Genomic DNA, 115,343 nt, shown 5'->3' with positions numbered 1-115,343 from the left:
GATCAGCTTCATGAGGACGTTCTGGCAGATATCTTGCGCATCGTGCGTCGATTTCAGATATGTGAAGCTAAGGCGTAGGATTAGGTTCGAATACGTGGCGACCAGACGTCGTGCTTCGATTTCGGGATCGACGTGCACATTGCGGCGGCATGGTGCGGCGGCGTGCGCGTCGTATCGGTTGTTCATGCGCATGGCGCCCTCCTTCGGTTTGTTCGGTGTGCTTTGCAACGTTGCTCGCTTACAATACGAATGAGCGATGCGTTTTTTGACATCGCTTGAAAGAAAAAACGATTTTTCGAAGATGCCGTGCTGCGGCTTTGCGTCGGCTTCGGGCCGTGCGCGGCTTTGCCGCCTGTTCCGATCGGGTTCGCATCGCATGTCGCATCTTCGTCATTATGAAGAAAGGTCCGTCGTGTCGAATCGTGAATCCAGCGAAGTGAATACGCCGCGCCCTGCGCGCAAAGTCAAGCCGAAGAAGCTGCGGCTCGACGACCTGCTTGTCGAACTGGGTTATTTCGACGATCGCGGCCAGGCGCTGCGCGCCGTGCTGGCTCACGAAGTCCGCGTCGATGATGTGTATCCCACGAGCGCGGCCGTGATGGTGCGCGAGAACGCCGATGTGTTCGTGCGCAACAGGCGTGCGTTCGTCAGCCGCGGCGGACATAAACTGCAAGGTGCTCTGGACGCCTTCAAACAAAACGTCGAAGGCGCGCGCTGCATCGACATCGGCAGCTCGACGGGCGGTTTCACCGACTGCCTTTTGCAGGCGGGGGCGCTCAGCGTGGCGTGCGTCGACGTGAACTACGGACAGCTTGCATGGAAGCTGCGCGAGGACCCGCGCGTTGCGGTGTTCGAGCGCACCAATATCAAAACCGCTTCGCCCGAGGAATTAGGCGCGCCGTTCGACGTCTTGGTGGCCGATCTTTCATTCATCGGACTGGCGGGTCTGGCGCCGGTATTCGCGGCGTTGTGTGCGCAGGGCAGCGTGGTGCTCGCGCTGATCAAGCCCCAGTTCGAAAGCGCCCATGACGAAACAGATCGCGGAATCGTGCGCGACGAAGCCGTTAGATTGCGCGTGGTCGAAGAGGTGAAAGAGGCTTTTTCCGCTGCCGGATTCGCAATCGAAGGCGTGGTCGAAAGCCCGATCACGGGTGCTCAGGGCAATGTCGAATATCTGGTGAAGGCCGTCTATCAAGCATAACGGCCTTCACCAGAACTATACAACGTATAGAAGAACATCATACCTGGTAGAATGGTTTTGAGTCATACGCGAATTGAAGTCGAAGGAGGACGCTATGGCCGCCGAGCAAGGCAAGGGAAAGCCGCCTGCGAAACGTAAGCGTGGCACGCTGTCGAAGCAGCAGGTGGTCGCCGCGGCCTTCGCGCTCGTCGACGCCGAAGGGCCCGAGGCGTGCTCGATGCGTGCGCTGGGCGCCAAGCTCGGCGTGACCGCCATGGCGGTCTACGGTTACGTTCCGTCCCGCGAAGCGCTGCTCAACGAAGTGGTCGCCCGCTTCCTCGAAAGCGCCGATACGCGTGCATTGCGCGGCGAGCCGTGGGAGGAAACGTTGCTGCGCACGATGCGCTCGCTGCGGCACGCATGCGTGCGCCGTCCGCATTTCGCGCGTCTGCTCAACGATCCGTGCATTTCAGAAGGGCTCGAGCCGTACATGATGCGCCTGCGCGCGATTTATTTGGAGCAGGGCATGCCCGAAGAGATAGCCGTTCAAATGCTGAGCATCGCCGACGCGTTTTTCGCCGGCTTCTGCTTGCGTTCGCTTCAGCGCGTCGAGCGCGAGAAGGAGAAAGAGGAACGCAAAGAACGCGAGAAGCCGACCAAGCGCGGAGTGGCGCCGACGCCGGTTTCGGGCGCGGGCGACAACGCGCGCTTCGCCACCGAGTCGCGCGTGCCCGGCATGCTTACGGGCAGGCGCGTCGTTTCGACGCGCATCGTCGCGCCTAACGACCGTTGGAAACGTTCGGTGCGAGCGGGTTATTCCGAGCGCTCTTTCGAAAACGGCCTCTTCGTTATCATCGAAGGCATCCGCGCGGGCGCCGCGCCCGATCCTTGCCAGTGGCGCACTCCTTCTGAATAGCGTTTCCCCTCCGCGTATCCGACGCCCCCCGGAGCCGTGCGTCTGTCGGATCGCCTTGCTTCGCTACGGGTTGCCGACGGCATTCTTTCACGAAGGAAACGATTGCTTCGCGCCGTCATGCTCGCGTTTCTCCCTCGTTACACTGGCGATAGGGAAGAGAGAGAAAGGGGAAGCGATGGCTGAACCGTATTACCGTATGTCCGCGCAGCAGGTGCTTGACAAATTCGACACCTCGGCGGACGGCCTTTCGAGCGAGCAGGCCCGCACGCGTCTCGAGGCGCACGGGCCCAACAAGCTTGCCGAAGGGAAGAAGAAAAGCGTCCTTATGGTGTTCCTTGAGCAGTTCAAGGATCTGCTGGTCGTCATTTTGATCATCGCGGCGGGCATTTCCATGCTGACGGGGGATGCGGAAAGCACGCTTGTCATCATCGCCGTGCTGATTTTGAACGCGGTGCTCGGTACCGTTCAGTACATGAAGGCGGAAAAATCGCTCGACGCGCTCAAGAACATGTCGGCTCCTGTGGCGAAGGTGCTGCGCGACGGCGCACGCGAGGAGGTCGCAGGTCCCGACGTGGTGCCGGGCGATCTGGTCTTCCTCGAAGCGGGCGACATGGTGGTCGCCGACGGCCGCCTGGTGGAATGCTATTCGCTCAAAGTGAACGAAAGCTCGTTGACGGGCGAATCGGAAGCCGTCGAGAAGGGCGCCGAGGCCTTGTCCGGCGATTCCGTCGCTCTGGGCGACCAGAAGAATATGGCGTTTTCGGGATCGCTCGTCACATATGGCCGCGGCCTCATGGTGGTCACGGGCACGGGCATGCAGACCGAAATCGGCCATATCGCCCGCCTTATGAATCAGACGCAGCAGCGCAAGACGCCGCTTCAGCAGAACCTCGACGATTTCTCCAAGAAGCTCGCCGTGGCGGTTCTGGCCGTGTGCGTGCTCGTGTTCGCGCTGTCCATCTTCCGCAGCCATATGCCCGTGATGGATTCGCTGCTTTTCGCCGTGGCTCTGGCCGTCGCCGCCATCCCCGAAGCGCTTAGCTCGATCGTCACCATAGTGCTTGCCATGGGAACGCAGAAGATGGCCAAGGAAAACGCCATCATCAAAGACCTCAAGGCCGTCGAGAGCCTGGGCTCGGTGCGCGTGATCTGCTCTGATAAGACGGGCACGCTGACGCAGAACAAGATGACGGTGGTCAAGGCCTGGTTCGATGGCAAGGAGGTCGAAGCCGCCGACGCTTCGACGAGCGACCCGGTCGCCTTGCGTCTGATGCGCGCGGGCCTTCTGGCAAGCGACGCCACCACCGACGAAGAGACCGGCGCCGCGGTGGGAGATCCCACCGAAATCGCGCTGGTCGATTGGGGCGACGCGCACGGTTTGCGCGAAGAGGATGCCCGCGCCGCCTACGAGCGCCTGGGCGAGCTCGCGTTCGATTCCGACCGCAAGCTCATGAGCACGGTGCACGAAGTGGACGGATCGCTTCTCATGCTGACCAAGGGCGCCCCTGACGTGCTGCTCGCTCGTTGCGTGCGTATGATGACGGCCGACGGCGACGTCGAGATGACCGACGAGATGCGCAAGCGCATCGCCCGGGCCAACGACGACTTTTCGCGCCAGGGCCTGCGCGTCTTGGCGTTCGCGAATCGTTCCGTCGATTCCGTCGATGTGACTTTCGACGATGAACGCGACTTCACGTTCGTCGGTCTGACCGCCATGGTGGACCCGCCGCGCCTGGAAAGCGCCCAGGCCGTGGCCGACGCCAAGCGCGGCGGCATCCGCACCGTCATGATCACGGGCGACCACAAGGTCACGGCGGCCGCGATCGGCCGTAGCGTCGGCATCTTCGAAGACGGCGACATTGCGCTCGAAGGCACCGAGCTCGACGCCATGACCGACGAGCAGCTCGACGAAATCCTGCCTAAGGTGTCGGTGTATGCACGCGTGTCTCCCGAGCATAAAATCCGCATCGTGTCGGCATGGCAGCGCCGTGGCTGCATCGTTTCCATGACGGGCGACGGCGTGAACGACGCTCCTGCGCTCAAGCGCGCCGACGTTGGCGTGGCCATGGGCATCACGGGCACCGAGGTCAGCAAGGACGCGGCCTCCATGGTGCTTGCCGACGACAATTTCGCCACCATCGTGAAGGCCGTGGTGAACGGCCGTAGCATCTACGCGAACATCAAGAGCTCGATTCATTTCCTGCTGTCGGGCAACATGGCGGGCATCATGGCTGTGCTGTTCGCGTCGCTCATGGCGCTGCCCGTGCCGTTCGCGCCGGTGCACCTGCTGTTCATCAATCTGTTGACCGACAGCCTTCCCGCGATTGCGCTCGGACTCGAACCCGCGCGCAAGGGCCTGCTCGACCAGAAGCCGCGCGACCCCAAGGCATCGATCCTCGACGCACCGCTCGCGCGCAAGGTCGTCTGGCACGGCGCTCTGATCGCGACGGCGTCTATGGCGGCGTTCTTCCTGGGTCTCAACGCCGGCGGCGCGGCCCCCGCGTCCACCATGGCGTTCGCGACGCTCGCGCTGGCACGCCTGTTCCACGGCTTCAATTGCCGTGGCGAAGAGTCCATCTTCAAGCTGGGCCTGTTCACCAATAAATGGGTCCCGCTGGCATGGCTGGGCGGGTTCGTCCTGCTGGCGCTGGTTCTGTTCGTCCCGTTCCTGCAGAGCGCGTTCTCGGTCGCTTCGCTGACGGGCATGCAGTTCGTCCAGATCATCGGCCTGGCGTTCGCTCCTACCGCGATCGTGCAGATCGGCCGCCTGATCAAGGGGGCGTTGGCGAAGTAGGGTTTCACGTGCGAGGCGATGCCAATCGCGTGAGGCAATATCGACAATGAGACAAGGGGTTTACGGCCTGTCTCGCCGGAAGGCGGGGCGGGTCGTATTCGTTTTGCGCGAGTGCTTTCCTCCTGCCTTCGTTCCCGCCTACTTTCTTCCAAAGCCATCCCCGCCATTCTCGAAATACCGAATCTTGTCGTGAAAATCGACAAGATTTGTAATTTCTTGCCGTTTCAAACGACAAGATTTATAATTTTCTTGTCGCGCGAATCGACAAGAAATGGAAGGGGGAATCGTGGTTTCGCAGTTTCATTCCGTCATCGTCGACAAACTTTCCGAGTTCTACGATCAAGGAATCCCCGATGTTTTTGAGAGGGATGTTTCTCTCGGCGAAATCAAGAAGCCGGCCCGATCGAATCTCGTTCAGGTTGTCGTGGGGGTTCGTCGTTGTGGCAAGACATACCGTCTTTATCAGGAAATGCACCGCATCCTTGAATCGGGGTACGATCTCGAATCAGTTCTTTACTTCAACTTCGATGACGAGCGTTTGAAGCCCTACGATTCTTCGGTGCTCGATGACGTGGTGGAGACGTACTATTCGATGCATCCATCCTCGAAAACCGAGGGTGCGTTCTTCTTTTTCGACGAGATACAAGAAATCCCCGATTGGGGAGCGTTCATGCGGCGTATGGTGGATACGCAGGTGGCGACGATATATGTCACGGGTTCGTCTTCGAAGATGCTCTCTCTCGATGTGGCTACCGAGTTTCGGGGACGTGCCTTATCGCGGGAAATGTTTCCGATGGGCTTTTCCGAATACGTCCGATTCCACGGCCACCACGTTGCCGATGATGTGCTTTCGGGCGAGAAGGAGGCGTCAAGCGCCGAGCGCGCCCGCTTGAAAAAGGCGTACTGGTCGTATCTCGATGACGGCGGATTCATTGCGGCCCAAGATCTTGGTCGCGCCGATGCGACACAGCTTATGCAGGAATATGCCAACAGAACGGTTAATTACGACATCATTGAACGCTACGGCATTGGAAACCCGTTTGCGGCATCGCTTTTTCTTTCGCGATGCATGGCAACGTCGGGACGTGAACTGTCCGTTAACAAAATCCATAACGAGTTTCGCAGCCGCGGGATCGCGATAGGAAGGGAATCCCTTTCACGGTTGTTGGGGTATTACGAGGAAGCGTACCTGCTTTTCTCGGTTAAGAACTATTCGACCGCGCTTGCCGATAATGCGCGATCGGCGGCGAAGGTCTATGCCGCCGACCCCGCCCTGTTCGGTGCGTTTTCGCCTTCGTCTGCGATTGATGTCGGGCAGAAGCTCGAAACGGCGGTTTTCAATCGTTTGAGGCGTGTGTCGTCATCGATGCGTCCTGGAGCCATTTCCCGCTACCTTTTCGAGGACGCGGGAAAAAGGCACGAGATCGATTTTGTGGTGGGGGATGCGCTGCTGCTCGAACCTCTTCGCCTTGTTCAGGTTTCCGTGTCGCTGGATGATCCGAAAACGCGCAAGCGCGAGCTGGCTGCTCTTGAGGCGGGCATGAGAAAGCTTCAAGCCCAGGATGCGGTTATCGTGACGGCCGATGAGGAGGCTGAAATCGAAACGTCCGAGGGCGTTGTCAGGGTTGTTCCCGCATGGAAGTGGCTCTTGGGCTAGGTCGTATTCGTCTGCTCGTTGTGGCACAATGGCTCTCTATAGAAGACCATTTTGCTTTTTCTTTTTGCGATAGTTGAGAAAATGCACGTGTCGACCAGGCTGCTTGGGCTGCGCCGGTCGAGTGCGTCGGGTTCGACGAGGGGAGAGACTATGGACATGCCTGAGGAGCGTTTGACAGAAAATCTTCTTGCTCGTTTGCGCGCTGCGGCAAGTCCGCAGGAATATCTCGATGCCGATGTCACGATAGACAGGACGCTTAAGTCCTACCTCGACGACCTTCTTGCTCAAAAGAATGCGAAGCGCGCCGCTGTGATTCGCGTAGCGGGCGTTCATCCGACGGTTGCCTACGACATCTTTTCGGGCAAATGCACCCATCCCGGCCGCGATAAGCTGATCATGATTGCGTTCGGCCTTGACTGCACGCTGGTTGAAACGCAGCGTATGTTGCGCTTGGCGGGCGTTTCCGAGCTATGGGCGAAGGTGCGCCGCGATGCCGTCATCATCTGGTGCATCGACCACGGTATGACGCGTACGGCTTGTGACGACGAACTGTGGAACTTCGGCGAAAAGACGCTTTTAGGTACAGGGCCGCTGCGCCGATAAGGCGCTTGTCGTTCTCGTGAGCGCCGCAGCTCTTTCGTGAGTGCCAAATTGGGCGCCTTCGCGCTCGAAAAATTCAGTTGCGCACTGATGAAGCGCTTTCGCGCACTGTCTAGAATTTCAACCCGCGTTCGTTTGAATGCGCCTTACGCACTTTGTCGAACGCATGAGAAAAGGTGATTGCATACTTATGCCGCGGGCGAGGATAGCCGGATTGAATGAAGAACAGGTCATGCATGCGTTGGGCATCGACGATGCCTACCATGTCGAACGCACGCTTGCCGAAGGCCGCACGGGCGTGACGCAGCGTGTGACCATCGACGGTTCCGGTCCGTTCGTGCGCAAGAAGATTCCCTCGTCGTTGGCGAATCGTGCCGTGTGGGCCGCACTCGCCGATTGCGACTCTCCTCGGTTGCCGCAGGTCGTGGCAACGTATGAAATGCCCGATTGCTTTGTTGCGGTGTACGACTATGTTCCGGGCGACACGCTTGAGCATGCTGTGACTGTGCGCGGCCGTTTGACGGTCGCCGAATCGGTGCGAATCGTGCAGGACATATGCGACGCCGCCTCCGATCTCCATGAGCATGGAATCGTCCATTGCGACATCGCCCCGTCGAACATCGTCATTGCGGCCGACGGCGCGCATCTCATTGATTTCGGCATCGCCCAGCCTATAGGCGCTCAGGCATCGGGCGGCGCTGCGGGGCTTGGCACGTGGGGGTTTGCAGCACCCGAGCAGTACGGGTTTTCTTCGGTGGATGCACGCAGCGATATATATTCGATAACGCAGATGCTGGGATACGCGCTTACTGGCGTGCTGCCCGATCCCGGCAACAATGCTTTCGCGGAGGCTCTTGCTGATTCGGCGATTGTGCCGCCTGCTCTTGCCGAGGTGATACGGTGCGGAAGCGCCTTCGAGCCGAGCGCGCGGTATCAATCGGCTGCGGACCTTTCTCGTGCGATTGCGGCGGTATGCGGGGGTTTGGATGTTTCGGCGCATGATGCGCAGGAGCCCTGCCCGGCAAACCATTCCGCCGGCGCAGAAGCCTGGCAGCGCGACGAATCGCTGCGGCGGGAGGCATACGAATCAGCACAGGCATGCTGCGCGGTTCAAGAAGAAACGCAGCGGCGCGAAAGCCGCGTTAATGCCGCGCTCAAGATAGGATTCCTTTCTATAGCGATTGTTTCCGCCATCGCGGGCATTGTCCTGTTGACTATGGGCAGTCTCACCTATTTTTCGAAGAGTTACCAGGGATTTCTTGCAGGGATGGGGCAGGACAAGGGGGATGCTGCGGTAAGCGATGGCGTTTTATCGGATGACGAAAAGCAAGATATCGCCTCCGATGCCGCACTGACGGGGGTCTTGGAGGGCTTCAACGCGGCGAAGGATTCGTGGTCTTCAGGATTTGCCTCGAAAGATGAGGTTGATGCTGCTTTCGAGGCTCTGGCGCTCGAGGATTCGGGCTGGTGGGTGGCCCCGTCGGGATACGTGCATTATGCATTCGTCTTGAGCAGCGCCGAAGACGGGCTCAAGGTTGAATTCCCCACGGTGAAAATCATCGGTCGAGATGCTTCGGGTGGGATCCTGTTTTCCCACGAGCAAGTTCTCAATGTTATCGAGCCAGGTCAAACGGTTCGCTTCGGTTCGCAAGCGGGCAATGGCACACCGCCCGATTCCGTTGAGTTCGTGATTGCTCGGCCAGAGGATTACGCTGTATCGAAAAACGTCGAGGAGCCTCCGGTGCTCGAAGTGGGCAATGTGTCGGCGGTGCCGGACGGTTTCGGTGGGCTTGATTTCACGGGCGAGGTGGCATATCTCAAAGGATCGTGGCCTGTTACGTCGTCGAATAAAATTGCCGTCACGATTATTTTGCGAAATGATGCAGGTGACATCGTTTATGGCGCGACGGATCATGCCGATCGTCCTGCCGAAGGGGCTTCGAGCGCGTTTCATGTCATGGCTGGCGAAGTGCCCGAACATGTGACTGTGGAAGCATACGCACAGCCATGGTAACGAAACCGGCATGGTGAAGAGGCCGGCATGCGGGAGTCCGCATGCCGGTTTTTTATGCTTGAACATAGTTGCGCGCAGCGGATTTGCCCCGTGCAGGTGCGTCAGGCGCCAGCGATCCGCTTTTTCGCGTTTTCTTTCTTCCAATAATTCAGTTGGCGACTGAGGAAATCGTTCGTCGCCCTGTTGATAATTGTGTTCGATTTGTTCGCACGTAAAGAACGGAGGAGCGCATGAACGCGAAGATGGCGGTTGTGTTGCTTGCGGTAGGTTTGGCTGTCTCTCTTTCGGCCTGCTCGGATGGTAATACTGGGACCGATGCAGGTGTCGTTGATGAGCCATCTATCGTCGCCGAGAAAAAGGGGCCTGCCAAAGACGAGGTGAAGGCGGAAGAAATCGCATGGACGGTCGATAATGCCGTGGTCGACGGAAAGCGACGCGTTGCCATTCAATATGAGAATAAAAGCGCCTATACGATAGCCAATCTTCGAATCGATTTCGCTGTTAAACAGGATTTGAGCGAGGAAGAACTTCAGACTGCCTTCTCGGGTATGCAGTCGGAAATAAACACTGACCCTGCGGGTAATGCAAAGAAAAACGGCATGTGGGGCGAGGTGTCTGTCCCTGTGCTTTCTGGCGAGTCTTCTGTTCCAGGACCGCTTGAGGTAGGTGCGATTTACATTAACGACATGGCGCAATTCGAGGCGGTCGAACCTGATTTGATGAGAATCGCCTTTTTGACCGACGATGGAAAGATGTACGAGGAAACGTATGATTTCAAAAACGATTCGTACAGCCTGAACTCGAAGGTTGTCGACACGACCGAATGGGGAAGCGAAGAGCCAGCGACGATGTCGCCTAAGGCCGATGGCATGATTGTTGTCGATATCGACGATACCGCCGAGAGGTTTTTCTTCGATGCCATTGACGTCGACCAGGAAGAATTCGATGCGTATGTCGACGCCTGTAAGGAGATGGGTTTTACAGCCGAACCTGCGGAAACGGACCAGACATACTATGCCGACCATGTCGACGGAGGTTTCCATGTCGACTGTTTCTATTATCCTGGGCTGCAGCAACTTACGGTTTATCTTGACCGTCTATAGCTGCGATGCGATGCCGGCATGGCAAAGGGGCTAGAAATCGATAAGGTCGCTCACTTTGACGTCGAGCGCGCGGGCTATTTTGCAGAGGATATCGATGCCGATGTCGGCCGAGCCTGACTCTATCTTCCAGAGATAAGACCGGCTTGTCCCTGTCATCATGGCAAACTGGCGCTGCGAAATGCCCTGCCGTTCTCTGGCAGCTTTGATTGCCATTCCAAGGCTTTTCTTTTCGCGGGCGTTGTCCATCCGCCCAGTTTATGTGTGTTATCGTTTATGGCGGCTCTCCATGGAGAGCCGCCATTCGTTTACAGCCATGTGCGAAAAGCTGTGAAAACGCCAATTCCAACGATGACTCTTTGGAGGCTTTCGGAGTTTGCCGCGCAGCAAAAGCCCTGTGATTCGGGAAGGTTGAAAAGGCTGATTGTCATGAAAAAAATGGAGGAAGGCGTTCTTCTTATTCTTGGTGATGGCGGTATGCTCCGCATCTGTCTCGACGGCGTTTGCCGATGAGACGAGCGGCTTGGACGGTCGGGTTTCGGGGTGGTACATGGGCGAGGAGGTTAATGCCGGGCATGATACGGGCTTTTCCGAAGACAACGAAATTACAAGCGAAGACCCCCACTTCGGCTGGTCGCTTGGGCGATTTTATGTGACGGGCTATACGAGCAAGACGGGAGGCGATGACGTGCCCGTGTTTCTGAAAAACACGGGTGACAAGGTTGCCCTATGGTTCGAACTCGAGCAGAATATCGACTCCCTAAATGGAATCGAGGGGCTTTCTATATCGCGTGATGAAAATGGATTCGACCAGCGCTTTCAGGTGGGGAAAACGGATTTCGGACGAGGAACGCTGATTGTTCGCCATACTGACCACCGAAACGCCGCGAGCGATCCCATCATTTACACCAATTACCTTGAAGCGAATGCGCAAGAGGGGGAAGGTGTCCAGATTGAGCTGTTCGAGGAGGGCGATTACGAAGTCGCTCTCGATTACGAGATCAAACAAAACAACAAGCTCCTCTTCGTTCCGACTCCCGCTTCATATAACGATTACAGAATAAGTTTTGAATTCAAGGTTCGAAACGGCAACAGCATGGCCTATCTGTTCGATACGGAGACGGGAGGGGAACTCTTCGATAGGGCGGTTGCTCCTCACGGATTCCGTATTGACACGGCAGGTTCGCATTATCTTGATATTGCTGTCAAACGTGAGGTCATGAACGACGAGGGAAGCGGCCTGACCGAGGTCAGGCTTAATTCCGTTGCAGGCGATGGATCTGAATTCGTCGACGAGGGGGTGTATACGGTCACCGTCAAAAACCCCAACACGGGAGAGAGCACGGAGAAGCGCATTTACGTTGGCGAAGACAGGATTCTCAAGGCTGTTGTCGTCAACGCGGTTTCTGTCGAAGAGGTATTGGCGCAGATTGGGCAAGGGGCCGAGGTGACTGAAGATGGCACGCTGATTCTTGCTGCCGAAACGGTTCCTGATTCGTCCATCGATCCTGCTGAATCGAATAAAGAGGAAGCAAACGGAGAGGCTTCTACTGGATTTCCTATCCCATGGGTTGCGATTGCGGCTTTGCTGCTGGCGATATTGGTGGTTGCGGTATTCGCCATCGCAAGAATGAAGCGGAAGAAGATCCATGGAGAGGCGCCGTCTGGCATCGAGGGTCAAATCTCCGTTCGTTCGTTGCCGGAAGCCGGCGAAGGCCTTTTGGGCGATGACGGAGAGGGGGCGGACCGATGAGAAGGCTCCTCAGCGTTTTCCTGGCTATTTCTCTAATAGCGGTATGCCTTCCCGGATGTGGCGTCGAAGAGGATGGCGCGGGTGGCGGCGATTTCATCGAAGAGCAGCCTGCATCCTTCGACAATCTGAGCGATCCAGGGTTGCCGCGCTATATCCAGGACAAAGTATATGGGCAGTTGGTTGAGGCGGTCGGCGAGGACTATTTTGTCGAAAACGTCGAGGCGGTGTATTGGTCGCAGGAATACATTGACGACCTCATTTACAACTCTCAGGCGAATGTGTACTTCGGGTATACGCTTGATGAGATAGAAGCCGCCTACCAGGGTGGCAGGTATGTGTTCACCCTAGGCGAGAACGGCGAGACGGTCGTGCATCCGTTCGAGGCGTACGAAGATGTGCTTGGCCAGATCATAGAAGATGTTTCCGTGGGCTCGGGCGTCATTTTGCTCTGCGTTACCGTGTCGGCCGTTACTGGCGGTATGGGATTGCCTGCGGCAAGCATGATATTTGCGGTATCGGCGAAAACAGGAACCGTAGCGGCGCTTTCGTCCGCCGCCCTAGGTGGAATAGCTGCGGGCGCTTTTTCAGCCTTGGAAAAAGGAGACATCGACGAGGCGATAAAAGACGCTTCCCTTGCTGCAGGCGAGGGCTTTAAGTGGGGCGCCGTAAGCGGCGCGATCGCGGGTGGTGCCGGGGAGGCCATCGCCCTGAAAGACGCCGCCAAGGCAACCACCGTATTGAAGGGTCCCGCCTCGAATGGTCTGTCCATGAACCAGGTCGCCCAGATTCAAAAGGAGTCGGAGTATCCGCTGGATGTCATAAAGCTTTTCGGCAGCATGGAGCAATACGAAATTTGTAAAAACGCGGGACTTGTCCCCAAGATGGTCAACGGCAAGACGGCGCTGGTCAGGGATATAGACCTGAAATTCAAAGACGAATTCGGTCGCACGAATTTGCAACGTATGAAAGAAGGGTTGGCCGCAATCGACCCCAAAACCGGAAGGTCATATGAATTGCACCATGCGGGGCAAAAACAGGATTCCACATTAGCCATTCTCACCCCAGAAGAGCATCGTTTGGGCGGGAATCATAAAATTTGGCACTCTTTCGACGAGTCCGATGTCGACCACGGGTCGGAATGGACCAAGCAACGAAAAGAGTTTTGGATGGCGATGGCCGAAATGCTGGGATAAAGGAAGGTCGAAATGGGTGGATTTGTCGAAGCGATAAAGGAAATGCCTGGTTTTTACGGCCTTAAGGGCGTTTCTGAGCGGTCGATTTATGAGGCAGAAGACGCTTTGGGACTCTCTTTTTCGAGCGACTATAAGGAATATTTGGCGCATGTAGGAATGTGCAGCGTCAACGGACATGAAATTGCAGGATTGGGAGCATCCGAGAGGCTGGACGTCGTTGCAATGACGAAAGAGGAAAGGCCGAATGCCCCTTTCGTCCCTGATGGCTGGTACGCAATAGAACGCTTGGGTATTGACGGCGTTGTTGCCTGGCAGAATGCCGCGGGCGAAGTTTTCTTAAGCGTGCCTTCGGGCTGCGAGCCGAAAAAAGCCGCCGACTCGCTTCTCGAGTATCTCAAAAGCTAGATCTCAAGGCCGCCGACTTTGTCGGACGAAGGCTTTTGACACGCAATGATCTGCTTGCATCGGTGTTGCATGTGGCGGCTTGAATGATATGCATGAGAAAGGGGAATTCGATGGTTGAAGAGAAAACGGGCGAAGCGGACGATGTCGTTTGCATGGATGGCGAAGACCTTGCGTCTCGTTCGGCGTCGGAAGAGAGCTCCGATGAGGCGGCGGCTGAGAAATTTGCATATGAGCTTGTTCGTCGTGCAATTTCCTTGACGGGTGTCAAAGTCGAGCGCGAGAAGTTCTTCCGTAACGAGCTTGCGAAATATAGTTCGGATGTGGACGTCGAACGGGCGATAGCGTCGACGCCGATTGCTGCAGGCATGACGCCTGAACAGGTGGACAAAGCCGCACGTGCCGTAATCGATTTTGAAACGAAGAAATGCTCCGCCATCTCTTTCGCGGCGGGTATTCCCGGAGGCTTTGCTCTTGCCGGCACCGTTCCTGCTGATTTGGCCCAATACTTCGCTCATGTTTTGCGCGTTGAACAGAAGCTCGCGTATCTTTATGGCTGGCAGACGTTTCTTGACGACAATGACGAAATCGACGACGAGACCATTCTTGAGCTTGTGATTTTGATGGGCGTCATGCTTGGTGTCGGGGCGGCCGTCACGAACCTCACGCGTTTCGCGGCGGAGATTGCGATGCCTCATGTTGTTAAGACGATCGAGCGCAAAGCTCTCACGAAGACTGCTTGGTATCCCTTGATGAAAAAGATTCTCGGTGCTGTGGGAGTGCAAGTAACGAAGAGCACGTTTGCGAAAACGGCTGGGAAAGTCGTTCCCGTCATAGGCGGAGTGGTGTCGGGAGGAATGACGTACGCATCGTTTAAGCCGAGTGCCGAGCGCCTTCGTGTGCATTTGCGTGCGCTTCCTGTGTCGGGCATTGCCGTGGATGCCGAGGACGCGGGCAAAGACGTGGTTTCGGATGCCCTTCTTAAGGCGTCTGAAGGTGTGGGGCATGCGGCCACAGCAGCGACTGACGCTGCGAAGCAGGCGGGAGCTGCCGCCGCCGAAGGCGCGAAAGAGGTGGGTGCGGTTGCGGCTGACGGTGCGCAAAAAATCGGTGCAGCTGCTTCTGAGGCGGCGAGCTTTGTCGGCAAGACGGCTTCCCAAGCCACTCATGCGGCTGCTGGTTTTCTCGGGTCGTTGCGGAAGAAAAAATAGGTCGATATAGAACGCAAATGCTTGCTACTGCGTCCTTTGCGCTTCGAATTCGCGCCATCGTCGAAGCTTGTTTTACGCGCTTCCCTCCGTTTTCTTTTTACAAGAGGAAAGCGGAGGGTGCGGCGCTTTCGATGGGTATCTCAATCGAAGATTGCCTGCATGATTGCAAGTTGTTTTCCTGGCGGGTTGTATGGCCATGCGGAACCGTTCGGATTGGACCGTTGGGGGCTTGTAAGACTTGCGCGGTCGGTTTCGGATAGACTGTGCCGTACGTTCGAAAGTCGTGAAAGGCATCTCGCATGAAAACTCTCGGCAATATCATTTGGATTCTGCTCGGCGGCATTTGGACCGCGCTGTGGTGGTTGCTCGTCGGCTGCCTTTTCTACATCACCATCGTCGGCATTCCGCTGGGCCGCCAGGCGTTCAAGATGGCAAGCCTCACCCTTGCGCCCTTCGGCAAAACCGTCGAATACGGCGGCGGGTTTCCGTCGCTGGTGGCAAATATCTTCTGGCTGATCTTCGCGGGGGTTCCCATGGCAATCGCCTATGTGTTCGCGGGCATCGCCTGCTGCATCACCATCATCGCCATTCCGTTCGGCCTGCAAAGCTTCAAAATGGCGAAGCTTTCGCTGTTGCCGTTCGGCGCCGTGGTGGGCTAGGGCGCAATGTCGGGCGTTCGGTCGGAAAAGGGGAGCGGCTTCATGTTCAATCATGGCAAGGGCTTCGAGCTTCGGTCCGCGCTGCAAGCACGCGGCCCCGGTTCGCGTCTGCGCAGCGCCGCTCCCTATTTCATCAAGGCGTTTTTGCTGGTTGCCTTTCTGACGCTTGTCGGGAAATGCGCTGCATTCTTACCGCCGCTCGCCGTCCCGTTCGTGCTTCTTCTGTATGCGATCGTCGCAGCGATCGGCGCGCTGTATTACGTGGTCATCAGGCGCGTTCGTAAGCAGGACATGTTCAACAAGGGCGGAGACCTCTCGAAGCTCAACAGAAAATGGAAAATCTGGTTTTTCGGTCTGTTCTGCTTCGCTCTGTTTTCGGGGCTCGTCTTCGTTTTGGGCGCGCCTCGCTGGGATGATTTTGTCTGGGTTTTGATCTGGTTCGCCGTTCCGCTTTACTATGTCGTGTTTCTTGCCGCCGACCGCTATGCAAAGCAGCAGTTCCGCTTTCCATATCACAAAGCGAAGGCGATGAAATGGAGCTGCGGCATTGCACTGGTGGTGCTTTGCCTGGCGTATGCCCTGCTGTCCGTGCAGGCTTCCGTCGATGGGCAGTTTCTCGCGCTTGACGCGCTTCGCAACCCGTATCGGCCCTTCGAGGGTTCGCCTTCTGCGCTGCTTTGCGAGGTGGACAAGCTCTCGGCGCTCATGAACAACCTGACCAATTACGGCTTGAGCCAGATCGCGGCAACGTCGTTTTTCGCGGCCTTCATCGTGAAGTTCGCCCTTGCCGTCTCCGTCTTTCTGGGCATGGTGAGCCAGTTCGGCTTCTGCGTATTGACCTGGGACGAGGTGAAAAGCGAATTTCAGCTGCTTCCCTCCAGGGACGGCGACGGAGCCGTGGTCTTCAAGGGAGGCCGGGGCGAACGCGGGGGTTCGGTCGGTGGCGATGAGCGGGCTTACGTTGCTGGTTGGGATGATGACGGCAATCGGGTTCGCGCTGTTGGTCAGAGGGAATGCTGCGATTTCGATGCCGAAGGCGAACGGGTTCGCGTTGCCGGCCCGGTCGACGGTGGCGATTTGGCCCGCGTCATCGGCCAGGGTGACCGCACGGTTTCGGGCAATGACGTCGGGTGTGCCCTCGGCGCCCAGCCTTTCATTGCGGGATACTTTCTGATCGTGGGCGTGGTGTGGCTGGCGCTTTCCGGTGGCTTTTTATGGCTGGATGCCCAAACTTCCAAGATAAGGGCCACGAGAGAATACACCGCCGCCGACGCCTTCGTCGCAAAGCATACCGACGAGATAATCGCCTTTCTGGAAGGCGGGTTCGAAGACTACCTGGAAGACAAGGCGATCGGCGAAGAGTATCGGCATAAGTTCGACGAGCTGATCGCAACCAGGGAAGAAACACTCGATCCCTTGATCGATGCGTACTACGACCAATGCATAACTCACGTGGATTCCTATCTCAATTGGCGCAAGGGGCTTTTCGGCGGAATCGCCGGGCATCTGGGCGGCTTCGGGGGAGGCCGCGCGGTGGAAAGCTTCAAATCGAAGGTTGCGGGGCAGGTCGATGCGACGCAGCTCGAAAGCGCGTACGCGCAATATGTCGATTCCCTCATGCAGCTGAGGTCGGAATACTGGATCAAGAGAAACGATGGCGGGATCGACATGCCGATCGATTCTTCTATTCTTGAGGACATGGCGCGCAAGAAAAGCGAGCTCAAACTTTGGCGCGCCCTTGACGACGGGGGAGAATCCGTTCGCAGCGTTTTGCTCGGCGCCGATGGAAGCGTCGACGATGAGACGCGCAAGGCCATGCTCGTCGACTTCATCGACCAGGCGCGAAGCGGCACGTTCGCATCGCTCGATGAGTTCGAGCGATTCTGTCAGGGCGAGCTCGGCGGTTCTGCCGAATAGGGGGCGGCGAGGGGCGGTTTGCGTTTAATCCGCCGTCCCTTCGCGTGTCTTTCATCCTGCTCGTGCGTTCGGCCCGAGTTCGTTTCGCATATTCGGCTCGGGTTCGTCGCGCGTTTTGCTCTTTTCGTCCGCAGACGCGCGGGCACGCTAATTTTTCCTTGCATTGTGCGCGTTCAATCGTATAATGGCGAAGTTTCTATATTTCACATGCTTGCGCGACCTTCTCACCGCGAGTGGCCACCGAAAAAGGCTGCGGGAGGGGGGATGACCGCAGGCAGAGGTTTAACGAATGGAGATTGCAATGGCGAAAGTCAGCATCAAGAGCCTGCTCGACGCGGGCGCACACTTCGGTCATCAGACCCGTCGCTGGAACCCCAAGATGAAGCCGTACATCTTCGGCAACCGCGGCGACATCTACATCATTGATCTCAAGAAGACCCTGATCGGTCTCGACCAGTCCTACACCTTCGTTGAGAACGTCGCCAAGAAGGGCGGCACCGTGCTCTTCGTCGGCACCAAGAAGCAGGCTCAGGAAGCCATCGCTGCCCAGGCCGACCGCTGCGGCATGCCCTACGTGAACGCTCGCTGGCTCGGCGGCATGCTGACCAACTTCGTCACCATCCGTTCCCGTGTTGCCCGCATGGAAGAGCTCGAGGCCATGGAGGCTGACGGCCGCATGGACGTTCTGCCCAAGAAGGAGCAGGTCCTGCTGAAGAAGGAGCTCGCCAAGCTGCAGACCAACCTCAACGGCATCCGCAACATGAAGACCGTCCCCGACGCCATCTTCGTCGTCGACACCAACCGCGAGCAGCTCGCCATCCACGAGGCCAAGCGTCTCGGCATTCCCGTGGTCGGCACCCTCGACACCAACTGCGATCCCGATGATGTCGAGTTCGGCATTCCCGCCAACGACGATGCCATCCGTTCCGTCGACCTGCTCTGCACCTTCGTTGCCGATGCTGTGATCGCCGCTACCGGCGCTCCTGCCATCGAAGAGGAAATGGTTGCTCAGGCCGAGGCCGCCGAGGCCGAGGCTCCTGCCGCCGAATAAATACGTTATATAAGTACGACGGCCCTTCGCCGCAAAGGCGTTCGAAGGGCCGTCGTTCGAATGGAAGGAATTTCCCCATGGCTAACATTACCGCTGCTATGGTCAAAGAGCTCCGCGAGATGACCGGTGCTGGCATGATGGAGTGCAAGAAGGCCCTGGTCGAGGCTGAGGGCGATATGGACAAGGCCGTCGACGTCCTTCGTACCCGCGGTCTTGCCGCCGTCGCCAAGAAGGCCGGTCGCGCCACCAACGAGGGTACCGTCATGGCCCTCGTCTCCGAGGACGGCACCACCGGCGCCCTCGTCGAGCTCAACTGCGAGACCGACTTCGTCGGCATGAACGAGAAGTTCAAGGCTTACGCCGAGAAGATCGCCCGTGCCGCCGTGGCCGCTAAGCCTGCCGACATGGATGCCCTGAAGGCTGCCGAGGTCGACGGCGAGACCGTCGAGGCCGTCGTCACCGACTGCATTCACGTGATGGGCGAGAATACGCAGCTCGCTCGCTTCGCCGTCGTCGAGGCCGGCGCCGTTTCTTCCTACATCCACATGGGCGGCAAAATCGGCGTTCTGGTTTCCTTCGACGTCGAGGGCATCGACATCGCTTCCGATGAGTTCGCTCACTACGGCCGCGACGTTGCCATGCAGGTTGCCGCTGTCGCTCCGATCGCCGCTAACCGCGAGCAGGTCGATCCTGCCGTCGTCGAGCACGAGATGAGCATCTACAAGGCTCAGGCCGCCGAGTCCGGCAAGCCCGAGGCTATCCAGGAAAAGATGGCCACCGGCCGTCTGGAGAAGTTCTTCAAGGAGCAGTGCCTCACCGAGCAGGCTTTCGTGAAGAATCCCGACCAGACCATCAATCAGTACACCGATGAGGTTGCCAAGAAGCTGGGCGGTTCCATCAAGGTCGTCGACTTCAAGCGCTTCGCTCTGGGCGAGTAAAGAAGAGTTTCCGAACTTTTGAATCGGTCTGAAACGCCGGCGAAAATCGCCGGCGTTTTTTGCTCTTGTAGGCCTCTTTCCGAATCGACCATTTCCAGCGAGCTTTGCTTTTCTCGGGTGCTATGGTTTTATGAAAGGGTTGGAGCGCAAGGGTTCAACCCTTTCGTATTTTTTGGGAGAATGCAGGGGTGCATTCGCTATTCGAGCCGCTTTCGAGCGGCTTTTTATAGAAAAGGGGATCGAAATCATGGCGAAAGAGATGATCGTCGTCGAAGGCGGCACGCCGCTTGCTGGAGAAGTCCGCGTTTCCGGCGCGAAGAATTCCGCTCTCAAGCTCATCGCCGCGTCTATCCTCGGCGCCGGCGAGAGCGTTATTCACAACGTTCCGCTTATTTCCGATATCACCGTCATGTCCAAAGTGCTCGAGACTCTCGGCGCCCGCGTGCAGCGCGAAGATCATACGCTCGTGATCGACACGGCGAACGTGGATACGTGGGAAACTCCCTACGAGCTGGTTTCTAAGATGCGCGCCTCCATTTCGGTGCTCGGTCCGCTCGTGGCCCGCTTCGGCCGTGCTCGCGTGGCCATGCCCGGCGGGTGCAATCTCGGCGCCCGTAAAATCGATATGCATATGGTGGGCATGGAGGCCCTTGGCGTGCATTTCGAAACCGACCACGGCTATATCGAGGCAAGTACGCCTAACGGCCTGCACGGTGCCTACGTCGCGCTCGATTTTCCGAGCGTCGGCGCCACCGAGAACACTATGATGTGCGCGGTTACTGCCGAAGGCGAGACTATTATCGAAAACGCAGCACGCGAGCCTGAAATCGAGGATCTGGCGGATATGCTCAACGCCATGGGCGCGCGCGTTAGCGGTGCCGGATCTCCTACCATCGTGGTAGAAGGCGTTTCTGCATCCGATTTGCATCCGTGCGTACATACCACGGTGGGCGATCGTATCGAGGCGGGCACGTTTTTGGTGGGCGGCGCCATGACGGGCGGTCCCGTCACGGTGCGCGGCATCGAACCCGGCTTCTTGCGTATGGCGCTCATGAAACTTCATGCCATGGGCTGCGCTGTCGATTTCGGTAGCGATTGGATTACCGTTTCCAGGAAAGGCCCCCTTCAGGCGATCGATATCCAGACGCTCCCTCATCCTGGATTCCCCACTGATCTTCAGGCCCAGTTCATGCTGCTGGCTGCCGTTGCGCAAGGCAACTCGGTCATTACCGAGAACGTGTTCGAGAATCGCTTCATGTTCGCCGATGAAATCGGTCGTATGGGAGCCAGCGTGACCATCGAGGATCATCACGCCATCGTGGAAGGCGTGTCTTCGCTGCAGGGAACCGATGTCAAGGCAACCGATCTTCGCTGCGGCGCGGCGCTGGTTCTTGCGGGCGTCTACGCCGAAGGCACTACGCGTGTGCATAAGGTCCATCATATCGACCGCGGCTACGAAGACTACGTCGGCAAGCTTTCGTCTCTCGGCGCGCATCTTCATCGCGAGCCCGATGAAGATATCGATTGGTAGTTCGGGGCGGCGAATATGGTTACACGTCGACCGAGCAGCGCTCAATACAAGAAGACATCGCGCCAGATGCGTCGTGCGACGCTCGGCACTCACGTCGCGCGTATTCCGAGTCCGATCGCATCGCGCAGAGAGCAGGCCAACCCACGGCGTACCCGCAATGTCGAGCGTGGCGAAATCCATCAGGTCTTGCCCAATACGTCCACGCGAGAAAGCAGGCGCGATTATACGAATCGCATGAGCCAGCAGGCTTTTATCGAGCGTGCGGTGGCGTCGAGTCGCCGTCGCAAAATCGCGGTTGCCGTCGTGCTTGCCGTCGTGGCCCTTGCCGTCGCCTCTGCTGCCGCCTGGTTCGTTTTTATCGGCGGCGTCAACGACAGGCTTCGAATCCAGGATCCCGCGCTTTCGTCGGTTCTGGCGGATGCTCCTGCCGACGGCCCCGTCTATACGGTGCTTGCCGCGTCGTATGACGACGGCGATGGCGGGTCGGGTCCCGATGTGGCATTGTTGGTGCGCACCGATTCCACGACCGCGTCCGCTTCGGCGGTCGTGATTCCCGGCAACGCTCGCGTGAAGCTGTCAGACGGCAGCACCCATCGCCTGGGCGAAGCCCAGACGCTCGGCGGCGATGCCGAGGTGGTTTCAGCTATCGAGGACCTTTCGGGCGTTCAGGTTTCTCATTACGTTAAAACCGATGCAAGAGGATTCGTCTCGTTGGTCGATTCGGTCGGCGGGGTCGAGGTCGACCTGTCCGAGCCGGTGAGCGACCCGGATGCGGGTACGATGACTCTTCCTTCGGGTTTCCAGACCCTTACGGGCGAGCAGGCTTTGTTCTTGTGTCGCGCCAACGATTTCGCTGCATCTCCCGAGATGCAGCGCGGCTTGAACGAATCGCAGGTCGCGCAGGCTTTGTTCAAGAAATTCGTGGGCATGGATAAGCTGTCGTTCTATACGGGCATGGACGGTTTCTCCGATTGCGTGAAAACCGATATGGATATCAAGTCCGCTTATGCGATGGTATCGTCGTTGCGCGACATCGTGGCCGAGTCGGTCATGACGGGAGTCATGCCCACGTATCTCTCCAAGGTCGGTGATGCGGTGTACCAAGAGCCCATCTCCGATGAATGGGAGGCCATGATGGAACGTTTCATGGCGGGCGAGGTTCCTCAGCAGGATAAGGAGTCGATCATCGAATCCGTCGATCCCGCATCGTTCACCATCACGGTGAATAACGGCGGTAGCGTTGAGGGCGCCGCGGCTGATGCGGCTTCGATTCTCGAGGGTGCGGGCTTCACGGTGGATTCCGTGGGCAATGCGAATCAGGCCGTTTATGAAAGTACGCTCGTCGTGTATCAGAAGTCGGAAAACGAGGCCAAGGCCGAGGCCATCGTGGCGACGCTCGGAACGGGTCGCGCCGTGCTCGACGCCGTCAACTATTCGTTCGAGACCGATATTCTGGTCGTCGTGGGCAAAGATTGGCAGGCTGTTTTGGACGCACGCGAGAAGACCGCCGTAACGAACACAACGAATGCTTCGTAGCGAAGGCGATAGCGACGCCGGGCCGCGCTTATGCGGCCCGACGTTTTCATGGAGGAAAGGACATCGATGCTTAACGATATTTATCAGATGCTCGATCCGGTGGCGCTGGTTATAGGACCGTTCCAGGTGCGCTGGTATGGGCTTGCGTATGTGGCGGGTTTCATCTGCGCCGCCGTCGTGCTGCTCGATCTTTCGCGTCGCTGGCGCGTTCGGGTGGGCGAGGACGCGTTTTTCACGATCGTCATCTGCGTCGTGATCGGCGTCATCTTGGGGGGAAGGCTCGGCTACGTGCTTTTCTACGGTGATGGCTATTATCTGCAGCACCCCGATCAGATCCTCGCCTTCAATAAAGGAGGCATGAGTTTCCATGGCGGCTTGATCGGCGTTCTTCTGGGCGGCTTCGTCGCATCGAAGATCACCCATATTCCTTTTCTCACGCTGGCCGATATGGGCGCGGTGGGCGGCGCGATCGGCTTGTTCTTCGGCCGCTGTGCGAATTTCGTCAACGGCGAGCTGTGGGGTGCGCCGACCGATTTGCCGTGGGGCGTGGTGTTCGGCGGAGCTGCGGGGTCGATGCCGCGTCATCCGTCGCAGCTTTATGAGGCCATCCTCGAGGGCGTCGTGATCTTCTGCGTGCTCTTCGCACTGTCCCGCAAGACGCCGCCGCGTCCGCGCGGTACCTTCATCGGATTGTTTCTCACCATGTATGGAACGTTCCGCTTTTTAGTGGAGTTCATCCGCGAACCCGACGCCCAGCTGGGCTATCTTTGGGGCGATTGGCTGACCATGGGGCAGCTTCTTTCGGTTCCTTTGATAATCGCAGGTGTGGTTTTGCTGATTTATGCGGTTACAATGAAGCTGCCTCAAGAGGGGCTTCCTGATATGTCACAAAAGAAGTAACATATCAGGTGTAAACAAGATTGCTTTATTAAGGGGGCAACAACATGGATATCAAGTTCTTCAAGTGCGAGCACTGCGGCAACATCGTCATCAAGGTCGTCGACGCCGGCGTTCCCGTGATGTGCTGCGGCGAGAAGATGGTCGAGCTTGTCGCCGGCTCCGTCGACGCCGCCGTCGAGAAGCATGTTCCCGTCGTCGAGGTCGAGGGCGCCAACGTCCGCGTCAAGGTCGGCGAGGTCGAGCATCCCATGACCGAGGAGCACCTCATTCAGTTCGTCGTCCTGGTCACCGAGAAGGGCTATCAGGTCGCTCAGCTCACCGCCGAAAACGAGCCGAAGGCCGAGTTCGTTCTTGCCGAGGGCGACGCCGCCGTCAAGGTGTACGAGTACTGCAACCTGCACGGCCTGTGGGTCAACGAGCTCTAAGTCGCATTATTTCGCGCCGCTCGCAAGGGCGGCGCGTTTCGTATCGTCTCCCGAATGTGTCGCGCCTGTCGTCATACGGCGCGCCGAATCGGGATACAATTCCAACGATTCGTATTCTTTGATCGAAAAGGAGTATCGATATGGCTATCGATAAAGCACAGGTCAGCCGCGTTCTCGATCTGATCCGTCCCAGCCTCCAGGCTGACGGTGGCGACGTCGCCCTGGTCGACGTGCAGGAAGACGGCGTCGTGGTGGTTGAGCTTCAGGGTGCCTGCAAGGGCTGCCCCATGAGTCAGATGACCCTCGCCAACGGTGTCGAGCGCATCCTCAAGGAGCATGTCCCGGGCGTCACCAAGGTCGTCCCCGCGTAAGTGGGCATAGCTCGAATGAACGTTGCGTCCCATCGGCTTGCCGACGAGACGTCGAACCCCTCCGCTTTGCAGTTTCGTATATCTGCGCGGAGGGGTTTTCTTTTTCGAGCCTTCATATGCGTTTGCTTCAATTACGAACAAATGTTTGAAAATAGCGTTATCGAAGCCGCCTGTGCGCTATAATGGACTTCCGATACGAAGGAGGCCGTTCAAGTGTTGACCGTTTTGTTTCCCAATAGCGCACAAGCGCTTGCTTTCAGACGTCGTCATGCGGCGTCGGGCGACCCGTACGCGTTCGCCACGACCGTTTCGTCCGTGAGCGCGTGGGTGGCGGACGCTTGGTCGCTTGAAGGGGACGGCAGAAGAATCGCGTCGAGCGCGCAGCGAATCATGGCTCTCTACGTCGCGCTCGAGTCGTGCGCGTGTCTTGATCTTCCGCGCTCGCTCGGTATGGCGCGTCTTTTGGCCCGTCTTGCCGACGAAGCGCTTGGGTCCGACGAATTCGAAGAAGCCCTGAACGGTGATCGAAAGGTCGCCGAGCGTTTCGAGCCGCTCGTGGAGGCGTTGCGCCGATACGAAGAGGTACTTGCCGATGCGTCGCTTGTCGACGCCGGTCGCGCGTGTCGCCTCATGGCAGGCTGCATCGCGGGAACAAAGGACGCCGACGAGGCGATCGTCTACGATGTCGTTCTGACGGCGGCGCAGCGTAAGCTCGCCGATGCGCGCTTCACTCGTGTTGATTCGCGTTCATCGTTCGACGGACGTATCACCAAGCCGAAAGAAAGCGTCGAGCTTCGATTCGCGTTTCCTTCGGGAAGGTATGCCGAGCCGTTCCTTCTCGTCGATGCCATCGTCCGCTATGCAGGTAAAGGCAGCGTTCTTCTGACGGCGCGCGACCCGTTCGCGCTGTACGAATCGCTGGCAGACACGCTCGAGCGCGAGGGAATCGAATGCGCCGTCAGCGCGCGTCGGCCTTTCCGCGATACCCATTTCGGTCGCGCGTATTTCGCGGCGCATGCCATCGTGCACGGCTCCGAGGCCGACAAAGAATCCTGCGCTGATTTCCTGCTCAATCCGTTTTCGGGTTTGAGCAGCGCCGATGCGTACGATTTCGACGTGTGGCTTCGTTCCGATAGGCTCATGACCCGCGAGGCGTGCCTTGAGAAAATGCGCAGTAGGTCTCGTGCGTTCGAGTATTTCGAAGAACTGGTCGATTCGGTCGACGCCGACGCTTTGCTCGGATACTTCGAGGACAGGGCGCGTTCGTTCGGCGGCGACGAATCGGTCGTTTCCGAGCAGCTTGCCGCCATCGCCGCCCTGCGCGACGCCATGGCGGCGGCTCGATGCGTGGGAGCCGACTCTTGCGCGGTCGTCGAGGCAGTAAACGCTCAGCGCGTCGACGCATCGCGCGCCACTTCGTCCGCCGTGCCACAGGTCTTGATCGTGGACGCCCGCCGCATCGAGGCGGCGGGAGATCGCGTATGGAACACCGTGATCATGTGCGATATGGATAACGTTTCCTTCCCGGTCAAAAACGCCGACGACGCTGCAACCGCGTTTGCGGCCGACCTCGGGGTCGCACGTCCTCGCTATGCGCTTGACGACCTGCGCCGCGCCTTCGCTTCCGCGGTCGAAAAAGCGCAGGATGCCTTGGTAATCGAGCGCCGCCTGAACGATGATTCCGCCGGTCCCACGTATCCTGCGGCCACGGTGGAAGAGTTCGTCGACTGCTTCCGCGCCGACCCCACCGATTCCAGCGAGGTCGACAATCGCTATACGCTGCCTCCGTGCCTGATGGAGGGGATTTTGGAGCGCGGCGAAGAGCAGCTGCAGGCGAATGCGTCGTTACGCGCCAAGGGGCCAGAGTGCGCCGCATGCGTCGATGCGCCCACTATCGCGCGCATCGTATCCGACGCTGCGAAGAAGGCGATCATGTTGCCGCGCGTCGGCAAGGGCGGAATAGTCGTGGACGAGCCCTGCTTTTCGGCGTCGCAGATCGAAAGCTATCTCGAATGCCCTCAGAAGTGGTTCGCTTTGCGCCGTCTTCGTCTCGACGATATCGAAGAGGGCTTCGGCGCCGTCGAGATGGGTGATTTTTCTCACGGCGTGCTCGAGGAGTTCTATCGTCGCTTTCAAGAAAACGTGACGCCGAAGGTCGACGAATCGACGCTTGCGCGGGCGCAGGCGGTTATGGACGACGTCATTCAAGAGCAGCGCGCATCGCAGTTCGAACGAAAGCCGTCGAGTAACAGGCTCGTGCCCGTTTCCGTGTACGAAGAGCGCGAGGTCGACGAGTTGTGCGATAGGCTCAGGCGCTTCCTCGACCGCGAGGCGTGCTTGCTGCCCGATTTCAAGCCGTACGCGTTCGAATACGAAATTCCCGTGCACGAGGCATTCGATTATGCGGGCTGTAAGCTTGTCGGCAAAATCGACCGCATTGACGTCGACGCGCGCGGCCGCGCCGTGATCATGGACTACAAAAGCTCGCTTTCGGCCGATTACGATCTGTACGAGCCTGAAAGCAAGGGCTCGGCCATGAAGCAGGGAAAGGTGCAGACCCTCATATATGCGCAGGCGGTACGACGCCTTTTAGGATTTGAAGTGGTCGGCGCGTTATATGTCGGCTACGGCAGAACCCCGAAGATATCGGGCGCGTTGAGCTGTGATATCGAACCCGCGCATGCCCCGGGGCTTCGCGCCGAAACATGCGTGTACCGCGGCGATTTCGGCCCGCATTTCCACGACTTGCTCGATGCCACCGAATCGCGCATCGCCGAGGCGTTGCAGCGTCTTATGGCGGGCATGATCGCCCCGCTTCCGCTCGCCTCCGCGGCGTGTTCGTATTGTCCTGAGATTTCTTGTCCGCAAAGAAGGGGATAGCTCGATGAATTTGAATCGTTTCAAGCCGGGCCAGCTGAAGTGCGTCACGACGCTTGATGCGCCCCTGGTCGTGTCGGCGGGCGCCGGCAGCGGTAAGACCTTCACGCTTACCCAGAGAATCGCCTGGGCGCTCTTGCCCGGATCGGCGCCCGACGGCGGCGCATTTCTCGACGGCATCGAACAGGTGATGGCCATCACGTTCACCGAAAAGGCTGCGGGCGAAATCAAATCGCGCGTGAAGGCGACCTTGCGTGCGGAAGGCATGGCGGACGAGGCGCTGAAAGTCGATGACGCGTGGATTTCTACGATTCACGGCATGTGTTCGCGCATCCTTCGCACGCATGCGGTGGAGCTCGGAATCGACCCTGCGTTTTCGGTACTCGATCCCGCTCGCGCCGATGACATGCTGCGTATGTCGGTGCAGAAGGCGCTTTCGAGCGAAAACGAGTTCGTTTCTCCGCACGGCTTCAATGCGCTGTTTTCCGAATATGCCGCCCGAAGCACGGGGCCGCGTCCATCCGATTCCGTCGAGGACATGGTGCTTTCGCTGGTGCGCGTCGCGTCGGCGAATCCTGAAGGCTGCGGATGCTTCCGCAAGCCGCCGTCGTGCCGCAGCGCCTCGCAGCTTCTGTGCGCCATGGTCGAACTTATCGAAGAAGCGCGCGACGTGACGCTTTCCCAGAAGGCGAGCGCTTCGCGCGATACATGGCTGCAGAGCGCCGACGAATTCCTCGAGAAAGCCTCCGACGTCGCGCCTGATGACGCCGTGCGCTTGTTGTCTTTCTTCAACACGTGTCCGTGGCCGTCGGGCCGTTTCGGCTCGCCGGAGTACAAGGCGCTGGTCAAAGACCTGCAGGCGTCGTGCGCGCTTATCATTCAGGAGGCTCGATGCCTGATAGCCGAACCGCTTCTCGACGAGCTGATCGAGCTTGCTTCGACGGTATATGAGTCGTATGCACGCCAAAAGCACGACCTCGGCCTGCTCGACAACGACGACCTGCTGATCAAGGCATCCCAGGCGCTTGCCCGCCATCCCGATATCGCGGCCGAGTACGAGAATAAGTTCCGCATCATTATGGTGGACGAATTCCAGGATACCGACCAGCTTCAGATCGATATGATCAAACGCATGGCGGGTCCCGGCGCATGCAGGCTGTGTACCGTCGGCGACGCCCAGCAGAGCATTTATCGCTTCCGCGGTGCCGACGTGCAGGTATATAAGAATCATTTAGCAAGCGTGGCCGAGTCTAATCCCGACGGCCTTATCGAGCTGCCCGATAACTTCCGCAGTCATGGGGACGTGTTGAAGCTTGTCGATCGCGTTTTCGAGCAGCCGAACGTCTTCGGCAAAGAGTTCATGTCGCTGCGTCCATCGCGCGACGAGAAGTCGGTAAAGCGTCCGTTTTTGGGGGGATTGGGCCGTGTCGATGTGTTGTTGAGCACCTATCCCGCGCGCAAAGGAATCAGCCGCTCCGATATGGCGCTTTTCGAGGCGCGCCGCATTGCTCGTCGCTTTGCTGAACTGCGTGAAGCGGGGCACGAAGCGGGCGATATGGTGGTCCTGCTCGGTCGCATGACCAATGCGGGAATCTATGCGCAGGCTTTGCGCGAAGAGGGGTTTGCGTGCGTCATCGCGGGCGGCTCGATCTTCTCGTCGGCTCCTGAGGTGCGTATCATGCAGCGCTTGGCCGAAGTCATCGCCAATCCCCATGCCACGTCGGCATTGTTCGAAGTGCTTTCGAGCGAGATGTTTGCTCTTTCTGCGGATGATTTCGTGACCCTGTCTACCTATCGCGACGAAACGACAGGCGTTTTGCGCCGGCGCGGCCTCGACAAAGGTTTCGAGGCCATGGCCGAGTTGGCGCGCGAGCGAGACGGCGTAGTGTCGCCCCAGCTCGCGCATGCCGCAGGCATCGTTGGTCGCATCACGTGCGATGCGGGAGTCAAACGCGTCTCGTCGATCATGGAAGACGCGGTCGTGGACTCGGGTTGGATATCCCGCCTCGAAAAACGCGGTGCCGAGGGGCAGTCCGTGGCTGCGAACGTCTTGAAGGCCATCCGCCTTGTCGAGAGAATCGAGGCTTCGGGCGTGACGGGTCCGTCGTCGGTGGCGAAAGAGATGGCGTCGCATATCGCGATCGCGAAAGAGCCTCCGGGCGCGCTGTCGGCCAAGGGCGGCGATTTCGTGCGCATCATGACCGTCCATGCCAGCAAGGGCCTCGAGTTTCCTATCGTCGGCCTGGCCGAGATGGGCGCCGGTAAGCCGCGTTCTTCGGCGTTTTCTTGCATGTCGCTCGAGGGCAAGGCATATATCAGCCTGCTTCCGAGCAGGTCTGTGTCGGGGTTTTCGTCCTCGTCTCCTGCTGCCAAGGCGATGAAGGCGGAATATATGCCGTGCAACGACGGCCGCTTCGACAATGTCGTCGAAGCCGTCGAACGTGCGGAAACGCCGCTTGCTCAGCGTGAAATCCTGCGCGAACACGAGGCCGAACAGGAACTGCAGGAGCGTCGCCGTCTTTTGTACGTTGCCTTGACACGCGCGAAAGAGGCGCTCGTCATAGCGATGACGAGCGCTCGTTCCGGCAAAAGCGACGATACATCTTCGGGAATCAATGCCGATACGGGCATTTACGACGATATCCGCAGCGCGTTGTTCGGGCTCGATGATTTTGAAAAAGGGGAGACGTTCGTCGACTTCGGCGGAAGCGCCCCCGCTCGCGTCGAGCGCATCGACGTCGACGAATCCGACTTCGATGAGGTGGAGCAAGACGAGCAACCTGCCGCCGATGCCCTCTCCGCCTGCGAATCGGTCGAGATACCCCGCCTTTTCGAACGAGCGAATGTCTCTCATGTTCGCCTGGCCGGTTTGCGTAAGGACGTAGCCAGTTATTCATCGCTGGCGCAGGCTGCCGGGACCGATGCGCCCGCGGTTTCCGAGCCGTCGGGTGCGTCGCCCGACGAGGAGTTCTGGGATGCGTTGAGCGATGACCTCTCTCACGATGCCGATAAGGCGACCGATTTCGGTGCGGCGTTTCACCTGTGCGCCCAGTGGGCGGTCAAGGAGCGCGCCGCATCGCGTGGCATGCTTGCGATGCCCCCGCGCGATCGTCTGCGTGCCATCGCAAGCGGCTGCGGTCTTCGCGATACATCGCTACCGCGGCTCGAAGCCGCGCTTGAGCGCTGGTTCTCAAGCGATGTGGCGAGGATGTGCGAAGGCGCCGATGAGATGTATGCCGAGCTTCCTTTCTTCGTGTCGCTTGAAGAGGGGTCTTCTTGCGATGGGGAAAGTCCTGCGATCCGCTATCTCGAAGGTGCGATCGACTTATTCGCGTCGTGGGGGGGTGCAGAAGGAGGGAAGCGCCGCGCTTTGATCGTCGATTACAAAACCGGAGGATCCGACGACGAGACCGACGAGGCATTGCATGCGAAGCACTTGCTGCAGGCAAGTTGTTATTCATATGTGGCCCTCATGCGCGGATTCGATGAGGTCGAGACGCTTTTCGTGCGCGTTGAGCGCACCGATATTCACCGATGCGACCAGCCATGCGTCGTGCGTTACCTGTTCGAAGCGGCCGATCGTGATGCACTGCGTTCGTGCATCGATGAGGCATGCGCCTTTCTGGCGAAGCAGCGCGTGTAGAAATGCCCATTGCCATAGCAAGCGGGGCGGCGGTAAGGCTGCCCCGTGTGGCACTTTTAAAAATGAACGTTGTTCATGTGAAGATGGGTGACACAAATCGTCTGCTGTATATAATCGAGGGCATGAAGATATCGACTGAAAAACTCCTCCTTGTCGCGGGCTTCGTCTGGATCGTAGCAGGCGGCAACATCGGCAACATCGGCATCGGCGCCCTGAGTCATGACCACCTGGTATGGTGGGTTCTGCTGGGAACGCTCGTCGTGTTTCTCATGTTCCACCTCCTCGTGTTCAAGAAGCTCGTGAAAAAGCACTCCGAACGCATCCGTGGCTTCGAAGAAGACAAGAAGCAGATATGGCATTTCTTCGATAAGAAGGGCTATATCATCATGGCGATCATGATGGGCGGCGGTATTGTGCTGCGCGCAAGCGGCCTTCTGCCCGAATGGTTCATCGCCTTCTTCTACACGGGCCTCGGTTTGGCGTTGACGGTTGCAGGCATCTCGTTCATCGCTTCTTATATAAGGGGTGGGCGTGAGCGCTAGCGGACGTGTGTCCCAACGTGTGCGCAGGGTCGAAAACGGTCCTGCTCCCGTCTGTCGCATCCATGCGAAACGCGGCGTCGCAGGCAAGGGCCTCGGCGCCGTTCGCGTTCGCGGCGCGGGAAAAACCGGATTATGGCGCGTGTCGGTAAAACGTGAGCATCTTGCCTATATAAGAAGGCACGCTCGTAGCACGCGTTGCATTTTGCACGCTGCTCCCGCGCCGCGTAAAATCGTTGCTCCCGCCGTGAGAAAGAGCATGAAGGGCAATAAGGGCAAAGACACCAAGCCCGAGCTCATCGTCAGACAATGTCTCCGCGCAGCGGGCTTGGGCGGATATCGTCTCCAATGGAAGGTTCCCGGAAGGCCGGATGTCGCCTACCCGGGAAAGAAGGTGTGCATTTTCGTCAACGGATGCTTTTGGCACCGCTGTCCACACTGCCATCCGTCCATGCCGAAGACCAATCTCGAGTACTGGATTCCGAAATTCGAGCGTAACGTCGAACGCGATGAGCGCAATATTCGCAGTCTCGAAGAGCAGGGATGGCGCGTCCATGTTATTTGGGAATGCCAATTGAAGAAAAAGGCGGTCGATGAAACGTTCCATCGTTTAATTCCGCTTTTAAAAGAGGAGCTCGATCGTTCCTAAGGAGGGCTGCGAAAGCGGCTCTTCTTCGTTTCGCGGACGTTCTCGCATGGTCGAGCGAATCCCTTTTCGGCGAAAGGCCTCAGATGTCGGCGGGTTTTAAGTCGCACCGTTTGCCGAACGCTCAACCCACTCCGTGCGTCGCACTCGCGTAGGCTAAAGCGCTCGCGCTACCATAACGCGGTATGTTCGTTAGCACGGCGGAAAGCTCGCGACCCGGGGAAGACGGTGCAGGCTTGTTTCAAAGGAGCGTTGGTATGACGAGAGAATTCAAATCGATGGACGGCAATAACGCCGCGGCGTACGTTTCCTATGCGTTCACCGAGGTTGCCGGCATCTACCCCATTACGCCTTCGAGCCCCATGGCCGACTTCGTCGACCAGTGGTCTGCCCAGGGTAAGAAGAATATCTTCGGCACCACGGTGAAAGTCTGCGAGATGCAGTCCGAGGGCGGCGCCGCCGGCACCATGCACGGCTCGCTCGCTGCAGGTGCATTGACCACGTCCTACACCGCATCGCAGGGTCTTCTTCTCATGATCCCGAATATGTACAAAATGGCCGGCGAGCTGCTCCCCGGCGTGCTTCACGTCAGCGCCCGCACCGTTGCAACCCAGGCCCTCAACATCTTCGGCGACCACTCTGACGTCATGGCATGCCGTCAGACGGGCTTTGCGATGCTCGCTGAAGGCAACGTTCAGGAGGTCATGGACCTTTCTGCCGTCGCCCATCTTTCCGCCATCAAGGGTCGCGTGCCCTTCATCAACTTCTTCGATGGCTTCCGCACCTCGCACGAGGTGCAGAAGGTAGCCGTGTGGGATTACGACGACCTTGCCGATATGTGCGACATGGACGCCGTCCGCGACTTCCGCGCGCACGCGCTCAATCCGGAGCATCCTGCCATGCGCGGCAGCCATGAGAACGGCGATATCTTCTTCCAGCATCGCGAGGCATGCAACAGCTACTACGACGCCCTTCCCGCAGTGGTCGAAGACTACATGCATCAGGTCAATGAGAAGCTCGGCACCAATTACGAGCTGTTCAACTACTACGGCGCACCCGATGCCGAACGCGTGATCGTGGCCATGGGCTCGTTCTGCGACGTGGCCGAAGAGGTCATCGACTACATGAACGCCCGCGGCGAAAAGGTCGGCCTGGTGAAGGTTCGCCTGTACCGTCCGTTCGTCACCGAGAAATTCGTCGCGGCTCTTCCCGAGACCGTGAAGAAGATCGCCGTGCTCGACCGCACCAAGGAGCCCGGCTCCGTAGGCGAGCCTCTGTATCTCGACGTCATCAACGCACTCGCCATCGAGGGTGTTTCCGGCATCACTGTTGTCGGCGGCCGCTACGGCCTGGGTTCGAAGGATACTCCGCCTTCGTCGGTCTTCGCCGTCTACGCCGAGCTCGCCAAGGACGACCCGAAGCGCGAGTTCACCATCGGCATCGTCGATGACGTTACGGGCTTGTCTCTGCCTGAGGACCCTGATTGCCCGAACACGGCCGCTCCCGGTACGATTGAATGCAAGTTCTGGGGTCTCGGCGGCGACGGCACGGTCGGCGCGAACAAGAACTCGATCAAGATCATCGGCGACCATACCGACAAATACGTGCAGGCATACTTCCAGTACGACTCCAAGAAGACGGGCGGCGTGACGATCAGCCACTTGCGCTTCGGCGATGCTCCGATCCGCAGTTCCTACTACGTCAACAAGGCCGATTTCGTGGCATGTCACAATCCCTCGTACGTCACGAAGGATTTCCCCATGGTCTACGACGTCAAGCCTGGCGGAACGTTCATGGTCAACTGCCAGTGGACGCCCGAAGAGCTCGAACATCATCTGAGCGCCGACGCAAAGCGCTATATCGCTAAAAACGACGTCAAGCTCTATACCATCAACGCCATCGATCTCGCGATCGAAATCGGCATGGGCAAGCGTACCAACACCATCCTGCAGTCCGCGTTTTTCGCGCTGACGGGCGTGCTGCCTCAGGAGGATGCCATCCGCTATATGAAGGATGCCGCCACCAAGTCCTATCTGAAGAAGGGCCAGGACGTGGTCGACACCAATCATCGTGCAATCGACGCGGGCGCCACGGCGTTCACGCGCATCGAGGTTCCCTCGAGCTGGCTCGATGCTTCCGACGAGAAGGAAGAGACCGTTCATGCCGGTAAGCCTGAGCTCGTGAAGATGGTTACCTCCATCATGGAGCCTGTCGGTCGCATGGACGGCGATAGCCTGCCCGTCTCTGCGTTCGTCGACCATGTCGACGGCCAGTTCGAACAGGGTGCATCCGCTTACGAGAAGCGCGGCATCGCCGTGTCCGTTCCGACGTGGGATGCTTCTACCTGCATTCAGTGCAACCAGTGCGCCTTCGTTTGCCCGCATGCGACCATCCGTCCGTTCGCGCTGACCGAGGAAGAGGCTGCGGCCGCCCCCGAGGCCGCTACGCTCATTCCCGCCAAGGGCAAGGCTGCGGCCGGCATGCAGTACACGCTCGCCATTTCGCCGCTCGACTGCATGGGTTGCAACGTCTGCGTGGTCCAGTGTCCTACCGACTCGCTTTCCATGGCTCCCGCCGAGGGCGAGATGGCTCAGCAGGACGTCTTCGACTACTGCGTCGCAGAAGTCTCCGATAAGCCCGAAATTCAGGACGCCACGGTCAAGGGCAGCCAGTTCAAGCAGCCGCTGCTCGAGTTCTCCGGTGCCTGCGCGGGTTGCGCCCAGACCGCATATGCCCGTCTGGTCACCCAGCTGTTCGGCGACCGCATGTACATCTCCAACGCAACGGGCTGCTCGTCGATCTGGGGCGGTCCCGCCGCAACCTCGCCGTACACGGTGAACAAGGAAGGCCGCGGTCCCGCATGGGCGAACTCCCTGTTCGAGGATAACGCCGAGCACGGCCTGGGCATGCTTTTGGGCCAGAACGCCGTGCGCGACAAGCTCGTCGCCGAAAGCGAGCAGCTGATCGCCGAGGCTGGCGACGCCGAGCTCAAGGATGCAGCCGCCGCATGGGTCGGGGCCCGCAACGACGCCGAGGCGAGCAAGGCCGCATCCGAGGCCTACGTCGCGGCGCTCGAGAAGGCCGTCGCCGCACAGGACGCCACGAGCGAACTGGCCGCATCCGTGCTGGCCGATAAGGACTACCTCGCCAAGAAATCCGTCTGGATCTTCGGCGGCGACGGCTGGGCCTACGACATCGGCTACGGCGGTCTCGATCATGTGCTCGCATCGGGTGAAGACGTCAACATCTTCGTCTTCGACACCGAGGTGTATTCCAATACCGGCGGCCAGGCTTCCAAGGCCTCTAATATCGGCCAGGTTGCCCAGTTCGCTGCGGCGGGCAAGGATATCAAGAAGAAGAGCCTTGCCGAAATCGCCATCAGCTACGGCTACGTCTACGTGGCGCAGGTCGCCATGGGCGCCAAGCCGGCGCAGACCATGAAGGCGATCGCCGAGGCCGAGGCTTATCCCGGACCGTCCCTGATCATCGGCTACTCGCCCTGCGAGATGCACTCCATCAAGGGCGGCATGGCCAACTGCATGGTCGAGATGGAGCGTGCGGTGGATTGCGGCTACTGGAACCTGTACCGCTTCAACCCCGCTGCGCCGGCAGGCAAGAAGTTTTCTCTCGATTCCAAGGAGCCCAAGGGCGGCTATCGCGAGTTCCTGATGAACGAGGCTCGCTACAGCCGTTTGACGCGCGAGTTCCCGGATCGTGCGGACGAGCTCTTCGAGCAGAACGAAAAGGCCGCAATCGAGCGCTACGAGCACTTGCTCAAGCTGAAGGACGTCTACGCCGAGGCGTAGGATTTCTTTCCGACATTCAAGAACCCGCTTCGGCGGGTTCTTTTTTTCGCGCGCCGTCCGCGCGGAGCGGGGGAGGCCCTTTCGCATACGAGGGCGTGCCGTAGCCTGCAACGAAAAACGCCCGCGACGGATGTCGCGGGCGTGTGCGGGGCGAAAGACTTTGCCGTGTTTTCGCGGTCTTTAATCGTTCAGGAGGGTCTCGACGCTTGCGAGTTTCGCGCAGCAGACGAAAATCTCCATGGCTTGCTCGAGCTCTTCGAGCGGCGGCAGGGTGGGGGCGATGCGGATATTCGAATCGTTCGGGTCGTTTTTATGCGGCCACGTAGCGCCCGCGCCCGTCATGGTTACGCCCGCTTCCTTGGCGAGGGCGACGGTGCGTTTCGCCGTTCCCGGCATGCCGTCGAAGCTGACGAAGTATCCGCCGTCGGGCTTGCTCCACGTGGCGCATCCTGCTTCGGCCAGACCCTCTTCGAGCATGCGGTCGACCAGCTCGAATTTAGGACGCAGCAGCGCGGCATGCTTACGCATGTGCTCGGCCACGCCTTCCGCGTCGCGTAGGAAGCGGACGTGGCGAAGCTGATTGAGCTTGTCGTATCCGACGGTCTGAATGCCCACGCGCGCCTTGATTTCGGCGATGTTGGCGGCGCTGGCCGCCACGGCGGCGATACCTGCGCCCGGGAAGGTCACCTTCGAAGTGCTTGCGAACTTGAAATACCTGTCGGGGTTGCCTGCGGAGTCGCACGCCTGCGCGATGTCGGTGACGTGGGCGGCGCGTTCTTCGTAGAGATGGTGCACGCAGTAGGCGTTGTCCCAGAAGATGCGGAAGTCATCGGCCGCGCACGGCATGGATGCCAGGCGTCGTACGGTTTCGTCGCTGTAGACGACGCCGTTGGGGTTGGAGTATTGGGGCACGCACCAGATGCCTTTGATCGTCGCGTCGGAGGCGACGAGGCGTTCGACCTCGTCCATATCGGGGCCGTCGGTACCCAGGGTCACGGGAATCATCTCGATGCCGTAGGACTCGGTGATGGCGAAATGGCGGTCGTAGCCTGGAACGGGACACAGCCATTTGACGGCGTCGAGGTCTTTCCACGGCATGTTGCCGAGGTATCCGTGCATCATGCCCTGCGTCACGAGGTCGAACATGATGTTGAGGCTCGAATTGCCGAACACGCACACCGTGGCGGGATCATGGTCCATGATCTGCCCCATGAGCGCTTTGGCTTCGGCGATGCCGTCCATCACGCCGTAGTTGCGGCAGTCGGTGCCGTCCTGCGCCATCAGTTCGGAAGCCGCATCCACGACGTCGAGCAGCGGCAGGCTCAGTTCGAGCTGAGCGGCGGAGGGCTTTCCTCGCGCCATATTAAGAGCAAGGCCTTTCGCGCAATGGTCGGCATACTCGCGTTCGAGGGCGCGCCGGAGCTCTTCGAGCTGCGTTCTGTCAAGGTCGGCGTACGACATTCGTCTCCTCCTTTAGATTCGGTTGCCGTTCAGGGGAAGCGCTTTAGCGTCATAAAGCACTTCGCGTCTTCGCGGCCTTACTTTACCGTATAATCGGCAATTGCTTTTGTTCTAATCATGAGAGGAGGGACGATGTCTGTAGACGACATCCAAGTTGTTCTTGCGATGGCCCTGTACTTCGTCGTCGTGCTTGCGGTGGGCTTTTTCTATTTGAAAAAGTCGAACACAAGTTCAGAGAACTACTTTTTGGGAGGTCGAGGCCTTGGTCCGTGGTTGACGGCCCTATCTGCCGAGGCGTCGGATATGTCGGGCTGGTTGTTGATGGGCCTTCCCGGAATCGCGTATTTCACCGGTGCGTCCGATGCCATGTGGACGGCGATCGGCCTGGCAATCGGCACCTATCTGAATTGGAAGTTCGTCGCCAAGCGCTTGCGCAAGTATTCTGAAGTGGCCGGCAACTCTATCACGTTGCCCGACTTCTTCAGCAATCGCTTCCATGACGAAAAGCGCGTCCTCATGAGCGTCGCCGCGCTGATCATCCTGCTGTTCTTCTGCATCTATTGCGGCAGCTGCTTCGTGACGTGCGGCAAGCTTTTCGCGACGCTGTTCGGTCTCGACTACACGACGATGATGATTCTCGGCGCCCTCGTCGTGTTCGTCTACACCTTCGTCGGAGGCTATCTGTCGGTGTGCACCACCGATCTGATTCAGGGTTCGATCATGATTTGCGCGCTCGTCATCGTATTCGTGGGCAGCGTGGCCATGGCAGGCGGCATCGACAACACCGTCGCATTCCTGCAGTCTATCCCCGGCTTCCTGTCCGCGACGCATCAGGCGTCCCCGGTCCTCGATGAGGCGGGCAACCAGATCGTGGAGGGCGGGCTTCCCGTTTTCGGCGAGGCCGTCGTCTACGGTTCCGGAATCATCACCATCATCAGTTGCTTGGCGTGGGGCCTCGGTTATTTCGGTATGCCCCAGGTGCTCGTCCGCTTCATGAGCGTGCGCCATTCCAAGGAAATCAAGAAGAGCCGCATCATCGCCGTCGTCTGGGTGGTCGTTTCGTTGGCGAGCGCCGTCTGCATCGGCCTTGTGGGCCGCGCTGCTATTCCGACGGCGTTCCTTACGGCTACGAGCGCCGAATCGGTGTTCGTCGTGCTGGCTCAGATCATGCTTCCCTCGTTCGCTTGCGGTTTGGTGGTGTCGGGCATTTTCGCCGCTACCATGTCGTCGTCTTCGAGCTATCTGCTTATTGCCGGCTCGGCTATCGCCCAAAACCTATATAAGGGCCTTATAAACAAGAACGCCACCGAAGCGCAGACCATGTTCGTTTCGCGCGTGGCGCTGACGGTCATTTTGATTTTCGGCATCATCATCGCGCTCGACCAGAATTCGTCGATCTTCCAGGTGGTGTCGTATGCATGGGCGGGATTCGGCGCGAGCTTCGGTCCGTTGATGCTGTGCAGCCTTTATTGGCGTCGCACGAATCGACAGGGCGCGCTTGCGGGCATGCTGACGGGTGCTATCACCGTTATCGTGTGGAATCTCTTCATCAAGCAGCTCGGCGGAATTTTCGCGGTCTACGAACTTCTGCCCGGATTCATCTTCGCGTTGATTGCGATCGTCGTCGTTTCTCTTTTGACCGAGAAGCCTTCTAAAGAAGTGACCGATGAATTCGATCGCTACATGGATGCCGATGTGTAATACGCTTGCGTAGAAAAGAAGAAGGGCCGGCCTTACGTGCGGTCCAGAACGATTCTTTCGAAGCAGAATATGGAATACGGGGTGGAAATCACCCCGTATTTTTTTATTTTGCCAAAAAAATTTTTTAAAAGAAGTTTGACGAATATGGACTGGATTTGACATTCGATATCAAGAAAATGCCAGGTGAATGCCGTAAAGTTAAAGCTTGCAGGATAGATACGCCCGGCAGCGTGTAGAGTGTTGACACGCATTTGCGGCTAGCGTATTATGCACTTCGTTCGCGGCACGGAAACGAAAACCGCAACGCGAACCGCAGCTTGATAAGTACACATATCGCATCGAGCACCTTGATGAACTGGGCGTGTGCCCGAGTGGTTAAAGGGGACGGGCTGTAAACCCGTTAGCTATGCTTACCTAGGTTCGAATCCTAGCGCGCCCACCAGTTCGCCCGTGTAGCTCAGTAGGTAGAGCACTTCGTTGGTAACGAAGAGGTCACCGGTTCAAGTCCGGTCGCGGGCTCCATTTTACTACGAATGGAGCTTATTAATATTAGGTTCCGTTAGTATATACGGCGGTGTAGCTCAGTTGGTTAGAGCACACGGTTCATACCCGTGGCGTCACTGGTTCGAATCCAGTCACCGCTACCATTTGTATTTTTGCACGCGCCTTTACGGCGCGTGTCTTTTATCACGTTAGTATTCGGTCGCAAGACCATTCCAAGAGGAGGAATAATGGCTAAGGAGAAGTTCGAGCGCAGCAAGCCGCATGTGAACATCGGTACCATCGGCCACGTTGACCATGGTAAGACCACCTTGACGGCTGCTATCTCCAAGACTCTGTCTGACAACGACGGTTCCCACGGCACCGCTCATGCAGACTTCACCGCCTTCGAGAACATCGACAAGGCTCCCGAAGAGCGCGAGCGCGGCATCACCATCTCCATCGCTCACATCGAGTACGAGACCGATACCCGTCACTACGCTCATGTTGACTGCCCCGGTCACGCTGACTACGTCAAGAACATGATCACCGGTGCTGCCCAGATGGACGGCGCTATCCTGGTTATCGCTGCTACCGACGGCCCGATGGCTCAGACCCGTGAGCACATCCTGCTGGCCCGTCAGGTTGGCGTTCCCTACATCGTCGTCTTCCTGAACAAGTGCGACATGGTCGACGACGAGGAGCTCCTCGAGCTCGTCGAGATGGAGGTTCGCGACCTCCTCAGCTCCTACGAGTTCCCCGGAGATGACACCCCGATCATCCGCGGTTCCGCTCTGAAGGCTCTCGAGGGCGACAAAGAGTGGCAGGAGAAGGTCTGGGAGCTCATGGACGCTGTTGATGAGTACATCCCGACCCCCGAGCGTATGACCGACAAGCCCTTCCTGATGGCTGTCGAGGACACCATGACCATCACTGGCCGTGGCACCGTTGCCACCGGTCGTGTCGAGCGTGGCGTTCTGCATGTTAACGACCCGCTGGAGATCGTCGGTATCCGTGAGACCACCAATACGGTCTGCACCGGTATCGAGATGTTCCGCAAGCTGCTCGACGAGGCTCAGGCTGGCGACAACATCGGCTGCCTGCTCCGTGGCGTCAAGCGCGAGGACATCGTCCGCGGCCAGGTTCTCTGCAAGCCCGGTAGCGTTACCCCGCATACCGAGTTCGAGGGCCAGGTCTACATCCTGACCAAGGAAGAGGGCGGCCGTCACACCCCGTTCTTCGATGGCTATCGTCCTCAGTTCTACTTCCGCACCACCGACGTTACTGGTGTTGCACACCTCCCCGAGGGCACCGAGATGGTTATGCCTGGCGACAACGTTACGATCACCGGTGAGCTCATTCACCCGATCGCAATGGAAGAGGGCCTCAAGTTCGCTATCCGCGAGGGTGGCCGCACCGTTGGCTCCGGTCGCGTGACCAAGATCATCAAATAACTCTTGGATTTACGATGATTAGATGAAGAGCTCGCTTTCGGGCGGGCTCTTCACTTCAAGGCTTGCTCTTATGTGTACAATTACCAAGCTACAAAACGATTAACTTGAAGGAGAATTCATGCGTACGTTGGTCACCCTGGCCTGCACCGAGTGCAAGCGCCGCAATTACACGACCAAAAAGAACAAGCAGAATAATCCGGATCGTATCGAGATGAAGAAATACTGCAAGTGGTGCCGCACGCACACCTTGCACAAGGAAACTCGATAAGGTAAGGAAAACAGGCCAGTAGCTCCAATTGGCAGAGCGGCGGTCTCCAAAACCGCATGTTGTGGGTTCGAGTCCTACCTGGCCTGCCAGCTTGTTCAAGCAGCTTGGAACGCGAGCTGCTTGTTTTGGGTTTAGGGACATTTATCCTAGAGAGCGATCGTGCGGTCCCGCACTAAACCGCATAAGGGATTAAGAAACCGCATTTAGGGATTAAGAAAAAATATGGCGAAAAAGTCTAAAACGCAACGAGCCAAAGCCTCTGCGCATCGTCAAGCGAAAAAAGCACAGGCTGTCGAGCTCGAGGCTCAGGGCATTTCGGCCGAGGAAGCCGCCAAGAAGACCGAAGCAGCTAAGCAGCAGGTCAAAAAGGCGGACGATAAGAAGGCCAAGCCTAAGAAACAGCGTTTTAAGTTCTTCAAAGAGGTTAAAGCAGAACTCAAGCGCGTTACCTGGCCTACTCGATCCGAGGTTCTTCGGTGGTCCGGCGTTGTCGTGGCCGCTTTGGTGTTTTTCGGCGTCTTTGTTGCCGTTCTGGACAATTTGATTGTCACTCCTCTGATCGTTGCTCTTTCCGGCATAGGGGCAGGACTCTAACATGGCAAAAAAATGGTACGTGCTCCATACCTATTCCGGGTATGAGAACAAGGTCAAGAAGAATCTTGAAACCCGTATTGAAACCATGGGTCTCGAGAATAATGTCTTCGGAATCGAGATTCCGACCGAGACGGTCACTGAAATCAAAGAAAGCGGCCGTCGCGTGGAAAGCGAAAAGAAAGTTTTCCCTGGATATGTTTTGGTCCGCATGGAGATGGACGACCGCAGCTGGGCTGCCGTCCGCAACACTCCGGGCGTGACGGGCTTCGTGGGAAGCCAGGGCAATCCTGCTCCGTTGACTCGCGAAGAGTTCAATAAGATCATGAAGCGCACTTCCGCTGCCGCCCCGAAGAAGACCACTTCTTCTTTCGAGGTAGGCCAGTCCGTCAAGGTCACCAACGGTCCGCTCGCCGAATTCGACGGCACCATTTCCGAGGTTCTGCCCGAGGCGGGCAAGGTCAAGGTCATGGTTTCCATTTTCGGGCGCGAAACCCCTGTCGAGCTTTCGTTCGATCAGGTGGCCAAGATTTAGTTCGATTATTCCCGGCTCCTGCGTGCCTGGGTGGACAGGGCTTCTCACGCATGGTTGGCCGTTGTAGCAATTTTCAGTAAGGTAAGGAAGACAGATGGCTGAGAAAAAAGTCAGCGGCTTCATTAAGCTGCAAATTCCCGCCGGCGCTGCGAACCCCGCTCCTCCGGTCGGTCCCGCACTCGGTGCGCAGGGTGTCAACATCATGCAGTTCTGCCAGGCGTTCAACGCCGCTACGCAGGACCAGTCCGGCACCATCATCCCCGTCGAGATCACGGTCTATGAGGATAAGAGCTTCACGTTCGTCTGCAAGACTCCTCCGGCGGCTGTTCTGATTAAGGAGAAACTGGGCATCAAGAGCGGCTCCGGCATTCCGCAGCTCAAGGCTGTCGGCACGCTGAGCAACGATCAGCTTCGCGAGATCGCCGAGATCAAGCTCCCCGACCTGAACGCAAACGACATCGATGCCGCTATGGAGATCGTCGCCGGCACCGCTCGTTCCATGGGCGTTCGTATCGAGGGTCGCGAGATGAAGAAGACCTACGTGCCTTCCAAGAAGCTCGCCGCCATCCTCGCTGGCAAGGAATAGCCTACCTGACATGTGGAAGGGTGGTTCTTCCACCCGCCAATACCACGAAAGGATTCATTGATGAAACTCACCAAGAACCAGAAGCTCGCCGCTGAGAAGATCGAGGCCGGCAAGCTCTATGCTCCCGTCGAGGCTCTCGCTCTCGTCAAGGAAGTTTCCACCGCAAAATTCGACGAGACCGTCGAGGTCCACTTCCGCCTCGGTATTGACACCCGTCAGGCCGACCAGCAGCTTCGCGGCATGGTTTCCCTGCCTAACGGCTCTGGTAAAGAGGTCCGTGTCGCCGTCTTCGCCGAGGGTGCTGCCGCTGAGGCCGCTAAGGAAGCCGGTGCTGAAATCGTCGGTTCCGACGACCTGGTTGCTGAAATCCAGGCTGGCAACATCAACTTCGACGCCGCTGTCGCCACTCCGAACATGATGGGCAAGGTCGGCCGCCTCGGCAAGATTCTCGGCCCCCGCGGTCTGATGCCGAACCCCAAGCTCGGCACTGTGACCCCGGATGTCGCCAAGGCTATCGCCGAACTCAAGGGCGGCAAGGTCGAGTACCGTGCCGACCGTTACGGCATCGCTCACGTCATCATCGGCAAGGTCAGCTTCGAGGCTGAGAAGCTTGCTGAGAACTATGGCGCTATCTACGACGAAATCGTTCGTATGAAGCCGTCTGCGGCGAAGGGCAAGTACCTCAAGTCCATCTCCGTTTCTTCCACCATGGGCCCTGGCATTGCCATCGACCCCTCCGTTTCTCGCAACTTCGCTTCTGCCGAATAGCGAAAACAAAGCCTTACTTCAAAAAGACCCGCTTTATGCGGGTCTTTTTTGTTCACCTTAGGTTACTTGTAGGCAAGAGCGTGTGTGCTAGAATTATCTGCGTTACTATGACGGCCTCGTAGCGCGAGGTTTTTGCAACGGATCCTTATTCAGAAGAAGGCGAACTCATGATTATCAAGAAGTCCCCGGCTGAAATCGAAGCCATGAAGGAAGCGGGACGCATTTCTGCAAAAGTGTTGCGTGAAGTGGGCTCCCATGTGCGCCCCGGCGTTTCTACGTTGGAGCTCGACCGTTTGGCCGAGACCCTCATCCGCCTCGAGGGCGGCATTCCCGCATTCAAGGGCTACGGCGGATTCCCCGGCAGCATCTGCGCATCGGTCAACGAGCAAATCGTTCACGGCATTCCTTCTGCGGATGTCATCCTGAAAGAAGGCGACATCATCTCCATCGATACCGGTGCGACGGTCGATGGCTGGGTAGGGGATAATGCCTGGACGTTCCCGGTGGGCAAGGTTTCTCCCGAAGTGAAGAAGCTTCTCGACACCACCGAGAAGTGCATGTGGGCCGGTCTCGATGCGGCACGCCCCGGGAACCATCTAGGCGATATCGGTTTCGCCGTGCAGTCTATCGCCGAGGCCGAAGGTTACGGCGTCGTCCGCGAGTATGTAGGCCATGGCATCGGCCGCAATATGCACGAAGATCCCAATGTTCCTAACTACGGCCGTCGTCATCATGGCATCTTGCTCGAGCCCGGTATGGTTCTGGCAATCGAGCCTATGATAAATATGGGCACTCATAAGACGCGTCAGATGCCCGACGGCTGGCTCGTATGCACGCGTGACGGCATGCCGAGCGCCCATTTTGAAAAAACGGTCGCTATCACCGAGGACGGTCCTGTGATTTTGACCACCGAACCCGATTTCAAGCGTCCCGTGAACGACTAACGTCTTTGAGTTTTCTGCATTGAAAAGGCCTCGGCCGCATTCAGGAATCTGAATTGCGTCCGAGGCCTTTGTCGTATCTCGGGGCGTCTGAATCCGGTCGAGCGGGTAATAAGCCCCCGTCGCGACGGGGGCTTATTCGTCTTCATGGCGGGCATGGCGGCCTTGTTTGTCCATGCTGCTCGTGCTGCTCCTGCCGCGACGGGCGTGGCGCCCGCTGAGCGGCGCATGGCGCGCCCCATCGACTTTGCGCTCGAAGACCGCTTGGGCGCTATGGCGTCCGATGGCGTCCTGTTCGTCTTGTTCGGGTCGTTTTGCCAAAGCCCCCAGTTCCCCTGCATGGCGCCCCCGAGGCGGGGTGCATGTTCGGACCGCTTCGTCTTCGATGCCGCTCGTTTCCGCGTAAGCTTCCGTTTTGCTGTGTGCGGCAGGTTCGTTCCATGCATCGAAAGCTTCGGTTTCGATTTCGGCGGCGTCGTTGAAATTCGGCACGCTGTCGACGTGGTTCTTATGCAGACCGAGCCTGTTTGTTATTTTGGATACGATCGAGACCAGCATAGCCGCTTCGCTGAAGCCGGCTTTGGCGGCAATGCCGAAGGTGACGACGACCGAGACGATGCCGCCGCAGACGATGCATCCCAACGCGTGGGGGATGGAGCCGTTCAAGGGAAGCACGGTTGCATCGAGGCCGAATACGACCAGCGCGCCCGCGCCCGCGCCCAGCGCGCCGAGGGCGAGCGAGCGCACGAACGACAGCGCCATGCCCTTCAGGCCGAGGCGTCCGACCTTGCGACGCAGATACACGAAGCAGGCGATGTCGAGAACCAGATAGAACACCGTCTCGCTGAGCGCGATGGCGGGCATGCCGAAGTTGAGCGGGCCGCCGAACGGGGTGGCGAACACGGCGATGAATGCGATCTGCAGGGCGACTGAGGCAACCATCATGATCGAGTAGATGCTCATGATGCGCATGGCGGAAAACGCCTTCTGCAGATAGGTATTGACGCCATAGAAGGGCAGCGATAGAGCGAGTGCGGCAAGATAGAGCGAAATCTGGGCGATGTTTTCTTCGGTGAACGCGCCGATGTGATACAGAGTGACGAGCGGTTCGGCGAACACGACCAGATACATGGCGAAGGGCAGCATGAAGAACAGGATTTGGCTGGTCCCCGATGCCACGCCCTTCTTGAAAGACGCCATGTCGCCTTTGGCGTGCATCTCGGAGATTTCGGTGAACATGGCCGTGGTGATGGGCGCCGTGAGGAATGCATAGGGCAGGGTGAACCAAAGACGCGCGTAGGCGATGATCGAAGGGCCGTTGTCCGCCGTGGCATATGACGCCGCGTTCTGCACCGATACCACGACAAGGCCCGCGCACATGACCAAAATGGCGGGCACGCCGATGGCGAGCGTCTCCTTGAGAGCCGGGTCGCGCAGGTCGACGTGCAGGCGCAGTTTGATGCCGTTGCGCTTGAGGGCGGGAAGCTGGATGGCCATCTGAATGAACACGCCCAGCGGGTTTCCTATGGCAATGATGAGTTTCGCCATATCGGGGTTGCTCGGCGCGATGAAGGCATAGAGCACGAACGTGGCCGTGACGATGATGTTGTTGAAAATCGGCGCCGCGCTGCTCCATAGGTAGTCGCGTGAGGCGTTGAGCAGCCCGCTGACGATTGACGACAGGCCGTAGAACACGATTTGAATGGCGAAGAATCTGAAGAAGAACACGGCGTCTTCCATACCGCCCTGGTCGCTCATGAAGCTTTGCGTGAATACGAGCGCCGGCGCGAAAATCGTGCACAGCAGCGCCACCAAGCCCAGCGCGATGAACGCGATGCTCATGATGTTGCTGGCGTATTCGTTGCCGCCCCGTTCGCCGAGGCGGTTTTTCACTGAAAGGTACACGGGCAGAAACGCTGTTACAAGCATGCCTCCCATGACCAGTTCGTAGAGCATGTTAGGAAGGTTGTTGGCGATTTGGTAAGAGCTTGCCAACATGGTCGAGCCGAGCGCGAAGGCCATGGCCCAGGTGCGCATGAAGCCCGTGATGCGGGATATGATGACGAAGAAGCTGATGAGGGCTGCCGAGCTTCCGACGCTGGCCGCCGTATTCTGCGAAGACGATTCGTCTTCAGGTGTGGAAATCTGCGTGGCGCTCATACTACGCTTTCGAGTTTGGGTATAATACAAAGGCTATTGTCAACTCATCATATAGTCCGCGGGCAACGTTTGAAACGAGGCAGAATGAACATCCTGATTATTCGCAATAATTCCAATGCGGCCGCCCTCGACGCGTCGATGCTCCTGGCCGCTTATCTCGATTCTCAGGGAGTTGCGCATCAGGAACTCGACTCGACGCCCCTGTCGATCGAATCGGTCAAAGACACCTGCGCGCACGTCGATGTGGCTTCCTTCGACATGGTGGTCTCTCTCGGCGGCGACGGTACGATGCTTCGAACTGCCCGTTTGGTCGGCAAGACGCGTGTGCCGATTCTCGGCATTAATTTCGGTCATCTCGGCTTCCTGGTGAACTCTTCGGAAGACGGCGTCGTGGCCATCGTGGCCGCCGCCCTTGCGGGCGACGTCGTACGTGAGGAGCGAGCCAGCCTGCATATCGACCTTATTTCGAATGGAGAGGTGGTTGCGAGCCGCTTCGCGCTCAACGAGTTCTCGGTTACGCGTGGCGCCTTGGGCCGCATCATCGATTTCGGCATTGAGATTTCGGGCAATCATCTTGTCGATATGCGTGGCGACGGTCTGGTGGTTTCTTCGGCCACCGGCTCTACGGCTTATGCTCTTTCTGCCGGCGGTCCGCTGGTCGCCCCCGATTTCAAGGGCCTCGTCGTGGTTCCTCTGGCTCCTCATACGCTGCTTTCCCGATCCCTCGTCACCGATCCGAGCGATATCGTCGAAATCGATTTGTCTCGCAATCCCGAAAGCCGCGAAGCGAGCTATTTCGTGGACGGCGAGTTCATTTCTCTCGACGAGCCGATCGACCGCGTCTTGGTGCGCAAGTCGAATAACCCCACCGTTTTGCTTCGCTATAAGAACGAAGGCTTCTATAGCGCGGTTGCCAACACGTTCTTTGCAGACGAGCGTCGCATGTAGTTTTGCCTCTAAGGGTTTCGAACGGCCGAGGATTCTCCTCGGCCGTTTTTCGTTTCGGCGGCCTGCCTGCTGCGTGCAGGGAGCAGGATATTAAAAAAGGCGCCGGCTTGCGTCGGCGCCTACGGTGTTTGCATGCTGCGGCGGCTTATTTATGGTAGAAGGAGTGCTGCTCGTATTTAGGCTCGCAGCATACATTGATGCCGAGCTTGCGATAGAGGCTTTCGTCGGTGGCCGAGATGATGACCGAGAAGAACGCGTCGCATCCACGCAAATCGTCGACATGTGCGATGGTCTGCGCTGCGATGGGATTGGTCGCCGAGCTGATGGAAAGCGCGATCAGGGTCTCGTCGGAGTGCAGGCGCGGGTTCTTGCTTGCCAGCTGCTCGGTTTTCAGGCGGCAGATGGGTTCGATCGCCTCGTTGCTGATGACGAGCAGGTCGTCATCGACGCCCGCGACCGCCTTGAGCGCGTTCATGAGCAGCGAAGAGGCGGCGCCCAGCAGGTCGGACGTCTTGCCCGTGATCACGCGGCCGTCGGGAAGCACCATGGCTCCCGCAGGGGCGCCCGTCGTTTCTTCCTTGAGCAGCGCGGCGCTGCGGGCGGGAGAGAAGCTCGACGTGACGCCCGCCTGATTCATGAGCATCTCCAGCTTCTCGATGCTTTTCTGGCCGACGCCTGTACGCTTCACCTCGACGGAGGTCTGGAAGTAGCGGCGCACGATTTCCATTTTCGCGGCGTCGCGCACCACGTCGTCGTCGGTGATGGCGAGGCCCGCCATGTTCACGCCCATGTCGGTGGGCGACTGGTACGGGCTCGAGCCGGAGATGCGCTCCATCATGGCCTTGAGCACGGGGAAGATCTCCACGTCACGATTGTAGTTGACGGTCGAGACACCGTAGGCCTCGAGATGGAACGGGTCGATGATGTTGGAGTCGTCGAGGTCGACCGTGGCCGCCTCGTAAGCCAGGTTCACGGGATGCGCGAGCGGCAGGTTCCATACGGGGAAGGTCTCGTACTTCGCATAACCTGCGGTCACGCCGCGCTTGTGCTCGTGATAGAGCTGCGAAAGGCAGGTGGCCATCTTGCCGGAGCCAGGACCCGGTGCCGTCACCACGACGAGCGGGCGGGCGGTTTCGATGTATTCGTTCTTGCCGTAGCCCTCGTCGCTGACGATGTGGTTGATATCGTACGGATAGCCGGCGATGGGGTAGTGCAGGTAGCATGCGATACCGAGAGACTGCAGGCGCCTGCGGAACATGTCGGCGGCGGGCTGGCTGGCGTAGTGCGTGATCACGACGCCGCCCACGAGAAAGCCCATGCCGCGGAAGATGTCCATCAAACGCAGCGAATCTTCGTCGTAGGTGATGCCCAAGTCGCCGCGGACTTTGTTCTTCTCGATGTCGTTGGCGTTGATGGTGATGATGATCTCGACGTCGTCGACGAGGCTTTGCAGCATGCGGATCTTGGAGTCGGGCTCGAAGCCGGGAAGCACGCGGGCGGCGTGGTGGTCGTCGAAGAGCTTGCCTCCGAATTCGAGGTAGAGCTTGCCTTCGAACTGGTCGATGCGGTTGCGAATATGCTCAGCCTGCAATGCGATGTATTTTTCGTTGTCGAATCCGATGCGCATGAGATCGCGGGCCCCTTTCTGGGTGAGGGCGGTGCACGCCGCCGAGAGAATCGATGTCGAACAGATGAATTATATATCAGCGTGTTTCGACTCTGTGTCGCGGGCGTTTCCGCTGCATGAATTGGCCGGATGTCGTCCGACTCCGCGCGTTGCGACCGTGCGCTAGAATCGGCTGGAACGATTGGGCCGCGATATGGAAGGGGGCGCTGTGGGGAAAAGGGTGTCGCTGCGCCGCGAATCGCCCGAGGACGATGATGTGTTCGAGGCGTCGCGAGCGCTTGCGAAGGAATACCTGGCCTATCTTTCCGTCGAGCGGGGATCGTCGGCGTTGACGGTGGTTTCGTATGCGTCCGACCTTGACGATTATGCGGCGTTTCTTGCCGACGTGCGCGGCTGCTCGGCCGGATGCGCCGCCCGATCGGACGTGGCGGCCTATGCGCGCGACCTTGCCGAGCGCGGCTATGCTCCCGCCAGCAGGGAGCGTCGTATGGCCGCGGTAAGGGGGATGCACCGTTTCCTCGCGCGCGAGGGGCTCGCGAGGGGGGATGCCGCCTCCGATGTCGAACTGCCGGATGCGCCGCGCCGTCTTCCCGACGTCTTGTCTGTCGCGCAAGCCGAGACTCTGCTCGATCGCGATTACCGGTCCGACGAACTCGGCGCGCGCGACCGCGCGGTCATGGAGGTGCTCTATGGTTGCGGCTTGCGTGTGAGCGAGCTTGTCGGGATGGATACGGCCGATGTCTTTTTCGACGAAGGGTTCGTGCGCGTCGTCGGCAAGGGGAGCGCCGTGCGCGTCGTTCCGTTCGGCGGCGCGGCTGCCCGTGCGCTCGCCGACTATTTGGAATCGGCGCGGCCCGTGCTCGCCGGTAAGGCGCCGTCGCCTCCGTCGGCGCTGTTTCTCAATGCGCGCGGCGGCCGCCTGACGCGTCAGGGGGTCTACGGGGTGGTGGAGAAATCGGGCGCTGCCGTGGGTATTGCGGGACTACATCCCCACACGCTGAGGCACAGTTTCGCAACGCATATGCTGGAGGGCGGAGCCGATCTGCGCACGATTCAGGAGATGCTCGGTCACGCCGATATCTCGACCACGCAGGTCTATGTCCATGTAACCTCGCTCCATCTGCGCGAGGAATACCTGGCCGCCCATCCGCGCGCCCGCGGAATCGTCTGACCCCACATTTCCTCCATGCGATTCGTTTTCAAGACGGCACTAGATATAGTGCCGTCTTTTCGTATGGCACTATATATTCTTTTAATAGGTGCGATATCCGTCCATGCGTCGTCGACGAATGGAATCATCTGCCTTTCGGAGTTGAAAAGTGGGGGGAGAAACGCCACGCAGTGGGCGATTTTATTGCGAGGTGGGAGGAAGTGGGATAAAATGGCGGGCATCGGTTGGGGTGTTGCAATGTGAAGGGGGATGAGCGTGGCCGGTCTATTCGGTGAATATCGCCATAAGATCGATGCCAAAGGCCGCCTTTCCCTTCCGGCTGCATTTCGAAAGACCTTGACCGAAGACACCCAGTTGGTGGTCGTTCCCGATTCCAAGAACGGCTTCCTTTCCGTCTACACCGTGGATAACTACGAAGCGTGGGTGGACGCTCTGTTCGAAAAGAAGGGCGGCTATAACCCGGGCGACCGCAAACACGTCATGCTGCGCACCAAGCTCAATGCCAGCGCCATGCCCAATGCGATGGACGCTGCGGGACGCATCAACGTGTCGGCGAAGCAGCGCGAGATGGTGGGGTTGGAAAAAGAAGCGGTTCTGGTGGGCAACACCGACCATTTTGAGATCTGGGATGCCGCGCGTTGGGATGAATTCCAGAGCAGCGTAGATCTCGATGAATTGCTGTTCTCGTAAGGAGTCCGCACGTGGAAAAAACGACAGGCGAATACCGGCATATCCCCGTCTTGCTCGACGAGTGCCTTGAACAATCGCGTCTTAAGCCGCAGCATACGTTCGTAGACGCGACGCTCGGCGGAGCGGGCCATTCTTCCGAAGTGGCGCGACGTCTGGGGTCGCAAGGCCTTCTGATAGGCATCGACCAAGACGATATGGCGCTGACCGCCGCCGGGGCCCGTTTGAAGGCCCTCGGTTCTGCCGACCTGCCCCAGATCGAGCTTTTGCGCGGCAATTTCGGAAACCTCGATGAGCTTCTTCTCGAAGCCGAGGTTCCTGGCATCGATGCCATTCTGTTCGATTTGGGCGTTTCTTCGCCGCAGCTTGATTTTCCGTCGCGGGGGTTCTCGTTCAAAGAGGATGCCCCCCTGGACATGAGGATGGATCCGGGCAACCAGACCACAACCGCAGCAGAGCTCGTCAACACCCTGGATGCAGCAGAGCTCGCTCGGATCATCCGCGATTATTCCGATGAGAAGTGGGCCAGCCGTATCGCGCAGTTCATCGTCGCTGCGCGCGAGCGCGCCCCCATCGAGACGAGCGGGCAGCTCGTCGAGATCATCAAGGCCGCCATTCCCGCATCGGCGCGTCGTGCAGGCGGCCATCCCGCCAAAAGGACGTTCCAGGCTCTGCGCATCGAGGTGAACTCCGAGCTTTCGGTCTTGCGCAGCGGTTTGGAGGCGGCGGTGCGTTGGCTGAACCCGAAAGGCCGCATTCTGGTGATCAGCTACCATTCTCTTGAGGACAGGGTCGTCAAGGAAGTGTTCGCAGAGCATGCGCGCACCTGCACCTGCCCTCCCGGACTTCCCGTATGCGCGTGCGGGGCCGATCCGGCGCTGAAGATCGTCACGCGCAAGCCGATTCTTCCGACGCCGGAGGAAATCGAGCGCAACCCGCGCGCCCGCAGCGCCAAGCTGCGTGTCGCGGAGAAGATACGTTAATGCCGATACGCGAGTAGAGCAAGCCGACCGAAGAGCGTTGCATCTGAAGAAAGGGGGCCGGTGTGAGTCGCACGAATGCATACCGTGCCTCCCGGTCGGGATACCTATACGGCAGCTCCGCGCCGGCCGTGCCCGACCGCTCGGGCGCCGACTTCGAGGTCATACCCGGTCGGCGGAAATATTCCGATGTGGAGACGCTTCCCGCATCGGTTATGGGAATAGCGAAAGTCATCGTCGCGGCCGCTTTGGTTGTCGCGACGTTGTGCTGTATACGCGTCGGTCTGACCGCGGCAAGCGTCACGAGCTCGATTGCCGCCGACGATTTGAGCGCCAAGATCGAGAATGCCAGGTCCTACGGAAGCGATCTCGAGGTGCAGCAAAGCAGGCTTTCCAACTCGACCCATATTCGCGTCGAGGCGGCGAGTCTAGGCATGGCGCCTCCGCTGAGCACCGAAGCGGTCGTGCTGCCTCCCGACATCGTGGCGACGGATGCGGAGGGCAATCTTTCTTTGTCCGGAAGCATCGCCGCCATTGCGAATCAAGGATAATCGATGAGCGAACGTAGACCATCCAATCCACGCAGCGTTTCCGACGGCTCGCCTTCGAGCCGTCTGTCTTTTTTGCTGCTGTCGTTTCTCCTGATCGCCATGGCATGGGCCGGCCGTCTTGTGTATTTGCAGGTCATCAAGGCCGATGAGTTCAGTTCCGCCGCTGCGGCATCGCGCACGGTGAGCGCCGACATCTCGCCGCGTCGCGGAACTATCTACGACCGCAACGGAAACGTGTTGGCCACCAGCGTCGATGCCACGACGGTCTACGCGAATCCCAAGGAGGTCGTCGACAGGGCTTCTACAGCGCAGGCGCTGGCCGATTCCCTCGGCGGCGATGCTTCCGAGTATCGCGACCTGCTTTCCCAGGACACCACATTCGTCTACATCAAGCGTAAAGCCGATGTAGACGTGGCCGATGCGTTGCGCGAGAAGGGGCTGACCGGCATCTATTTCATCGACGACACGAAGCGCGTCTGTCCTTACGGCAAGGTCGCCGGCCAGGTTCTCGGCTTCGTCAACGTGGATGGGCAGGGCGTGTCGGGCCTCGAGCTGTATTACGACGACATCCTCAAAGGCACGCCTGGCAAGCTTGTCGTGCAGCGCGGCGGCAAGGGCATTCCCATTCCAGGCGGCACCGAGGTCGACGAGCCTGCGAAAGACGGCCAGGATATCGTGATTTCAATCGATATCGACATGCAGAGCTATCTGGAGAAACGCCTTGCCGAGGGTGTCGAGCAGATCGGCGGCGAGGACGGCGGCGCAGTCCTCATGGATGCGTCGACGGGCGACCTGCTGGCGATCGCGTCCACTCCGTATTTCGACCCGGCGGCGCCTTCGGAATCCGAAGTGGGTTCCGACTCCCTCAAGCCCGTCACTCAGGCTTACGAGCCGGGTTCGATTTTCAAGACCGCTTCCATGACGGCCTTGCTCGAGACCGGTTCGATTTCGCCCGATACCACGGTGTTCGCGCCGGCGGGGCTGGCGGCCGATGAATACGTGATCACCGACGCGCATGAGCGCGGCGATATGACCATGACCGCGCGCTATGTGATGCAGGACTCGTCCAATGTCGGCATCTCGCTGCTCGTCGAGAGCCACTTGGGCTTCGCCCCCTTGTACGACAAGATCGTGACCTACGGTCTCAACGGCGCCACCGGCATCGACTATCCGGGAGAAGCGGGGGGCTATCTGGCGCCGAATGTGGAAACGTGGTCGCAGATCCTCAAATACAACGTCACGTTCGGCCAAGGTATCGCCACCACGCCTTTGCAGATGACGCGCTTCTACGGAGCCCTTGTCAACGACGGCGTGGCCGTGACGCCGCATCTCCTGCTGTCCAAACCCCAGACGGGCGAGGTTATGACGTACGAATCGGAGACGATCATCGAGAACAAGGCGGCGATCGCCCCTATGGTCAGCATGCTCGAAACGGTCGTGGAAGAGGGAACGGGCCAGGGCGCTGCCATCGATGGCTACACCGTGGCGGGCAAGACCGGTACGGCGGAATACGTCGATGAGGATACCGGCCAGTACGCCAAGCACTCCCATAACCTCGATTTCGTCGGTGTGCTGCCGAACGCTTCGACGCCGCTCGTGTGTTTTGTGGGTGTGAACGAGGTTCCCTACGAGCGAAATACCACCGAAGTGTTTAAGGATATAATGACCGAAGCCATAAGCCGCTACCGCGTGGTTCAAAGCGACTAGCCGCCCGTGCGCGGGCGTTCACGTCAGAAAGCATCGAACATGAAACTGGACACGAACCGCATTCTCGATATCACGGGCGGGCGCCTCGCGCTCGCCCCCGCAGACGCCGAGCGCGATCTGGTGGGTCTCACTTGGGATTCGCGCACGGCATGGCAGGATTGCCTCTACGCCGCCCTTCCGGGCGAGCGTGTCGACGGCAACGATTTCATCTCATCGGCCGTCGAAGCGGGCGCGATGCTGGTGCTGGCGGGCCGCGAGCCCGATGCCGCCGCGCTCGAGGCGTCGCGCTCCCGCGGCGCGGGCATCGTCGTGGTCGACGATGTCGAATCCGCTATCACGGCGCTTGCCGCCGCATGGCGCTCTCTGCTCTCGGCCACGGTCGTGGGCATTACGGGGTCGGTTGGCAAGACCACGGTGAAAAGCCTTACGCGCCAGGTTCTTTCCTCGCGTTTCAAGACCGTCGCCACCAAGGGCAACTTCAACAACGAACTCGGCGCGCCTTATACGGTGCTTTCGGCCGACGCCGATTGCGAGATGCTCGTCGTGGAGATGGGCATGGACGACTTGGGCCAGATCGCCCACATCTGCTCGTTCGCCAAGCCTGACATGGGCCTGGTCAACAATGTCGGCGTGTCGCATCTCGAGCGCCTCGGCTCGCGTGAGAACATCGCCCGCGCCAAGGCCGAGCTCTTCGACGCGCTCGAGCCCGGCTCGTTCGCGTTCGTGAACGCCGCCGACGATATGACGCCGTTTCTGCGCTCTTGCGGCCGCCTGGCCGAAGGCATGCTGAACGAAGCGGATTTCAGCGCTGCGGGCGAGCCCGAAGGCGAAGGCTGCGCCGTCTGGGCCGAGGGCGTCTCGGTCGACGACGAGGGCCGTCCGAGCTTCATGCTGTGCGCCCGCGGCTTCGCCGTCATCGGCGACGAGGTCGAGCGCGTCGCGTGCTCGCTGGGTCTTCGCGGCGTCCATAACGTATCCAATGCTTGCGGCGCGGCTGCTATCGGTCTGGCGTGCGGCATAGGCCTGCCCGACGTGGCGCGCGCCTTGGGCGAAGCCCGACCGGAAGCCGGTCGCCAGGAGGTCAAGCGTGCGGCATGCGGTGCCGTGGTGTTCGACGATGCCTATAACGCGAGCCCCGCGTCCATGAAGGCGTCGCTTGCCATGCTCGAAAGCTATAAGGCGTCCGGACGCAAGGTCGCGGTGCTCGGCGATATGGGCGAACTCGGTGCAGAAAGCGTCGAGGGCCATAGGGAAACAGGCCGCGCGGCGGCTCGGGCGGGCGTCGGCCTGCTTGTTTGCGTGGGCGAGGCCGCGGCCGATATCGCCGCAGGCGCTCTCGAGGCCGGCATGCCCGAAGAGCGCATCGTGCGCGTCGCCGACGCCTGCGAGGCCGTGCGCGCTTTGGAAGGAAGGATCGATTCGTCGGATGTCGTGCTGGTCAAAGCCTCGCATTTCATGCATCTCGACCGCGTCGTCGAAGGGATAATCGCCTAATGCTCAGCAGTATCTTCTCGTCTTACCCCACGTTCCTCGTATTTTTGGGCTTCGTGGTCGCGGCTGCGATCACCATGGTGCTCATGCCTGCGTGGATCAAGCTTCTCACGCGCACGCATATCGGTCAGCAGGTGCGCGCCGACGGCCCTCAGAGCCATCTGGTGAAACAGGGTACGCCTACCATGGGCGGCGTCATCATGATCGTCGCGATCGTGCTGACCGCGCTTCTTGTGGCCGAGCCGTCGCCCGAGTTCATCGCGGCGCTTGTGGCTACGCTGGCCATCGGCGCTTTGGGCCTGTTCGACGACGCGTCGAAGGTCATCCATGAGCGCTCTTTGGGTTTGACGCCGAAGGGCAAGCTTATCGGCCAATTCTCCACGTTCGCGGTGTTCACTTTGGTGGTCGTGAACTTCATGGGCATCGAACCTATCGTGCACATCCCGTTCCTTCCGCCGATCGATCTGGGCGTGCTTACCACCACCATCCCGTGCGACTTCGTCGAGGGCGGTTTTCGTATCCCCTGGCTCTATCTGGCGTTCAGCCTGATCCTGCTGGGCGGCCTGAGCAATGCCGTCAACCTGACCGACGGTCTCGACGGCCTGGCTGCAGGCACGGTCATGGTGGTCATGGTGGTCATGGCGGCCATTTCGTATCGTCTCGATATGCTGCCGATCGCGGTTCTTTCCGCCACCATCGCGGGCGCCTGCGTCGGGTTCTTGTGGTTCAACGCCTATCCGGCCGACATCTTCATGGGCGACACGGGCTCGCTTGCGCTCGGCGCGGCTCTCGGCTGCGTGGCCATGCTTACCAAAACCGAGGTCTACTCGATCATCATCGGCGGCCTGTTCGTCGCCGAGGCCCTGTCGGTCATGCTTCAGGTGCTTTATTTCAAACGCACCAAGAAAAGGCTGTTCCTTATGGCTCCTCTGCACCATCACTTCGAGAAGAAGGGATGGAGCGAAACGAAGGTCGTCATCCGCTTCTGGATCGTATCGGGCGTGCTTGCCGCATTCGGCTTCGTCCTGTGGTTCATCCAGCCTATCGTGATGGCAGGCTAGGGCGCCATCGCCTCCGCGCCGAACGATGAGGGCATCGCCGCTTCGACGCGGCGATGCGTGTTTATAAGGAAAAACGTCGATGAGAGGGAATCGTCATGGATAAAGGATGCATCGAAGGCCGCAAGGCGGCCGCCGCAATGCTCGGAGACGTGCTTGTTCTGGGCCTCGGTAAAAGCGGAAAGGCGGTGGCGCGGTATTGCCTCGACCTTTTGGGGTCGCGCGTGAACAGTCTCACTATCGCCGCCGGCGAGCCTAACGACGACGCCCGTGCGTTCGCGCGCGAGTGCGAGCGCCGTGGCGCGAAGGTTTATTTCGACCGCTATACGCTTGAGAAACGCTACGACCTTTGCATTGCCAGCCCCGGCATCTCGCAGTTCTCCCGTTTCTACGAGAATGCCGCTGCCGCAAGCTCCGCCGTGATCAGCGAGGTCGAATTCGCGTGGCAGGAAAGCCGTGCCGATTCGCGCTGGATCGCGGTCACCGGCACGAACGGCAAGACCACCACGACCACGCTTATCACCCATATCCTGCGCGAGGCGGGCCGAGACGTCGCGGCCGTAGGAAACATCGGCAACACCTGCATCGATGCCGTCGCGGCCGATGAAGCCGACGTGTTCGTCGCGGAGGTCAGCTCGTTCCAGCTCGCTTCCATGGACCTGTTCGCACCCGATGTGGCGGTGCTGCTCAACATCACGCCCGACCATCTGTACTGGCATATGACTTTCGATGCGTATGCCGAAGCGAAGAAGAGCGTCTACCGCCGCCTGTCCGTCTCGAAGGGGACGCTCGTGATCGATGCGGTATGCGACGTCACGCGCGCATGCATCAAGGAATTCAAGAACGACGACGCTCGCGGCTTCGATTACATCCCGATCGGATGCGCTGCGGGTCTCGATCGCAGCATGAAGGATGCCTGCGGCTCTCGTAACGCGGCTTGGCTGCATGACGGCATGTTGAGGGTCGAATACGGCGACGAGTCGATCGAGCTGGTCGCCGCCTCGAGCCTGCGCATCAAGGGCGAGCATAACGCGAGCAACGCGCTTGCGGCGGCGAGCGCCGCTTTGGCGGCGGGCGTGGCGCCCGAGCACGTGCGTCGCGGCCTGCGTTCGTTCAAGCCGCTCGAGCATCGTCTCGAACCCTGCGGCGATATCGCGGGCGTGGCGTTTTTCAATGATTCCAAAGCGACCAACGTGGATGCTTCTTGCAAGGCGCTATCCGCCTTCGCGCCCGGCAGCGCCATTTTCTTGCTCGGCGGCCACGACAAGGGCACCGAGCTCGACGACTTGGTGCGCGATGCGTCCGCCATCTGCAGCGGCGTGGTGTGCTTCGGCGCGGCGGGCGAACGTTTCGCCAAGGCCTTCGCCGATTCCGCTATCGAGGTCGTTCGTGCCGAGCATATGGAGGATGCGCTGGATGCCGCCATTGCCATGGCCAAGCCCGGCCAGTCCGTGGTGCTCTCGCCTGCGTGCGCGTCGTTCGACGAATTCGACTCGTTCGAGCATCGCGGCCGCGTCTTCAAACAGCTTGTCGACTTCCGCGCGCAGCGCAAGCGCTAGGGGCTGGTGATAGTGGCCCGAGCCGCGTCTTCTCAAGATACAACCGGACCCGTCGCGCGCGACCAGGCGCGCCGCCAGGCCGACGCCCGCGGCGTGCCGGCCGATATCATGCTGCCTCGCGTCATGCTGGTGGTCGCCACCATCCTTTTGGTGCTGATCGGCTTGGTCATGGTGTTCTCCGCGTCCACCATCGAAGCCATCTCGCAGGGCGACAGCATCTTCTCGTACGTCTCGAAGCAGGCATTGTTCGTGCTGGCGGGCAGTGCGATCGCCTTCGTGCTGGCGAAGTTCGTCCCGTACCACGTCTGGCTGGACGGCCCGTGGTTTTGGATCGGATGGGGCGCGGCGGTGCTCATGTTGCTGGCGGTGCCCGTCGTCGGCACCGAGATTCTCGGTGCGAAGCGTTGGATCTTCATCGGCGGCATGAGCATCCAGCCTACCGAGTTCGCCAAGATCGCGCTCGTGGTGGCCGCCGCAGGCATTCTCCATCGGTATCGCGAGGAGATGTCGAGCTGGCGCGATACGGTGATCGCCTCCCTTGTGCTCGTCGTGGCGCCTCTCGCCTTCCTGTATCTGACGCAGTCGGATATGGGTTCGGCTATCGTGATCTTGATGGGCGCGTTCGCCGTCATGTGGCTCGGCGAAGTGCCGTTGCGCTGGTTTCTTCTCCTGTTTTTCGCAGTGCTTGCAGCGGGCGTGTTCGGCATGGTGGGCTATCGCGCCGATCGCCTTGCCGTATGGCTCAATCCGTGGGATGACGGCTACGGCGGCTACGGCACCGGCTATCAGATGATCAGGTCGTTCTACGCCTTCGCCGAAGGCGGCCTGTTCGGCGTGGGTCTGGGCAATTCGCGCGAGAAGTTCCTCTACCTGCCCGAAGCCGAGACCGACTTCATCTTTTCGGTCATCGGGGAAGAGCTCGGTCTGGTGGGCGCGCTCGCGGTCATCGGATTGTTCCTTGTGGTCCTGTTCGCGGGCCTGCGTATCGCGCATCGCGCCCCTGATCCGTTCGGCGCCACGATGGCGGGCGGTCTCACGGTGATGCTTGTGGGCCAGGCTTTTCTGAACATCGCCTGCGCCACGGGAATCTTTCCGACTACGGGCAAGCCGTTGCCGTTCATCTCGTCGGGAGGCTCGTCGGTGCTCGCGTCGTTGTTCATCGTGGGCTTGATCATGTCGGTCTCGGTGGGGTCCAACGTGCTGACGCCGTATGAGCGCCGCCGCAACGACCTGAATGTGATCAGGGTCGAGCAGCCCGGGCGTCGTCGCGACGATGCTGCGGGCGTCCGCGGACGCGGCGAGCGCTCCCGCGGGTTTTGCGGCGCGTCGGACGCGGGTTCGGACGCTTCGCGGACGCGCCGTCGTCAGCGGGGGTCGGATGTCGTTTCGCCGTCGTCGCGGTCGGAAGGGCGGCGTGCGACATCGCGCGCTTCGTCTCGAAGCGAAGAGGCGCGTCGGGAATCCCGTCGCGAAAGGGCGCGTCAGCGCGCCCTCGATTCCGAAAGGGGAAGGCGATGAAGGTCGTGCTTTCAGGCGGAGGAACCGCCGGACATATCAATCCCGCTCTTGCGCTTGCCGAAGAGCTGTGCGCCCGCGGCCATGAGGTCTGCTTCGCGGGCACGCCGACCGGCGTCGAGGCGCGGCTCGTGCCTCAGGCGGGCATCGAATTCGTGCCCTTCGAGGCAGCGGGTTTCGACCGTCAGAAGCCGTGGACGCTGATCACCTCGACGGCGAAGATCGCTGCCTCGGCGCGCAAGGCCAAGCGCTGGATGCGCGAGGTGCGCCCCGATGCCGTGGTGGGATTCGGCGGATACGTCTGCATCCCCGTGGGCCTGGCGGCCGCTTCGCTCGACATTCCCCTGGCGATGCACGAGCAGAATTCGGTCATGGGCATGGCGAATAAGTTCTTGGGCAAGCGAGCCAAGGCCGTGGCCTTGACTTATGAGGCGGCGGGCAAAGACATCGCCGACCGGTCCAAGATCGTGCTGACGGGCAATCCCGTGCGATCTTCGGTGTTGAACGCCACGCGCGAGCAGGGCAGGAGCATGCTCGGCATTCCCGACGACGCTGTGATGCTTCTCGTGTTCGGCGGAAGCCTGGGCGCGCGTCATATCAACAAAGCCGTCGGCGCATTGAAAGAAGAGCTGCTTGCCCGCGAGAATCTCTATGTGGTGCATATCACGGGTCCGAAGGAGTTCGATGCGGTGAAAGAGGAGCTCTCCTTGACTTCCGACGAGGCGAAGCGTTGGACGGTCATGGCCTACCAGGACCGTATGGCCGAAACGCTCGTAGCGGCCGACTGCGCCATCTCGCGCGCGGGAGCGACCTCGCTCGCCGAGATCTCGGCGATCGGGCTTCCCGCCCTGCTGGTGCCGTTCCCGTTCGCGGCCGAAGACCATCAGACCACCAACGCCGAGGCCTATGTGGCGAGCGGCGCGGCGTACATGCAGCGTGACGACGAGCTGGACGGCTCGGCGTTCGCCGAGAAGCTGTTCGCGTTGGTCGACGATGCGGAGCTGCGCGAACGCATGCATGATGCGGCGGCGGGCTTCAAGACCCAGGACGCTGCGGCCAACTTGGCGGATGTTGTGTGCCGCATCGCGGATGCGGGGTAAACCGTCTACAATGCTTGTTCGAAATATCTTCGAGGAGGAATTTGATGAGCTCAGAAGCGAAATGCGTCCATTTTATCGGCGTCGGCGGCGTCGGCATGAGCGGCATCGCCCGTGTCGCGTCCGATCTGGGCATGAAGGTAAGCGGCTCGGATATGAAGGCTTCGCGCTACACGCAGCAGCTCGAAGAGGCGGGCATCCCTGTATTCATCGGCCATGATGCGGCCAATGTGCCTGCCGATTGCGACGTGGTCGTGGTTTCCACCGCCATTCCCGCAACCAATCCCGAACTCGTCGAGGCGCGTGAGCGCGGCATCGACGTGTGGCAGCGCGCCCGCATGCTCGCCGAGCTCGGCCGCGGCAAGAAGACGCTCGCCGCGGCGGGCACGCACGGCAAGACCACTACGTCTTCCATGCTCGCCACCGCCACCGACGCGCTCGGCCTTGCTCCGACCTTCGTGGTCGGCGGTATCGTGGACGCCTATCAGACCAACGCCGTTTCGGGCGCCGGCGAATACTACGTCGTCGAGGCGGATGAAAGCGACGGCTCGTTTTTGAATCTGTCGCCCTACGTAGCGCTCGTGACCAACGTCGAAGCGGATCATCTGGACCACTACACGGGCGGTCTCGAGGAAATCAAGGAGACGTTTCTGCGTTTCATGTCCTCGGTTCCCGACGAGGGCGCCGTGGTGGCGTGCGGCGAGGATCCGGCACTGCCCGAACTCGCCCGTCGCAGCGGCAAGCGCGTGATCACCTACGGCTTCGGCGAGGCGTGCGACACGCGCGTGCTCGACTACCGCACCGAGGGAATCGCGACGCTGTTCACGCTGCATTTCGCCGATGGCCGTACGGTCGCATGCCGCCTGGAGAAGAGCCCGGGCGTGCATAACGCCCTCAATGCAGCAGGCGTGTTGAGCGTCATCTGGGCCTTGGGCGAAGATGTCGAAGCCGCGGCCGCGGGTTTGGCAGGCTATTCGGGCGTCCGCCGTCGTTTCGACCTGATCGGCGAGGCCGCAGGCGTCACCGTCGTCGATGACTATGCGCATCACCCCACCGAGGTCGAGGCGACGATCGCCGCTGCCAAAGCGCTTGATTTCGACCGCGTCATGGTGCTGTTCCAGCCGCACCGCTACTCGCGTACGCAAAGCCTCGCCGGCGAATTCGCGGGCGCGTTCGACGCGGCCGACGCCGTCATGGTCATGGATGTCTACGCGGCGGGCGAAGCTGCGATCGAGGGCGTCAGCGGCAAGCTCATCGCCGATGCCGTGGCCGAGCGAGGCCATTTGGACAAGGCGACGTATCTGCCCGACAAAGACGCCACGGTCGACGCCGTTCTCGAGCAGCTGCGCGAGGGAGACCTGCTGATCACGATGGGCGCAGGCGATGTCACGGGCTTCGGACCGCGCATCGTCGAGGCCCTGGCGGCGCGATAGGCGAGCGAGCATGTCGTCTTTCGCACGCCTGTTCGGCCCGCGTTTCGAGGGAACGGTTCTCGAAAACGAGCCGATGAGCCGTCATACGACGTATCGCATAGGCGGGCCTGCCCGCTACTATATCCAAGCCGATACCCTGCCTTCCTTGACCAGGGTGACCGAGGCTTTGCGCGCTTGGGGCGTGCCCTGGGTCGCGTTGGGCAAGGGCAGCAACCTGCTGGTCAGCGACGAAGGCTTCGACGGAGCGGTCATCACGCTCGGCCGCGGCTTTTCGGCCTGCTGCTACAACGAGGATGCCGCGACGTTTTCCGTGGGTTCGGCCTGCCGCCTGTCGCATGTGGTGCGCGAGGCGTTCTCGCATGGTCGCGCGGGCTTCGAGTTCGCCGTCGGAACGCCCGGCACGGTGGGCGGCGCGCTGCGCATGAATGCAGGTACGAGCCGCGAATACATCGGCAGTCGCGTCTGCACCGTCACCACGCTTCGTCCCGGCACCGGCCTGCGACGCTATAATGCCTCGGACATCGCGTGGGGCTATCGCGAGACCTCGCTTCCATATGATGAAATCGTGCTGGAATGCGAGCTTTCCACCAACGAGGGGAATCGCGAGGAAATCCGCATGCGCATGGAGCGTTCGCTTTCACGCCGCCGCACCACCCAGCCGCTCGCGCTGCCGTCATGCGGCAGCGTGTTTCGCAACCCCGAGCGCGAATCGGTGGGGAGGCTCATCGAGAACGTGGGCCTGAAGGGCGCGTCGTGCGGCGGCGCCCAGATTTCGGAGCTGCACGCCAATTTCATCGTGAACAGGGGAGGGGCGCGCGCCGTCGAGGTGCTCGCTTTGATTCACGCCGTCCAAAACGCCGTGGCAGAGCGCTACGGCATCGAGCTTGTACCGGAGGTGCGTTTCCTTGGCTTCCCGCAATAACCGTCGATCGGCGCCCCAGCCGCGGCGCGCTTCGAAGGCCCAAGTGAACATCCCCCGTGGCAGCACGACCAGACCGCCGCGCACGGCGGGCAGGCCTTCGCCGCGTACGGTATCGCCTTATGCCAAACGAGATTTCGGCAGCGCTCAGCCGCGCGTCTCCACGGTCAAGGTCGGGTCTCTCGCGCAGGGTCAAATGAGTCGCGACGCCCGTGTGAATAGGACCTATCGCGCTCATATGGCAAAGGTGTTCGTGTTGTTGGGCGTTCTGGCCGTGTTGGCCGCAGGTATCGCCGGCGTGTATTTCTCGAATTTGTTTTCGATCAGGCAAGTCACGGTGTCGGGCGTCGAGCATCTCACGTCTGCCGAGATGACCCAGCTCGCCAACGTGCCGAGCGACACCACGCTTCTCAGAGTCGATACGGGTGCGATCAAAAGCAGCATCCTGCGCGATGCCTGGGTCGCCGACGTCGACGTGCAGAGGATTTTTCCCGAGACGCTCAACCTCGCCGTGACCGAGCGCGCCATCGGCGCCGTGGTCGAGGTGAGTGTCGACGAGGGCAAGTCGATCGAGGAGTGGGCTTTGTCGGTCGACGGCATGTGGCTGTGCGCCATTCCTGAAGAAGGAAGCGAGGCGGCCGCGTCGATCAGCCCCAAGATCTACGAGGACAAAGCCGAGGTCCTTTCGATCAAAGACGTCGCCTATGGCGTCGCTCCCGAAGTGGGCACGTATTGCAACGACGAAAGCATCGTCAACGCCCTCGATATCGTCACGGGCCTGACCACCGACCTCAAAAACCAAGTGAAGACGGTGTCGGCTACGTCGACCGAGAACACCACGATCACCCTCGATTCCAACATCGAGATCGCCTTCGGCTCCGCCGACGATATCAGGGACAAAGAGCGCGTCTGCCTGCAGATCATGGCCGATCACCCTGGCAGCGTGTCCTATATCAACGTCCGCGTGGCGACGAGTCCCACGTGGCGCACGACGTAGCGGCTGCGATATCGTGGAACTTCGACGATGATGGGTTACGCCCCGTCATCGTTTCTTGCAAACTCATAGAGTTCGTGTAAAGTGAATCTGTCATGCTTTCTTAACGATAGCCGGCAGATTGTTTGAGATAATGCGACGCAAAGAAACGCGCTGGATATGTAGCACGCATGGAGGATACGATGCCTAAAACTATTGGTTCTGAGCACCTGGCCGTCATCAAGGTCGTGGGCGTAGGCGGAGGCGGCACCAACGCCGTCAACCGTATGGTCGAGGCCGGCCTGAAAGGTGTCGAGTTCATCGCGGTGAACACCGACAAGCAGGCCCTGCTCCTTTCGAGCGCCGACAAGACCATCCACATCGGCGAAGAGCTGACCCGAGGCCTTGGCGCAGGCGCCAATCCTGAAATCGGCTGCCAGGCCGCCGAGGAATCCCGTGCGGAAATCCGCGAAGCGCTTGCCGAGGCCGATATGGTCTTCGTCACCGCAGGCGAAGGCGGCGGTACCGGCACGGGCGCCGCTCCCGTCGTCGCTGAAATCGCGCGCGAGGAAATCGGCGCGCTGACCGTCGGCGTCGTCACCAAGCCCTTCGGCTTCGAAGGCCGCCTGCGTCGCAACCAGGCCGAGCAGGGCTGCGATCTGCTGTCCCAGAAGGTCGACACCCTCATCGTCATCCCCAACGACCGCCTGCTCGAGGTCATCGATAAGAAGACCTCCATGCTCGACGCGTTCCGCATCGCGGACGATACGCTGCGTCAAGGGATCCAGGGCGTGACCGACCTGATCACCATCCCCGGCCTGATCAACCTCGACTTCGCCGACATCCGTACCGTCATGAAGGACGCCGGCACCGCAATGATGGGCATCGGCTACGGTTCGGGCGAGAATCGCGCGCTCGATGCCGCCACGCAGGCTATCAACTCCAACCTGCTCGAGGCCTCCATCCAGGGTGCCAGCCGTGTTCTGTTCTCCATCGCGGGCGGCCCGGAGCTCACGCTCGCCGAGGTCGATGCCGCTGCACGTGCCATGGAAGCCGTCGTGGACGAAGACGCCAACATCATCTACGGCCAGATTATCGACGAGGGCCTGGGCGATCAGGTGCGCATCACCATCATCGCCACCGGCTTCTCCCGCACCACGCAGGCAGTCATGGACTTCGACAACGCGCGCAACGACCTGTTCGCCTCCACGGCGCCGGTTCGCGACACCTACACGTCCAACCAGAGCCATCCCACGTCCCCGGTCGCAACGTCGGCGAACGCCGCTTCGACCCGCATCGCGGACGAGGAGTACATCCCCGATTTCCTGCGCCGCCGCTAAGAGACATAGGTATCAGGCGATATGACGACGAACGTCTCATCGCATGAATCAGCGACCCTCGATATGCCGTTCCCTCGGCTTTCCGAGGGTCGCTTTTCTTCATGCACGCTCATAACCGATGATGCGCTCTACGCCGCGACGGGCGTTCGCGTCGGCTTCACGCAGCGCACGGGCGGCGCAAGCCTCGCCCCGTACGATTCTTTGAACCTGGGCGGCCACGTCGGCGACGACCCCGTCCATGTGGAGCAGAACAAGGCGACCTTGCTTGCGGCGCTCGGCGCGGCCGACGCCTTTTGCATCCAGCCGCATCAGGTCCACGGCGATGTCATCGTGACCTGCCGCGATGCGCGCGATGCGGAGGAGTGCGCCGATTGCGCGGCGCAGGGGGCCGACAGCGTGGTCGTCGCATGTCCCGACACCGCGGCGCTTCTGTGCTTCGCCGATTGCGTCCCCGTGATCGTCGTGGCTCCCACGGGCGCGTTCGCGGTGGTGCATGCGGGGTGGCGCGGCGTGGTCGCGCGCATCGCCGAGAAGGCCGTCGCGCGTCTGTGCGAGGAAGAAGGCGTTGCGCCCTCGCAGCTCAACGTCTATATCGGCCCTCATATCCGAAGCTGCCATTTCGAGGTGGGGGCCGAGGTGGCCCAGGTCTTTTCCGACGAGTTCGGCGACGAGGTCGTTTTGCCCGGGCCCTTCGTCGACATGGCGAAGGCGCTTCGTGCGGGCCTTCGGGCATGCGGGGTCGATGCGGACCGCATCGTCGATGCGCAGGCTTGCACGGTATGCGACGCCGGACGCCGGTATTATTCCTACCGGGCATCCAAGGGATGCTGCGGCCGCCATGCGGCGGTGGCGGTCAGGGTTTCTGATGACGCGAGGAGGGCGGATCCATGGCTCTGAAGCAACGATACGAGCGGATCGCGCACGAAGTGCGCGCGTCTTGCGAAGCAAGCGGGCGCAGCGCGGACGAGGTGACGATCATCGGCGTGTCGAAGACAGTGGGCCTCGAGGCGGTCGAAGAGGCCGTCGCCGCAGGCATCCATGACTTCGGCGAGAACCGCCCGCAGGAGCTTGCGCGCAAGCACGACGCGTTTCCCGACGAGCGCTGGCACTTCATTGGAAATATCCAGTCGCGTCAGCTTTCCACGGTCGTGGGTCGCGCCTGCCTGATCCATTCGCTGTGCGAACGAAGCCATGCCGAGAAAATCGATCGCCTGGCCGAAGGACTGGGTATCGTGCAGGACGTGCTTATCGAGGTCAACGACGGCGAAGAGAACAAACAAGGCGTGCAGCCTGACGAATTGTTCGATATGCTGATGGCGTGCAGCAAGCTGAAGCACGTACGCGTGGCGGGCCTGATGACCATGGCTATGCGCGGAAGCCTTGAAGACGCGCGGGCCACGTTCGCCGACTTGCGCATCCTGCGCGATACGATGCGCGACAAGCTGGAGCGCTGCGGCGTGCGGGGCATCGATCTGCATGAACTTTCCATGGGGATGAGCGACGACTATCTCGAAGCCGTCCCCCAAGGGGCTACCATGGTGCGCGTCGGCCGCGCCATTTTCAGCGACGACTATGCGAGCTAACGGTCTCGCTCGAAGGATAAGGTGAAACAACATGGATTTGAAGATCCCCAAACTCGACGATTTGAAGGATCGTCTCGATTTCAAAGACCGCTTCGGGTTCAAGGACGCTTCGCATGCGCGTCCGTCTTCCTCGCATGAAGATCCGCATGATGATCGCTATGACGACTCCTACGACGATTTCGACCAGGAGGATTTCGGCGAGTACGCGTTCGACGACAACGCCGACTATGCGCGCGAGCCTCGCAAAGACGCGGCGGCTACTGTATCGTTCGCTCCTCAAATGCCGAAACTCGTAACGGCCGACGATGTGCGCGCGCATACCCAGTACACGCCTAATGAAGACGCGATCGACGCTGCGGCCCGTGCCGAGCGCCCGACTTCTGTCGAGGAGCAGCGTCCCGCTCCTTTCGACACCTCTTTCGAGCCCGCGCCGCCCAGCCAGGGCGCACACGCTGCGAAGACCCCCGTGTCCGTCTCTTCCGCGCAGACCGGCGCTTTCGCCGCGGTTCAGGACGTGCCTGCCATGCCCGCGATTCCCGCGGCCGATGTGCAGCCTCAGGCTGCCGCACCTGCGCCCGCCCAGACCCAGCCGCGTATCGTGCAGCGTGCGACGCGCATCCTGACCGTGATCAAGCCCGAAAGCTACGCCGATGCCGAGCGTATCGCGAAGATCCTCAAGGCAGGCGACGTCGCAGTGCTTTCGCTGCGCAGCACGCCTGATGCCCTGGGGAAGCGCATTCTCGATTTCAGCTTCGGCGTCGCCTGCGCGCTCGATGCGCGCGTCGAGTGCGTTTCGGGACATGTGTTCGCCTTGACGCGCGGTGCCGGCCTTACGGAGGGCGAGACCAACCGTCTGCGCGACCAGGGGCTGATGTAAATGCTCGAATATCTCATCGTCTCCTTGGCCGACGTGTACACGATGATCCTGTTCGTGTACGTGCTCATGTCCTGGATTCCGCAGAAGAGCGGCATCATCGCCGACATCGACACCGTGTTGGGCAAGGTATGCGATCCGTTTCTCGATCTTTTCAGAAGATTCATCCCTCCGATCGGCGGGATGGTGGACGTATCGCCGATTTTCGCACTGCTTGTATTACAATTCGCTGTACGGCTGATCGTGGGCATTCTCTAGATCGGCATCTCGATACGCGTTAAGGAGCTGTCATGGCTATCACTTCCGAAGAAATTCATAACCAAAGCTTCACGGTCGACCGCAAGGGCTACGACGTCGACGAAGTCGATGTGTTCCTCGAGCACGTCGCTGCCGAAATCGACGGTCTCAATGCCGAAATCGACGAGCTGACCGCACGCATCCACGAGCTCGAGAACGGCATCTCCTACGATGACGACGAGCCTATGGATATGGATGCCGCCTTTGCCGAGCCCGCGCTTCCTGTGCAGGTGGATGACGAGCCCGCCGAGCAGGAGGCCGCTCCTCTGACCGATGACGAGAAAGATGCGCGCATCGCCGAGCTCGAGCGTCAGCTTTCCGAGAAGGAAAACGACGCCTCTGCCATCGCCAACGCGCTCGTGACCGCCCAGCGTTCTGCCAAGGAAGTCATCGACGCCGCAAACGGCGAAGCAAAGCGCATCAAGGCCGATGCCGAATCTGACGCCGCAGATATCATCGATCGCGCCAATGCCGAGAAGGCCCGCATCGAGGATGCCATCGACGAGCTCGACCGCTCTCACAAGGAGACCTGCGAGGTCTACGCGGAGGCTTTGAGGGCGTTCATCGACGACGCGAGCTCCAAGCTCGACGACGTCGAGGACGAGCTGGCCAAGAAAGACGGCAAGAAGCGCGCGCATGCCCGCTTTGCCGGTCCGAGCCAGGCCCCGGTGCACAAGGCCGTTCCCGCCGGCGCTACCGGAGCGGTCGCTCCGAGCTATACCGCACCCGTGTCTGCCGCCCCTGCGACGCCCGTGACCCTTCCCGTCACCCCGAAGCCTTCGACGGTCGAAAAGGACCTGAGCGGCTACGGCGACGCTTCCGACGCGTTCGACCTGGGAGATATCGACTAAAGTGAAAAGCCCGCGTAAGCGGGCTTTTTTATGCGTGGATCCGGCCGAGTTCCGGGATAGGAAGGGGAGTGGGGCGTCTGCATACGAAAAATGCTCCCAGGAGGGAGCATTGCATCGTGCGCCGTAGCGGGCCTATAAGCCGGGTTCTGTCTTCGAAGACGGTCATTTATCTAGGACGCGCGTCGCCGCGCGCCTCAAGCAGGCTACCCGCATGCACGGAGAGGCTCAACCGTATCGCATGCCTATTCGCCCTTGCTTCGGATGGGGTTTACCAAGCCATGCTGTTACCAACATGCTGGTGCGCTCTTACCGCACCTTCTCAGCTTTTCTCTTAACGCGAATGCGCCAGTGGGAGTTTAAGTTTCTTCAGCACTTTCCGTCGGGTTTCCCCGCCCGGCCGTTAGCCGGCATCCTGCCTCAAGAAGCCCGGACTTTCCTCATGGGGCTCAGGGCCCCCCGCGACCATCTGGCCCGCATAGCGACGGCTATTGTATCATTGGCCCGCAAGATGCGGGCGAAGAACTTCGCGCGTATCGTTTTTACGCATGCTTCGCGCGTTTCCGGACGCGTTCTTTCGACGGGAGGTCATATCAAGTGAACACGGGATTCGAATGCGCCTTGGTGGGCGCGGCGTCGTTCGATGCGGCCCATTTCGGAAACGAGCGCTTCGACGCGACGGTCGCGGTCGACGGCGGCTATGCGTCCTTGCGCGATGCGGGGTTCTCGCCCGATTTCGCTCTGGGCGATTTCGACTCGCTCGGATATGTTCCGTGCGATGTGCCGATCGAGCGCCATCCGTCCATGAAAGACGATAGCGACACGGCGCTGGCTTTGGATTGGGCGCGTCTGCGGGGGTATGCTTCCGTCGCCGTCTACGGCGCTTTGGGCGGACGCCTCGACCACACGCACGCTACGATCGCCGCGCTTGCAGGCGCCGCGCACGCGGGCATGCGCGCCGTTGCCGTGGGGGAAGGCGCCGTGCTCGCGGTCCTTTCGCCGTCGTGCTGCGACGTCCTCGAGCTTCCAGCGCTGGAATCGGGCACGTTTTCGGTGTTCTCGCTTTCCGATGCGGCCGCGGGCGTGACCGAGCGCGGCGCGAAGTACGCCGCCGACGACGTCGATCTTGCAAGCGATGTCACGCTGGGTCTTTCGAACGAATTCGTCGGTCGCCCGGTGCGCATCGAGGTGTCTTCGGGCACGCTCGCGGTGTATCTGCCGGCCCTTCCGCTCGAGCGGCTGAAGCTGGGCAGGCGCCCTTAGGCGATTCGACCGCGCCGCCTTCGATACGGACGGACGGTCGGCGCCGTTCGGGCGCTATTCGGCGGGTTGTGCGTGCCGAAAGGCATGCGACGGTCTATAATCGGCCGCACATACGGGGAGCTCGTCGTAACGGGCTGAGAGGGGGCGTGCGCGTCCCGACCCGATGAACCTGATGTGGATAATGCCAACGAAGGGAGTCTGAAACCATGTCTCTTACTGCATCCATTTCCGACCGCGCCGACGCCGTGCGCGCTTGCGCGCCGCTTGTGCACTGCATCACCAACTACGTGACGGTCGAAAGCTGCGCGAACGCCGTTCTGGCCGCGGGCGCCAGCCCCATCATGAGCGACGAGCCCGACGATGTAGACGACATCACGTCCATCTGCGGTGCGCTCGTGCTCAATATCGGCACGCTGAACAAGCAGACGATCGCGGGTATGAAGGTCGCGGGCGCGAAGGCGGCCGAGCTGGGCCATCCGATCGTGCTCGACCCCGTGGGCGCGGGCGCGTCGAAGCTGCGCACGGCGACGGCCTGCGAGCTGCTCGACACGTTTCCCGTGGCTTTGGTGCGCGGCAATATGAGCGAAATCAAAGCCCTCGCGGGCAACGCCGCGGCCACCCAGGGCGTCGACGTGAACCCTGCTGATGCGGTCTGCGCCGAGGAGGATGTCGCAGAAGCGGCTGCCTTTGCACGCGATTTCGCCGCCAAGGCGGGATGCGTCGTGGCCATCACCGGCCCGATCGACATCGTGGCCGACGCGACGCGCGCGTTCGCGGTGCGCAACGGCTCGCCGTTGCAGGGCCGCATCACGGGTTCCGGCTGCATGCTTTCCGTCCTGTGCGGCGCCTATGCCGCCTGCGCGGGCGACTCGATGCTCGAAGCGGCGCTTGCCGCCGTGGTGCATATGGGCGCCGCAGGCCAGGAGGCCGCCGCTCGCATGACCGAGGCCGATGGCACGGGCAGTTACCATACGTATCTGATGGACGCTCTTTCTCGTGCGACGGGCGCGTCTCTTGCCGAGGCGGCCGCGGTGACCGAGGTGGCGTAATGGATGCTCCTCGCGCGTATCTTCGCGAGCATCCCGAATGCCTGCGCTTGTACGCGGTGACCGACAATGCCTGGCTTCGCGGACGTACGCTCGAGGCGTGCTGCGTCGACGCCGTGCGCGGCGGAACCACGTTTTTGCAGCTGCGCGACAAGGAGGCGTCGAGCGAAGCCCTCGAGGATGCGTATCGCGCCATCGCGGAGGCTCTTGCGGATTCGTGTCCTGATGCGCGGGTCCCCTTCGTCATCAACGACGACGTGCAGGCGGCGCTTGCGTGCGACGCCGACGGCGTGCATGTGGGGCAAAGCGACACGGCGTGCGCGCAGGCGCGTGCCGTGCTCGGTCCCGACAGAATCGTCGGCGTTTCGGCGCAGACGGTCGAACAAGCGCGCGCCGCAGAGGCCGCAGGGGCCGATTATCTGGGCGTGGGCGCTCTGATCGCCACGGCCACCAAGCCTGATGCGGTTATCGTGGCGTGCGAGGAGCTCGCGCGAATCTGCGCGGCCGTCTCCATTCCCGTGGTGGGCATCGGCGGTCTCGGGCCTGCCACGCTGTCTTGCTTGCAGGATACGGGCGTCGAGGGCGCTGCGGTGGTTTCGGCGGTGTTCGCCGCCGACGATATCGAAGCGGCCGCGTCCACGTTGAGGGAAGGAGTCGAACGTGTCGTATAGCGTTCCTTCGGTCGTAAGCGTTGCCGGTTCCGATAGCTCAGGTGGAGCGGGAATTCAAGCCGATATCAAGACCATCGAGGCCTTCGGGCTGTTCGCCCAGACGGCCGTCACCGCGCTGACCGCTCAGAACACGCTCGGGGTCTACGGCGTATTCGATGCCGACCCGTCTTTCGTGCGCGCGCAGATCGACGCGGTGTTTTCAGACATCAGGCCCGATGCCGTGAAAATCGGCATGGTCTCTTCGCGCCCCATCGCCGAAGCGATCGCGCAGGGACTCGCGGCGCACGATGCTCGCAACGTGGTGCTCGACCCGGTCATGGTGTCGACGAGCGGCGCGTCCTTGATCGACGAGCAGGCTCGCGAAGCGCTCGTCGAACAGCTTTTTCCGTTGGCATCGGTTATCACGCCCAATATTCCCGAGGCGGAGGTGTTGTGCGGCATGGAGGTGTGCACGCGCGACGACATGGAGCGCGCGGCGCGCATGCTGAAGGCGATGACGCCCGGTGCGGTGCTCGTCAAAGGCGGCCACGGGGTTTCGGGGGCCGACGACCTGCTGTGCTGCGACGACGGTATGCATTGGTTCGAGGGCCGTCGCATCGAGACGGAGAACACCCACGGCACGGGCTGCACGCTTTCGAGCGCGATTGCCTGCGGTCTCGCACGCGGCGAGAGCGCCCCGCAGGCCGTCGAGGCCGCGAAGCGCTACGTTGCAGGCGCTCTCGAAGCCGGGTTCGATATGGGCAAAGGGTCGGGTCCTCTCGATCATATGTGGGAATGTCGCCGTACTGAATAACCGGATATAGAAATAAACGTACCGTTTGCCGAAAAGACCGCGTCTGCGACTTCGTCGATCGCAGGCGCGGTTTTCGCATGCGGCGGTGAATCGTGTCCGAAAAGAGTGCGTATGTCGCGAGAAAGAACGTGGTTCGAGGCGTCTTAGAGTGCCGATGCGGCTTGATTGCGGCAAGGTTCGATCCGGATTTCGGCCCGATTCGCGCCGGAAGTCGGCAAGGGGCGCATGCTAAGCGGCGGGCGAGGCGAAGGGGTTCGACCGCTCGAAGACGATCTAATAGATGCGATTCCGTGGAGCGTCCTTCATGATTCCACGGAACGGGGAAGACGCGGCGCCCAGCTGGCGCGTCGTCGTATCATGCGGGCGAACCGTGTGGAATCGGGCATTTTCGCGACATGTATTCGAAGAAAAAAAGAAGCCCTCGAACGAGGGCTTCTGAAGATTCGTGGTAGCCTGGAGGGGATTCGAACCCCCGATCTTCGCCTTGAGAGGGCGATGTCCTAAACCGCTAGACGACCAGGCCATATATGGTTGCGCTGAAATGGCTGGGGTGGAAGGAGTCGAACCCTCACATACGGCACCAGAAACCGCTGTCCTGCCATTAGACGACACCCCAATGCGTATCGCTTCAAGCGCGGGTTTGAATATTACGGTGCTTCGCCTGATTCGTCAACTCTCTTTTCAAAACTTTTTTGAAAATATTTTCTGCGGCGGGCTCGCAGGGGAGGTTTCCGCCCATCGCGCGCTCGAGAAGAGCCGTCCGCTCGTTGTCGACGGTGCCCTGGATGACCTCGAGCAGAAGGGCGTCGAGCATCGCCGCGACGGCGGGCCCGGGCGCCATGCCCGCCTGGATCAGGTCGCCTCCGCCGATCGCCAAATCGCTGCGCTTCAATGCGCTGGCGTAGCGTTCGACTTCGTCGATGGCTTCTTGTATTCGTGTGCTTCGTCCGTCTTCGGCGTCGTCGTCGGCCCCGAGCGCCTGCTGCAATGTCGTGAGCTCGCGCACGAAGTCGAGGTCGCCGCCGTGCGCTGCGGCGAGCAGCCTGATGTGAAGCGGGCATGCGCTCGCTTTTTCGTCGATCGCATCGAGCAGCGCGCAGACGCGGTCGATCAGCTTGCGGGGCGCCTTGAGGGCCTTCAGGCTGCTGCGTGCGATGCCGTTTCCCCAGGTCTTTTCCATATCGGCAAGCAATGCGGCGAAACGCAGCTCCGCTCGTGCGGGCACCGCGTCCATGGTGCCCGCCGTTCGCTCGAGCGAACGGCGCCGATCGTCGATGTTATTCGCGTCCTTGTTCGGAAAGCCCGGGACGATTTCTTCGATGACCGGTGCGTACTGCGCGATGACGCCTCCAGGGGCTGGGGCGACGAGCGTTTTCTCGAGCTCTGCGAACACGCGCTCTTTTGCGACGCGTCGTATGTCGCCGGCGCCTTCCAAGATGGCCTCGCGGGTCCTTTCGGATGCTTCGAATCCGAGTTGCGCGCAGAACCTGACTGCTCGCAGGATGCGCAGCGGGTCTTCCTCGAAGCGAGCGCGGGCATCGCCGACGGCGCGCACGACGCCGGCTTCGATGTCGCTTCGGCCGGCGAAAGGGTCGCACAGTCCGCGTTCGGGGTGATAGGCGATCGCATTCATGCAGAAATCGCGGCGTGCCAAGTCGAGCGAGACTTCGTTGACGAATGCCACGTCATCCGGCCTGCGTCCGTCGCTGTAGGACGACTCGATTCGGTATGTCGTTATTTCCACGACGAGTCCGTCGAAGACCACGCCGACGCTGCCGTGTTTGGCGCCTGCCTCGATGACGCGACGCCCCCGCGCTTGGAAGATCGCTCGAACGCGTTGCCAACGCGCCGATGTTGCGATGTCGAAATCGTGCGCGGTCCTGCCGATGAGGGCATCGCGCACGCAGCCGCCGACGAACCAGGCGCTTTCGCCTTCGGCTTCGATGGCGCGCAGTACGGCGAGCGCGCGCGGGTCGACGGGTATGTGGGCGGTGTCTGTCATAGACGCCATGGTAGCGCATGGGGAAAACTCCGGGGATAGTCGCTGGGAAAACCCGGGCGGTGTGCGTCTGCGCAGGCCAAGGCTTCTTCTCGTTTACGCTTCGTTTCCGGCATGGACGTGGCGTAATTCGCGGCCATTTTCGTTGTCTACAATGAAATTCCCTGGTGATTCGTGGGGTCGAACCCAGGGGGCGCCTGGCGCCGCGTTTCATCAAGGAGGGATTGAACATGAGGAATTTCATATCGCATTCGGCGTGCTGCGGACGAAGACCGAAGGGGCTGGGATTGTCCTGCATCCATTCGCGACCGCGCCTGATCAAGAAAATGATGCTCGACCGGACGGTGGCTCGCTTCATCGTCGCTCCTCAGGGGTTCGGCAAGACCTCGCTCGTCTGCGAGTACGCCGAATCGATTTTCGGTTTCGACAACGTGTTCTGGATCAACGGGCAAAGTCCGTGTTTCCTGCGCGATCTCGACGACCGCATCGTGGTTCCGTCGCTCAGCGATGCGAGCCAGCGCAAGTCGCTCGTGGTGTTCGAGGATGTTCCGTATCTCGATGACGAGCGCTCCGATGCGTTCTCTCGCGACATCGACGCCATCCTGAGCAAGGGATGGGAGGTCGTGGCGGTCGCCACGCCGGCGACGGATTCATTCGCCGACCGTCAGAACGACCGTACGTGCATCACGGCGCACGACCTGCTCGTCGACGATGCGGAGGCATCCTCGTTCGGCGACCTGCCGCGCGACGCGACGGCGAGCGAGCGCATTCCCGCGCTGGTGTGGGGCGGCCGAGGAGGCGGATCGCTTCTGCTCGACGGCATGCGTTCGGCCGATATGCCCGCAGAGATACAGCTTGCCGTATTCGTGATGGAAGTGCTCGTGGAAGGTTCGGTCGAAGACGTCGATTCGTTCGTGCATTCGTTGCGCAAGGACACGCGCCGTTTCATCGAACAGCATTATCCCTACGTCGGACTCGACCTGGTCGAGGAGCGCTTTTGCGCGCACGAGTTCCCGATAGAGGCCATAGATGCGGCGTTTCGCGGCGTGATCGACGCGACGGTGGCGCGCGCATCGTCGACGAGCAGGGAGGCGCTCGTCTGCCGTTTGGCCTCCGTGCTTGCTCATCGAGGCCGCCATGAACGCGCGTGCGAGCTCATGGCGACGTTGTGTCCGCGTCGCCGCCGGCCGTCTTGGATCGATGCCGAACAAGGCCGTCTTCTAGAATCGGGGGTCGTCGCGCCCGTTCAGCGGTTGTTCGAGAGTCTGGGCGAGAGGCCGAGCGGCCTGACGCCCGGGTTGTTGCTCGGCGCGTCCGCCCGATTGCATCTTCTGGGCGACGACGAGCGCGCCCTCCGTTTCGCCTTGCGCGCCTTGGCGCACGCCGACCGAAGCGACGAGCAGGCCTGCCATGCGGCGCTCGCAGCCTGCGCCTGCGCCTCCGACGACGTTTCCGCCCGCGTTCGTGCCGCGCTTTCCGACGCTTCGGTGCGCTCCCTCGGCGAAGGCGGCGCCGCGTCTTTGGCGGCGGCGGCCTGGTCGTGCATGGGCGATGACCCCGAGCGTGCGGTCGATATCATGGGGGCCGCCGAGGCCCCTGCGATCGCTCAGCCGGTGTTTTTGGCGGGGATGGCGCGCATCGTTCGCACGCTGCGCACGAACGATGCCGCATCCAGGCGCCTTCTCGAGCGTGCCTGTGCTTGCGCGTCGCGCTGTCTGGAAGCGCGACGCGCCGTTGCAGGCGTCGATGTGCACGAAGCCATTCTGCGCGATGCCGTCCGCGAGGCGGGCTTTGCGGTCGATGGCGCCGACCGTCGCGAGGACGAGGCGCGCTCGCTTGTCGCCGGGCTTGCCGACCAGCGCAAAGCCTGGCATGATGCGGCCTTTTCTCCGCGCCGCCGATCCGCATGCGTCATCGGAGCCGTTCCTGCGCATGCGAACGCCGTCGCCAAGATGCGTGTGCGCCTGTTCGGCGGCATGGAAATCGGCATCGGCGGCCAGGTGCTCGAGTCGACGGCGTTTCGCAAGCCGAAGGCGAAGACGCTGCTTGCGGTCCTGGTCTTGCATCGCGGCAAGGAGGTTGCACGTCAGGAGCTGCTCGAGATCATGTGGCCCGATTCGTCGGGCGATCGCGCGTCGAACAATCTCTATTCGCTGTGGTCGGCTTTGCGCCGCGCGCTCGAGGACGAACGGGGCGAGTGTCCATATGCAGTGCGTCATCAGGCGGGATATATGGTCGATGCGCGCTACGTCGAAAGCGACGTCGATGAATTCGAGGAAATATGCCGTACGCTGTTCTTCGGCCGGCCCGATGCGCAGGAGTGGATGGAGGCCTTCGCGCGCCTTCAAAACGACTTTTCCTGCGACTTGCTGCCGTCCGAGACGGGCAATGCCTATATCGATCGGCTGAGGGAGCGGTACCGAAGCCGTCTTGTCGACGCGCTCGTCACGGCGGCTGACCGGTTGTGCGATATCGACGAAGCCCAGGCGGCGCTTTGGTTCGCGCAGGCGGCGCTCGACCGGTGCGACGAGCGGGAAGACGCTTACTGCGCGCTTATGCGCGCACAGATGCTTTCCGACCAGCGCAGCCAGGCGATGGAGACGTTTCTGGCGTGCAGGCGCTTCATGGTCGAAGAGCTCGGCATGGACCCTTCAGAGCGCGTGATGCGCCTGCATCGCGAATTGATCGCGGGAAGGCGTGATAGTTCTCCGGTGTCATGGGGGATGGAGCCAGGACAAGGGGCGATGTGATAAAGTGGCACCCGTATGAATCGGCATCGGCACGAACAGCGAGGCCGGCGCCTCGGCCGCCGGCGGACGAGAGGTATCATGGGATTTCTATCGAAGCTCCTCACCTTTGGCGAGGGGAAGCAGCTCAAAGGGTATCAGGCGCAGGTCGCGAAGATCAACGCGCTCGAGCCTTCGATGAAGGAGCGCAGCGATGAAGAGCTGCGCGCCCTTACGGCAGAATACAAGAAGCGCGTCGCCGACGGCGAATCGCTCGAATCCATCCTTCCCGAGGCGTTCGCTACGGTACGCGAGGCCAGCGTCCGCACGTTGGGCCTGCGCCATTTCGACGTGCAGCTGATCGGCGCCATGGCGCTCAACGACGGCCAGATCGCCGAGATGCGCACGGGCGAAGGCAAGACCCTCGTCTCTACGCTCGCCGGCTACCTGAACGCCTTGACGGGCGAGAATGTGCATATCGTCACGGTGAATGACTACCTGGCCCGTCGAGACAGCGAATGGATGGGCAGGATCTACGCCTTCCTTGGAATGAAGGTCGGCCTGATCCAGAACGGCATGCGTCCGTCCGAGCGTATCCCGGCCTACCAGGCCGACGTCACGTACGGCACCAACGCCGAGTTCGGCTTCGACTACCTGCGCGACAACATGGTGACCCGCGCCGACCAGCGCGTTCAGCGCGGCCATCATTTCGCCATCGTCGACGAGGTCGACTCGATTCTCATCGACGAGGCGCGCACGCCGCTGATCATTTCCGGCGCGGGCGTGAAGGCCGCCGATATGTATAAGAAATTCTCCCAGGCCATGTTCGGCCTCGTGCGCGACGAGGATTACGAGATGGATGAGGCGAAGCGCACGATCATGGCCACCGAGAGCGGCCTTGCCAAGATCGAGTCGCGCCTCGGCATCGAGGACGTCTACGCCGATCCGTCCGGCCAGCTGGCCAACCACCTGCAGCAGGCCCTGAGGGCCCATTTCCTGTTCCATCGCGACAAAGATTACGTCGTGGCCGACGGACAGGTGAAGATCGTCGACGAGTTCACCGGCCGCATCATGGAGGGCCGCCGCTACTCCGAGGGCCTGCATCAGGCCCTCGAGGCGAAAGAACGAGTGCGCATCCGCGAGGAGAACCAGACGCTCGCCACGATTACGTTGCAGAACTACTTCCGCCTGTACAGCAAGCTTTCCGGCATGACGGGTACCGCCATGACCGAGGACGGCGAGTTCCGCCAGATCTACAACCTTCCCGTCGTGGCCATCCCCGCGAACAAGACGCCGCAGCGTATCGACGAGAACGACCTGATCTATCGTACGGTCGAGGCGAAGTTCCGCGCGGTGGCCGAAGACGTTGCCGAGCGTCACGCCGCAGGCCAACCTTGCCTGGTCGGCACCGTGTCGATCGAAAGCTCCGAACGCCTGTCGCGCCTGCTCGACAAGCGCGGCATCCCGCATGAGACGCTCAACGCGAAAAACCACGAGCGCGAGGCCCACATCGTCGCTCAGGCGGGCCGTTTGGGCGCCGTGACCATCGCCACCAACATGGCAGGCCGAGGCACCGACATCCTGCTCGGCGGCAACCCCGACGTGCTCATGGAAGACGTGCTGCGCGACAAGGGCTTCGACCCCGATCGCATGCCGGGAGACGAGACCGACGACCCCAGCGCGATGCCCGCGCCGACGGCCGAGCAGCGAGCCGAGGCCCTCGCCCAGGCGAAGGCGGTTTGCGCCGCCGAGCACGACAAGGTGCTCGCCGCAGGCGGCCTGGCCGTCATCGGCACCGAGCGTCACGAGTCGCGCCGTATCGATAACCAGCTGCGCGGCCGTGCCGGCCGTCAGGGCGACCCCGGCCTGACGCAGTTCTATCTGTCTCTCGAAGACGACCTCATGCGCCTGTTCGGCGGCAACCGCATGGATTCGATCGGACGCATGATGGAAAAGACCGGCGCCGAAGACGACGTGCCCATTCAGGCGGGCATGGTGTCCAAGGCTATCGAAAGCGCCCAGCGCCAAGTCGAGGCCATGCATTTCGCCGCGCGCAAGAACGTCCTCGAGTACGACGACGTCATGAACCTGCAGCGCAACGCCATCTACGGAGAGCGCAACGCGATTCTCGATGGCAAGGACCTCACGAGCCGCATCGACGACATCATCGCCGACGCCGCCAATGCGGTCGTCGACGAGAACTGCTCGACGCGCGATGCTAGCGACGACTGGGATATGCGCGCGGTCGACCTGTGGGCGGCCGACATGACGGGCCGCCCCGATTTCAAAGTCGAAAACCTCGACCACGACGACGAGGCCGCCGCGGTCTCCGAGGCCTTGATCGACTACCTCGAGTCCGTCTACGAGGAGAAGCGCTCCGCCATCGGCGACGAGAACATGAAGAAGCTCGAGGCGCAGGTCATGCTGCGTATCATCGACGCCCGTTGGATGAGCCACCTTCAGGAGATGGATTACCTCAAGACGGGTATCGGCCTGCGTGCGTTCGGCCAGCGAGACCCGCTGGTCGAGTACAAGGAAGAGGCGCATGCTGCTTTCGCCGCGCTCACGTCTTCGATGTATGAAGACTTCCTGCGCACGCTTTTGCGCTTGCAGGTGGCCGCGAAGGTGGAGGAGGAGGACGAGAAGTCTCCGCTCGAAGGCCGTGCGGTAAGCTACTCTTCTCCCGAAGCCGCGCTGGATTCTACGATGAGCGCCTCGCGTCCCGCAAACGGCGCCGCGCAGAGGCCTCGTCCGCAGGAGCAGAAGCCTCAGACCTACCGCAAGGAAGAGCACGATCCGTACGCCAATGTCGGTCGCAACGACCCCTGCCCGTGCGGCAGCGGTCTGAAGTTCAAGAAATGTCACGGTCGCGATAGGTAGTTATGGCTGAGAAAGAATCGAAAGACATCGAGGCGGCGGCGCAACGCGTCGCCGATGCTCGCATATGGATGCGCATCGACGAGAAGGCGGAAAAGCTCGCCGAGCTCGACGAGCAGATCGCTTCGCCTGATTTCTGGAACGATGCGTCGCGCGCTCAGGACGTGTCGCGCAAGGCGAGCGCCCTGCGCGACACGATCGAGGGGTACCGCGAAGCCGAGATGCTGCTCGAGGATGCGCGCGCGGCGGCGGAGCTCGCGGCCGAAGACGAGGCGTTCGTCGACGAGAAACAGCGCGTGCTTGACCGTCTGGCCGAGATGCTCGGCGCATTCGAGGTCGAGTCGTGGTTTTCAGGCGAGATGGATTCCAACGATGCCATCCTCTCGATCAACCCCGGCCAAGGAGGCCTCGAGGCTCAGGACTGGACCGAGATGCTCTACCGCATGTACGTGCGCTACGCCGAACAGAAGGGCTGGAAGGTCAAGCTGCTCGATGTGGTGCCGGGCGAGGGCATCGGCCTCGATCGCGCGGTCATCCAAATCGAGGGTCACAACGCTTACGGCATGCTGAAAAGCGAGCACGGCGTCCATCGCCTGGTACGCATTTCGCCGACCGACGATAAGAAGCGCCGTCAGACCACGTTCGCCAGCGTCGAAGTGCTGCCCGTGATGTCGGACGACATCGAAGTCGACCTCAATCCCGCGGACGTACGCGTCGACGTGTACCGCTCCAGCGGCCCGGGCGGTCAGTGCGTCAACACCACCGACTCGGCGGTCCGCTTGACGCATATGCCCACGGGCATCGTGGTGACCTGCCAGAACGAGAAGAGCCAGCTACAGAATAAAGAGGCCGCGTTCAAGGTCCTGCGCGCCAAGCTCTACGAAATCGAACGTCGCAAACGAGACGAAGAACTTGCGTCGCTGCGTGGCGAACGTATGGAGAATAGCTTCGGAAGCCAGATTCGAAACTATGTTCTATACCCGTACCAGTTGGTCAAGGACCTTCGTAGTAATATTGAAACGGGCAACGTCGATGCGGTGCTCGACGGCGATCTCGAAGCATTCGTCGTCGGTTATCACCGCTGGCGTGTCTCGCAATAACCAAGGTATCGATTGTCGCACCATCGGAAGGAAACGACGTGAACCTGCAAGATTTGAAAGGCAAGGCCAACGATATCCGCGTCGATATCGTCAACATGGTGGCCGAAGCGGGCAGCGGGCATCCCGGCGGATCGCTCTCGTCCGCCGAGATTCTGTGCGCGCTGTATTTCGGCGGCGTGCTCGAGCATGACCCCGGCGACCCGGCCAAAGCCGGCCGCGACCGCTTCCTGCTTTCGAAGGGCCATGCCGCGCCTGTTCTTTATGCCACGCTCGCCGAGGCGGGCTATTTCCCCAAAGACGAGCTGGCCACGCTGCGTAAGCTTCACAGCCGTCTGCAGGGCCATCCCGACTGCCGCAAGCTCCCCGGCGTCGAGGCTTCGACCGGCTCTTTGGGCCAGGGCCTGTCCATTTCTTCCGGCATGGCCTGCGGCATGAAGCTCGAGGGCGACGACGCCACCGTCTTCACCCTCATGGGCGACGGCGAGTGCCAGGAGGGCCAGGTCTGGGAGGCGGCCATGTTCGCCGCCCATCGCAACCTGGACAACCTGGTTGCCATCGTCGACCACAACCACCTGCAGATCGACGGCGCCGTCGAGGACGTGTGCTCTCTTTCGAGCCTCGTCGCGAAGTTCGAGGCGTTCGGCTGGCAGGTCTACACCTGCGACGGCAACGATATGGAAGCCGTGCTCGACACGTTGACTTCCGCGAAGGCTTCCCGCTGCGGCAAGCCCAAGGTCGTCGTCGCCGAAACCGTCAAGGGCAAGGGCGTCTCCTTCATGGAGGGCCAGGCCGGCTGGCATGGCAAGGCTCCCAATGCCGAGCAGACCGAACAGGCTATCGACGAACTGACCCAGAAGGAGGCCCTGCATGGCTAACGAGAAGAAGGCCACGCGCGCTGCATTCGGCGAGACGTTGGTCGAACTGGTTGAAGAAGGCAAACCGGTCGTCGCCGTCGAGGCCGACCTTTCAGGCTCCACCACCACCAAAAAGCTCGGCGACGCATATCCTGAGCGTCTTTTCAACGTGGGTATCGCCGAGCAGGATATGGTCGGCGTCGCTGCGGGTCTCGCTTTGACGGGGCATGTGGCATTCACCGGCTCTTTCGCCGTTTTCGGCACGGGCCGCGTTTACGACCAGATTCGCAACACCGTGTGCTATGCCAACCTCGATGTGAAGATTGCCCCGACGCACGCGGGCGTCTCCGTCGGTCCTGACGGCGGCAGCCACCAGATGGTCGAGGACATCGCCCTGATGCGTGTCCTGCCCAACATGCGCGTGCTGGTTCCCGCCGATTACGCGTCGGCGAAGGCCGCCATCAAGCTGGCTGCCGAAACCCCCGGTCCGGTGTATGTTCGCATGGGCCGTGCTTCGGTTCCGTGCGTCTACGATGCCGACGTCAAGCTCGAGCTCGGCCGTGCGAACGTGCTGCGCGAAGGCTCCGACGTCACGATCGCCGCATGCGGCGTCGAAATCGACGAAGCCCTCAAAGCCGCTGACGCTTTGGCCGAACGCGGCATTTCCGCCGAGGTCATCGATGCGTTCTCGATCAAGCCGCTCGACGAGGAATGCATCCTCGCGTCGGTTCGCAAGACCGGCTGCATCGTGACCGCCGAAGAGCATTCCGTGATCGGCGGCCTGGGCGGCGCCGTGGCCGAAACGCTGGCCGAGAACCTGCCCGCTCCGTTGGTTCGCGTCGGTATGCGCGACTGCTTCGGCACGTCGGGCGAGATGGCCGAACTCATGCGCGAGTTCGAGCTTGATGCCCAGGCTATCGTCGAGGCTGCCGAGGCGGCTATCGCTAAAAAGAACAACTAGGCTCTGACCTGGATATATGTACATCATCGGGGCTCCTGTTGGGGCCTCGATGAACATTCTGTGACCGCCGCACGCCAGTGCGGCGTCCTTGTTAAAATAGGTTGGTTGAGTCCAGTAATCACGATTTGAACGGAGCATTCTGTGACGAACACGAACGATGCGCAGCGTCGCGTCTACGATGCGACGGATGCCGATACGGCGTCTTTCGCGCCGCAGGGCCGCCATGCGGCTCCTGTCCACGATGCTGCATCCAGGCCTCCTGCGCCGGCCATCCAGGGCGCAGACCAAGCGCCCCAGCCTCAGGCTACCGGCGCCATGCCCGCTGTGGCGAGCCACGCCGCCCCTGCGCACGGCGCGCAGCAGAAGCGCCCCGCTCAGACCGGCGTTCTGCCTGATCTTTCCGCCTCGCTGCCCACGCTGTCCGTCGATGACGTGCAGCAGCAGCCCGTCGGCGCTCCCGTCATCACGTTCGACCACGTGACCAAGGTCTATCCTGCCCAGCCGAACAAGCCTTCGCTGCATGACATTTCTCTGCAGATCTACGCGGGAGAGTTCGTCTTCTTGGTGGGCCATTCCGGTTCCGGCAAATCGACGTTCATCAAGCTGATCACGCGAGAGCTTAAGCCGACCGACGGTCATATCTACATCGCCGGCGAAGATCTGTCCACGATGCGCAACTGGCGTGTCCCGTATCTGCGTCGCAATATCGGTTGCGTCTTCCAGGACTTCAAGCTGCTGCCGAACAAGACCGTCTTCGAGAACGTCGCATTCGCGCTCGAGGTTATCGGCAAGAGCCGCCACGTCATCAAGACCCAGGTTCCCGAGGTTTTGCGTCTCGTCGGCTTGCAAGATAAGCTCAATAAGCGTCCCGACCAGCTTTCGGGTGGCGAACAGCAGCGCGTTTCCATCGCACGCGCCATCGTGAACCGTCCTCCGCTTCTGGTGTGCGACGAGCCTACCGGCAACCTCGACCCGCAGACGTCCCGCGGCATCATGGACCTGCTCGAGCGCATCAACCGTACGGGTACGACCGTGCTCGTGGCGACGCATGACCGCGAGATGGTCGACAACATGCGCCGTCGCGTTATCGCTCTCGACAGCGGTCAGCTGACCCGCGACCAGGACAGGGGGGTGTACGGCTTCGATGTCTAGCCTTATCTACTTCTTCAAAGAATCCCTCACCGGATTCACGCGCAATCTCAGCACTGCGCTCGGCTCGATCGTCACGATCTTCCTTTCGTTGCTCATCATCGGAATCTTTTTGGTCGGCGGCGCCATCATCAACAACACCGTGTCCTCGGTCGAAGACAAGGTTTCCATCACCGCCTATATCGACGACGATGCCATGCAGTCTTCGATCGATGACGTGATGAAAGACCTCGAGAACACAGCGGGCGTGGCAAGCGTCGGCTTTACGACGAAGGAACAGGCGCTCGAAAACTTCCAGAATTCGATGAGCTCCACCGACATCGTCGACCAGCTCGACGGTACCAATCCGTTGCCGGCGTCGATCGATATCGAGTTGTCCGACCCCCAGATGGTCGAGACCATCGCCGGCCAGCTCGCCGCCGACCCTGCGTTCAAGGAGATTTGCGACAACCCGGAAGACCCCTCCGATAGCGTGAAATACGGCGAGGACAGCGTCGACCGTCTGTTCAGCCTGACGAGCTATATCCGCTATATCGGCGTGGCCCTGATCGCGCTGCTGATCTTCATCGCGTTGGTGTTCATCAACAACACCATTCGCCTTGCCATCCTGGCCCGCCGCAAGGAGATCTCGATCATGCGCCTCGTCGGCGCATCGAACGGCTTTATTCGCGGGCCCTTCCTGATGGAAGGCGCGGTGCACGCGGTCATCGGCTCCGCCCTTGCCGTCGGCGCCATCGAGCTTCTGCGCCGCTTCGCGCTGCCGCAGGTTTCCGATGCGCTCATGTGGCTCCCGATCGAGCTTCCGGGCACCGTGTATGTGGGCATCTACGGCCTTATGTTCGTGTTCGGATTGGTCATTGCGGCAATCGGTTCGCTTCTGGCCATGCGCCGCTACCTGAAGGTGTAGAGAACGCGCCATGCGCAACATGAAAAGCAGGCATATCGAGATGGGCGCACGCAACTCGAAGCTGCTCAAGATCTTGCTTCTGTGCATCGGCGCGTGCCTGATCTTCTGCGCGGGATTCTTCGTGCGCGGCAATGCCGACCTGATGGAGCGGGTCGGCTTCGTCGTGCCCGAGGATAGCAAGAAAAGTGCCCAAAATACGCTGCAGGATATGGCCGAAGTATCTTCGCGTCTCGACGAGGTGGAAAGCCTGCTGCTCGCCAGCAGTCTCGATACCTACGATGCAGAGGCGGCGACGCGGTCTGTGCTCGACGCTTTCTTGAAGACTACCGACGACGCCTATGCGCGCTATTTCGATAGCACGCGCTATACGGCATTCGTCGACGTTTCCGCCGACGAATACCCCGGCGTAGGCGTCTTCTTCTCGGAGGAGAACGGCCGTGCCTATGCGCTCGACGTGTTCGAGGGGTCTTCGGCCGCCGAAGCGGGCGTGCGCCAGGGCGATATCGTCGTCGCTATCGATGGCGACCGTTCGCAGGACTGGACGGCGACCGAAGCCATCAACGCCGTTCAGCGCGAGCCTGATTCGACCGTGGTGGTTACGTGGCTTCGTCCGTCGGCTACCGAGGGAGGAGAGGACACCGAGTTCACGACGACGCTCGTGTGCTCCGACTATAAGGAATCCAATGTCACCACGCAGAGGATCGGTACGGTCGGCTATATCGCGCTCAAGCAGTTCACGCAAAACTCCGACGCGCTCGTGCGCAGCGCCGTCGATGACCTGACGGCTGACGGGGCCCTGTCGTTCGTGCTCGACTTGCGCGACAATCCAGGCGGCTATCTGACCAAGGCGGTCGAGGTCGCTTCGCTGTTCATCCGCAGCGGCGTCGTGGTCGAAATCGACACGCTCGATGCCAAGACGACCAAGCAGGCTTCGGGCGATGCGGCCACCGATGCGCCGCTCGTGGTGCTGGTCAACGGAAATACGGCAGGTGCGGCGGAGGTCCTTGCGGCCGCCCTGCGCGACACCGACCGGGCTACGGTCGCCGGAACGGCCACCATGGGCAAAGGCTCGGTGCAGGTGACCAAGCCGTTGTCTTTCGGCGGTGCCTTGCGTTATACGGCGGCCCGCTATGTCAGCCCGAGCGGTTATCCTATCGACAAGGTCGGCGTTGCTCCCGACGTCACCGTGACGGTGCGCGAGGGGTCTTCGACCGACAATCAAAAGGATTTCGCCGTCGAGACGGCGGCTTCCCTGGCGGCATAGCGTTTCGCTTTATCGCGCGCACCCCGACATCGTTTCGGGGTGCGCTGTTTCATGAAAGGGGAGGCTCCATGCCTCGATCCAGATCGCGCAAATCGAACACCAGACGCATGCCGCGCGCTCATCCGCGCGGCGTGCTCGAGTTGTGCGGCGCGGGCTACGGCTTCGTGCAGACGGCGGAAGGCGAGTTCTACATCCCTGCATCGAAGACGGCCGACGCATTCGACGGCGACCTTGTGGAGGTCGCGCGCGTGGGTTCGTCATCGCGTAGCTCGCATAAGGAAAGCATACGCAGTTCGGAGAAGCCGCCCGCACGCGTGGTGCGGGTGCTTTCGCGCGCACACGAATTCATCGTGGGACGCTACGAGGTGGCCGACCCGTTCGGCGTGGTCGTTCCCGAAGACCCGCGCATCAGGCACGATATCTTCACCCTGCGCCGCGACGCGCCCCATGTGCAGGACGGCGATATCGTGCGCGTGCGCATGACGGCGTATCCGTCGCGGCACGAGCCCGCACAGGGCGTGGTCGAAGAGGTTTTGGGCCATGCGGGAGACGCCGGCATCGACGTCGAGCTGATCGTGGCGCGCCATAAGCTCGAGACGCGTTTTTCGGCCGCATCGCTCGAACAGGCGGCGCAGGTTCGACACGACGCCGAACGCGCCCTGACCGATGCGCGCTATCGCGACCTGACGGGCCGCACCGTGCTCACCGTCGACCCCGACGACGCGAAGGATTTCGACGACGCGCTTTCTATCGAGCGTCTCGAAGACGGATCTATGCTTCTCGGCGTGCATATCGCCGATGTGTCGCACTATGTGGAGTGGGGCAGTCCGATCGACCTGCAGGCGCGCCGTCGCGGTACGAGCGTGTACCTTGTCGACCGCGTGATTCCCATGCTTCCTGAATCGCTTTCCAACGACGTCTGCTCGCTGCGCCCTGGCGAGCTGCGTCGCACGATGAGCGTCGATTTGAAGGTTTCGGCCTCAGGCGAGGTGCTGCATGTCGACATCTATCCGTCCGTGATCGAATCGAGCGCCCGCCTGACTTATGGCCAGGCGCAGGAATGCATCGATGCGCTGCGTCGCGGAGATGAATCCTCGGCTGCCAAGGCGGCGGGCGTGTCTTCCGATGTGCTTGCGACCGATATCGCGGCCTGCATCGGAGCGTTGGATGAGACGGCGCGACGCCTCCATGCGGCCCGCATCGCGCGTGGCGGCATGGATTTCGAAAGCGTCGAGGCCAAGGTGCGCCTCGACGTGCTGGGAAGGCCCGTGAGCGTCGACTTGCGTACCAAGACCGATGCCACCGCGCTGGTGGAAGAAGCCATGATCGCCGCCAATGAGGCGGTGGCGCGTTTTCTGCGCGACGCCAAGGTGGCCAGTATCTATCGCGTGCACGAGGCGCCGACGAAAAGCGACATGGCGCAGCTCAAACCGATTCTGCAGGAATTCGGCTACGACGGCCACGTCTCGCTCGATGCGTTTTCGTCGGCCGACCCACGAGCTATCCAGCGCGTGCTGGCCTATGCGCGCGGCCGCAGGGAGGAATTCCTCGTTTCGTCGTTGCTCGTGCGCAGCATGAAACGCGCGACGTATCGCGACGTCTGCGAGCGTCACTTCGGCTTGGCGAGCGACGCATATTCGCATTTCACGAGTCCGATCAGGCGTTACCCCGACCTCATGGTCCATCGCATGGTGAAAACGGCCCTTTTCGGCCGCAGTCAGGAGACCTCTGCCGAAGAGCATGCCATGGCCGCGATAGCCGAGCATTCGTCGGCTGCGGAGCGCACGGCGGAAGAAGCGGCGCGCGAATCGCAGGAACTCAAGCTCTACGAGCTGTTGCAGCAGCAGATAGGACGGATCGCCGAGGGCATTATCTCGGGCGTGACTGCATCGGGCTTTTTCGTGCGCCTCGAAAACACCGCCGAGGGATTCGTCTCTTTGGGCGGACGCGAGGAATACTTCATGCTCGATCCGATGCGCCGCATGCTCACGGGCTCGGACACGTTGGCGGTGTATCGCCTCGGCATGCGGGTGCGCGTGCGAATCAACGCGGTCTATCCTTACGAGCGTCGGGCCGATTTCAAGCTGGTGGAGCGATAGGTGGCGTGACGCGCGTCGGTGTACTTGCGCTAAATGAACGGATATACTGAAGCGATGCCGCGGCGCAGGGGCGCCGCACGGCGGGCGAATGGAAGGTTTTCGAAACAGGTGGCGAAAGAAAAGAAGCAGATAGCGAAGAATCGCAAGGCGTTTCATGAATACGAGGTGCTCGAGACGTTCGAGGCGGGCATGGTTTTGTCGGGTACGGAGGTCTGTTCGCTGCGCGAGAACAACTGCCAACTGACAGATTGTTTCGCCTTGATCCGTCACGGCGAGGTATGGCTGCACGGGCTTCACATCGCTCCGTATTCGCACGGCAACATCGCCAATCCCGACCCGGACCGCAAGCGCAAGCTGCTGCTGCATCGCAACCAGATCCGCTATCTCGAGGAGAAGACGCGCGAGAAGGGTATGGCGCTCGTTCCGCTCAATATTTACTTCGCTACGAACGGCCTGGTCAAGCTCGAATTGGCCGTTGCACGCGGTAAAAAGCTCTATGATAAGCGCGCCTCCATGGCGGAGCGCGATTCCAAACGCGAAATCGAGCGGGCGCTGAAGGCGCGCCTGCGATAGTCAAGGGGGTTTCGACCGATGGGTCTGTTCAGGAAGGCCACGCGCACCGCGGGCCGTGTCGCCAAAAATGTCGCCAAGGAAGCCGTGTTCGGCGACCTCGACCTCGATGACGGCAAGTCGTCGAAAAAACGCGGACGCGGGGCTTCTGCGAAAAAATCCAAAGAGCGTCGCGAGTACGAGGAATACCAGCGCCTGAAGGAGAAATTCGAGCCTAAAGACGATGCGACCATGCGCGCCGAATGGGAGCGCTACTACGAAGAGCAGTGCGAAGGGGGGTGCGAGACCTGCCCGTATTACGATTGGTGCCCCGACGATTTCGAAGACGAAGAGGAGCGGGTCGAAGAGGTTGTCGAGAGCGGCGAAGAAGCCGAGGAAGAACTCGAGGAAGAACCCGAGCGCGAGTTGACCGAAGAAGAGAAGGCTGCCAAGGCTGCGGCCGAGGAATTCTACGAGGCGGGCTGCGACGGCGAGTGCGAATCGTGCGAGCACTACGACTGGTGCCCTGCCGAGGAAGAGCCCGATCCTGATGATAAGGTTGTCGTGATGGGCATGACCCAGGGCGAGATGAAAGACATGGCGAAGGGCAGCGTCGAGCTTGCCCGTGAAGGTGCGCTTGCCGCCAAGGAGCTTAAAGAGGCCATGGATGACATCATGGGCGGACTCGATCTGAAGCGCTATCTGAAATAACGCTGCATGGAGAAGCCGGCGGCATGAATCGCCGGCTTTTTTTGCGCCATAGACGAGCTTTGCTTTCGCACGGTTTTGCGCCGATTTGGAAAAATAAGGGCTTTGCGGTCGAAAAAACGAGGCTTTGCCACGAAAGCATGTATCGATGAATCATCAGTCGGTGTTTTTTGCTAAAGATAAGCCACGAATGAGCTAGAAATGTTGCTTAAAGTGTCTTCGATGGCGCTTTCGCCAGGTTCATGCGTGGCAAAGCTGGAGAAAAATGACCTAGCGCGAGGATATTTTCCAAAGAAGAGCGAGTCGAGGCGTCGTTGCGTTTCAATTCGATGCAGGATCGGCTTTGCGGGAATCGGGATGCACTCAAGGGTCTTGCGTATCGAGCGGTCCCGATGTCGTAGGGGGGGGGTTGTGCGTGCGAGTTCTGCGAGAAGTTTTCGACGAGTTTGGCGCACATTTGGCGCACCCTTTGGCGCACGATTCAGCATTCATATAGCATCGGATTGAGCATCGAAAGCAAAAGGCCAGGTCAACAAGGACCTGGCCTGGGGTTTTAATGGAGCGGGTGACGGGAATCGAACCCGCGTCATGAGCTTGGAAGGCTCAGGTTCTACCATTGAACTACACCCGCGTTAGTGCGTTTGTTTATGTTACTACTCTTCAAATCATCGCACAAGATGCAATTTTATCAAATCCGCTTTCACCGTGCTATTTGGCGATGAGGACGGGCTTGCTGCAGATGCTCAGCAGCTTGTGGCCGACGCTGCCCAGGTAGCCTTTGATGCCGCCGAGTCCGCGGCTGCCGATGATGACGATGTCGTAGCCGTCCTGCTCGGCGAGCTTGGCGATTTCCGTGGCCGTGTCGGTGCCGTTGAGGATGTAGGTTTCGACGTCGTTGTCGATATCACGCTCGTCGAGGCGCGCTACGGCGTCGGAGAGCAGGGCCTCGGCGTCGCGTTCCATCAGCTCGAGCACCGAAGCGAAGCTGACCAGCTGTTCGTCGCTGAGCAGCGGGATGGCGACCACGTTGACGACGTCGATGCCTATTTCGTCGTTGCCCGCTCCGATGTCGGCGGCCAAATCAAGTGCGGCGGATGCGGCTTCGCTGCCGTCGTAGGCGACGAGGATTTTCTCAAGAGCCATGATGCCCTCCTTTGCGGTCGGACTGAGGCGGCCGAACGTGCGCGGCCGCCGGCGCGCGGTCGATCCCACCGCGCGCCACCAGTATACCCCTCCGCCGCTTCGAGCATGCGGTTTCCGGATACGCCCGGCCGGGAGGGCCTCCCTTGCGGCCGGGCGTGCGCGGCCTAGGCCTTGCGTTCGAAAATCGACACCACTTCGGTGTGGTAGGTCTGCGGGAACATGTCGACGGGCGTGGCGCGCAGCAGGGCGTATCCTGCGTCTTCCAAGCGTGCCACGTCGCGCGCCCAGGTGGACGGATTGCAGCTCACGTAGGCCACGCGGCGCGGGTTGGCTTCGGCGATGCTGCCGATGATTTCAGCCGCAAGGCCCGCGCGCGGCGGATCGACCACGAGCGCGTCGAGCTCGCCGAGTTCGGGAAGTTCGCGGGCCGCATCCCCGCCGATGACCTCGATATTGTCGAGGCCTGCCTCTTCGCTCACGCGGCGCAGGTCGCGCACGCTGCTGCCGTAGCTTTCGACGGCGAACACGAGGTCGCAGGCGCGTGCCAAAGGCAGCGTGAAGGTTCCTACGCCGCAATAGAGGTCGGCCACCACGGCATCGTCGTCGAGTTCGAGGCCTTCGAGAGCGATGCGGACCAGATGCTCTGCCTGGGCGGTGTTCACCTGGAAAAACGACGGGGCGCTTACCTTGAAGTCCTCGTCGCAGACCGACTCGGTCCAAAAGCCTTTGCCGGCGAGCACTTCGACGCCTTTGAGCTTGCGGGCCTTGCCGCGGTCGTCGGTCATGACGCGGACGATGCTCGTTGCCTTGACGGCTTGCGAAAGGGTCTTGGCCACAGCGGCGCGGGGGAAGGCTCCGGGGTTGGTCCACAGGGCAACCTCGAGCGACTTGGTGCGCAGCGAATGGCGTACGCCAACGCGGTAGATACCCAGGTCGTTGCCGCCGCTGAGATAACGCAGCGCGCCGCGTACGGCTTTCGGCGCCTTTTCGATCGCCTTGTGCGCAAGCGGACACGAATCGACGGGCAGGATGTCGTTGGTGTGCTTGCGATAGGGGCCGGTGACGAAGCCTCCGCGTTCGTCGCGCGCGCAGCCGAATTCGAGCTTGTTGCGATATCCCATCTGACGCTTCGACGGCACGCATGCGGCCACAAGCTCCTGGGCGCGCTCCTCGCCGAAGCCTGCGGTGCGCGCAAGCTGCGAAACGACGTTGGCGCGCTTGGCTTCGAGCTGGCGCTCGTAGGAGACGTGCTGCCAGCCGCAGCCGCCGCACTCGGCCGCATAGGGGCAGGAGGGGATCACGCGGTCTGCAGAAGGCGTGATGATGTCGATTGCGCGTCCTTCAAGGTAAGTGCCCTTGTCGGCGGTCATTTCGACGAGGGCCACGTCGCCCGGGCAGCCGCCTTCGACGAAGACGGTCTTTCCATTCGAGGCGCGTCCGATCGCCGCGTCGCCGTAGGCAAGTCGTTCTATGGTTATTTCTTCATGCATGCATCCTCTTTTCTCGCGTCCCGTCATTTTAGCGTATAATTCCGAACGCTAATGTGCCCCCTTAGCTCAGGGGATAGAGCGTCTGCCTCCGGAGCAGAAAGCCGCAGGTTCGAATCCTGTAGGGGGCACCAGCCGTTGAAAACCGCACGCCGCGCATGCGGCCTTGCTGCAAGTCTATTTACGGGTATGCACGAGAAAAGGAGCGCATGGGCATGGCTATGTACACCCCCGAATACCAGCCGAACGGCAACGAAATCGCCGTCATCAAAACCTCGAAAGGCGACGTCCGCGTCCAACTCGCAGGAGCCGACGCGCCGATTCATGTGGGCAACTTCGTAGAGCTCGCTCGCAAGGGCTTCTACGATAACCTGAAGTTCCATCGCTACGTTCCCAACTTCGTGATCCAGGGCGGCTGCCCCAACACGCGCGACCTCGATTCCGAGCAGGTCATCGCCGCAGCAGGCAACCCGTGGGCGGGCTTGGGTACGGGCGGCCCCGGCTACACCATCAAAGAGGAGTTCAGCACCAACCCCAATAACTCCCATGAGGACGGCGCCCTCGCCATGGCGCGCTCCCAGAACCCCGATTCCGCAGGTTCCCAGTTCTATCTGTGCCTCGGACCCCAGCATAACCTCGATTCCGGTTACACGGTGTTCGGCCAGACCATCGAAGGCAAAGACGTCATCGCCTCGCTTCGCGTCGGCGACGTGATCGAGACCGTCGAAATCGAAAACGCCGACTAACGGCCGCATCGGCCGCATCGGCACCGAAGGAAGAGTCTCATGGATAATCAATCTATCGCCCAGGCCCGCGCAGCGTATCAGGCGCGCGATTTCAGGACCGCGCTCGAGTTGTTCAACCAGTGCCTTACCGACCCCGCCGTCGTCAAGGGGCCGGGCGATTTGGGCTATATCTATCACCAGATCGGCAATTGCTTCTTGCAGATGAAGGATTTCGATCAGGCGATTCTCGCTTACACGCAGGCAACGGCGGATACGGCCTATGACGCGTGCGGCGCGGTGAACTGCAACCTGGGCAAGGCCTATGCTTTCCTGCACGACTACGAGAACGCCGTGTCCCATTTCGAGATCGCCGTTTCCGACGCGAAATACGATACTCCCTACAAGGCGTACCTCGGTCTTGGCAATGCGCTGCTCAAGCTGGGTAAAAATGCCGAAGCGGGCGTCGCGTTCCGCGAGGCTGCGCTCGATGTCAACAATCCCGATCGTACCAAAGCCCTGCTGAACCTGGGCGTGTGCTTTATGGCTCTGGGCCGTCCTGCCGATGCGGTGCAGTCTTACGAAAGTGCGCTGCAGTTCGATATGGACCCTGCCACGCGCAATAAGATGTATGCGAATCTCGGCCAGGCGTATGTGGCATGCGGCCAGATGCAGCAGGCTATGAGCGCCTTTGAAGAGGCATTGGCCGATAAGACGTATTTCTTGAGCGATTCCGCCAGCGTCGATTACGGCCGCGCTGCGCAGGCCGTCGCCACAGGCACCGCGGCCATGCAGCCCATCTCGGTCCCGGACGAGCCTGAAAACGACATGTCGGGCCTCGACGTGGCCGCAGACGGGGCGCCGCTTCCCCAGGAGGCCGCTTACGATCAGGCCACCCAGGCGTTCGAGCCGTACAGCGATCCCCAGTATTATCCTGTCGAAGCGTATGGCTATACGGTGCCTGACGGATATGCGTCGGGCGACGAGCGCTTCTTCAACGCGAGCGACGAAGAGTTGGAACGCTACTCGAAGGGCATTGCGAAACAGGATCGCAAGCGCCGCAACGTCGGTCTGAAGATCTTGGTCGTGTTCTTCACGCTGCTGCTGATCGCAGCTGCGGGCTGCGTGTTCCTTTACACGCAGGGCTGGGGCTATCCCACGCAGGAAAGCGTTGCCCGCAGCCTGTTCTCCGATACCGCGAACGCTTCGCAGTATTTCGTCGAGAGCATGGGCGAAGACAACATCGACGCGGCGATGCGCGGCGTCGTGCAAGATTCCAACATCACTATCGACGGCGTGGACAAGAGCATGTCGAACTCCACGGTGTACGTGTCGGCGAAGACCGCCGAAGGCGGCGATGTCGATTACCAGGTGCAGATGGTCCGCGACCTTCTCGGCTGGAAGGTTTCGGGCATCGAGATGTCGTTCCCCTCGCAGCAATAACTCCGCGCGCCGCATCTGCGGCGCGTTTTTCTCACGTAGGTTCCAATTCCGTCATCCGGCGGATTCGAAGAAAGGAAAAAAGATATGGCAATCGAGAAGACCTACTCCATGCTCAAGCCCGACGCCGTGCGCAACCGTCACATGGGCGAGATCATCGCTCGCATCGAGCGCTCCGGCCTGACCATCGAGCGCATGGAGCTCGGCATGGTCACCCCCGAGCAGGCTGCGGCCAACTACGCCGAGCATGAGGGCAAGCCCTTCTACAACGGCCTGATCGAGTACATCACCAGCGGCCCCGTGGTCAAGATGGTCGTTTCCGGCGAGGGCGCCGTCAAGAAGATGCGCACGCTCATGGGCGCCACCAACCCCGCAGAAGCCGCCCCTGGCACGATTCGTGGCGATTTCGGCCTCATCATGGACGAAAATGTCATTCATGGCTCCGATTCCCCCGAGTCCGCCGAGCGCGAGATCGGCGTGTTCTTCGGCGCGTAAGCAATTCGAACGCGATGCGACGGGGCCATCGATCGTGAGTCCCTGCATAGGAGGAGGAGCGCGTGCTCTACCGAATCATCGATGCCGATGACCTTCCGTCGCTGATCCGAGCTTTCATGGAATCATACGAACTTGTAGCCCCGGTCGCACACGGCCAGGGCTACATTTTCGATGTGATCGAAAACCCCGACGACGTGGTGCTTGATTATCCCACCACGATGGCATCGCCGAAAAAATACTTCCTCCCTCCCGAGGAAACGCTTTTCAGATTCGATGTGGCCGAAAACGACGTGATCGAATACGAGCTCGATGTGAAGCCTCGTGTGCTTTTCGGCGTGCATCCTTGCGACTTGAACGCGATCGAGCGTCTCGATGCCGTATTTCTCGATTCGCGCTACAGCGATCCGTATTATCGTGCACGCCGCGAAGCGACCCTGATCGTCGGCGTCGGCTGCATGCCCACGTCGAGCTGCTTCTGCCATCGGGTCGATGCCGACGAGGCCCCTCGTGGCTACGATTTGTTCTTGCAGGACCTGGGGGACCGCTACTGGGTCTCCATTTCTTCGGTCGCCGCGGCCGAGATTCTCGAGGAAAGCACGCATTTGCGTGAAGCGACCGATGACGATCGCGCCGCCTTTGCCGCAGCCAACCATCGTCGCGCTGCCGCTTTCGACGAGTCTATTCCCAACGTGCAAGACATCGCCATGCTGATGGACACCTACCATCGCGATCCTTTCTGGGCCGAGCTCGGCTCGCGCTGCCTGAACTGCACGGCGTGCGCGGCGGTGTGTCCTACCTGCATGTGCTTCGACATCAAAGACATCCTCGCTCCCGACGCTAAGACCGGCGAGCGCGTGCGTACCTGGGATTGCTGCACAAGCCCCGAATTCGCCCAGGTGGCCGGCGGCCATAACTTCCGTGCCGACGAGCGGGGCCGCGTGCGTCATCGCATGTATCACAAGCTCAACGGTTTCAAGATGAAGCACGGCACCATGCTGTGCGTGGGCTGCGGCCGTTGCGTGCGCGCCTGCAAGACCGATATCAATCCTATCGAGGTCTTTAAATTCTTCGCTGAAAAGACCCGTTCGTCGGCCGTGACGACCAAGGAGGCAAACGATGCCGAATAGCCATGCGCATACGACGTCGGTCCAGGTGTCGCGTCTCGGCAGCGCCGACCATGTCAAAACGGGCGCCGAGTTGATGGCGGAAAACCCGTACCGTCCCTGGCCTGCCCGCATCACGTCGATTACCGACCTGACCGCCACCGAGAAGCTTTTCGAATTCCGTCTGATCGACGAGCGCATTCGCTCGGCATTTCATCAGGACCCCGGCCAATTCGTCGAGCTTTCCATCTTCGGCGTGGGCGAGGCGCCCATCTCCATCTCCTCTGCGCCGTCCAAGCAGGGATTCATCGAGCTGTGCGTGCGCCGCGCCGGTCGTTTCACCGAAGTATTGCATACCATGCAGTGCGGCGATGTGGTTGGCATTCGCGGGCCTTTCGGCCGCGGATTCCCTTTCGAGGAGATGAAGGGTCACGACATCTTGCTCGTGGCGGGCGGTCTGGGTATCGCTCCGTTGAAGTCGCTCATCAACTACATCCACGACGAACGTCATGCCTTCGGCAAGGTCACGATCATCTATGGGTCGAAGAACCCGCGCGAAGTGATGTTTCGCCATCAATTCGAAATGTGGAAGCATCGCAACGACTTCGACCTGCATCTCACCGTCGACAACTACGAAGAGGGTTGGGACGGCGAAGTCGGCCTGGTTACCAAGCCTTTCGAGAACCTCGAAGTGGATGCCGAGAATACCTACGGCGTGCTGTGCGGCCCTCCTGTGATGTATCGCTTCGTCGTCGAAGAGATGCGCAAGAAGGGCATTCCCTACGACCGCATCTACATGAGCTTCGAGCGCCATATGAAGTGCGGTATGGGTAAATGCGGCCACTGCCAGGTCGGTCACCAGTATGTGTGTATCGACGGGCCGGTGTTCAACTATTGGGAAGCGAAGAATATCCAGGGGTCGATGTAATATGGCTTGCTCGAACAATATGGCCGGCATGCCGCCTCGCGTGGTCATCGTGGGACTTGCGAGCTGTTTCGGCTGCCAATTGCAAATCACCAACGACGAAGCCCATCTGCTCGATGTTCTGGGTCAGGTCGACTTGCGCTACTGGCAGCTCGCCTCGAGCGCTCCCGAGCCCGAGGGCGACGTGGACGTGGTGGTGGTCGAAGGCGCCGTGACCACGGAGGAAAGCAGGCGCTGCGTGCAGCAGTGGCGCGAGCGCGCGCGCACGCTCATCGCGATCGGCGCCTGTGCCGTCACGGGCGGCATCCCCGGCATGGCGGCGAAGGGTCTTGCTCCCCGCTATGGCGCGGTCTATGGCGCCGACGTGCCCGAGGCGTGCGGCGAAACCTGTGCTCCGTGCAGCGTGTCTTCGGTGGTCGACGTCGATTTCGAGGTGCGTTCGTGCCCGATCGACACGGCTGATTTCGTCCGCGTGCTCGAGCGTGCGCTCTACGGCAGCAATGCCCTTGATTTGACCGACACCATGTGCGGCAGCTGCAAGCGTAACGAAGGCGGCTGCCTATGGCGCCAGGGCAAGCAATGCCTCGGCCTGGTCACGCTGGCAGGATGCGGCGCGAAATGCGTGAACCTGGGCCGCGAATGCAACGGGTGCCGCGGCCTGTCGCCGCATGCCAACCTGCCCGCCGCACGCGCCATGGTCGAAGCGATGGGCATGAGCGTATCCGATTTCGACGAGGCGCTCGAGCTGTTCAATCAGACGAACCCGATGCTGCGAGAGGGGAAATAATGACGGCGACGACGCTGACCATGCACCATATCGCCCGTGTCGAAGGCCACGGCAACGTGCATGTTTCCATCGAAGACGGCGTGGTGCGCGACGTGCGCATGAATATCGTCGAGCCCGCCCGCCTGTTCGAATCCATGGTGGCGGGGCGCCCCTTCGACAAGGTGAGCTATATCGCGTCGCGTATCTGCGGCATCTGCTCGTCGAGCCACGTGGTGACCGACCTTATGGCCATCGAGGACGCGTTCGGCATCGAGGTGTCCGATCGCACGCGTATGCTGCGCGAGCTGCTTATCTACGGAAGCTATCTGCAAAACCACGCGTCGCATCTGTTCGTGTTCGCCGCGCCGGACTTCGTGGGGGAGGAGAGCCTGTTCCCCGTCGCGCAGAAGGACCCCGAGCTTTTCGAGGGCGGTCTGGCCGTTAAGGCGCTCGGCAACGAGCTGTGCACGAAGGTCGGCGGCCGGTCTATCCACCCGATTACTGCGGTGGTGGGCGGCTTTACCCATGAAATCGAGCGTGACGAATATCTCGAGCTGGCCGATAAGCTGGCCGCCATGCGTCCGTTTGCCGAGCATGTAGTCGACGTGTTCGCGGCCTTTTCGGTGCCGGATATCGCTTCGAAGGGCGATTTCATGGCGCTGTACGAAGAGGGTCATTATGCGGTGGCGTCGGGAAGCCCGCGCTTTGTCAAAGACGGCCGTGTCTTCGACGTGCGCGATTACCGAGACTTGATCGACGAGTACCGGGTCGATCATTCGGCGGCATATTTCTCGCGTCGCGCCGACACGGGCGAGACGTTTGCGACGAGCGCCCTGGCGCGCATCAACACGAGTTGGAACGAGCTCACGCGCGAGGCGCGCCTGGCGGCGGCGAAGGCGGGCCTGAGGCCGCCTGCGCTCAATCCGTACGACAATAACGTCGCCCAGGCGGTCGAGCTCGTCGACGTGTGCGTGCGCTGCGAGGCTATGCTGCGCGAACTCGCCGAGATGCAGGGTTCCAGCGTGCCTGTGGCGTTCGAGCCGCGCGCCGGGCGCGGCGTGGCTATGACCGAAGCGCCGCGCGGAACGCTCGTGCACGATCTCGAATTCGACGAGCAGGGCCGCGTGCTCAAGGCGAATATCATCACGCCGACGGTCCATAATCTCAGCGATACCGAGAAAAACATCCGTCAGGTCGCCGAACTTTTGACGGCGCAGGGCGTCGACGAGCCTGTGCTTCGTCTTGAAATCGAAAAACTCGTGCGCGCCTACGACCCGTGTCTTTCTTGCTCGGTTCACTAGACATCGCAGCATCTTCCATCGTATTCCGAGGACGACAGAGTGCTTCTGTCGTCCTTTTTCGTTACGGTATTCGGCCCGTGCCGATTTCCCGATATCGCGCCTAGAGCTTTCCATTCGTTGCAAAGGATGGCGCGATTGCGCCTGCAAGCTTTCCTAATAGGCCATCAGGGTGCGGAAAGGCAAGAAAGACACCGAAATCCCATTTTGTAAAACCCCATGTCAAAAGCATAGTAGACATCACATGAAATTGAGTAAATGGCGTTTCACGGTGTTTGCGGGATGAATCGGGTCCTGAAAGCGTCGCATAATGGCCTTGTTCGTTTTCGAGCCCCGCAGCACGGCGCAATGGCTTCTCGCAATGGCGGCGAGCGCTGGCACGAAACATGCTTAGATGGAATCGAATCGGTTCTATAAGAAATGAGAAAGGAAAGGTACAGGATGAAAATCGTTGTTTCTTTCAAGGTCGTCCCTGACGATCAGGACATCCAGGTGTCCGGCGACGGCAGCCTCGATTTCTCCAAGGCGCACAAGATCGTTTCCACCTACGATCTGAATGCTATGGAGGCCGCTGCTCAGCTCGCTGCTGCCAACGAGGGCTCTTCTGTCGTTGGTGTCACCGTGGGCGACAAGAAGATCGACGACTCCAAGCTGAAGAAGAACGTTCTCGCCCGTGGCGTCGACGAGCTCTTCATGACTGCCGATGATGCCTGCGCCGACATGGATGCCCATGCCACCGCAGCTGCTCTCGCCGAGCTGGTCGCCAAGGTCGGCGACTACGACCTGATTCTGTGCGGCGACGGTTCCGCCGACAACTACGCGCAGCAGGTCGACGTGCAGCTCGCTGCCAAGCTCGGTCTTCCCGTTGTCAACGGCGCGACCAAGATCGAGGCCGGCGACGGCTTCGTGACCGTCGAGCGCACCCTCGAGGATGTCGTCGAGACCGTCGAGGTTCCGCTCCCGGCTGTCGTTTCCGTCACGCCCGATGCCGCTCTTCCGCGCATCCCCGGCATGAAGGACATCCTGGCTGCTGGCAAGAAGCCGATGAACGTCGTTGCTGCCGACGGCACCTACGCCAACGCCATCGAGGTCGTCGACTGCAAGGCTCCCGAGCAGGCCGACCGTAAGCTTGAAATCATCGACGCCTCCGAAGACGGCGCCATCGAGAAGTTCGCTGCCGCCATCAAGGCTGCGCTGTAAGGGAAAGGTGGACGTAAAGATGAAAGCACTCGTTCTCGCTGAACGTTCCGACGCTATCGCCGAGCTCTGCGCCGGCGCCCGCACCGTTGCCGACGAGGTCGTCCTGGTCGCTTTCGGCGACACCCAGGTCCCCGAGGCCGTCGCTGACAAGATCGCCCATATCGCTCTTCCCGAGGGTGCTGTGATCGACGACGCCGCCGACACCGTGATCGCCGCTTTCGACGCCGACAAGGCCGACGTCGTCTTTGTCGAGCCGACCAAGCACATGAAGGTCGTCGCCGGTAAGCTCGCTGCTCACCTGGGCGCTTCCGTTATCACCGACGTCATCGCCTTCGATGGCGACGTCGCCACCAACATGTTCTTCGGCGGCGTGGCTATGAAGAAGCAGAAGGCTGCCGGTGTGGCTATCTACACCGTTGGCGCCGGCGTGTTCGCCGAGGCTCAGGCCTCCGGCGCCAACGCCGTCGAGGAGCTGGCTTGGGTTGCTCCCGCCAAAGCTATCAAGCTGGTTTCTTCCAAGGCCATCGAGAAGAGCGGCGTGGACCTGTTCAAGGCCGACGTCGTCGTCGCCGCTGGCCGTGGCTTCGCTGCCAAGGAAGACCTCAAGATGGCCGACGACCTCTGCGAGAAGCTGGGCGCAGGCCTCGGCTGCTCCCGTCCGCTGACCGAGGGCGTCGACTGGCTGCCGACCGAGGTTTACATCGGCGTTTCCGGTCTCATGCTCTCCCCGAAGGTTTACATCGCAGCCGGCATCTCCGGCCAGATGCAGCACATGGTCGGTTGTAACCGTGCGACCACCCTGTTCGCCATCAACAAGGACAAGAACGCTCCTATCTTCAAGCAGTGCGACTTCGGCCTGGTTGGCGATATCAGCACCGTTCTCCCTGCGCTGACTGCTGCTCTGTAATCAGCTTCGCTATCGAGGGCCGGCGCGGGCGCTGTCTGCGTCGGCCCTTTATCAACCATATAAGGAAAGGATGAGTCAATGGCAGACTTCGACGCGATCGTCGTCGGCTCTGGCTGTGCTGGCTCCGTCGCCGCTTACGAACTCGCCAAGGCGGGCAAGTCGGTCCTCGTGGTCGAACGCGGCAACTTCGCCGGTGCGAAGAATATGACGGGCGGCCGCATCTACGGACATTGCCTGCGCGCCGTGTTCCCCGACAACTTCGACGAGATTCCCTTCGAGCGCAAGGTGTCTCACGAGCGTATCTCGCTTATGTCCCCCGATTCGAACTTCACCATCGATTTCGCTTCCGACGAGCTTCTCAAGGACGGCCAGGAATCTTACACCGTCCTCCGCGGCCCCTTCGATCAGTGGCTGGCCGAGCAGGCTGAGAACGCCGGCGCCGAGTACATCTACGGCATCGCGGTCGAAAAGCTGGTGAAAGACGAATCCGGCAAGGTCGTCGGCATCTTCGCCGGCGAAGACGAAATCACCGCCGATGTCGTGGTCCTCTGCGACGGCGCGAACTCCCTTCTGGTCGAGCAGGCTGTGGGCGCCAAGCGCGTTTCCGCCTCTCAGATGGCTGTCGGCGTCAAGCAGGTCTTCGAGCTTCCCGAGGAAGAGATCGAGAAGCGTTTCCAGTGCAACCCTGGCGAGGGCGCCGCATGGCTGTTCGCCGGCGACTGCACCCACGGCACCTTCGGTGGCGGCATTATCTACACCAACAAGGACTCCATCTCCATCGGCATCGTCGCCGGCATCGAGGCGACCGCCGAGAAGGCGACCGTCCCGGTGTATCAGATGCTCGAGGATCTGAAGAACCGTCCCGAGGTCGCTCCTGTGCTCAAGGGCGCCAAGCTGGTCGAGCATTCCGGCCACATGGTTCCCGAGGGCGGTATCACCACGATGCCCGAGCTGATCGCCGACGGCGTGCTTATCGCGGGCGACAACGCCACGATGTGCGTGAATCTCGGCTACACGGTGCGCGGCATGGACTACGCCGTCGCCGCAGGCCAGATGGCCGGCCAGGCGGCTGCCAAGGCTCTTGACGCAGGCGATACTTCCAAGGCGGGCCTGCAGTGCTACGTCGATGCGCTGGAGAATTCCTTCGTTATGAAGGATATGCGCCAGTTCAAGAACGTCCCTGCGTTCATGGAGAACTTCGACCGTATGTTCTGCGGCTACCCCGAGATGATTCGCGACATGATGAACACCATGTTCGTCGTCGACGGCACTCCGGTCGGCCCGATGAAGAAATCCATGATGCCTATCGTCAAGGGCATGGGCATGATGAACCTGTTCAAAGACGTTCGAGGAGCGATGAAGGCACTATGAGTGACATCAAATTCACGGTGAACGTCGACGAGTACCTGTCTCTGAACAAATACGAGGTCGACGAATCCAACGCGCATATCGAGCTCAAGGGCGGCGCCGAGGCGTGCGATCCGGCCGAGTTCGACAAGCTTATTCGCGTGTGCCCTGCTGCGCTGTACAAGCGCGACGAGGACGGCAAGCAGTCTTTCGACTATGCCGGCTGCCTTGAGTGCGGCACCTGCCGCATCGCGTGCGGCGACACTATCGTCGAGAAGTGGGAGAACCCTCAGCCGACGATGGGCGTCGAGTATCGCTTCGGCTAGGATTCAGGCGGTCGGCTCCGACCGCCATCCGCATTCGCTGGATTTCGCAAGGAGGCGATCCGCAAGGGTCGCCTCTTTTTTTGTTTTCATCGTTTCCGCCCGATTCGGGGCGCAGGGAAGCCCTCCGTTCGCTCGGGGCTTCTCTAAGCGCATATAAGATGATGTTTTCCATAATGCTCGCATGTGTCTCAATAAGTAAATTATCGTCCGTTACGAAGGCTCTCGGAGCCTCGTTCTCGTTTCAAGGGCAGAGGGGGCGTTGCGAAGGAGCGAATCCAGCTTCTTCTGACCGATGCAGGCAGGCGACCCGGGTATGCCGCGTCGTCGCTTTCGGGGTTCCGGCAAGGCGGCTCGGGGTGCAAAAAAGAAACGCCCCGAGGCTTTCGGGACGTTTCGTGATAAGCGGGAGCAGGGCGGCGTTAGTCGTTGTTCTCGCCGCGGTGCATGTTGATGTAGTCGAGCAGCTCGCTGCGCTTGTGCACGTGCATCTTAGAATAGATGTGGCGCACGTGGGTCTGCGTGGGTGGTGTACGGCGAAATAACGAGTTTTTTGGAGATGTTGTCGACCGTGTAGCCGCGTGCGATATACTTCAGGATCTCGCCTTCGCGCTTGGAGAGCGAGAATTCCTCGATGGCCGCGTCGCATACTTCCTCGATTTCGGACGGACCTGCAGGAGCCTGGGTGAGCTGTACGAGCATATTCTCTTTATGCAGCAGCGGCACCAGCATGGCTGCGAGCACGCATAGCAGCAGAAGCGACGTGCCTTGGGTGAAGTTCTCGGCCAGGAACGCATTATGCTCGTATATTACCGCCCATGTATCGCCGGCGAAAAAGCCGAGGCGCACGATAGCGCTCGAAATGGCGAACGCGAAGATGGGGGAGAGGTGTCCTTTGTTGGAAAGGGCGCCGAAGTAGGCGATCAGGAATACCTCGAATACGCCTGCAAGCGTCACGGTGATGACGAACGAAATGTCGAAACGTTCGGGGTTGCCGTTGACGAATACCGCCAAAGCAACGATGCAGGTCACGACGAGCCACGGCAGAAGGCGATACGATGCGATGCTGCGCTTGGTTATTTTCTGAACGATCGAGATGACCAAGCAGACCAGGGCCGCACCGACGATGCCCAGCACGTAGGACAGGCCGTCGGGCAGAAGCGTGCTTTCGGGAATGATTGCGATGTTGAAGTAGCATCCGACGCACGTGAGGAAGATCACGATCGAGATGGCGGCAGTTGCCTTGGACGTCTTGGCTCGCGTCGCCTTGGGCAGAAGCGTGGGAAGCTTGCGGTCTCCGAGCCCCTGATTCTCTTTTATATAAGCAAAGGCGCTTATCACGGGAAAGGACGCGACGAAGACGTCGATCACGTAGTGGGGAAGAAGCGATGCCACGATAGCCGATGGCAGCATGACGCTGCCGAAGATGAATACGAACTTGCTTAGCGAGAAGTTCGACTTGCGTCGTGCATGGAATTCGCCCCATGCGACCCAGAACACGGCGTTGCAAACGGCGAATACCAGAGGAAAGACGACCAATGCGAGCACGGGGGATTTCAAAGCGAACCCGAGCACGCCGAAGGCGAATGTGGCGACGGCCATGACGCCGGCGATCGCCGGGATGGCCTTCTGATGGTCGTAGAAGCGGGTTTTTCTGAACGCCATCGGCGTGACAAGGAATGCTATGCCCGTGAGGGCAAGGGTCGAAAGCCAAGAAAAGGTGACGTTGTTGTCGGTGATCGGCGTAGACGTGAAGAAGTTGGGCGTGAACCACAGGCAGTAGTACCACGCAAGAATCAGGCTTATGCCTAAGTAATGAAGCCCGATCCTCTCCCGATTTTCCGATGAAAACAGTGCATTCTTCGCACTTGAGTCAATCATTCCGAGCCTTTCTCCCAGTTATGGATACGAACATAGCACATAGATAAAATCAATCGATTTTGCGTTATAGGACCGGTGTTTATATCGGATTTAGGCATTCGGCTTCCTGCGCGAACGAAAAAAGACCGCTTCTGAAGAATAAGGATATTACGAGGTCAATGCATCCCTTGATTTTGAGTATGCATTCCGAAACCGCTCCCATCAAGTTGAGTAAAGAGCTTTTAGCGGCATTTGCGCGATGGCAGGACGGACCCTTCAAGCACAAGATATCCACATCTGATCCGTGTGTCTCCATGGACGCAGCTCTACGGGGACACGAGACGACATTTCCACGAGAGGAGGCGTAGGAAATTCGGCGAAGGGGCCGAAACGACTTGATCGCTTCGTAGCGGTCGCATCCCCCGCGAGTCCTTATAGAGGTCTCTTTCTTACGAGTATCGCGCCTTTCTCTAGTTATACGCGAGCGAGGCGAGGCACCGGGACCTCTCTAAGCATAGAAGGGGATGTTGGGAATTCCGCGGCTTTCTGGCATGCGGATATTTGAGAAAGGGAAATCACATGTCTTTTCTTGCTAAGAGCAAGGGCGAGGTGACGTACAAGGACCTGACCGGTTTTCATAAGTGGTTCTTGATCATCCTCATCTCGATGGGTTCTTCCATCATCTACACTCCGATGTATCTGAAGAACGTTTTCTACGAGCCTCTGATGCAGGGTCTCGGCTGCACCAACGCCGACCTCGGCGCCATGGTGTCCTTCTATGGTATCGCCGCAGTTATCTTCTACTTGCCTTCCGGCGTGCTTGCTGACAAATTCCGCATGCGCACCCTGGCAACGTGGGGCTTCCTCGGCACCGCCATCTTGACCTTCGTCTACGCCACTCTGCCTTCCGTGACCATGTGCTACGTGCTCTTCGGCGGTATGGGTATCACCTCCATCCTGATTTGGTGGGGCACTCGCTTCAAGGTCATCCGTCTTTGCTGCGAAGAGGACGAGTATCCCACCAAGATCGGTATCAGCTACTCGATTTACGGTGCGGTCGGCCTTGTCGTCGGTCTGATCAATGCCGCCATCGTTGCCGCCATCCCCGTGCCTGCACAGGGTATCCAGGCTGTCTTGATTCTCTTGGGCGCCATCATCGCTCTGCTCGGCATCCTGTCCTACATCTTCATGCCTGATTTCAAGGGCGAGATCAACAAGGACGCCAAGGGCTTCAGCGTCGCCGACGCTCTGGAGGCCGTCAAGACCCCCGGTGTTATCTGGGCCTGCCTCGCATACTTCTGCGTGTACACCGTGTATCAGGGCGCTACCTACACCACGCCGTACCTGACCTCCCTCGGCACCGACTCCAACCTCGTCAACGTCGTCGGCCTCATCCGTACCTACGGTATCGGCCTGCTTGCCGGCCCCGTGCTCGGCGTCATCGCCGCTCGCATCAAGAGCACCAAGACCATCATGGGCTGCTTGGTTCTTGCTCTGGTCATCCTGGGCGTGTTCATCATCCTGCCGCAGGATCCCGGCATGGCCATCATCGCCGTTTGCCTGGTCGTCGTGTTCGGCTTCGCCACCTACGGTGCTTTCTCCATCGGCTCTTCGCCGCTGTCCGAGCTGGGCATTCCCATGCGCATTTTCGGCACCGCCGCGGGTCTGCTGTCCGTCATCGGCTTCTGCCCGGACATCTTCATCCACACCTGGTACGGCGGTATGATCGACGCTTCCGGCGACGCTGCCTACAACATGATTTTCGCGATCGAGGCTGTCTTCGCGGTTGCCGGCGTCTTCTTCCTCTTCATGTGCCTGCGCACCGTGAAGAAGCATCTTGCCGCGAAGAACGCCTAGTCAGCGCTTCGCGTAGGTCGGCCGTCATCGTCGGCGGCCGACCCGGTTCCCTTCGCAGGATTCGCGCCGAATCCGATTCGACGAATACGGTGCGGGGCTTTCCGCCCCGCACCCTCATACGACTTTTCCGATGTATGCAAAGGACTTTATGCTCATGGAAAATAAACTTGATGCGATGTCTCTCATGAACGATCAGATGAAGGCCGTTCTTCAGAAATCGGCCGAACTTGCCGGCGACGCGTTCGTCACCGACGTGGGATTCGAAGAAATGCGCGCCAACTATGTGAAGGAGCGTGGTTTCTGGAACGAAGGCGGCCCGGTGATGGCCAAGACCGAGGATGTCGTCTTCGAGGGCCCGAAGGGCGAGTTCATCGCTCGCTTCTACTATCCGGTAGAAGCCGAGAAGCTTCCCGTCATCGAGTTCATCCATGGCGGCGGTTTCGTTGTCGGCAGCCCCGCCACGCACGATCGCGTCTGCCGTATCCTGGCAGACCGTACCGGCGCCGCAGTCGTGAGCGTCGACTACCACCTGTCTCCCGAGTCCAAGTATCCTGCGAACATCCAGGAATGCGCCCTGGTCGCGAAGTATCTGCACGAGCGTGGTGCTGAGCGTGGCATCGACGGCGACGACCTGTCTTTCGCGGGCGACTCCGGCGGAGCGGTCCTGTCCATGGCCACCAATCTGTGGCTGCGCGACGAGGAGGGCGATAACTCCTTCGTCAAATCCCTGCTTCTTTACTACGGCTTTTACGGGCTGGTCGATTCTGTTTCCCGCCGCCTCTATGGCTGGGATATCGACGGCATGCGCAAGGAAGACCTGGTCTACTACAACCAGTGCTGGCTCAACGACCTCGAGGCCGAGACGAGCGCTCCTTACGTCGACATGCTGGCCAACGACCTCAAGACCGGCATGGCTCCGTGCTACATCGCCGCTGCCGGCCTCGATCCGCTGCGCGACGACAGCGAGTGCCTCTCGCGCGTCCTGACGCACAACGGCATCGATAACCAGTTCGAGGTTTTCGACGGCGTGCTCCACGCGTTCGTCCACTACTCCCGCATGCTCGACGCCGCTACCGAGTGCATCGAGCACAGCGCCGAATTCTGGAAGACTCGCCGCGCCTAGCGCGGTTCGGCGGCCCGCTGCGGCTGCATAGAAACCTTTTGGTATCAGCGCGCTTCCCTCAGATGGGGCGCTGGTGGAAATCCTTATAGCAAACAGGAGGTTATCATGGATTTCAATCTGACCGACGAGCAGGAGCTTATCGTTGCATCCTACCGTGACTACATGGAGAGCGAAAACTGGGAGACCTACTTCCATGAGTGCGACGAGAAGCATGAGTATCCTCTGCGCTGGACGCAGGGCCTGTGCGAGCTCGGCCTCGATCGCATCATGCTCGACGAGGAGCACGGCGGTCTGGGTCTCGAGGAGCCCCTCACCACTCTGATGGCCATCTACGAGGTCCTGGGCCAGTACGGCGCTCCGACCTACGTTCTCTATCTGCTGACCGGTTACAACACCATCGTCCGCGAGGGTACCGAAGAGCAGATCGAAGCTTGCCTGAAGTACCTGGGCACCGGCGAGCAGGTCGTCAACTCCGCTTGCACCGAGCCGGGCGCCGGTTCCGACGTTTCCGGTCTCCAGACCACCTACAAGCGTGAGAACGGCAAGATCTACCTGAACGGCACCAAGACCTTCATCACCTCTTCTCTGGGTGTCAAGTACCTCATCGTCATGTGCCGCGACGCTGACAACCCGGATGTCATCTCCGAGTTCTTCGTCGATATGTCCAAGCCCGGCATCAAGCTGTCCCCGCTGACCAAGCTCGGTCTGCGTATGGACTCCTGCTGCGAGGTCTATCTCGATAACGTCGAGATGGAGGAGAAGGACTTCTTCGGCAAGGAGGGCAACGGCTTCAACCGCGGCGTTGCCGACTTCAACTTCGAGCGTTGGCTCGTCGGCGCTTGCGACTACGGCACGGCCATCTCCGCTTTCGAGGATGCCGCCAAGCATGCCTGGACCCGTATCGCTTTCGGCAAGCCGGTCGCTCGCTTCCAGCTGAACTCCCTGAAGTTCGCTCATATGGCCATCAAGCTCGATTCCATGCGCAACATGCTCTATGAGACGGCTTGGGACGCCGACCACAACCGCGGCGGCGACGTCGATGCCGGTCGTGCTGCCATGTGCAAGTACTACTGCGCCAACTCCTCCTTCGAGGTCGTCGACGACGCTATGCAGGTCATGGGCGGCATCGCCGTTGCTTCCGAGCACCGCATCAACCGCATCTGGCGCGACCTCCGCGTCGACCGCGTCTCCGGCGGTACCGACGAGATGATGATTCTCACCGCCTCCAAGAACGCCATCAAGCCCTATCGTCAGTAATAGCGCTTCTGCGTTCTTAACCCTCAGGGATTGACGGGAGAGGGGCGGCCGAAAGCCGCCCCCCGTACCCGCCTGGATACAAGAAAGGTCGTGTCTATCATGGCAATTCCTACCGAAAAACCGTCCTTCGGCCCTCTTGATGGCGTCAAGGTCGTCTACGCTGCAGTCGAGCTCGCTTGCCCGAAGGCCGCCGACCTGATGGCTGACTGGGGTGCGGATGTCATCTGGCTCGAGAACACGGGCGCAGGCGACACCATTCGCGACACCGCCAACGTCAAGCAGGCCGAGCGTCGTAACCAGCGTTCCGTCTCGATCAACTACTTCTCCGAAGAGGGCAAGAAGGCTTTCTTCGAAATCGTCAAGGATGCCGACATCTTCATGGAGGCCTCCAAGGGCGGCACGTGGGCTCGTAAGGGCATCACCGACGATGTCCTGTGGGAGCTCAATCCCAAGATGGTTATCGTCCATGTTTCCGGCTTCGGCCAGGAGGGCGACCCCAAGATGGTCAAGCGCGCTGCGTACGACCTGACCGTTATGGCCTACTCCGGCATCATCATGCAGAACGGCACCCCCGAGCAGCCCATGCTGCCTGGACCCTACGCCGGCGACTACTTCAACACCCTGATGATCGGCTTCTCTACGATGGCCGCTCTCTACAAGGCCGAGAAGTCCGGCAAGGGTGAGTCCATCGACCTCGCCATGTACGAGACCCTTCTTGCCATCGGTCAGTACTACCTGGTCGACTACCTCAACGACGGCGTGAAGTGGCCTCGTCCCGGCGCCCGCAACCAGAACCTCTGCGGCATCGGCGAGTTCGAGTGCAACGACGGCTTCCTGGGCGTCTGCCTCTACGGCGTCGACCAGAACAAGCACTTCCTCGAGACCATCGGCCTCGGCCATCTCTGGGGCACCGAGGACATCCCCGAGGACACCTCCGGCCTCTGGCTGTCCAACCCGCATGCCGACGAGATCCAGGCTGCGTTCGAGAAGTACTGCCTCGAGCACTCCAAGTTCGAGATCGAAGAGGACTTCGCCGCCCATCGCATCGCCGCTCAGGTGATCAACGACCTCGACGACCTGCCGAATCAGGAGCACATGAAGCTCCGCGGCAACTGGCTCGACTGGGAGACCGCCGACGGCGAGACCTTCCATGGTCTGGGCGTGTTCCCGAAGTTCAAGAACAACCCCGGCCAGGTGTGGCGTCCGATGCCGCACCAGGGAGGCGACACCGTCGATGTGCTGGTCAAGGCCGGCTACACCGAGGAGCAGGTGCGCGAGCTCGCCGAAAAGGGCGTTGTCAAAATCAGCGAATAACGCGATTTCCCGAAGTCGCTTAGACGCAAAGGAAGAGAGGAGCCCGATTCGTTTCGGGCTCCTTTTGCAAGAACGCATAGGTGGAGTGAGCTAGCAATGAGCACTATCGTCGGCAACGGCAATCTTCGCAATCTGTGGGAAAGGCTGAGCACGGATCGCGCCGACCATGCTTTCATGGAGTTCCAGAATAGAGAAGGGGAGCGGCAGGCGTTCACGTATGCCGAGTTCGACCGCTATATCAACCGCACGGCCAATTACTTCCTCTCCTTGGGCGTGAAGAAGGGCGATAACGTCGCCATCCAGCTCTACAATTCGCCCGAAAGCGTTTCGACCGCTATGGCCCTTGCGAAAATCGGCGCGGTCGCCGTCCCGATCAACATGGCGCATATGGTGGACGAATGCGCGTTCGTCTACGAGAAGTGCGGCATCGATATGGTGGTTGCCGAACCCGATTGCCAGCCGTTTTACATTTCCGACGTGCCTGAAGGCATCGAATGGCGCAACCCTGCTCCTGCTCGCATCGAAGAGGTCTGCCCGATGAGGCGCGTGTTGGTATCGCACCTCCGTGGCGGGGAGCCCCTGCTTGACGGGGCGACTGATTTCGATGCCGGTGTGGCGGAGTGCTCCGACGTCCTTGAGGATCGCTGCGAGCTGTCCGCGCTTGACACGGCCATGATCATCTTCACGTCGGGTACCACATCGCGTCCGAAGGGCGTCGAGCTTACGCATGGAAACATGCTGTTCGGCGGTTATTTCGGTATCTGGCAGTGCGGCTTGACGCCTGAAGACCGCTTGCTGACCACCATGCCTGCGTTCCACTCCAATTTTCAGACCGCCGCGTTGATGCCGGTGCTCGTCGCAGGCGCGACGCTCGTCTTCGTCGAGAAGTACAGCGCCCGTCGCTACTGGAAACAGGTGCGCGAGTATCGGGCCACTTCGCTTCAGCTGACCGCCATGATCGCGCGTACGATGATGGTTCAGCCTGTCGACGAGGGCGAACGCGACCATCAGGTCCGTTCGATCCAGTACTACCTCGCTATCACCGACGAGGAGAAGGACGCCTTCGAAAATCGTTTCGGCGTGCGCCTGATGAACTGCTACGGCTCCACCGAATCGGTGTGCTGGGTCTTGACCGACCTGCCGTTCGGCGAGCGCCGCTGGCCTTCGGTCGGCCGCGCGGGCCTGGGCTATCAGGTCGAAGTCGTCGACGACGAGGGTCGTGCCGTCGAGTCGGGATGCGTGGGCGAAATCGTCGTTCACGGTATGCCGGGCATCACGCTCATGAAGGGCTATTACGACGAGCCCGAGATCACGGCGGAGACGATCGATTCCGACGGATGGATGTATACGGGCGATAAGGGCTACCGCGACGAAGAGGGCTGGTTCTACTTCGTCGATAGGAAGTCGAACATGATCAAGCGCTCGGGCGAAAACATCTCGGCCTCCGAGGTTGAAGGCGTTCTCGCCAGCCATCCTGACATTGCGGAAGCGGCCGTTATCGGCGTGCCTGATCCCGTGCGCGACCAGGCCGTCAAGGCGTTTCTGATTCCCGAGAAGGGATGCGTCCTCGATCGGGACGAGGTCGTTGGGTACTGCAAAGGCCGTTTGGCGGGCTTCAAGATCCCGTCCATTATCGAGGTGGTCGACGATCTGCCGCGCACGAGCGTGGGCAAGATCGCCAAGAAGCTCTTGAGCTAACGGATCCGCTTTTCGCAGGGAACCGCGCCGTCTTGCAAACCGCTTCCGTCGGCGCGGCGAAGTACGAAAGGCGGGCCATCGCCGGCCTCGAGCGGCCGGTTGAATCCAAGGAGGACAGATGATCAGCACTGAAATCGTAGGAAAGACTTTCGGCCCATTCGTTCGTGACTACACCTTCAAAGATCTTGAAATCTGTGCGCTCGGCTGCGGCTGCGCGTGGGATGGCAAGGTCGACCTGGAATACGTCAATGAACACGATGCCAAAAACCCCGATTTGAAGGTGCTGCCGATTTTCGGCGTGCCTCTGACCGTGAACGAGGAGATGACCACTACCCTTGATTACGGTTTCGACTACTCCGGCTCTCTACATTACGGTATCGACGTGTATTTCCATGCGCCGTTCAAGATGGAAGACCATATCGAGACGTTCGTGACCCAGGAGGCCATCTGGGACCGCGGCGAAGGCCGAGGGTCGTTGTCCAAGCAGGTAGGCAAGTCCTACAGCTCCGACGGCACGCATCTGTGCACGGTCGAAACCTATGACTGCTGCATTTATGACGGCGGCTTCGGCGGAGAGCGGCCTCCGAAAGATGTCGTTGAATATCCCGACCGTGAACCCGATTTGGTTTACGAGGAGGTCTGCGGCCTGCAGTGGCCGCTGATCTACCGCATGATGGGCGATTGGCATCAGCAGCACATCGATTGGTCCTATACCGAGCAGACCGGCCTTGCACGTCCGATCAATCACGGCGTGTGCAGTGCGGGTATCGCGATGCGCCACGTCATCAAGCTGCTGTTCCCGGGCGAGCCCGAGCGTATGAAGCGTTTCAAGTGCCGATTCACTTCGCCGGTCTTGCCGGGCACCAAGCTTCGCACTCAGGTTTGGAAGATTTCCGACACCGAGGCTCGATTCCGCATGGTCGATGCCGAGGCGTTCGATGCAGTCCTCGCCGCCGGCGAACGCACCCCGAAGCCCTTCCTGAATTCCTGCATCGTCGAGTGGGAATAGCACGGCGGAGCATCGAGCGGCATTGGTCGCTCTGCGACAGCGCGACGGCCGTTCGGTATTCGCTCGTGTTTTTCGATATATGACGGCGTAACGCTTTCGGAACGGTTGGGGGCCATAAGTTCCCAACCGTTTTATCAGGGGATATACTCAAATGAATCGTGCATTGAACGGCGCGCCCCGTTCTTATCCAAGCACGGCCCCCCTCCAGCATTATAAGCACTACCTCATGCGGCAATCGAAACGGATGCGCGGCGCGGCGCTTTGCCACGAAGGAGAAACGCATGGACGATATCAAAAAAGACACTCAGGTCACGAGCCCGCCGGAAGATCCGATAGCCGGCATGGTTCCCGCCGATGTTCGCACGCAACGATCCTATAAATCAGAGCGCGCGCACCGCGTCGCCGAAAAGGTGAAGGGCATCCCTTCCTCCGCGAAGAAGGCCGCAAAAAAGACGATCGACGACGTTGCCATGACGCCGTTCCTTCGCAAGATTTCGTTCTTCTCGAGCGGCGGATCGTTTTTGGACGGCTACGTCCTTTCGCTGATCGGCGTCGCGTTGACCCAGATCGTTCCTCTATTCGATTTGACGGCGGCGGAAAGCGCCGCGATCGGCGCATCGGTTATGCTCGGCATTTTCTTCGGCACGATTTTCGGCGGCTATCTGACCGATGCTATCGGTCGAAAGAAGATGTTCACGATCGACATCATCGCAATCGCGGTTTTCTCCATCCTGAGCGTCTTTGCGACGACGCCGCTTCAGCTTATACTGGCGCGATTTTTCATCGGCGTCTTCGTCGGCGCGGATTATCCTATCGCCACATCGCTTATTGCCGAGTTCACCCCAAAAAAGCACCGTTCGGTCTCCATGGGCATGGTTTCTGCGGCGTGGTATTTGGGCGCAACCGTTGCAGCTGTAGTGGGCTATTGCCTCTACGGCGTCGAAGACGGCTGGAAGTGGATGCTCGGCAGCGCGGTCATCCCCTGCATCATGCTGCTTGTCGGCCGTCATGATATTCCCGAATCGCCGATGTGGCTCGCCCAGAAGGGGCGCATCGAAGAGGCCGAAGAGGTCGTGCATCGCGTGTTCGGCGACGATGTCGAACTCGAACCCGAGGCGGTCTCGCAGAAGACGTCGCTGGGTGCCCTGCTCAAGTCCGGCTATATGAAGCGCATGTTGTTTCTCGGCGTGTTCATTCTGTGCCAGGTCGTTCCGATGTATGCGATTTATACCTTCGGTCCCGACATTATGTCGGCATTCGGGCTGGGCGAGGGTCATGAGGCCATTCTTGGAGAAAGCGCCGTCAGCCTCTTCTTCCTGATCGGCAGCATTCCCGCTATGTTCTGGCTCAATTCCATGGGTCGTCGCAAGCTTTTGCTGATCAGTCTCGCTATGATGGCGGTCGGCTTGCTTATTCTGGGCTTTTGGCCGACGGCTCCCATCTGGGTCGTTATCATCGCATTCGGTCTGTATGCGTTCTTCAGCGGCGGACCGGGCATCCTGCAGTGGCTTTATCCTAACGAGCTGTTCCCGACCGAGGTTCGAGCATCTGCCGTGGGCATCGCCATTGCATTCAGCCGTGTCGGCACCATCTTGGCGACGTATGCCACGCCGATTTTCCTTGAGGCGTACGGCATCGGTCCCACCATGATGGTGGCTGCGGGCCTTGTCGTGTTCGGCTGGGTCCTATCGCTTGTGATGGCGCCGGAGACCAAGGGCAAATCACTTGCGGAGACGAGCGCGATCGAGGACGTGCCCGCCGTTCGCCGGAAGCCGACTGCTTAAGGCCGCGGCGATCTTATCGACGCTTCGGGACCTGAGAAGGCGTGCTGCGCGCTCAAC

97 protein-coding genes, 8 tRNA genes, 1 other RNA gene and 1 riboswitch (1 of these 107 running past the window's edge) are annotated in these 115,343 nt (G+C 60.4%); of the genes, 91 read left to right on the top strand and 15 right to left on the bottom strand.

Annotated features, from left to right (window positions below; all coding sequences use genetic code 11):
• Positions 1-192, bottom strand: the start of a protein-coding gene (locus tag Q6E04_RS01270) for an RNA polymerase sigma factor (protein WP_303249022.1). 474 nt of this gene lie to the left of the window's left edge; 192 of the gene's 666 nt are visible here — the first part of the coding sequence; its start codon is at positions 190-192; the stop codon falls past the left edge of the window.
• A 220-nt stretch (positions 193-412) separates the two neighbouring features.
• On the opposite strand from Q6E04_RS01270, the gene Q6E04_RS01265 reads away from it, so the two are divergent.
• The 7 genes from Q6E04_RS01265 (at position 413) to Q6E04_RS01235 (ending at position 10,264) form a co-directional block, all read left to right on the top strand.
• Positions 413-1,201, top strand: a complete 789-nt coding sequence (locus Q6E04_RS01265) for a TlyA family RNA methyltransferase (RefSeq protein WP_303249021.1) — start codon at positions 413-415, stop codon at positions 1,199-1,201.
• A gap of 94 nt (positions 1,202-1,295) precedes the next feature.
• Positions 1,296-2,096 carry a TetR/AcrR family transcriptional regulator gene (locus Q6E04_RS01260; RefSeq protein WP_303249020.1) on the top strand — a complete coding sequence of 267 codons (801 nt, stop codon included), beginning with the start codon at positions 1,296-1,298 and terminating at the stop codon, positions 2,094-2,096.
• A gap of 175 nt (positions 2,097-2,271) precedes the next feature.
• The gene (locus Q6E04_RS01255) at positions 2,272-4,890 is read left to right on the top strand and encodes a cation-translocating P-type ATPase (RefSeq protein WP_303249019.1); all 2,619 of its coding nucleotides are present in this window, start codon (positions 2,272-2,274) and stop codon (positions 4,888-4,890) included.
• Between the two features lie 286 nt (positions 4,891-5,176).
• Complete coding sequence (locus Q6E04_RS01250) at positions 5,177-6,547, top strand: ATP-binding protein (RefSeq protein WP_303249018.1); 1,371 nt, start codon at positions 5,177-5,179, stop codon at positions 6,545-6,547.
• A 150-nt stretch (positions 6,548-6,697) separates the two neighbouring features.
• The gene (locus Q6E04_RS01245; protein WP_303249017.1) at positions 6,698-7,150 is read left to right on the top strand and encodes an XRE family transcriptional regulator; all 453 of its coding nucleotides are present in this window, start codon (positions 6,698-6,700) and stop codon (positions 7,148-7,150) included.
• Between the two features lie 136 nt (positions 7,151-7,286).
• Complete coding sequence (locus tag Q6E04_RS01240) at positions 7,287-9,161, top strand: serine/threonine-protein kinase (protein WP_368656393.1); 1,875 nt, start codon at positions 7,287-7,289, stop codon at positions 9,159-9,161.
• Between the two features lie 230 nt (positions 9,162-9,391).
• Positions 9,392-10,264 carry a DUF6591 domain-containing protein gene (locus tag Q6E04_RS01235; protein ID WP_303249016.1) on the top strand — a complete coding sequence of 291 codons (873 nt, stop codon included), beginning with the start codon at positions 9,392-9,394 and terminating at the stop codon, positions 10,262-10,264.
• A gap of 30 nt (positions 10,265-10,294) precedes the next feature.
• Here Q6E04_RS01235 and Q6E04_RS01230 read toward each other — a convergent pair whose 3' ends face one another.
• Positions 10,295-10,477, bottom strand: a complete 183-nt coding sequence (locus Q6E04_RS01230) for a helix-turn-helix domain-containing protein (RefSeq protein ID WP_303249015.1) — start codon at positions 10,475-10,477, stop codon at positions 10,295-10,297.
• A 334-nt stretch (positions 10,478-10,811) separates the two neighbouring features.
• On the opposite strand from Q6E04_RS01230, the gene Q6E04_RS01225 reads away from it, so the two are divergent.
• The 3 genes from Q6E04_RS01225 to Q6E04_RS01215 are packed head-to-tail and all read left to right on the top strand — an operon-like array spanning position 10,812 to position 13,612.
• Positions 10,812-12,014 (top strand): hypothetical protein, encoded by a 1,203-nt coding sequence (locus Q6E04_RS01225; protein ID WP_303249014.1) that lies wholly within the window; start codon positions 10,812-10,814, stop codon positions 12,012-12,014.
• Positions 12,011-13,207: an HNH/ENDO VII family nuclease gene (locus tag Q6E04_RS01220; protein ID WP_303249013.1), complete on the top strand. Its 1,197-nt coding sequence runs from the start codon at positions 12,011-12,013 to the stop codon at positions 13,205-13,207. Before Q6E04_RS01225 ends, Q6E04_RS01220 begins: the two co-directional genes overlap by 4 nt.
• 12 nt (positions 13,208-13,219) lie before the next feature.
• The gene (locus tag Q6E04_RS01215) at positions 13,220-13,612 is read left to right on the top strand and encodes an SMI1/KNR4 family protein (RefSeq protein ID WP_303249012.1); all 393 of its coding nucleotides are present in this window, start codon (positions 13,220-13,222) and stop codon (positions 13,610-13,612) included.
• Here the strand turns inward: Q6E04_RS01215 and Q6E04_RS01210 are convergent.
• Positions 13,609-14,127: a hypothetical protein gene (locus Q6E04_RS01210; protein ID WP_303249011.1), complete on the bottom strand. Its 519-nt coding sequence runs from the start codon at positions 14,125-14,127 to the stop codon at positions 13,609-13,611. The genes Q6E04_RS01215 and Q6E04_RS01210 overlap by 4 nt on opposite strands.
• On the opposite strand from Q6E04_RS01210, the gene Q6E04_RS01205 reads away from it, so the two are divergent.
• The 15 genes from Q6E04_RS01205 to nifJ all read left to right on the top strand — a co-directional run bounded on the left by Q6E04_RS01205 (position 14,107) and on the right by nifJ (position 35,659).
• Positions 14,107-14,820 carry a hypothetical protein gene (locus Q6E04_RS01205; RefSeq protein WP_303249010.1) on the top strand — a complete coding sequence of 238 codons (714 nt, stop codon included), beginning with the start codon at positions 14,107-14,109 and terminating at the stop codon, positions 14,818-14,820. The two genes, Q6E04_RS01210 and Q6E04_RS01205, sit on opposite strands and share 21 nt — an antisense overlap.
• A gap of 299 nt (positions 14,821-15,119) precedes the next feature.
• A complete protein-coding gene (locus Q6E04_RS01200; protein ID WP_303249009.1) occupies positions 15,120-15,479 on the top strand; it encodes a YccF domain-containing protein in 360 nt (119 codons plus the stop codon).
• 42 nt (positions 15,480-15,521) lie between these two features.
• Entirely contained in the window at positions 15,522-17,396 is a 1,875-nt protein-coding gene (locus Q6E04_RS01195; RefSeq protein WP_303249008.1) for a hypothetical protein, read from the top strand.
• 301 nt (positions 17,397-17,697) lie between these two features.
• Positions 17,698-18,447: a 30S ribosomal protein S2 gene (gene rpsB / locus Q6E04_RS01190; RefSeq protein ID WP_303249007.1), complete on the top strand. Its 750-nt coding sequence runs from the start codon at positions 17,698-17,700 to the stop codon at positions 18,445-18,447.
• A 77-nt stretch (positions 18,448-18,524) separates the two neighbouring features.
• Positions 18,525-19,385, top strand: coding sequence for a translation elongation factor Ts (tsf, locus tag Q6E04_RS01185; RefSeq protein WP_303249006.1), 861 nt, complete (start codon positions 18,525-18,527; stop codon positions 19,383-19,385).
• A gap of 247 nt (positions 19,386-19,632) precedes the next feature.
• Entirely contained in the window at positions 19,633-20,916 is a 1,284-nt protein-coding gene (murA, locus tag Q6E04_RS01180) for a UDP-N-acetylglucosamine 1-carboxyvinyltransferase (RefSeq protein ID WP_303249005.1), read from the top strand.
• 234 nt (positions 20,917-21,150) lie between these two features.
• Complete coding sequence (locus Q6E04_RS01175; RefSeq protein WP_303249004.1) at positions 21,151-22,452, top strand: LCP family protein; 1,302 nt, start codon at positions 21,151-21,153, stop codon at positions 22,450-22,452.
• A 66-nt stretch (positions 22,453-22,518) separates the two neighbouring features.
• Positions 22,519-23,352, top strand: a complete 834-nt coding sequence (lgt, locus tag Q6E04_RS01170) for a prolipoprotein diacylglyceryl transferase (protein WP_303249003.1) — start codon at positions 22,519-22,521, stop codon at positions 23,350-23,352.
• 44 nt (positions 23,353-23,396) lie between these two features.
• A complete protein-coding gene (locus tag Q6E04_RS01165; protein ID WP_303249002.1) occupies positions 23,397-23,777 on the top strand; it encodes a desulfoferrodoxin family protein in 381 nt (126 codons plus the stop codon).
• 140 nt (positions 23,778-23,917) lie between these two features.
• Positions 23,918-24,148 (top strand): NifU family protein, encoded by a 231-nt coding sequence (locus Q6E04_RS01160; protein WP_303249001.1) that lies wholly within the window; start codon positions 23,918-23,920, stop codon positions 24,146-24,148.
• Positions 24,149-24,538: 390 nt separating this feature from the next.
• Positions 24,539-27,028: a PD-(D/E)XK nuclease family protein gene (locus Q6E04_RS01155; protein ID WP_303249000.1), complete on the top strand. Its 2,490-nt coding sequence runs from the start codon at positions 24,539-24,541 to the stop codon at positions 27,026-27,028.
• Positions 27,029-27,032: 4 nt separating this feature from the next.
• Positions 27,033-30,668 carry a UvrD-helicase domain-containing protein gene (locus Q6E04_RS01150; RefSeq protein WP_303248999.1) on the top strand — a complete coding sequence of 1,212 codons (3,636 nt, stop codon included), beginning with the start codon at positions 27,033-27,035 and terminating at the stop codon, positions 30,666-30,668.
• 122 nt (positions 30,669-30,790) lie between these two features.
• The gene (locus Q6E04_RS01145; RefSeq protein ID WP_303248998.1) at positions 30,791-31,210 is read left to right on the top strand and encodes a hypothetical protein; all 420 of its coding nucleotides are present in this window, start codon (positions 30,791-30,793) and stop codon (positions 31,208-31,210) included.
• 256 nt (positions 31,211-31,466) lie between these two features.
• Entirely contained in the window at positions 31,467-31,856 is a 390-nt protein-coding gene (locus Q6E04_RS01140) for a very short patch repair endonuclease (RefSeq protein ID WP_303248997.1), read from the top strand.
• A gap of 254 nt (positions 31,857-32,110) precedes the next feature.
• Positions 32,111-35,659: a pyruvate:ferredoxin (flavodoxin) oxidoreductase gene (nifJ, locus tag Q6E04_RS01135; RefSeq protein WP_303248996.1), complete on the top strand. Its 3,549-nt coding sequence runs from the start codon at positions 32,111-32,113 to the stop codon at positions 35,657-35,659.
• A 180-nt stretch (positions 35,660-35,839) separates the two neighbouring features.
• Here the strand turns inward: nifJ and Q6E04_RS01130 are convergent, their stop codons facing one another.
• Complete coding sequence (locus Q6E04_RS01130) at positions 35,840-37,120, bottom strand: aminotransferase class I/II-fold pyridoxal phosphate-dependent enzyme (protein ID WP_303248995.1); 1,281 nt, start codon at positions 37,118-37,120, stop codon at positions 35,840-35,842.
• Between the two features lie 132 nt (positions 37,121-37,252).
• Here Q6E04_RS01130 and putP point away from each other — a divergent pair, with 132 nt between their 5' ends.
• The 12 genes from putP to map all read left to right on the top strand — a co-directional run bounded on the left by putP (position 37,253) and on the right by map (position 44,447).
• Positions 37,253-38,821: a sodium/proline symporter PutP gene (gene putP, locus Q6E04_RS01125; RefSeq protein ID WP_303248994.1), complete on the top strand. Its 1,569-nt coding sequence runs from the start codon at positions 37,253-37,255 to the stop codon at positions 38,819-38,821.
• Positions 38,822-39,178: 357 nt separating this feature from the next.
• A tRNA-Tyr gene (locus tag Q6E04_RS01120) sits at positions 39,179-39,263 on the top strand.
• A gap of 4 nt (positions 39,264-39,267) precedes the next feature.
• A tRNA-Thr gene (locus Q6E04_RS01115) sits at positions 39,268-39,343 on the top strand.
• A 48-nt stretch (positions 39,344-39,391) separates the two neighbouring features.
• Positions 39,392-39,468 (top strand) — tRNA-Met (locus Q6E04_RS01110).
• An 84-nt stretch (positions 39,469-39,552) separates the two neighbouring features.
• Positions 39,553-40,755: an elongation factor Tu gene (gene tuf / locus Q6E04_RS01105; RefSeq protein ID WP_303248993.1), complete on the top strand. Its 1,203-nt coding sequence runs from the start codon at positions 39,553-39,555 to the stop codon at positions 40,753-40,755.
• Positions 40,756-40,873: 118 nt separating this feature from the next.
• A complete protein-coding gene (gene rpmG, locus Q6E04_RS01100) occupies positions 40,874-41,023 on the top strand; it encodes a 50S ribosomal protein L33 (protein WP_123198061.1) in 150 nt (49 codons plus the stop codon).
• A 12-nt stretch (positions 41,024-41,035) separates the two neighbouring features.
• Positions 41,036-41,112 (top strand) — tRNA-Trp (locus tag Q6E04_RS01095).
• Positions 41,113-41,245: 133 nt separating this feature from the next.
• Positions 41,246-41,617, top strand: a complete 372-nt coding sequence (gene secE, locus Q6E04_RS01090; protein WP_303248992.1) for a preprotein translocase subunit SecE — start codon at positions 41,246-41,248, stop codon at positions 41,615-41,617.
• A 1-nt stretch (position 41,618) separates the two neighbouring features.
• Complete coding sequence (gene nusG, locus Q6E04_RS01085; protein WP_303248991.1) at positions 41,619-42,149, top strand: transcription termination/antitermination protein NusG; 531 nt, start codon at positions 41,619-41,621, stop codon at positions 42,147-42,149.
• Positions 42,150-42,243: 94 nt separating this feature from the next.
• Entirely contained in the window at positions 42,244-42,735 is a 492-nt protein-coding gene (gene rplK / locus Q6E04_RS01080; RefSeq protein ID WP_123198058.1) for a 50S ribosomal protein L11, read from the top strand.
• Positions 42,736-42,795: 60 nt separating this feature from the next.
• The gene (gene rplA / locus Q6E04_RS01075; RefSeq protein WP_368656392.1) at positions 42,796-43,503 is read left to right on the top strand and encodes a 50S ribosomal protein L1; all 708 of its coding nucleotides are present in this window, start codon (positions 42,796-42,798) and stop codon (positions 43,501-43,503) included.
• Positions 43,504-43,670: 167 nt separating this feature from the next.
• Positions 43,671-44,447, top strand: a complete 777-nt coding sequence (gene map, locus Q6E04_RS01070) for a type I methionyl aminopeptidase (RefSeq protein ID WP_303248989.1) — start codon at positions 43,671-43,673, stop codon at positions 44,445-44,447.
• 132 nt (positions 44,448-44,579) lie between these two features.
• Here map and murJ read toward each other — a convergent pair whose 3' ends face one another.
• A complete protein-coding gene (gene murJ, locus Q6E04_RS01065) occupies positions 44,580-46,604 on the bottom strand; it encodes a murein biosynthesis integral membrane protein MurJ (RefSeq protein ID WP_303248988.1) in 2,025 nt (674 codons plus the stop codon).
• Positions 46,605-46,688: 84 nt separating this feature from the next.
• On the opposite strand from murJ, the gene Q6E04_RS01060 reads away from it, so the two are divergent.
• Complete coding sequence (locus Q6E04_RS01060; RefSeq protein WP_303248987.1) at positions 46,689-47,552, top strand: NAD(+)/NADH kinase; 864 nt, start codon at positions 46,689-46,691, stop codon at positions 47,550-47,552.
• 145 nt (positions 47,553-47,697) lie between these two features.
• On the opposite strand, the gene Q6E04_RS01055 is transcribed toward Q6E04_RS01060, so the two are convergent.
• Complete coding sequence (locus Q6E04_RS01055) at positions 47,698-49,179, bottom strand: DUF1846 domain-containing protein (RefSeq protein ID WP_303248986.1); 1,482 nt, start codon at positions 49,177-49,179, stop codon at positions 47,698-47,700.
• A 208-nt stretch (positions 49,180-49,387) separates the two neighbouring features.
• Between Q6E04_RS01055 and Q6E04_RS01050 the strand changes: the two genes are divergently transcribed.
• The 19 genes from Q6E04_RS01050 (at position 49,388) to Q6E04_RS00960 (ending at position 69,265) form a co-directional block, all read left to right on the top strand.
• Positions 49,388-50,350, top strand: a complete 963-nt coding sequence (locus tag Q6E04_RS01050; protein ID WP_303248985.1) for a site-specific tyrosine recombinase — start codon at positions 49,388-49,390, stop codon at positions 50,348-50,350.
• Between the two features lie 255 nt (positions 50,351-50,605).
• Complete coding sequence (locus Q6E04_RS01045) at positions 50,606-51,040, top strand: division/cell wall cluster transcriptional repressor MraZ (RefSeq protein ID WP_123198718.1); 435 nt, start codon at positions 50,606-50,608, stop codon at positions 51,038-51,040.
• Positions 51,041-51,051: 11 nt separating this feature from the next.
• Positions 51,052-52,020 carry a 16S rRNA (cytosine(1402)-N(4))-methyltransferase RsmH gene (gene rsmH, locus Q6E04_RS01040; RefSeq protein WP_303248984.1) on the top strand — a complete coding sequence of 323 codons (969 nt, stop codon included), beginning with the start codon at positions 51,052-51,054 and terminating at the stop codon, positions 52,018-52,020.
• Between the two features lie 62 nt (positions 52,021-52,082).
• Positions 52,083-52,568, top strand: coding sequence for a cell division protein FtsL (locus tag Q6E04_RS01035; protein WP_303248983.1), 486 nt, complete (start codon positions 52,083-52,085; stop codon positions 52,566-52,568).
• A 3-nt stretch (positions 52,569-52,571) separates the two neighbouring features.
• Positions 52,572-54,275 carry a penicillin-binding protein 2 gene (locus Q6E04_RS01030; protein WP_303248982.1) on the top strand — a complete coding sequence of 568 codons (1,704 nt, stop codon included), beginning with the start codon at positions 52,572-52,574 and terminating at the stop codon, positions 54,273-54,275.
• A gap of 39 nt (positions 54,276-54,314) precedes the next feature.
• Positions 54,315-55,769 carry a UDP-N-acetylmuramoyl-tripeptide--D-alanyl-D-alanine ligase gene (gene murF / locus Q6E04_RS01025; protein WP_303248981.1) on the top strand — a complete coding sequence of 485 codons (1,455 nt, stop codon included), beginning with the start codon at positions 54,315-54,317 and terminating at the stop codon, positions 55,767-55,769.
• Entirely contained in the window at positions 55,769-56,827 is a 1,059-nt protein-coding gene (mraY, locus tag Q6E04_RS01020) for a phospho-N-acetylmuramoyl-pentapeptide-transferase (protein ID WP_303248980.1), read from the top strand. Before murF ends, mraY begins: the two co-directional genes overlap by 1 nt.
• 95 nt (positions 56,828-56,922) lie before the next feature.
• A complete protein-coding gene (murD, locus tag Q6E04_RS01015; RefSeq protein WP_303248979.1) occupies positions 56,923-58,383 on the top strand; it encodes a UDP-N-acetylmuramoyl-L-alanine--D-glutamate ligase in 1,461 nt (486 codons plus the stop codon).
• Positions 58,384-58,389: 6 nt separating this feature from the next.
• Positions 58,390-59,901, top strand: coding sequence for an FtsW/RodA/SpoVE family cell cycle protein (locus tag Q6E04_RS01010; protein WP_303248978.1), 1,512 nt, complete (start codon positions 58,390-58,392; stop codon positions 59,899-59,901).
• Complete coding sequence (gene murG, locus Q6E04_RS01005; RefSeq protein WP_303248977.1) at positions 59,898-60,998, top strand: undecaprenyldiphospho-muramoylpentapeptide beta-N-acetylglucosaminyltransferase; 1,101 nt, start codon at positions 59,898-59,900, stop codon at positions 60,996-60,998. The genes Q6E04_RS01010 and murG overlap by 4 nt, the downstream gene beginning before the upstream one ends.
• A 44-nt stretch (positions 60,999-61,042) precedes the next feature.
• Entirely contained in the window at positions 61,043-62,428 is a 1,386-nt protein-coding gene (gene murC, locus Q6E04_RS01000; RefSeq protein ID WP_303248976.1) for a UDP-N-acetylmuramate--L-alanine ligase, read from the top strand.
• A 10-nt stretch (positions 62,429-62,438) separates the two neighbouring features.
• Positions 62,439-63,350 (top strand): UDP-N-acetylmuramate dehydrogenase, encoded by a 912-nt coding sequence (gene murB / locus Q6E04_RS00995; RefSeq protein ID WP_303248975.1) that lies wholly within the window; start codon positions 62,439-62,441, stop codon positions 63,348-63,350.
• Positions 63,351-63,585: 235 nt separating this feature from the next.
• Positions 63,586-64,344 carry a cell division protein FtsQ/DivIB gene (locus Q6E04_RS00990; RefSeq protein ID WP_303248974.1) on the top strand — a complete coding sequence of 253 codons (759 nt, stop codon included), beginning with the start codon at positions 63,586-63,588 and terminating at the stop codon, positions 64,342-64,344.
• Positions 64,345-64,523: 179 nt separating this feature from the next.
• Positions 64,524-65,660, top strand: coding sequence for a cell division protein FtsZ (gene ftsZ, locus Q6E04_RS00985; RefSeq protein ID WP_303248973.1), 1,137 nt, complete (start codon positions 64,524-64,526; stop codon positions 65,658-65,660).
• A 63-nt stretch (positions 65,661-65,723) separates the two neighbouring features.
• Positions 65,724-66,557, top strand: a complete 834-nt coding sequence (locus Q6E04_RS00980; protein ID WP_303248972.1) for a polyphenol oxidase family protein — start codon at positions 65,724-65,726, stop codon at positions 66,555-66,557.
• Positions 66,548-67,243 (top strand): YggS family pyridoxal phosphate-dependent enzyme, encoded by a 696-nt coding sequence (locus Q6E04_RS00975; RefSeq protein WP_303248971.1) that lies wholly within the window; start codon positions 66,548-66,550, stop codon positions 67,241-67,243. Before Q6E04_RS00980 ends, Q6E04_RS00975 begins: the two co-directional genes overlap by 10 nt.
• A 31-nt stretch (positions 67,244-67,274) precedes the next feature.
• On the top strand, positions 67,275-68,120 hold the full coding sequence (locus tag Q6E04_RS00970; RefSeq protein WP_303248970.1) for a cell division protein SepF: 846 nt from the start codon (positions 67,275-67,277) through the stop codon (positions 68,118-68,120).
• On the top strand, positions 68,121-68,375 hold the full coding sequence (locus tag Q6E04_RS00965; protein WP_303248969.1) for a YggT family protein: 255 nt from the start codon (positions 68,121-68,123) through the stop codon (positions 68,373-68,375).
• Positions 68,376-68,407: 32 nt separating this feature from the next.
• A complete protein-coding gene (locus tag Q6E04_RS00960; protein ID WP_303248968.1) occupies positions 68,408-69,265 on the top strand; it encodes a DivIVA domain-containing protein in 858 nt (285 codons plus the stop codon).
• A 120-nt stretch (positions 69,266-69,385) separates the two neighbouring features.
• On the opposite strand, the gene rnpB is transcribed toward Q6E04_RS00960, so the two are convergent.
• An RNA gene (gene rnpB, locus Q6E04_RS00955) (RNase P RNA component class A) lies at positions 69,386-69,743 on the bottom strand.
• Between the two features lie 116 nt (positions 69,744-69,859).
• Here rnpB and Q6E04_RS00950 point away from each other — a divergent pair.
• From Q6E04_RS00950 to thiD, 4 genes are all read left to right on the top strand, one after another.
• The gene (locus Q6E04_RS00950; protein WP_303248967.1) at positions 69,860-70,525 is read left to right on the top strand and encodes a thiamine diphosphokinase; all 666 of its coding nucleotides are present in this window, start codon (positions 69,860-69,862) and stop codon (positions 70,523-70,525) included.
• 103 nt (positions 70,526-70,628) lie between these two features.
• A riboswitch (TPP riboswitch) is annotated at positions 70,629-70,739 on the top strand.
• Complete coding sequence (thiM, locus tag Q6E04_RS00945; RefSeq protein ID WP_303248966.1) at positions 70,732-71,574, top strand: hydroxyethylthiazole kinase; 843 nt, start codon at positions 70,732-70,734, stop codon at positions 71,572-71,574. Its footprint overlaps the riboswitch before it by 8 nt.
• On the top strand, positions 71,574-72,242 hold the full coding sequence (gene thiE, locus Q6E04_RS00940) for a thiamine phosphate synthase (RefSeq protein WP_303248965.1): 669 nt from the start codon (positions 71,574-71,576) through the stop codon (positions 72,240-72,242). Before thiM ends, thiE begins: the two co-directional genes overlap by 1 nt.
• A complete protein-coding gene (gene thiD / locus Q6E04_RS00935) occupies positions 72,232-73,035 on the top strand; it encodes a bifunctional hydroxymethylpyrimidine kinase/phosphomethylpyrimidine kinase (protein ID WP_303248964.1) in 804 nt (267 codons plus the stop codon). The genes thiE and thiD overlap by 11 nt, the downstream gene beginning before the upstream one ends.
• Before the next feature lie 446 nt (positions 73,036-73,481).
• Here thiD and Q6E04_RS00930 read toward each other — a convergent pair.
• The 3 genes from Q6E04_RS00930 to Q6E04_RS00920 form a co-directional block, all read right to left on the bottom strand.
• A tRNA-Glu gene (locus tag Q6E04_RS00930) sits at positions 73,482-73,558 on the bottom strand.
• 19 nt (positions 73,559-73,577) lie between these two features.
• Positions 73,578-73,651, bottom strand: a tRNA-Gln gene (locus Q6E04_RS00925).
• Positions 73,652-73,663: 12 nt separating this feature from the next.
• On the bottom strand, positions 73,664-75,046 hold the full coding sequence (locus Q6E04_RS00920; protein WP_303248963.1) for a CCA tRNA nucleotidyltransferase: 1,383 nt from the start codon (positions 75,044-75,046) through the stop codon (positions 73,664-73,666).
• A gap of 218 nt (positions 75,047-75,264) precedes the next feature.
• On the opposite strand from Q6E04_RS00920, the gene Q6E04_RS00915 reads away from it, so the two are divergent.
• The 11 genes from Q6E04_RS00915 to Q6E04_RS00865 all read left to right on the top strand — a co-directional run bounded on the left by Q6E04_RS00915 (position 75,265) and on the right by Q6E04_RS00865 (position 90,231).
• On the top strand, positions 75,265-77,784 hold the full coding sequence (locus Q6E04_RS00915) for a BTAD domain-containing putative transcriptional regulator (protein ID WP_303248962.1): 2,520 nt from the start codon (positions 75,265-75,267) through the stop codon (positions 77,782-77,784).
• A gap of 78 nt (positions 77,785-77,862) precedes the next feature.
• Positions 77,863-80,640: a preprotein translocase subunit SecA gene (secA, locus tag Q6E04_RS00910; protein WP_303248961.1), complete on the top strand. Its 2,778-nt coding sequence runs from the start codon at positions 77,863-77,865 to the stop codon at positions 80,638-80,640.
• A gap of 2 nt (positions 80,641-80,642) precedes the next feature.
• Complete coding sequence (prfB, locus tag Q6E04_RS00905) at positions 80,643-81,737, top strand: peptide chain release factor 2 (RefSeq protein ID WP_303248960.1); 1,095 nt, start codon at positions 80,643-80,645, stop codon at positions 81,735-81,737.
• 11 nt (positions 81,738-81,748) lie between these two features.
• Entirely contained in the window at positions 81,749-82,612 is an 864-nt protein-coding gene (locus Q6E04_RS00900) for a transketolase (RefSeq protein ID WP_303249060.1), read from the top strand.
• Positions 82,605-83,552, top strand: a complete 948-nt coding sequence (locus Q6E04_RS00895; protein WP_303248959.1) for a transketolase family protein — start codon at positions 82,605-82,607, stop codon at positions 83,550-83,552. Before Q6E04_RS00900 ends, Q6E04_RS00895 begins: the two co-directional genes overlap by 8 nt.
• A 315-nt stretch (positions 83,553-83,867) precedes the next feature.
• Positions 83,868-84,704 carry a cell division ATP-binding protein FtsE gene (ftsE, locus tag Q6E04_RS00890; RefSeq protein WP_368656394.1) on the top strand — a complete coding sequence of 279 codons (837 nt, stop codon included), beginning with the start codon at positions 83,868-83,870 and terminating at the stop codon, positions 84,702-84,704.
• Complete coding sequence (gene ftsX / locus Q6E04_RS00885) at positions 84,697-85,608, top strand: permease-like cell division protein FtsX (RefSeq protein ID WP_303248957.1); 912 nt, start codon at positions 84,697-84,699, stop codon at positions 85,606-85,608. Before ftsE ends, ftsX begins: the two co-directional genes overlap by 8 nt.
• A 19-nt stretch (positions 85,609-85,627) precedes the next feature.
• Positions 85,628-86,872, top strand: a complete 1,245-nt coding sequence (locus tag Q6E04_RS00880; RefSeq protein ID WP_368656391.1) for a S41 family peptidase — start codon at positions 85,628-85,630, stop codon at positions 86,870-86,872.
• Between the two features lie 68 nt (positions 86,873-86,940).
• A complete protein-coding gene (gene rnr / locus Q6E04_RS00875) occupies positions 86,941-88,971 on the top strand; it encodes a ribonuclease R (RefSeq protein WP_303248955.1) in 2,031 nt (676 codons plus the stop codon).
• Positions 88,972-89,079: 108 nt separating this feature from the next.
• Positions 89,080-89,544: an SsrA-binding protein SmpB gene (gene smpB, locus Q6E04_RS00870; protein WP_123197569.1), complete on the top strand. Its 465-nt coding sequence runs from the start codon at positions 89,080-89,082 to the stop codon at positions 89,542-89,544.
• A gap of 18 nt (positions 89,545-89,562) precedes the next feature.
• Positions 89,563-90,231: a hypothetical protein gene (locus tag Q6E04_RS00865; protein ID WP_303248954.1), complete on the top strand. Its 669-nt coding sequence runs from the start codon at positions 89,563-89,565 to the stop codon at positions 90,229-90,231.
• 554 nt (positions 90,232-90,785) lie between these two features.
• Here the strand turns inward: Q6E04_RS00865 and Q6E04_RS00860 are convergent.
• The 3 genes from Q6E04_RS00860 to rlmD form a co-directional block, all read right to left on the bottom strand.
• Positions 90,786-90,859: transfer RNA gene (locus tag Q6E04_RS00860), tRNA-Gly, on the bottom strand.
• 77 nt (positions 90,860-90,936) lie between these two features.
• Positions 90,937-91,371, bottom strand: coding sequence for a universal stress protein (locus Q6E04_RS00855; protein ID WP_303248953.1), 435 nt, complete (start codon positions 91,369-91,371; stop codon positions 90,937-90,939).
• Between the two features lie 164 nt (positions 91,372-91,535).
• Positions 91,536-92,861, bottom strand: a complete 1,326-nt coding sequence (gene rlmD, locus Q6E04_RS00850) for a 23S rRNA (uracil(1939)-C(5))-methyltransferase RlmD (RefSeq protein ID WP_303248952.1) — start codon at positions 92,859-92,861, stop codon at positions 91,536-91,538.
• Between the two features lie 55 nt (positions 92,862-92,916).
• On the opposite strand from rlmD, the gene Q6E04_RS00845 reads away from it, so the two are divergent.
• The 8 genes from Q6E04_RS00845 to Q6E04_RS00810 all read left to right on the top strand — a co-directional run bounded on the left by Q6E04_RS00845 (position 92,917) and on the right by Q6E04_RS00810 (position 99,610).
• A tRNA-Arg gene (locus tag Q6E04_RS00845) sits at positions 92,917-92,992 on the top strand.
• Between the two features lie 81 nt (positions 92,993-93,073).
• The gene (locus tag Q6E04_RS00840) at positions 93,074-93,604 is read left to right on the top strand and encodes a peptidylprolyl isomerase (protein ID WP_303248951.1); all 531 of its coding nucleotides are present in this window, start codon (positions 93,074-93,076) and stop codon (positions 93,602-93,604) included.
• Positions 93,605-93,643: 39 nt separating this feature from the next.
• Positions 93,644-95,023, top strand: coding sequence for a tetratricopeptide repeat protein (locus tag Q6E04_RS00835; protein WP_303248950.1), 1,380 nt, complete (start codon positions 93,644-93,646; stop codon positions 95,021-95,023).
• A gap of 84 nt (positions 95,024-95,107) precedes the next feature.
• On the top strand, positions 95,108-95,515 hold the full coding sequence (ndk, locus tag Q6E04_RS00830) for a nucleoside-diphosphate kinase (protein WP_009139270.1): 408 nt from the start codon (positions 95,108-95,110) through the stop codon (positions 95,513-95,515).
• Positions 95,516-95,577: 62 nt separating this feature from the next.
• On the top strand, positions 95,578-96,642 hold the full coding sequence (locus tag Q6E04_RS00825) for a 4Fe-4S dicluster domain-containing protein (RefSeq protein ID WP_303248949.1): 1,065 nt from the start codon (positions 95,578-95,580) through the stop codon (positions 96,640-96,642).
• The gene (locus Q6E04_RS00820) at positions 96,632-97,546 is read left to right on the top strand and encodes an FAD/NAD(P)-binding protein (protein WP_303248948.1); all 915 of its coding nucleotides are present in this window, start codon (positions 96,632-96,634) and stop codon (positions 97,544-97,546) included. The genes Q6E04_RS00825 and Q6E04_RS00820 overlap by 11 nt, the downstream gene beginning before the upstream one ends.
• 1 nt (position 97,547) lies before the next feature.
• Positions 97,548-98,330 (top strand): NADH:ubiquinone oxidoreductase, encoded by a 783-nt coding sequence (locus tag Q6E04_RS00815; RefSeq protein ID WP_303248947.1) that lies wholly within the window; start codon positions 97,548-97,550, stop codon positions 98,328-98,330.
• Positions 98,330-99,610 carry a Ni/Fe hydrogenase subunit alpha gene (locus tag Q6E04_RS00810; RefSeq protein WP_303248946.1) on the top strand — a complete coding sequence of 427 codons (1,281 nt, stop codon included), beginning with the start codon at positions 98,330-98,332 and terminating at the stop codon, positions 99,608-99,610. Before Q6E04_RS00815 ends, Q6E04_RS00810 begins: the two co-directional genes overlap by 1 nt.
• A 100-nt stretch (positions 99,611-99,710) precedes the next feature.
• Here Q6E04_RS00810 and Q6E04_RS00805 read toward each other — a convergent pair whose 3' ends face one another.
• Positions 99,711-99,995, bottom strand: a complete 285-nt coding sequence (locus tag Q6E04_RS00805; RefSeq protein WP_303248945.1) for a hypothetical protein — start codon at positions 99,993-99,995, stop codon at positions 99,711-99,713.
• A 53-nt stretch (positions 99,996-100,048) separates the two neighbouring features.
• Between Q6E04_RS00805 and fixA the strand changes: the two genes are divergently transcribed.
• The 4 genes from fixA (at position 100,049) to Q6E04_RS00785 (ending at position 103,387) form a co-directional block, all read left to right on the top strand.
• Positions 100,049-100,807 carry a putative electron transfer flavoprotein FixA gene (gene fixA, locus Q6E04_RS00800; protein ID WP_303248944.1) on the top strand — a complete coding sequence of 253 codons (759 nt, stop codon included), beginning with the start codon at positions 100,049-100,051 and terminating at the stop codon, positions 100,805-100,807.
• Positions 100,808-100,826: 19 nt separating this feature from the next.
• Entirely contained in the window at positions 100,827-101,714 is an 888-nt protein-coding gene (locus Q6E04_RS00795; protein ID WP_303248943.1) for an electron transfer flavoprotein subunit alpha/FixB family protein, read from the top strand.
• Between the two features lie 78 nt (positions 101,715-101,792).
• Positions 101,793-103,085 (top strand): FAD-dependent oxidoreductase, encoded by a 1,293-nt coding sequence (locus tag Q6E04_RS00790; protein ID WP_303248942.1) that lies wholly within the window; start codon positions 101,793-101,795, stop codon positions 103,083-103,085.
• Positions 103,082-103,387 carry a 4Fe-4S dicluster domain-containing protein gene (locus Q6E04_RS00785; protein WP_123197556.1) on the top strand — a complete coding sequence of 102 codons (306 nt, stop codon included), beginning with the start codon at positions 103,082-103,084 and terminating at the stop codon, positions 103,385-103,387. The genes Q6E04_RS00790 and Q6E04_RS00785 overlap by 4 nt, the downstream gene beginning before the upstream one ends.
• Positions 103,388-103,876: 489 nt before the next feature.
• Here the strand turns inward: Q6E04_RS00785 and Q6E04_RS00780 are convergent, their stop codons facing one another.
• On the bottom strand, positions 103,877-105,265 hold the full coding sequence (locus tag Q6E04_RS00780; RefSeq protein WP_303248941.1) for a LuxR C-terminal-related transcriptional regulator: 1,389 nt from the start codon (positions 105,263-105,265) through the stop codon (positions 103,877-103,879).
• A gap of 558 nt (positions 105,266-105,823) precedes the next feature.
• Between Q6E04_RS00780 and Q6E04_RS00775 the strand changes: the two genes are divergently transcribed.
• The 7 genes from Q6E04_RS00775 (at position 105,824) to Q6E04_RS00745 (ending at position 115,286) form a co-directional block, all read left to right on the top strand.
• Positions 105,824-107,101 (top strand): MFS transporter, encoded by a 1,278-nt coding sequence (locus Q6E04_RS00775; RefSeq protein ID WP_303248940.1) that lies wholly within the window; start codon positions 105,824-105,826, stop codon positions 107,099-107,101.
• Positions 107,102-107,255: 154 nt separating this feature from the next.
• Entirely contained in the window at positions 107,256-108,224 is a 969-nt protein-coding gene (aes, locus tag Q6E04_RS00770) for an acetyl esterase (RefSeq protein WP_303248939.1), read from the top strand.
• Between the two features lie 105 nt (positions 108,225-108,329).
• Positions 108,330-109,481, top strand: coding sequence for a crotonobetainyl-CoA dehydrogenase (caiA, locus tag Q6E04_RS00765; protein ID WP_303248938.1), 1,152 nt, complete (start codon positions 108,330-108,332; stop codon positions 109,479-109,481).
• 99 nt (positions 109,482-109,580) lie between these two features.
• On the top strand, positions 109,581-110,795 hold the full coding sequence (gene caiB, locus Q6E04_RS00760; RefSeq protein ID WP_303249059.1) for an L-carnitine CoA-transferase: 1,215 nt from the start codon (positions 109,581-109,583) through the stop codon (positions 110,793-110,795).
• 96 nt (positions 110,796-110,891) lie between these two features.
• Positions 110,892-112,493, top strand: a complete 1,602-nt coding sequence (gene caiC / locus Q6E04_RS00755; protein WP_303248937.1) for a crotonobetaine/carnitine-CoA ligase — start codon at positions 110,892-110,894, stop codon at positions 112,491-112,493.
• 118 nt (positions 112,494-112,611) lie between these two features.
• Entirely contained in the window at positions 112,612-113,502 is an 891-nt protein-coding gene (locus tag Q6E04_RS00750) for a MaoC/PaaZ C-terminal domain-containing protein (protein ID WP_303248936.1), read from the top strand.
• Positions 113,503-113,783: 281 nt separating this feature from the next.
• The gene (locus Q6E04_RS00745) at positions 113,784-115,286 is read left to right on the top strand and encodes an MFS transporter (protein ID WP_303248935.1); all 1,503 of its coding nucleotides are present in this window, start codon (positions 113,784-113,786) and stop codon (positions 115,284-115,286) included.
• Positions 115,287-115,343: the final 57 nt, after the last annotated feature.

It is taken from the genome of uncultured Slackia sp. (assembly GCF_959608125.1).
Lineage (GTDB): Bacteria > Actinomycetota > Coriobacteriia > Coriobacteriales > Eggerthellaceae > Slackia.
This window is presented reverse-complemented; position numbering and strand designations above follow the sequence as displayed.

Coding starts and splice junctions, on each gene's coding strand:
- Q6E04_RS00970 (WP_303248970.1), top strand. CDS start 67,275: ATGGATTTGAAGATCCCCAAACTCGACGATTTGAAGGATCGTCTCGAT.
- Q6E04_RS01165 (WP_303249002.1), top strand. CDS start 23,397: ATGGATATCAAGTTCTTCAAGTGCGAGCACTGCGGCAACATCGTCATC.
- Q6E04_RS01255 (WP_303249019.1), top strand. CDS start 2,272: ATGGCTGAACCGTATTACCGTATGTCCGCGCAGCAGGTGCTTGACAAA.
- Q6E04_RS01175 (WP_303249004.1), top strand. CDS start 21,151: ATGAGCCAGCAGGCTTTTATCGAGCGTGCGGTGGCGTCGAGTCGCCGT.
- fixA (WP_303248944.1), top strand. CDS start 100,049: ATGAAAATCGTTGTTTCTTTCAAGGTCGTCCCTGACGATCAGGACATC.
- thiM (WP_303248966.1), top strand. CDS start 70,732: ATGTCTCTTACTGCATCCATTTCCGACCGCGCCGACGCCGTGCGCGCT.
- Q6E04_RS00880 (WP_368656391.1), top strand. CDS start 85,628: ATGAAAAGCAGGCATATCGAGATGGGCGCACGCAACTCGAAGCTGCTC.
- Q6E04_RS00810 (WP_303248946.1), top strand. CDS start 98,330: ATGACGGCGACGACGCTGACCATGCACCATATCGCCCGTGTCGAAGGC.
- murJ (WP_303248988.1), bottom strand. CDS start 46,604: ATGAGCGCCACGCAGATTTCCACACCTGAAGACGAATCGTCTTCGCAG.
- Q6E04_RS01150 (WP_303248999.1), top strand. CDS start 27,033: ATGAATTTGAATCGTTTCAAGCCGGGCCAGCTGAAGTGCGTCACGACG.
- aes (WP_303248939.1), top strand. CDS start 107,256: ATGGAAAATAAACTTGATGCGATGTCTCTCATGAACGATCAGATGAAG.
- Q6E04_RS01260 (WP_303249020.1), top strand. CDS start 1,296: ATGGCCGCCGAGCAAGGCAAGGGAAAGCCGCCTGCGAAACGTAAGCGT.
- Q6E04_RS01240 (WP_368656393.1), top strand. CDS start 7,287: ATGCGCCTTACGCACTTTGTCGAACGCATGAGAAAAGGTGATTGCATA.
- Q6E04_RS01140 (WP_303248997.1), top strand. CDS start 31,467: ATGAAGGGCAATAAGGGCAAAGACACCAAGCCCGAGCTCATCGTCAGA.
- murD (WP_303248979.1), top strand. CDS start 56,923: ATGGATAAAGGATGCATCGAAGGCCGCAAGGCGGCCGCCGCAATGCTC.
- Q6E04_RS01145 (WP_303248998.1), top strand. CDS start 30,791: ATGAAGATATCGACTGAAAAACTCCTCCTTGTCGCGGGCTTCGTCTGG.
- nusG (WP_303248991.1), top strand. CDS start 41,619: ATGGCAAAAAAATGGTACGTGCTCCATACCTATTCCGGGTATGAGAAC.
- Q6E04_RS00775 (WP_303248940.1), top strand. CDS start 105,824: ATGTCTTTTCTTGCTAAGAGCAAGGGCGAGGTGACGTACAAGGACCTG.
- Q6E04_RS01130 (WP_303248995.1), bottom strand. CDS start 37,120: ATGTCGTACGCCGACCTTGACAGAACGCAGCTCGAAGAGCTCCGGCGC.
- Q6E04_RS00785 (WP_123197556.1), top strand. CDS start 103,082: ATGAGTGACATCAAATTCACGGTGAACGTCGACGAGTACCTGTCTCTG.
- Q6E04_RS00815 (WP_303248947.1), top strand. CDS start 97,548: ATGGCTTGCTCGAACAATATGGCCGGCATGCCGCCTCGCGTGGTCATC.
- Q6E04_RS01215 (WP_303249012.1), top strand. CDS start 13,220: ATGGGTGGATTTGTCGAAGCGATAAAGGAAATGCCTGGTTTTTACGGC.
- Q6E04_RS01200 (WP_303249009.1), top strand. CDS start 15,120: ATGAAAACTCTCGGCAATATCATTTGGATTCTGCTCGGCGGCATTTGG.
- Q6E04_RS01230 (WP_303249015.1), bottom strand. CDS start 10,477: ATGGCAATCAAAGCTGCCAGAGAACGGCAGGGCATTTCGCAGCGCCAG.
- ftsZ (WP_303248973.1), top strand. CDS start 64,524: ATGCCTAAAACTATTGGTTCTGAGCACCTGGCCGTCATCAAGGTCGTG.
- rpsB (WP_303249007.1), top strand. CDS start 17,698: ATGGCGAAAGTCAGCATCAAGAGCCTGCTCGACGCGGGCGCACACTTC.
- Q6E04_RS00915 (WP_303248962.1), top strand. CDS start 75,265: ATGAGGAATTTCATATCGCATTCGGCGTGCTGCGGACGAAGACCGAAG.
- Q6E04_RS01055 (WP_303248986.1), bottom strand. CDS start 49,179: ATGCGCATCGGATTCGACAACGAAAAATACATCGCATTGCAGGCTGAG.
- Q6E04_RS01060 (WP_303248987.1), top strand. CDS start 46,689: ATGAACATCCTGATTATTCGCAATAATTCCAATGCGGCCGCCCTCGAC.
- Q6E04_RS00790 (WP_303248942.1), top strand. CDS start 101,793: ATGGCAGACTTCGACGCGATCGTCGTCGGCTCTGGCTGTGCTGGCTCC.
- lgt (WP_303249003.1), top strand. CDS start 22,519: ATGCTTAACGATATTTATCAGATGCTCGATCCGGTGGCGCTGGTTATA.
- Q6E04_RS00855 (WP_303248953.1), bottom strand. CDS start 91,371: ATGGCTCTTGAGAAAATCCTCGTCGCCTACGACGGCAGCGAAGCCGCA.
- caiB (WP_303249059.1), top strand. CDS start 109,581: ATGGCAATTCCTACCGAAAAACCGTCCTTCGGCCCTCTTGATGGCGTC.
- caiC (WP_303248937.1), top strand. CDS start 110,892: ATGAGCACTATCGTCGGCAACGGCAATCTTCGCAATCTGTGGGAAAGG.
- nifJ (WP_303248996.1), top strand. CDS start 32,111: ATGACGAGAGAATTCAAATCGATGGACGGCAATAACGCCGCGGCGTAC.
- caiA (WP_303248938.1), top strand. CDS start 108,330: ATGGATTTCAATCTGACCGACGAGCAGGAGCTTATCGTTGCATCCTAC.
- murC (WP_303248976.1), top strand. CDS start 61,043: ATGAGCTCAGAAGCGAAATGCGTCCATTTTATCGGCGTCGGCGGCGTC.
- tuf (WP_303248993.1), top strand. CDS start 39,553: ATGGCTAAGGAGAAGTTCGAGCGCAGCAAGCCGCATGTGAACATCGGT.
- murB (WP_303248975.1), top strand. CDS start 62,439: ATGTCGTCTTTCGCACGCCTGTTCGGCCCGCGTTTCGAGGGAACGGTT.
- murA (WP_303249005.1), top strand. CDS start 19,633: ATGGCGAAAGAGATGATCGTCGTCGAAGGCGGCACGCCGCTTGCTGGA.
- secA (WP_303248961.1), top strand. CDS start 77,863: ATGGGATTTCTATCGAAGCTCCTCACCTTTGGCGAGGGGAAGCAGCTC.
- Q6E04_RS00975 (WP_303248971.1), top strand. CDS start 66,548: ATGGCTCTGAAGCAACGATACGAGCGGATCGCGCACGAAGTGCGCGCG.
- rplA (WP_368656392.1), top strand. CDS start 42,796: ATGAAACTCACCAAGAACCAGAAGCTCGCCGCTGAGAAGATCGAGGCC.
- Q6E04_RS00780 (WP_303248941.1), bottom strand. CDS start 105,265: ATGATTGACTCAAGTGCGAAGAATGCACTGTTTTCATCGGAAAATCGG.
- Q6E04_RS01210 (WP_303249011.1), bottom strand. CDS start 14,127: ATGAGCGAAGTATTGGGCCAAATCAGCAGGAACGGTGCCGGCAAGAGC.
- Q6E04_RS00990 (WP_303248974.1), top strand. CDS start 63,586: ATGGCAAAGGTGTTCGTGTTGTTGGGCGTTCTGGCCGTGTTGGCCGCA.
- secE (WP_303248992.1), top strand. CDS start 41,246: ATGGCGAAAAAGTCTAAAACGCAACGAGCCAAAGCCTCTGCGCATCGT.
- Q6E04_RS00835 (WP_303248950.1), top strand. CDS start 93,644: ATGGATAATCAATCTATCGCCCAGGCCCGCGCAGCGTATCAGGCGCGC.
- Q6E04_RS01030 (WP_303248982.1), top strand. CDS start 52,572: ATGAGCGAACGTAGACCATCCAATCCACGCAGCGTTTCCGACGGCTCG.
- tsf (WP_303249006.1), top strand. CDS start 18,525: ATGGCTAACATTACCGCTGCTATGGTCAAAGAGCTCCGCGAGATGACC.
- Q6E04_RS00895 (WP_303248959.1), top strand. CDS start 82,605: ATGGCTAACGAGAAGAAGGCCACGCGCGCTGCATTCGGCGAGACGTTG.
- putP (WP_303248994.1), top strand. CDS start 37,253: ATGTCTGTAGACGACATCCAAGTTGTTCTTGCGATGGCCCTGTACTTC.
- mraY (WP_303248980.1), top strand. CDS start 55,769: ATGCTCAGCAGTATCTTCTCGTCTTACCCCACGTTCCTCGTATTTTTG.
- Q6E04_RS00805 (WP_303248945.1), bottom strand. CDS start 99,995: ATGTTTCGTGCCAGCGCTCGCCGCCATTGCGAGAAGCCATTGCGCCGT.
- Q6E04_RS01225 (WP_303249014.1), top strand. CDS start 10,812: ATGGGCGAGGAGGTTAATGCCGGGCATGATACGGGCTTTTCCGAAGAC.
- prfB (WP_303248960.1), top strand. CDS start 80,643: ATGGCTGAGAAAGAATCGAAAGACATCGAGGCGGCGGCGCAACGCGTC.
- Q6E04_RS01245 (WP_303249017.1), top strand. CDS start 6,698: ATGGACATGCCTGAGGAGCGTTTGACAGAAAATCTTCTTGCTCGTTTG.
- Q6E04_RS00820 (WP_303248948.1), top strand. CDS start 96,632: ATGCCGAATAGCCATGCGCATACGACGTCGGTCCAGGTGTCGCGTCTC.
- Q6E04_RS00865 (WP_303248954.1), top strand. CDS start 89,563: ATGGGTCTGTTCAGGAAGGCCACGCGCACCGCGGGCCGTGTCGCCAAA.
- thiE (WP_303248965.1), top strand. CDS start 71,574: ATGGATGCTCCTCGCGCGTATCTTCGCGAGCATCCCGAATGCCTGCGC.
- Q6E04_RS00840 (WP_303248951.1), top strand. CDS start 93,074: ATGGCTATGTACACCCCCGAATACCAGCCGAACGGCAACGAAATCGCC.
- Q6E04_RS00795 (WP_303248943.1), top strand. CDS start 100,827: ATGAAAGCACTCGTTCTCGCTGAACGTTCCGACGCTATCGCCGAGCTC.
- Q6E04_RS00965 (WP_303248969.1), top strand. CDS start 68,121: ATGCTCGAATATCTCATCGTCTCCTTGGCCGACGTGTACACGATGATC.
- Q6E04_RS01220 (WP_303249013.1), top strand. CDS start 12,011: ATGAGAAGGCTCCTCAGCGTTTTCCTGGCTATTTCTCTAATAGCGGTA.
- rplK (WP_123198058.1), top strand. CDS start 42,244: ATGGCTGAGAAAAAAGTCAGCGGCTTCATTAAGCTGCAAATTCCCGCC.
- murG (WP_303248977.1), top strand. CDS start 59,898: ATGAAGGTCGTGCTTTCAGGCGGAGGAACCGCCGGACATATCAATCCC.
- Q6E04_RS01235 (WP_303249016.1), top strand. CDS start 9,392: ATGAACGCGAAGATGGCGGTTGTGTTGCTTGCGGTAGGTTTGGCTGTC.
- map (WP_303248989.1), top strand. CDS start 43,671: ATGATTATCAAGAAGTCCCCGGCTGAAATCGAAGCCATGAAGGAAGCG.
- rpmG (WP_123198061.1), top strand. CDS start 40,874: ATGCGTACGTTGGTCACCCTGGCCTGCACCGAGTGCAAGCGCCGCAAT.
- Q6E04_RS01155 (WP_303249000.1), top strand. CDS start 24,539: ATGGCTCTCTACGTCGCGCTCGAGTCGTGCGCGTGTCTTGATCTTCCG.
- Q6E04_RS00745 (WP_303248935.1), top strand. CDS start 113,784: ATGGACGATATCAAAAAAGACACTCAGGTCACGAGCCCGCCGGAAGAT.
- rnr (WP_303248955.1), top strand. CDS start 86,941: ATGCCTCGATCCAGATCGCGCAAATCGAACACCAGACGCATGCCGCGC.
- rlmD (WP_303248952.1), bottom strand. CDS start 92,861: ATGCATGAAGAAATAACCATAGAACGACTTGCCTACGGCGACGCGGCG.
- Q6E04_RS01160 (WP_303249001.1), top strand. CDS start 23,918: ATGGCTATCGATAAAGCACAGGTCAGCCGCGTTCTCGATCTGATCCGT.
- ftsE (WP_368656394.1), top strand. CDS start 83,868: ATGCCCGCTGTGGCGAGCCACGCCGCCCCTGCGCACGGCGCGCAGCAG.
- ftsX (WP_303248957.1), top strand. CDS start 84,697: ATGTCTAGCCTTATCTACTTCTTCAAAGAATCCCTCACCGGATTCACG.
- Q6E04_RS00920 (WP_303248963.1), bottom strand. CDS start 75,046: ATGGCGTCTATGACAGACACCGCCCACATACCCGTCGACCCGCGCGCG.
- Q6E04_RS00750 (WP_303248936.1), top strand. CDS start 112,612: ATGATCAGCACTGAAATCGTAGGAAAGACTTTCGGCCCATTCGTTCGT.
- Q6E04_RS00960 (WP_303248968.1), top strand. CDS start 68,408: ATGGCTATCACTTCCGAAGAAATTCATAACCAAAGCTTCACGGTCGAC.
- Q6E04_RS00980 (WP_303248972.1), top strand. CDS start 65,724: ATGCCGTTCCCTCGGCTTTCCGAGGGTCGCTTTTCTTCATGCACGCTC.
- Q6E04_RS01195 (WP_303249008.1), top strand. CDS start 15,522: ATGTTCAATCATGGCAAGGGCTTCGAGCTTCGGTCCGCGCTGCAAGCA.
- ndk (WP_009139270.1), top strand. CDS start 95,108: ATGGCAATCGAGAAGACCTACTCCATGCTCAAGCCCGACGCCGTGCGC.
- murF (WP_303248981.1), top strand. CDS start 54,315: ATGAAACTGGACACGAACCGCATTCTCGATATCACGGGCGGGCGCCTC.